The 106,130-nt window shown below is 36.7% G+C and carries 121 protein-coding genes, 2 pseudogenes, 1 riboswitch and 1 other annotated feature (1 of these 125 cut by a window edge); of the genes and pseudogenes, 43 read left to right on the top strand and 80 right to left on the bottom strand.

The genetic code is table 11. The features are described 5' to 3' along the window. Both A6J74_RS19930 and A6J74_RS19925 read left to right on the top strand, forming a co-directional pair. Positions 1 to 661, top strand: the 3' portion of a protein-coding gene (locus A6J74_RS19930) for an MgtC/SapB family protein (RefSeq protein ID WP_000386692.1). 20 nt of this gene lie to the left of the window's left edge; only the last 661 of its 681 coding nucleotides appear in the window; its start codon lies off the left edge, out of view; it ends in the stop codon at positions 659 to 661. A 94-nt stretch (positions 662 to 755) separates the two neighbouring features. After that, positions 756 to 1,751 (top strand): potassium channel family protein, encoded by a 996-nt coding sequence (locus tag A6J74_RS19925; RefSeq protein WP_000842336.1) that lies wholly within the window; start codon positions 756 to 758, stop codon positions 1,749 to 1,751. On the opposite strand, the gene A6J74_RS19920 is transcribed toward A6J74_RS19925, so the two are convergent. Next, positions 1,738 to 2,151 (bottom strand): YugN-like family protein, encoded by a 414-nt coding sequence (locus tag A6J74_RS19920; RefSeq protein ID WP_000612324.1) that lies wholly within the window; start codon positions 2,149 to 2,151, stop codon positions 1,738 to 1,740. The genes A6J74_RS19925 and A6J74_RS19920 overlap by 14 nt on opposite strands. A 108-nt stretch (positions 2,152 to 2,259) precedes the next feature. Continuing rightward, positions 2,260 to 3,612, bottom strand: coding sequence for a glucose-6-phosphate isomerase (locus tag A6J74_RS19915; RefSeq protein ID WP_000103665.1), 1,353 nt, complete (start codon positions 3,610 to 3,612; stop codon positions 2,260 to 2,262). A 275-nt stretch (positions 3,613 to 3,887) separates the two neighbouring features. Here A6J74_RS19915 and A6J74_RS19905 point away from each other — a divergent pair, with 275 nt between their 5' ends. After that, positions 3,888 to 4,121 (top strand): DUF378 domain-containing protein, encoded by a 234-nt coding sequence (locus tag A6J74_RS19905; RefSeq protein WP_000105788.1) that lies wholly within the window; start codon positions 3,888 to 3,890, stop codon positions 4,119 to 4,121. A gap of 110 nt (positions 4,122 to 4,231) precedes the next feature. On the opposite strand, the gene yugI is transcribed toward A6J74_RS19905, so the two are convergent. The 3 genes from yugI to A6J74_RS19890 all read right to left on the bottom strand — a co-directional run bounded on the left by yugI (position 4,232) and on the right by A6J74_RS19890 (position 6,523). After that, positions 4,232 to 4,576: a S1 domain-containing post-transcriptional regulator GSP13 gene (gene yugI / locus A6J74_RS19900; protein WP_000003767.1), complete on the bottom strand. Its 345-nt coding sequence runs from the start codon at positions 4,574 to 4,576 to the stop codon at positions 4,232 to 4,234. Between the two features lie 253 nt (positions 4,577 to 4,829). Then, on the bottom strand, positions 4,830 to 6,020 hold the full coding sequence (locus tag A6J74_RS19895) for an aminotransferase (protein ID WP_080609574.1): 1,191 nt from the start codon (positions 6,018 to 6,020) through the stop codon (positions 4,830 to 4,832). Next, positions 6,017 to 6,523 (bottom strand): Lrp/AsnC family transcriptional regulator, encoded by a 507-nt coding sequence (locus A6J74_RS19890; protein ID WP_002049317.1) that lies wholly within the window; start codon positions 6,521 to 6,523, stop codon positions 6,017 to 6,019. Before A6J74_RS19890 ends, A6J74_RS19895 begins: the two co-directional genes overlap by 4 nt. Before the next feature lie 375 nt (positions 6,524 to 6,898). Between A6J74_RS19890 and A6J74_RS19885 the strand changes: the two genes are divergently transcribed. Then, complete coding sequence (locus tag A6J74_RS19885) at positions 6,899 to 7,885, top strand: 2-hydroxyacid dehydrogenase (protein WP_073990606.1); 987 nt, start codon at positions 6,899 to 6,901, stop codon at positions 7,883 to 7,885. Positions 7,886 to 7,994: 109 nt separating this feature from the next. After that, positions 7,995 to 8,834, top strand: coding sequence for an alpha/beta fold hydrolase (locus A6J74_RS19880; RefSeq protein ID WP_001015197.1), 840 nt, complete (start codon positions 7,995 to 7,997; stop codon positions 8,832 to 8,834). Between the two features lie 181 nt (positions 8,835 to 9,015). On the opposite strand, the gene A6J74_RS19875 is transcribed toward A6J74_RS19880, so the two are convergent. Further along, positions 9,016 to 9,267 (bottom strand): YugE family protein, encoded by a 252-nt coding sequence (locus A6J74_RS19875; RefSeq protein ID WP_000537646.1) that lies wholly within the window; start codon positions 9,265 to 9,267, stop codon positions 9,016 to 9,018. Between the two features lie 117 nt (positions 9,268 to 9,384). Between A6J74_RS19875 and A6J74_RS19870 the strand changes: the two genes are divergently transcribed. Then, complete coding sequence (locus A6J74_RS19870; protein WP_001175860.1) at positions 9,385 to 10,536, top strand: MalY/PatB family protein; 1,152 nt, start codon at positions 9,385 to 9,387, stop codon at positions 10,534 to 10,536. Between the two features lie 219 nt (positions 10,537 to 10,755). Here A6J74_RS19870 and sodC read toward each other — a convergent pair whose 3' ends face one another. Next, positions 10,756 to 11,295 carry a superoxide dismutase [Cu-Zn] gene (gene sodC, locus A6J74_RS19865; protein ID WP_000746516.1) on the bottom strand — a complete coding sequence of 180 codons (540 nt, stop codon included), beginning with the start codon at positions 11,293 to 11,295 and terminating at the stop codon, positions 10,756 to 10,758. 68 nt (positions 11,296 to 11,363) lie between these two features. Then, entirely contained in the window at positions 11,364 to 11,540 is a 177-nt protein-coding gene (locus A6J74_RS30060) for a hypothetical protein (protein WP_000982764.1), read from the bottom strand. A gap of 165 nt (positions 11,541 to 11,705) precedes the next feature. On the opposite strand from A6J74_RS30060, the gene kapB reads away from it, so the two are divergent. Then, the gene (kapB, locus tag A6J74_RS19860; RefSeq protein ID WP_001209349.1) at positions 11,706 to 12,089 is read left to right on the top strand and encodes a kinase-associated lipoprotein KapB; all 384 of its coding nucleotides are present in this window, start codon (positions 11,706 to 11,708) and stop codon (positions 12,087 to 12,089) included. A 41-nt stretch (positions 12,090 to 12,130) separates the two neighbouring features. Here kapB and kapD read toward each other — a convergent pair whose 3' ends face one another. Continuing rightward, entirely contained in the window at positions 12,131 to 12,754 is a 624-nt protein-coding gene (gene kapD / locus A6J74_RS19855; RefSeq protein ID WP_000344367.1) for a 3'-5' exonuclease KapD, read from the bottom strand. 289 nt (positions 12,755 to 13,043) lie between these two features. Between kapD and A6J74_RS19850 the strand changes: the two genes are divergently transcribed. Beyond that, complete coding sequence (locus A6J74_RS19850; protein ID WP_000545233.1) at positions 13,044 to 14,369, top strand: ArsB/NhaD family transporter; 1,326 nt, start codon at positions 13,044 to 13,046, stop codon at positions 14,367 to 14,369. A 110-nt stretch (positions 14,370 to 14,479) separates the two neighbouring features. Here A6J74_RS19850 and A6J74_RS19845 read toward each other — a convergent pair whose 3' ends face one another. Continuing rightward, a complete protein-coding gene (locus A6J74_RS19845) occupies positions 14,480 to 14,947 on the bottom strand; it encodes a hypothetical protein (RefSeq protein WP_000390112.1) in 468 nt (155 codons plus the stop codon). Positions 14,948 to 15,064: 117 nt separating this feature from the next. Here A6J74_RS19845 and A6J74_RS19840 point away from each other — a divergent pair, with 117 nt between their 5' ends. After that, a complete protein-coding gene (locus A6J74_RS19840; RefSeq protein WP_000553335.1) occupies positions 15,065 to 15,778 on the top strand; it encodes a DNA alkylation repair protein in 714 nt (237 codons plus the stop codon). A 346-nt stretch (positions 15,779 to 16,124) separates the two neighbouring features. Continuing rightward, the gene (locus tag A6J74_RS19830) at positions 16,125 to 17,501 is read left to right on the top strand and encodes a glycine--tRNA ligase (RefSeq protein WP_000287143.1); all 1,377 of its coding nucleotides are present in this window, start codon (positions 16,125 to 16,127) and stop codon (positions 17,499 to 17,501) included. Positions 17,502 to 17,540: 39 nt separating this feature from the next. On the opposite strand, the gene A6J74_RS19825 is transcribed toward A6J74_RS19830, so the two are convergent. Further along, positions 17,541 to 17,924, bottom strand: a complete 384-nt coding sequence (locus A6J74_RS19825) for a hotdog fold thioesterase (protein ID WP_001140604.1) — start codon at positions 17,922 to 17,924, stop codon at positions 17,541 to 17,543. A gap of 93 nt (positions 17,925 to 18,017) precedes the next feature. On the opposite strand from A6J74_RS19825, the gene A6J74_RS19820 reads away from it, so the two are divergent. Next, positions 18,018 to 18,761, top strand: coding sequence for a DUF3298 and DUF4163 domain-containing protein (locus A6J74_RS19820; protein WP_000810657.1), 744 nt, complete (start codon positions 18,018 to 18,020; stop codon positions 18,759 to 18,761). Between the two features lie 50 nt (positions 18,762 to 18,811). After that, positions 18,812 to 19,405, top strand: a complete 594-nt coding sequence (locus A6J74_RS19815) for a biotin transporter BioY (protein ID WP_001252145.1) — start codon at positions 18,812 to 18,814, stop codon at positions 19,403 to 19,405. 45 nt (positions 19,406 to 19,450) lie between these two features. Here A6J74_RS19815 and galU read toward each other — a convergent pair whose 3' ends face one another. After that, entirely contained in the window at positions 19,451 to 20,338 is an 888-nt protein-coding gene (galU, locus tag A6J74_RS19810; protein WP_000757817.1) for a UTP--glucose-1-phosphate uridylyltransferase GalU, read from the bottom strand. Between the two features lie 108 nt (positions 20,339 to 20,446). Next, positions 20,447 to 22,171 (bottom strand): phospho-sugar mutase, encoded by a 1,725-nt coding sequence (locus A6J74_RS19805; RefSeq protein WP_001104199.1) that lies wholly within the window; start codon positions 22,169 to 22,171, stop codon positions 20,447 to 20,449. 143 nt (positions 22,172 to 22,314) lie between these two features. Between A6J74_RS19805 and cdaS the strand changes: the two genes are divergently transcribed. Next, entirely contained in the window at positions 22,315 to 22,920 is a 606-nt protein-coding gene (cdaS, locus tag A6J74_RS19800) for a sporulation-specific diadenylate cyclase CdaS (RefSeq protein ID WP_001158744.1), read from the top strand. Positions 22,921 to 23,067: 147 nt separating this feature from the next. On the opposite strand, the gene pepA is transcribed toward cdaS, so the two are convergent. From pepA to A6J74_RS19775, 5 genes are all read right to left on the bottom strand, one after another. Further along, positions 23,068 to 24,552 carry a cytosol aminopeptidase gene (pepA, locus tag A6J74_RS19795; RefSeq protein WP_000487963.1) on the bottom strand — a complete coding sequence of 495 codons (1,485 nt, stop codon included), beginning with the start codon at positions 24,550 to 24,552 and terminating at the stop codon, positions 23,068 to 23,070. 299 nt (positions 24,553 to 24,851) lie between these two features. Then, positions 24,852 to 25,478, bottom strand: coding sequence for a 3D domain-containing protein (locus A6J74_RS19790; RefSeq protein ID WP_000920107.1), 627 nt, complete (start codon positions 25,476 to 25,478; stop codon positions 24,852 to 24,854). 86 nt (positions 25,479 to 25,564) lie between these two features. Then, positions 25,565 to 25,882, bottom strand: coding sequence for a YuiB family protein (locus A6J74_RS19785; RefSeq protein WP_000027018.1), 318 nt, complete (start codon positions 25,880 to 25,882; stop codon positions 25,565 to 25,567). Beyond that, complete coding sequence (locus tag A6J74_RS19780) at positions 25,879 to 26,385, bottom strand: NUDIX hydrolase (protein ID WP_000415305.1); 507 nt, start codon at positions 26,383 to 26,385, stop codon at positions 25,879 to 25,881. Before A6J74_RS19780 ends, A6J74_RS19785 begins: the two co-directional genes overlap by 4 nt. A 123-nt stretch (positions 26,386 to 26,508) precedes the next feature. Beyond that, on the bottom strand, positions 26,509 to 27,717 hold the full coding sequence (locus tag A6J74_RS19775; protein WP_000856608.1) for an NAD(P)/FAD-dependent oxidoreductase: 1,209 nt from the start codon (positions 27,715 to 27,717) through the stop codon (positions 26,509 to 26,511). Positions 27,718 to 28,179: 462 nt separating this feature from the next. Here A6J74_RS19775 and A6J74_RS19770 point away from each other — a divergent pair, with 462 nt between their 5' ends. The 3 genes from A6J74_RS19770 (at position 28,180) to A6J74_RS19755 (ending at position 31,366) form a co-directional block, all read left to right on the top strand. Continuing rightward, on the top strand, positions 28,180 to 29,169 hold the full coding sequence (locus tag A6J74_RS19770; protein WP_000829781.1) for an NAD(P)/FAD-dependent oxidoreductase: 990 nt from the start codon (positions 28,180 to 28,182) through the stop codon (positions 29,167 to 29,169). Positions 29,170 to 29,319: 150 nt separating this feature from the next. Then, a complete protein-coding gene (locus A6J74_RS19765; protein ID WP_000606663.1) occupies positions 29,320 to 29,799 on the top strand; it encodes a GyrI-like domain-containing protein in 480 nt (159 codons plus the stop codon). A 319-nt stretch (positions 29,800 to 30,118) separates the two neighbouring features. Beyond that, a complete protein-coding gene (locus tag A6J74_RS19755; protein WP_000391933.1) occupies positions 30,119 to 31,366 on the top strand; it encodes an MFS transporter in 1,248 nt (415 codons plus the stop codon). 17 nt (positions 31,367 to 31,383) lie between these two features. Here A6J74_RS19755 and A6J74_RS19750 read toward each other — a convergent pair whose 3' ends face one another. Beyond that, entirely contained in the window at positions 31,384 to 32,265 is an 882-nt protein-coding gene (locus tag A6J74_RS19750; RefSeq protein WP_000535231.1) for a helix-turn-helix domain-containing protein, read from the bottom strand. A gap of 80 nt (positions 32,266 to 32,345) precedes the next feature. Here A6J74_RS19750 and A6J74_RS19745 point away from each other — a divergent pair, with 80 nt between their 5' ends. Next, positions 32,346 to 32,807 (top strand): 2-thiouracil desulfurase family protein, encoded by a 462-nt coding sequence (locus A6J74_RS19745; protein ID WP_000635478.1) that lies wholly within the window; start codon positions 32,346 to 32,348, stop codon positions 32,805 to 32,807. 28 nt (positions 32,808 to 32,835) lie between these two features. Here the strand turns inward: A6J74_RS19745 and A6J74_RS19740 are convergent, their stop codons facing one another. Continuing rightward, positions 32,836 to 33,189 (bottom strand): YxeA family protein, encoded by a 354-nt coding sequence (locus A6J74_RS19740; RefSeq protein ID WP_000833123.1) that lies wholly within the window; start codon positions 33,187 to 33,189, stop codon positions 32,836 to 32,838. A gap of 106 nt (positions 33,190 to 33,295) precedes the next feature. Next, on the bottom strand, positions 33,296 to 33,394 hold the full coding sequence (locus tag A6J74_RS19735) for a methyltransferase (protein WP_225893378.1): 99 nt from the start codon (positions 33,392 to 33,394) through the stop codon (positions 33,296 to 33,298). A 229-nt stretch (positions 33,395 to 33,623) separates the two neighbouring features. On the opposite strand from A6J74_RS19735, the gene A6J74_RS19725 reads away from it, so the two are divergent. Next, positions 33,624 to 34,187: a GNAT family N-acetyltransferase gene (locus A6J74_RS19725; RefSeq protein WP_001068187.1), complete on the top strand. Its 564-nt coding sequence runs from the start codon at positions 33,624 to 33,626 to the stop codon at positions 34,185 to 34,187. Between the two features lie 151 nt (positions 34,188 to 34,338). Here A6J74_RS19725 and A6J74_RS19720 read toward each other — a convergent pair whose 3' ends face one another. From A6J74_RS19720 to A6J74_RS19710, 3 genes are all read right to left on the bottom strand, one after another. Next, positions 34,339 to 34,692, bottom strand: coding sequence for a HesB/IscA family protein (locus A6J74_RS19720; protein WP_000573824.1), 354 nt, complete (start codon positions 34,690 to 34,692; stop codon positions 34,339 to 34,341). A 41-nt stretch (positions 34,693 to 34,733) separates the two neighbouring features. Further along, positions 34,734 to 35,600: a diaminopimelate epimerase gene (gene dapF, locus A6J74_RS19715; protein ID WP_000077373.1), complete on the bottom strand. Its 867-nt coding sequence runs from the start codon at positions 35,598 to 35,600 to the stop codon at positions 34,734 to 34,736. Positions 35,601 to 35,839: 239 nt separating this feature from the next. Further along, a complete protein-coding gene (locus A6J74_RS19710; RefSeq protein ID WP_000595027.1) occupies positions 35,840 to 36,079 on the bottom strand; it encodes a YuzB family protein in 240 nt (79 codons plus the stop codon). Between the two features lie 371 nt (positions 36,080 to 36,450). Here A6J74_RS19710 and A6J74_RS19705 point away from each other — a divergent pair, with 371 nt between their 5' ends. The 4 genes from A6J74_RS19705 (at position 36,451) to A6J74_RS19690 (ending at position 39,451) form a co-directional block, all read left to right on the top strand. Further along, complete coding sequence (locus A6J74_RS19705) at positions 36,451 to 37,521, top strand: NAD(P)/FAD-dependent oxidoreductase (RefSeq protein WP_000682063.1); 1,071 nt, start codon at positions 36,451 to 36,453, stop codon at positions 37,519 to 37,521. Positions 37,522 to 37,772: 251 nt separating this feature from the next. Next, positions 37,773 to 37,946: an aspartyl-phosphate phosphatase Spo0E family protein gene (locus A6J74_RS19700; RefSeq protein WP_001054617.1), complete on the top strand. Its 174-nt coding sequence runs from the start codon at positions 37,773 to 37,775 to the stop codon at positions 37,944 to 37,946. A gap of 64 nt (positions 37,947 to 38,010) precedes the next feature. Next, a complete protein-coding gene (locus tag A6J74_RS19695) occupies positions 38,011 to 38,670 on the top strand; it encodes an ABC transporter ATP-binding protein (RefSeq protein ID WP_000470318.1) in 660 nt (219 codons plus the stop codon). Further along, on the top strand, positions 38,654 to 39,451 hold the full coding sequence (locus A6J74_RS19690; RefSeq protein WP_000679276.1) for an ABC transporter permease: 798 nt from the start codon (positions 38,654 to 38,656) through the stop codon (positions 39,449 to 39,451). Before A6J74_RS19695 ends, A6J74_RS19690 begins: the two co-directional genes overlap by 17 nt. Positions 39,452 to 39,652: 201 nt before the next feature. Here the strand turns inward: A6J74_RS19690 and phnA are convergent, their stop codons facing one another. From phnA to A6J74_RS19670, 4 genes and pseudogenes are all read right to left on the bottom strand, one after another. After that, a complete protein-coding gene (gene phnA, locus A6J74_RS19685; protein ID WP_000212733.1) occupies positions 39,653 to 39,994 on the bottom strand; it encodes an alkylphosphonate utilization operon protein PhnA in 342 nt (113 codons plus the stop codon). Between the two features lie 234 nt (positions 39,995 to 40,228). Further along, positions 40,229 to 41,023, bottom strand: coding sequence for a DUF2628 domain-containing protein (locus A6J74_RS19680; RefSeq protein WP_033658393.1), 795 nt, complete (start codon positions 41,021 to 41,023; stop codon positions 40,229 to 40,231). A 423-nt stretch (positions 41,024 to 41,446) separates the two neighbouring features. Continuing rightward, positions 41,447 to 41,647, bottom strand: a pseudogene (locus A6J74_RS19675) (hypothetical protein); the annotation flags it as partial. 55 nt (positions 41,648 to 41,702) lie between these two features. Next, positions 41,703 to 42,077 (bottom strand): hypothetical protein, encoded by a 375-nt coding sequence (locus tag A6J74_RS19670; RefSeq protein WP_000607087.1) that lies wholly within the window; start codon positions 42,075 to 42,077, stop codon positions 41,703 to 41,705. Between the two features lie 151 nt (positions 42,078 to 42,228). On the opposite strand from A6J74_RS19670, the pseudogene A6J74_RS30485 reads away from it, so the two are divergent. Beyond that, a pseudogene (locus A6J74_RS30485) lies at positions 42,229 to 42,564 on the top strand (DUF4304 domain-containing protein); the annotation flags it as partial. Positions 42,565 to 42,621: 57 nt separating this feature from the next. Here the strand turns inward: A6J74_RS30485 and A6J74_RS19660 are convergent. The 3 genes from A6J74_RS19660 to A6J74_RS19650 all read right to left on the bottom strand — a co-directional run bounded on the left by A6J74_RS19660 (position 42,622) and on the right by A6J74_RS19650 (position 44,565). Then, the gene (locus A6J74_RS19660) at positions 42,622 to 43,284 is read right to left on the bottom strand and encodes a hypothetical protein (RefSeq protein WP_000049709.1); all 663 of its coding nucleotides are present in this window, start codon (positions 43,282 to 43,284) and stop codon (positions 42,622 to 42,624) included. A gap of 125 nt (positions 43,285 to 43,409) precedes the next feature. Next, complete coding sequence (locus tag A6J74_RS19655; protein WP_002109235.1) at positions 43,410 to 44,204, bottom strand: nucleotidyltransferase domain-containing protein; 795 nt, start codon at positions 44,202 to 44,204, stop codon at positions 43,410 to 43,412. 52 nt (positions 44,205 to 44,256) lie between these two features. Beyond that, a complete protein-coding gene (locus A6J74_RS19650; protein WP_000248598.1) occupies positions 44,257 to 44,565 on the bottom strand; it encodes a YuzD family protein in 309 nt (102 codons plus the stop codon). Positions 44,566 to 44,771: 206 nt separating this feature from the next. Here A6J74_RS19650 and A6J74_RS19645 point away from each other — a divergent pair, with 206 nt between their 5' ends. Together A6J74_RS19645 and A6J74_RS19635 are read left to right on the top strand one after the other, a co-directional pair. Continuing rightward, positions 44,772 to 45,008: a NifU family protein gene (locus A6J74_RS19645; protein WP_000431159.1), complete on the top strand. Its 237-nt coding sequence runs from the start codon at positions 44,772 to 44,774 to the stop codon at positions 45,006 to 45,008. Between the two features lie 376 nt (positions 45,009 to 45,384). After that, positions 45,385 to 45,600, top strand: a complete 216-nt coding sequence (locus A6J74_RS19635; RefSeq protein WP_001125483.1) for a hypothetical protein — start codon at positions 45,385 to 45,387, stop codon at positions 45,598 to 45,600. Positions 45,601 to 45,659: 59 nt separating this feature from the next. Here A6J74_RS19635 and yutH read toward each other — a convergent pair whose 3' ends face one another. After that, a complete protein-coding gene (gene yutH, locus A6J74_RS19630; protein ID WP_000614220.1) occupies positions 45,660 to 46,661 on the bottom strand; it encodes a spore coat putative kinase YutH in 1,002 nt (333 codons plus the stop codon). A 120-nt stretch (positions 46,662 to 46,781) separates the two neighbouring features. On the opposite strand from yutH, the gene A6J74_RS19625 reads away from it, so the two are divergent. Continuing rightward, positions 46,782 to 47,273, top strand: coding sequence for a phosphatidylglycerophosphatase A family protein (locus A6J74_RS19625; RefSeq protein WP_000665097.1), 492 nt, complete (start codon positions 46,782 to 46,784; stop codon positions 47,271 to 47,273). A gap of 26 nt (positions 47,274 to 47,299) precedes the next feature. Here A6J74_RS19625 and A6J74_RS19620 read toward each other — a convergent pair whose 3' ends face one another. From A6J74_RS19620 to A6J74_RS19605, 3 genes are all read right to left on the bottom strand, one after another. Next, a complete protein-coding gene (locus tag A6J74_RS19620) occupies positions 47,300 to 47,779 on the bottom strand; it encodes a GNAT family N-acetyltransferase (RefSeq protein ID WP_000351182.1) in 480 nt (159 codons plus the stop codon). Between the two features lie 507 nt (positions 47,780 to 48,286). Then, positions 48,287 to 50,860, bottom strand: coding sequence for an FtsX-like permease family protein (locus tag A6J74_RS19610; RefSeq protein WP_001267743.1), 2,574 nt, complete (start codon positions 50,858 to 50,860; stop codon positions 48,287 to 48,289). Further along, complete coding sequence (locus tag A6J74_RS19605) at positions 50,844 to 51,632, bottom strand: ABC transporter ATP-binding protein (protein ID WP_001021168.1); 789 nt, start codon at positions 51,630 to 51,632, stop codon at positions 50,844 to 50,846. Before A6J74_RS19605 ends, A6J74_RS19610 begins: the two co-directional genes overlap by 17 nt. A 286-nt stretch (positions 51,633 to 51,918) precedes the next feature. Between A6J74_RS19605 and A6J74_RS19600 the strand changes: the two genes are divergently transcribed. Further along, positions 51,919 to 52,500: an NAD(P)H-dependent oxidoreductase gene (locus A6J74_RS19600; protein ID WP_000683404.1), complete on the top strand. Its 582-nt coding sequence runs from the start codon at positions 51,919 to 51,921 to the stop codon at positions 52,498 to 52,500. Between the two features lie 34 nt (positions 52,501 to 52,534). Here the strand turns inward: A6J74_RS19600 and A6J74_RS19595 are convergent, their stop codons facing one another. The 4 genes from A6J74_RS19595 to A6J74_RS19580 all read right to left on the bottom strand — a co-directional run bounded on the left by A6J74_RS19595 (position 52,535) and on the right by A6J74_RS19580 (position 55,213). Further along, the gene (locus A6J74_RS19595) at positions 52,535 to 53,065 is read right to left on the bottom strand and encodes a hypothetical protein (RefSeq protein WP_000289891.1); all 531 of its coding nucleotides are present in this window, start codon (positions 53,063 to 53,065) and stop codon (positions 52,535 to 52,537) included. 115 nt (positions 53,066 to 53,180) lie between these two features. After that, entirely contained in the window at positions 53,181 to 53,945 is a 765-nt protein-coding gene (locus tag A6J74_RS19590) for a TIGR01457 family HAD-type hydrolase (protein ID WP_000276473.1), read from the bottom strand. Between the two features lie 108 nt (positions 53,946 to 54,053). Further along, positions 54,054 to 54,686 (bottom strand): helix-turn-helix transcriptional regulator, encoded by a 633-nt coding sequence (locus tag A6J74_RS19585; RefSeq protein WP_000503334.1) that lies wholly within the window; start codon positions 54,684 to 54,686, stop codon positions 54,054 to 54,056. Between the two features lie 86 nt (positions 54,687 to 54,772). Beyond that, positions 54,773 to 55,213: a DUF86 domain-containing protein gene (locus tag A6J74_RS19580; protein WP_000273998.1), complete on the bottom strand. Its 441-nt coding sequence runs from the start codon at positions 55,211 to 55,213 to the stop codon at positions 54,773 to 54,775. A gap of 147 nt (positions 55,214 to 55,360) precedes the next feature. Here A6J74_RS19580 and glpX point away from each other — a divergent pair, with 147 nt between their 5' ends. The 4 genes from glpX (at position 55,361) to A6J74_RS19555 (ending at position 58,019) form a co-directional block, all read left to right on the top strand. Further along, positions 55,361 to 56,332, top strand: coding sequence for a class II fructose-bisphosphatase (gene glpX / locus A6J74_RS19575; protein ID WP_000439085.1), 972 nt, complete (start codon positions 55,361 to 55,363; stop codon positions 56,330 to 56,332). Positions 56,333 to 56,348: 16 nt separating this feature from the next. After that, the gene (locus A6J74_RS19570) at positions 56,349 to 56,615 is read left to right on the top strand and encodes a DUF3055 domain-containing protein (RefSeq protein WP_000392613.1); all 267 of its coding nucleotides are present in this window, start codon (positions 56,349 to 56,351) and stop codon (positions 56,613 to 56,615) included. A 373-nt stretch (positions 56,616 to 56,988) separates the two neighbouring features. Beyond that, on the top strand, positions 56,989 to 57,486 hold the full coding sequence (locus A6J74_RS19560; RefSeq protein WP_001174592.1) for a hypothetical protein: 498 nt from the start codon (positions 56,989 to 56,991) through the stop codon (positions 57,484 to 57,486). An 11-nt stretch (positions 57,487 to 57,497) separates the two neighbouring features. Further along, positions 57,498 to 58,019 (top strand): GNAT family N-acetyltransferase, encoded by a 522-nt coding sequence (locus tag A6J74_RS19555; RefSeq protein WP_000935789.1) that lies wholly within the window; start codon positions 57,498 to 57,500, stop codon positions 58,017 to 58,019. 10 nt (positions 58,020 to 58,029) lie between these two features. Here the strand turns inward: A6J74_RS19555 and A6J74_RS19550 are convergent, their stop codons facing one another. Continuing rightward, on the bottom strand, positions 58,030 to 58,332 hold the full coding sequence (locus tag A6J74_RS19550; RefSeq protein WP_000435941.1) for a YutD family protein: 303 nt from the start codon (positions 58,330 to 58,332) through the stop codon (positions 58,030 to 58,032). Between the two features lie 118 nt (positions 58,333 to 58,450). Between A6J74_RS19550 and A6J74_RS19545 the strand changes: the two genes are divergently transcribed. Further along, positions 58,451 to 59,029 (top strand): YhcN/YlaJ family sporulation lipoprotein, encoded by a 579-nt coding sequence (locus tag A6J74_RS19545; RefSeq protein WP_000744137.1) that lies wholly within the window; start codon positions 58,451 to 58,453, stop codon positions 59,027 to 59,029. A gap of 34 nt (positions 59,030 to 59,063) precedes the next feature. Here A6J74_RS19545 and A6J74_RS19540 read toward each other — a convergent pair whose 3' ends face one another. Then, entirely contained in the window at positions 59,064 to 59,798 is a 735-nt protein-coding gene (locus tag A6J74_RS19540) for a MerR family transcriptional regulator (RefSeq protein ID WP_000178763.1), read from the bottom strand. Positions 59,799 to 59,980: 182 nt separating this feature from the next. On the opposite strand from A6J74_RS19540, the gene A6J74_RS19535 reads away from it, so the two are divergent. After that, the gene (locus A6J74_RS19535; protein ID WP_002039875.1) at positions 59,981 to 60,796 is read left to right on the top strand and encodes a YhfC family intramembrane metalloprotease; all 816 of its coding nucleotides are present in this window, start codon (positions 59,981 to 59,983) and stop codon (positions 60,794 to 60,796) included. A 152-nt stretch (positions 60,797 to 60,948) separates the two neighbouring features. Here A6J74_RS19535 and A6J74_RS19530 read toward each other — a convergent pair whose 3' ends face one another. Next, on the bottom strand, positions 60,949 to 61,389 hold the full coding sequence (locus A6J74_RS19530; protein ID WP_002104427.1) for a hypothetical protein: 441 nt from the start codon (positions 61,387 to 61,389) through the stop codon (positions 60,949 to 60,951). 139 nt (positions 61,390 to 61,528) lie between these two features. Between A6J74_RS19530 and A6J74_RS19525 the strand changes: the two genes are divergently transcribed. Together A6J74_RS19525 and A6J74_RS19520 are read left to right on the top strand one after the other, a co-directional pair. Continuing rightward, on the top strand, positions 61,529 to 62,083 hold the full coding sequence (locus tag A6J74_RS19525; protein ID WP_080609571.1) for a histidine phosphatase family protein: 555 nt from the start codon (positions 61,529 to 61,531) through the stop codon (positions 62,081 to 62,083). A 74-nt stretch (positions 62,084 to 62,157) separates the two neighbouring features. Continuing rightward, positions 62,158 to 62,637: a YbaK/EbsC family protein gene (locus tag A6J74_RS19520; protein ID WP_000272757.1), complete on the top strand. Its 480-nt coding sequence runs from the start codon at positions 62,158 to 62,160 to the stop codon at positions 62,635 to 62,637. Positions 62,638 to 62,657: 20 nt separating this feature from the next. Here A6J74_RS19520 and lipA read toward each other — a convergent pair whose 3' ends face one another. Then, a complete protein-coding gene (lipA, locus tag A6J74_RS19515; RefSeq protein WP_000166369.1) occupies positions 62,658 to 63,554 on the bottom strand; it encodes a lipoyl synthase in 897 nt (298 codons plus the stop codon). A 189-nt stretch (positions 63,555 to 63,743) separates the two neighbouring features. Between lipA and A6J74_RS19510 the strand changes: the two genes are divergently transcribed. Beyond that, positions 63,744 to 64,727, top strand: coding sequence for a M23 family metallopeptidase (locus A6J74_RS19510; RefSeq protein ID WP_000944667.1), 984 nt, complete (start codon positions 63,744 to 63,746; stop codon positions 64,725 to 64,727). A 153-nt stretch (positions 64,728 to 64,880) separates the two neighbouring features. Here A6J74_RS19510 and yunB read toward each other — a convergent pair whose 3' ends face one another. The 18 genes from yunB to A6J74_RS19415 form a co-directional block, all read right to left on the bottom strand. Continuing rightward, entirely contained in the window at positions 64,881 to 65,612 is a 732-nt protein-coding gene (yunB, locus tag A6J74_RS19505; RefSeq protein ID WP_002093086.1) for a sporulation protein YunB, read from the bottom strand. 54 nt (positions 65,613 to 65,666) lie between these two features. Next, the gene (locus tag A6J74_RS19500) at positions 65,667 to 65,969 is read right to left on the bottom strand and encodes a YunC family protein (protein WP_000248471.1); all 303 of its coding nucleotides are present in this window, start codon (positions 65,967 to 65,969) and stop codon (positions 65,667 to 65,669) included. A gap of 64 nt (positions 65,970 to 66,033) precedes the next feature. Next, the gene (locus tag A6J74_RS19495) at positions 66,034 to 67,371 is read right to left on the bottom strand and encodes a bifunctional metallophosphatase/5'-nucleotidase (RefSeq protein ID WP_229169975.1); all 1,338 of its coding nucleotides are present in this window, start codon (positions 67,369 to 67,371) and stop codon (positions 66,034 to 66,036) included. An 826-nt stretch (positions 67,372 to 68,197) separates the two neighbouring features. Further along, positions 68,198 to 69,595 (bottom strand): Fe-S cluster assembly protein SufB, encoded by a 1,398-nt coding sequence (gene sufB / locus A6J74_RS19485; RefSeq protein ID WP_001118824.1) that lies wholly within the window; start codon positions 69,593 to 69,595, stop codon positions 68,198 to 68,200. A gap of 48 nt (positions 69,596 to 69,643) precedes the next feature. Continuing rightward, positions 69,644 to 70,075: a Fe-S cluster assembly sulfur transfer protein SufU gene (sufU, locus tag A6J74_RS19480; RefSeq protein ID WP_000009525.1), complete on the bottom strand. Its 432-nt coding sequence runs from the start codon at positions 70,073 to 70,075 to the stop codon at positions 69,644 to 69,646. Further along, positions 70,065 to 71,285 carry a cysteine desulfurase SufS gene (sufS, locus tag A6J74_RS19475; RefSeq protein ID WP_001020759.1) on the bottom strand — a complete coding sequence of 407 codons (1,221 nt, stop codon included), beginning with the start codon at positions 71,283 to 71,285 and terminating at the stop codon, positions 70,065 to 70,067. Before sufS ends, sufU begins: the two co-directional genes overlap by 11 nt. Next, the gene (gene sufD, locus A6J74_RS19470; RefSeq protein ID WP_000152176.1) at positions 71,285 to 72,577 is read right to left on the bottom strand and encodes a Fe-S cluster assembly protein SufD; all 1,293 of its coding nucleotides are present in this window, start codon (positions 72,575 to 72,577) and stop codon (positions 71,285 to 71,287) included. The genes sufS and sufD overlap by 1 nt, the downstream gene beginning before the upstream one ends. 15 nt (positions 72,578 to 72,592) lie before the next feature. Next, the gene (sufC, locus tag A6J74_RS19465; RefSeq protein ID WP_080609569.1) at positions 72,593 to 73,378 is read right to left on the bottom strand and encodes a Fe-S cluster assembly ATPase SufC; all 786 of its coding nucleotides are present in this window, start codon (positions 73,376 to 73,378) and stop codon (positions 72,593 to 72,595) included. A gap of 238 nt (positions 73,379 to 73,616) precedes the next feature. Further along, a complete protein-coding gene (gene metQ / locus A6J74_RS19460; RefSeq protein WP_000720648.1) occupies positions 73,617 to 74,423 on the bottom strand; it encodes a methionine ABC transporter substrate-binding lipoprotein MetQ in 807 nt (268 codons plus the stop codon). Positions 74,424 to 74,498: 75 nt separating this feature from the next. Beyond that, positions 74,499 to 75,311 (bottom strand): methionine ABC transporter substrate-binding lipoprotein MetQ, encoded by an 813-nt coding sequence (metQ, locus tag A6J74_RS19455; protein WP_000735098.1) that lies wholly within the window; start codon positions 75,309 to 75,311, stop codon positions 74,499 to 74,501. A 22-nt stretch (positions 75,312 to 75,333) separates the two neighbouring features. Further along, positions 75,334 to 75,999 (bottom strand): methionine ABC transporter permease, encoded by a 666-nt coding sequence (locus tag A6J74_RS19450; RefSeq protein WP_000359403.1) that lies wholly within the window; start codon positions 75,997 to 75,999, stop codon positions 75,334 to 75,336. Then, the gene (locus A6J74_RS19445; protein ID WP_000601773.1) at positions 75,992 to 77,017 is read right to left on the bottom strand and encodes a methionine ABC transporter ATP-binding protein; all 1,026 of its coding nucleotides are present in this window, start codon (positions 77,015 to 77,017) and stop codon (positions 75,992 to 75,994) included. The genes A6J74_RS19450 and A6J74_RS19445 overlap by 8 nt, the downstream gene beginning before the upstream one ends. A 309-nt stretch (positions 77,018 to 77,326) precedes the next feature. Further along, positions 77,327 to 77,434: riboswitch (SAM riboswitch) on the bottom strand. A 125-nt stretch (positions 77,435 to 77,559) separates the two neighbouring features. Then, a complete protein-coding gene (locus A6J74_RS19440) occupies positions 77,560 to 77,904 on the bottom strand; it encodes a hypothetical protein (RefSeq protein WP_000781225.1) in 345 nt (114 codons plus the stop codon). Between the two features lie 153 nt (positions 77,905 to 78,057). Beyond that, on the bottom strand, positions 78,058 to 78,366 hold the full coding sequence (locus A6J74_RS19435; protein ID WP_002039867.1) for a thioredoxin family protein: 309 nt from the start codon (positions 78,364 to 78,366) through the stop codon (positions 78,058 to 78,060). Between the two features lie 3 nt (positions 78,367 to 78,369). After that, positions 78,370 to 78,714 carry a toprim domain-containing protein gene (locus A6J74_RS19430; protein WP_000640865.1) on the bottom strand — a complete coding sequence of 115 codons (345 nt, stop codon included), beginning with the start codon at positions 78,712 to 78,714 and terminating at the stop codon, positions 78,370 to 78,372. A 266-nt stretch (positions 78,715 to 78,980) separates the two neighbouring features. Continuing rightward, positions 78,981 to 79,364 carry a glycine cleavage system protein GcvH gene (gcvH, locus tag A6J74_RS19425; protein WP_000026896.1) on the bottom strand — a complete coding sequence of 128 codons (384 nt, stop codon included), beginning with the start codon at positions 79,362 to 79,364 and terminating at the stop codon, positions 78,981 to 78,983. 41 nt (positions 79,365 to 79,405) lie between these two features. Further along, a complete protein-coding gene (locus tag A6J74_RS19420; RefSeq protein WP_000218973.1) occupies positions 79,406 to 79,771 on the bottom strand; it encodes an arsenate reductase family protein in 366 nt (121 codons plus the stop codon). A 421-nt stretch (positions 79,772 to 80,192) separates the two neighbouring features. Continuing rightward, positions 80,193 to 80,720, bottom strand: coding sequence for a hypothetical protein (locus A6J74_RS19415; RefSeq protein ID WP_000826884.1), 528 nt, complete (start codon positions 80,718 to 80,720; stop codon positions 80,193 to 80,195). Positions 80,721 to 80,863: 143 nt separating this feature from the next. On the opposite strand from A6J74_RS19415, the gene A6J74_RS19410 reads away from it, so the two are divergent. Further along, positions 80,864 to 81,511 (top strand): phosphatase PAP2 family protein, encoded by a 648-nt coding sequence (locus A6J74_RS19410; protein ID WP_000713778.1) that lies wholly within the window; start codon positions 80,864 to 80,866, stop codon positions 81,509 to 81,511. A gap of 66 nt (positions 81,512 to 81,577) precedes the next feature. Here the strand turns inward: A6J74_RS19410 and A6J74_RS19405 are convergent, their stop codons facing one another. From A6J74_RS19405 to A6J74_RS19365, 9 genes are all read right to left on the bottom strand, one after another. Continuing rightward, positions 81,578 to 82,591, bottom strand: coding sequence for a PTS sugar transporter subunit IIC (locus A6J74_RS19405; RefSeq protein ID WP_000666180.1), 1,014 nt, complete (start codon positions 82,589 to 82,591; stop codon positions 81,578 to 81,580). Positions 82,592 to 82,613: 22 nt separating this feature from the next. After that, positions 82,614 to 83,564, bottom strand: coding sequence for an L-lactate dehydrogenase (locus tag A6J74_RS19400; protein WP_000828231.1), 951 nt, complete (start codon positions 83,562 to 83,564; stop codon positions 82,614 to 82,616). A 293-nt stretch (positions 83,565 to 83,857) separates the two neighbouring features. Then, complete coding sequence (locus tag A6J74_RS19395; protein ID WP_001002985.1) at positions 83,858 to 84,106, bottom strand: spore coat protein; 249 nt, start codon at positions 84,104 to 84,106, stop codon at positions 83,858 to 83,860. A gap of 13 nt (positions 84,107 to 84,119) precedes the next feature. Next, positions 84,120 to 84,305: a hypothetical protein gene (locus A6J74_RS19390; RefSeq protein ID WP_001180553.1), complete on the bottom strand. Its 186-nt coding sequence runs from the start codon at positions 84,303 to 84,305 to the stop codon at positions 84,120 to 84,122. A 151-nt stretch (positions 84,306 to 84,456) separates the two neighbouring features. Further along, a complete protein-coding gene (locus A6J74_RS19385) occupies positions 84,457 to 85,170 on the bottom strand; it encodes a CPBP family intramembrane glutamic endopeptidase (protein WP_000048028.1) in 714 nt (237 codons plus the stop codon). 384 nt (positions 85,171 to 85,554) lie between these two features. Continuing rightward, entirely contained in the window at positions 85,555 to 86,274 is a 720-nt protein-coding gene (locus A6J74_RS19380; protein WP_000767042.1) for an MBL fold metallo-hydrolase, read from the bottom strand. A gap of 116 nt (positions 86,275 to 86,390) precedes the next feature. Continuing rightward, positions 86,391 to 88,175, bottom strand: coding sequence for an acyl-CoA dehydrogenase family protein (locus A6J74_RS19375; RefSeq protein WP_000416287.1), 1,785 nt, complete (start codon positions 88,173 to 88,175; stop codon positions 86,391 to 86,393). 274 nt (positions 88,176 to 88,449) lie between these two features. Continuing rightward, on the bottom strand, positions 88,450 to 89,622 hold the full coding sequence (locus A6J74_RS19370; protein WP_001206331.1) for an acetyl-CoA C-acetyltransferase: 1,173 nt from the start codon (positions 89,620 to 89,622) through the stop codon (positions 88,450 to 88,452). A 21-nt stretch (positions 89,623 to 89,643) separates the two neighbouring features. Continuing rightward, on the bottom strand, positions 89,644 to 92,025 hold the full coding sequence (locus A6J74_RS19365; RefSeq protein WP_000486372.1) for a 3-hydroxyacyl-CoA dehydrogenase/enoyl-CoA hydratase family protein: 2,382 nt from the start codon (positions 92,023 to 92,025) through the stop codon (positions 89,644 to 89,646). A gap of 237 nt (positions 92,026 to 92,262) precedes the next feature. Here A6J74_RS19365 and A6J74_RS19355 point away from each other — a divergent pair, with 237 nt between their 5' ends. Both A6J74_RS19355 and A6J74_RS19350 read left to right on the top strand, forming a co-directional pair. After that, complete coding sequence (locus A6J74_RS19355; RefSeq protein ID WP_001096344.1) at positions 92,263 to 92,409, top strand: YuzL family protein; 147 nt, start codon at positions 92,263 to 92,265, stop codon at positions 92,407 to 92,409. A 97-nt stretch (positions 92,410 to 92,506) separates the two neighbouring features. Next, entirely contained in the window at positions 92,507 to 93,346 is an 840-nt protein-coding gene (locus A6J74_RS19350; protein WP_000831489.1) for a D-alanyl-D-alanine carboxypeptidase family protein, read from the top strand. Positions 93,347 to 93,368: 22 nt separating this feature from the next. Here the strand turns inward: A6J74_RS19350 and A6J74_RS19345 are convergent, their stop codons facing one another. The 4 genes from A6J74_RS19345 to A6J74_RS19330 form a co-directional block, all read right to left on the bottom strand. After that, positions 93,369 to 94,286 carry a proline dehydrogenase family protein gene (locus A6J74_RS19345; protein WP_000436778.1) on the bottom strand — a complete coding sequence of 306 codons (918 nt, stop codon included), beginning with the start codon at positions 94,284 to 94,286 and terminating at the stop codon, positions 93,369 to 93,371. 389 nt (positions 94,287 to 94,675) lie between these two features. Beyond that, a complete protein-coding gene (locus A6J74_RS19340) occupies positions 94,676 to 94,921 on the bottom strand; it encodes a YusU family protein (RefSeq protein ID WP_001290590.1) in 246 nt (81 codons plus the stop codon). A 48-nt stretch (positions 94,922 to 94,969) separates the two neighbouring features. Next, positions 94,970 to 95,272: an MTH1187 family thiamine-binding protein gene (locus A6J74_RS19335; RefSeq protein ID WP_001018860.1), complete on the bottom strand. Its 303-nt coding sequence runs from the start codon at positions 95,270 to 95,272 to the stop codon at positions 94,970 to 94,972. A gap of 77 nt (positions 95,273 to 95,349) precedes the next feature. Then, positions 95,350 to 97,350: a methyl-accepting chemotaxis protein gene (locus tag A6J74_RS19330; RefSeq protein ID WP_000946348.1), complete on the bottom strand. Its 2,001-nt coding sequence runs from the start codon at positions 97,348 to 97,350 to the stop codon at positions 95,350 to 95,352. Positions 97,351 to 97,535: 185 nt separating this feature from the next. Between A6J74_RS19330 and A6J74_RS19325 the strand changes: the two genes are divergently transcribed. Further along, positions 97,536 to 98,294 carry a TrmB family transcriptional regulator gene (locus tag A6J74_RS19325; RefSeq protein ID WP_000939466.1) on the top strand — a complete coding sequence of 253 codons (759 nt, stop codon included), beginning with the start codon at positions 97,536 to 97,538 and terminating at the stop codon, positions 98,292 to 98,294. A gap of 27 nt (positions 98,295 to 98,321) precedes the next feature. Here A6J74_RS19325 and A6J74_RS19320 read toward each other — a convergent pair whose 3' ends face one another. The 3 genes from A6J74_RS19320 to A6J74_RS19310 all read right to left on the bottom strand — a co-directional run bounded on the left by A6J74_RS19320 (position 98,322) and on the right by A6J74_RS19310 (position 101,186). Beyond that, entirely contained in the window at positions 98,322 to 98,504 is a 183-nt protein-coding gene (locus tag A6J74_RS19320) for a hypothetical protein (RefSeq protein WP_000287384.1), read from the bottom strand. 79 nt (positions 98,505 to 98,583) lie between these two features. After that, a complete protein-coding gene (locus A6J74_RS19315; RefSeq protein ID WP_002049364.1) occupies positions 98,584 to 99,768 on the bottom strand; it encodes an MFS transporter in 1,185 nt (394 codons plus the stop codon). Between the two features lie 107 nt (positions 99,769 to 99,875). Next, positions 99,876 to 101,186, bottom strand: coding sequence for an APC family permease (locus tag A6J74_RS19310; protein WP_000546326.1), 1,311 nt, complete (start codon positions 101,184 to 101,186; stop codon positions 99,876 to 99,878). A 65-nt stretch (positions 101,187 to 101,251) separates the two neighbouring features. Beyond that, positions 101,252 to 101,488: a binding site (T-box leader), on the bottom strand. 165 nt (positions 101,489 to 101,653) lie between these two features. Between A6J74_RS19310 and A6J74_RS19305 the strand changes: the two genes are divergently transcribed. After that, positions 101,654 to 101,881, top strand: a complete 228-nt coding sequence (locus A6J74_RS19305) for a hypothetical protein (protein ID WP_000562240.1) — start codon at positions 101,654 to 101,656, stop codon at positions 101,879 to 101,881. Positions 101,882 to 101,959: 78 nt separating this feature from the next. On the opposite strand, the gene A6J74_RS19300 is transcribed toward A6J74_RS19305, so the two are convergent. The 3 genes from A6J74_RS19300 to A6J74_RS19290 all read right to left on the bottom strand — a co-directional run bounded on the left by A6J74_RS19300 (position 101,960) and on the right by A6J74_RS19290 (position 104,000). Next, complete coding sequence (locus tag A6J74_RS19300) at positions 101,960 to 102,775, bottom strand: hypothetical protein (RefSeq protein WP_000730874.1); 816 nt, start codon at positions 102,773 to 102,775, stop codon at positions 101,960 to 101,962. 129 nt (positions 102,776 to 102,904) lie between these two features. After that, positions 102,905 to 103,687: a membrane protein insertase YidC gene (gene yidC, locus A6J74_RS19295; RefSeq protein ID WP_000920530.1), complete on the bottom strand. Its 783-nt coding sequence runs from the start codon at positions 103,685 to 103,687 to the stop codon at positions 102,905 to 102,907. Between the two features lie 28 nt (positions 103,688 to 103,715). After that, positions 103,716 to 104,000, bottom strand: a complete 285-nt coding sequence (locus A6J74_RS19290) for a hypothetical protein (RefSeq protein WP_000394928.1) — start codon at positions 103,998 to 104,000, stop codon at positions 103,716 to 103,718. Positions 104,001 to 104,277: 277 nt separating this feature from the next. Between A6J74_RS19290 and A6J74_RS19285 the strand changes: the two genes are divergently transcribed. Together A6J74_RS19285 and A6J74_RS19280 are read left to right on the top strand one after the other, a co-directional pair. Then, positions 104,278 to 105,171: a YitT family protein gene (locus A6J74_RS19285; protein ID WP_000530041.1), complete on the top strand. Its 894-nt coding sequence runs from the start codon at positions 104,278 to 104,280 to the stop codon at positions 105,169 to 105,171. Between the two features lie 339 nt (positions 105,172 to 105,510). Continuing rightward, a complete protein-coding gene (locus A6J74_RS19280; protein ID WP_001077779.1) occupies positions 105,511 to 105,897 on the top strand; it encodes a DUF3938 domain-containing protein in 387 nt (128 codons plus the stop codon). Positions 105,898 to 106,130: the final 233 nt, after the last annotated feature.

Raw genomic sequence — 106,130 nt, 5'->3', positions numbered from 1 at the left:
ACTCAAACTAGGTCTCTCGGCTATTTTAGGATTCGCCATCGGTTTAGAACGTGAATTAAAACGTAAACCACTTGGTTTAAAGACTTGTTTAGTTATCTCTATTATTAGTTGCCTCCTCACTATTGTTTCTATTAAAGCAGCTTACAATTTACCACATACCGACCATATGAATATGGACCCCCTTCGACTTGCTGCTCAAATTGTATCAGGAATTGGTTTTTTAGGTGCAGGTGTTATTTTACGAAGAGGAAACGATAGTATTGCTGGGCTAACGACCGCCGCCATGATTTGGGGTGCTTCTGGTATTGGCATTGCCGTTGGAGCTGGTTTCTATATTGAAGCGATTTTCGGAATGTGCTTCCTTATGATTAGTGTAGAACTTATACCATTAACGATGAAATTTATAGGACCTAGGTCATTTCGTCAACGTGATATCGCAGTGAAACTTGTTGTACGAAATATGGACAATATCCCGATCGTAATTGAAGAAATAAAAGAAATGGATATAAAAGTTAAGAACATGAAGCTCAAAACATTGGAAAATGGTTCGCACTATTTACATTTAAAATTGTCTATCGATCAAAAAAGACATACTGCTGATGTTTATTATGCTCTTCAACACCTTGAAAGTGTTCAACAAACTGAAGTTGAAAGTATGTAATAGAAAACAAACTCTCTTTTAAATTAGAGAGTTTTTCTTTTTTCTATAATGGTAACAATGAATGTAGTCCTGCAAAGTAAGGAGGAATTAGCAATTGAAATCCCGTCCAAATTTAGTAGATACATTTCGTGATTCCATTATTTTTCGTTTAATTTGCTTTATTGTTGTACTTACTGCTTTTTCCGGCTTTCTTATACATAGATTAGAACCATCGCACTTCACCACATGGTTTGATGGAATTTGGTGGTCAATCGTTACAATTTTCACTGTTGGCTATGGTGACTTTGCCCCACATACACTAATAGGCAAACTCATCGGTATGAGTATTATTTTATTTGGAACCGGTTTTTGTTCTTATTATATGGTTCTATTCGCCACTGATATGATTAATAAACAATATATGAAAGTTAAAGGAGAAGAAGCTGCGACTGCTAGCGGTCATATGATTATTGTCGGCTGGAACGAACGGGCAAAACATGTTGTAAAACAAATGCACATCTTACAACCAAACCTTGATATCGTTTTAATTGATGAAACACTTTCTTTACTTCCAAAACCATTTCATCATTTAGAGTTTATAAAAGGTTGTCCACATCACGATCAAACGTTATTAAAAGCTAACATTACAACGGCACACACCATATTAATAACGGCTGATAAAGAAAAAAATGAAAGCTTAGCTGATACACAGTCCATCTTAAATATTTTAACTGCAAAAGGACTTAATCCAAACATTCATTGCATCGCTGAACTTCTTACTTCGGATCAAATTCAAAATGCAACGAGAGCTGGTGTATCAGAAATTATAGAAGGAAATAAATTAACGAGCTATGTATTTACCGCTTCTCTTTTATTTCCTTCTATTTCAGGTGTACTATTCTCACTTTACGATGAAATCTCTGATAACAAATTACAACTGATGGAGCTTTCTCCGCCTTGCACCGGACAAACTTTTGCAAATTGTAGCTATACTCTTTTAAAACAAAACATTCTCTTACTAGGTATAAAGCGTGACGATCAATATATGATTAACCCAGTCCATACCTTCATTCTTATCGAAAGCGACATACTCATTGTTATTCACCATTAAAAAAGTGACGCTCTAGTTCCTGTACTAATACTTTCCCAATATTAATATACTTACTTTTCACATCTCCATCTGGATCTTTCGGCTCAGCAAATTGATCAAATCCGCTCGTTCCAGCTGTTAACGCATTCACATTATCATCTAGTTCGTCTTGATACACATGCGAAAGAATATACGGCGTTTCAAGACGGACTATTACACCAGGCACATCTAATTCCCCATCCACAGCTGTAAATGGCACTCGTAAAAATTGATAGCCATCTTCTTCGTCGATTTTGTAATCAAAGCACCCTTTATCGTAATCCCAATTGCCACCAATACTATATCCAAGTGGTTTCATAACCTCTTCTAACTTATATAACGCATATGTATGTCCTTTTAACTTTGATTGAATCGGAATCAAGCCCATCCCTCCAAGACTTTTCCTTTAGCATACCCATTCTAGTTTGAATATACCGATGGACATTTCAGTAAAATAATAAAAAGCGACCGGAGATCCGGTCGCTTTTTATTATTTTAAACGCTCTTCTAATTCTGCTTTTAATTCTTCAAATCCTGGTTTACCAAGTAAAGCAAACATGTTTTTCTTGTATGCTTCTACTCCTGGTTGGTCAAATGGATTTACGCCTAATAAGTAGCCGCTCATCGCACATGCTTTTTCGAAGAAGTATACAAGGTAACCGAATGTGTACTCATTTAATTCAGGAATATTTACGATTAAGTTTGGTACTCCGCCATCGCTATGTGCAAGTAATGTGCCTTCATATGCTTTTGTGTTTACGAAGTCTACAGTTTCACCTGCAAGGTAGTTTAATCCATCTAAATCGTTTTCTTCTGATTCGATTGTCAGTTCATGTGTAGATTTACCCACTTTAAGAACTGTTTCAAATAAGTCACGACGACCTTCTTGAACGTATTGACCTAATGAGTGTAAGTCAGTTGAGAAATTTGCTGAAGATGGGAAAATACCTTTTTGATCTTTTCCTTCACTTTCACCAAATAACTGTTTCCACCACTCAGCGAAGTATTGAAGTGCTGGCTCATAGTTAACAAGCATTTCAATTGTTTTTCCTTTATTGTATAAAGCGTTACGAACTACTGCGTATTGATAAGCTGGGTTTTCTTCTAGTTCTGATGCCCCGAAGTCGTCATGGCCAGCAGCTGCACCTTTCATCATCTCTTCAATATTTAAGCCACTTACTGCGATTGGTAATAAACCAACTGGCGTTAATACAGAGAAACGTCCTCCAACATCATCTGGAATTACGAATGTTTCGTAACCTTCGTTATCAGCTAATGTTTTTAATGCACCACGCGCTTTATCTGTAGTTGCATAAATACGTTTGCGAGCTTCTTCTTTTCCATACTTCTCTTCTAATAACTTACGGAAAATACGGAATGCAAGTGCAGGCTCTGTTGTTGTACCTGATTTGGAAATAACGTTAATAGAGAAGTCTTTACCTTCTAATACATCCATTAAATCTTTCATGTAAGTGGAGCTAATGTTTTGTCCAACAAATAGCACTTGTGGAGTTTTACGTTGTTCTTTAGAAAGCGTATTGTAGAATGAATGGTTTAACATTTCGATTGCTGCACGTGCTCCTAGGTAAGAACCACCGATACCTACAACAAGTAAAATGTCAGAGTCATTTTTAATTTTTTCTGCGCATTTTTGAATGCGAGCAAATTCTTCTTTGTCATATTGAAGCGGAAGCTCTACCCACCCAAGGAAATCGTTCCCAGCTCCAGTTTTTTCGTGGATTGCATGATGTGTTACTTTCACTGCATCACGTAAATAAGTGATTTCATGTTCACCGATGAAGGATAACGCTTTAGAATAGTCGAACGTTACATGTGTACTCATCTTTTTCCCTCCAATTATGGATATGTATTTCTGTATTCACTTTAGCGAAACTGAAGTTGTAAATCAAGCGATTCAACCAGTGTAAACGTAACCAATATATATTTTTTAGAAAAAGTTCATTTTTTGCATAAAAATTCGCATTTTTCGGTATAGATGTATATACATCTTTTTTTCACACATTTTTTATGTATAAAAACAACATAACTGCACCATTCTATAAAAGAGTTGATTAACTCAGCGCTTGCTCATGCTTCACAATTAAGGGGGGCTTTTTCATGAGTACATTGCAACGTATCGCATTAGTCTTTACTGTAATTGGTGCAGTAAACTGGGGACTAATCGGGTTCTTCCAGTTTGACTTAGTAGCAGCCATTTTCGGTGGACAAAACTCAGCTCTTGCACGTATTATTTACGGCATCGTTGGTATATCTGGGCTTATCAATCTTGGTTTACTGTTTAAACCATCTGAAAATCTTGGTACACACCCAGAAACAAACGAAATTCGATAACCAGTATGTCCTCTTCACCTCCGACATACGAATATGATTGCATGCAATCATATTTGCAAATATATATCATAAGATAAAGTAAAAGAGGAACGCTCATATGCGCTCCTCTTTTACTTTGTTAACTCAGACTCTTCAATCCATTCTGTCAGCTTTTCTCGCAACGTATTAAATCCGTCCTTAGATGGATTCGGTATAAGAATCCTTCCTTGTTTTCTTTTCGCCGCTTTTAACGATAAACTCATTTTTCTGTGCTCTTCATCAATTGAAAGTACTTTTACTTCTACTGTATCGCCGACTTTCAAAAAGTCATGAATATCCTTTACATATCCATTTGTAATTTCAGATATATGCACAAGTCCTTGTGTTTCTGCATCTAACGCTACAAATGCACCGTAATCTTGAATTCCAGTCACTTTCCCTGTTACAACCACTCCTGTTGTATATTGTTCTGACATATGAAACACTCCCATACGTTTACCATTTTCTCTACAAATGTAGATTGCAAAACAGATGTACTTATTTTAAATATCCGATTAATTAGTACGCCTGTTACGTATCGCTACCTAACAGGCGCATACCTTATATTAGTAAATTATACCACTATGACAGAACTCATTCAAAATTCACGAAAAAATTTCCTGTAGCACGTATAATTCTCCAATATTGGGATAGAATACTAACACATGGCTTTCTAGTATTCCCCCCCTTTTATGGACAAAACGTATTATGTTTTGTCCTTTTTTTATTCTCGACGAACCGTTCCATTCTCTTCATTGCTTCTATAAGTTGTTCAAGCGATGTTGCATACGAACAACGAATAAATCCTTCACCACTTTCTCCAAATACACTTCCAGGTACAACAGCCACTTTTTCTTCTAGTAATAACTGTTCTGCAAATTCCACTGAAGTTAGTCCAGTTGAGGCAACAGAAGGAAAGACATAAAACGCTCCGCCCGGCACATGACACGTTAATCCCATCTCATTGAAAGATGTCGCCATAAAATTACGGCGTTTCTTATAGCTATCTCTCATTCGAATGACTTCATCATTCCCTCCGCGTAATGCTTCAAGAGCTGCGAACTGGGACATCGTCGGTGCACACATCATAGAATATTGATGAATTTTAAGCATCAACTCTGAAAATTGAACGGGAGCTGCGATCATACCGAGACGCCATCCTGTCATCGCAAATCCTTTTGAAAATCCCGAAATTAAAATCGTATGTTCGCGCATGTTTTGAATGCTCGCGAAACTCGTATACACTTCGTCATATACAAGCTCTGCATAAATTTCATCAGATAATACGATTAAATTGTACTTCTCAACCATTACTGCTAACTTTTCTAGTTCGGATTTGTTTAACATTGCACCTGTTGGATTATTTGGGGAACAAAGTAAAATTGCCTTTGTTTTCGCTGTAATAGCTACTTCAATTTGTTCGGGTTGTAATTTAAACTCTTTTTCTAAAGTAGTCGCTATAGGAACTGGAACTCCTCCAGCTAATGTTACAAGCGGTGCATAAGAAACGAAGCTCGGTTCAATAATGAGTACTTCATCATCAGGATTTATAATGGCACGCATCGCTACATCTAACGCTTGGCTCGCTCCAACCGTAACAATGATTTCATCGTTTGGATCATAAGATACTGCAAATTGTTTTTTTAGATACTTTGCTATTTCTTGACGGAGCTCCAATAATCCTGCATTTGCTGTATACGCTGTATATCCTTGCTCTAAAGAACGGATACATGCTTGCCTTACATTCCAAGGTGTAACAAAGTCAGGCTCTCCCACTCCAAGTGAAATAACACCTTTCATACTTGCGGCTAAATCGAAAAACTTTCGAATACCAGACGGTTGTAAAGATTCTGCTACTCTAGATAGTTCAAACTGCTTCATGGTGTCACCACAATTCGCTTATCATCATCGTTTTTTTCATAAATAATTCCCTCATGTTTATACTTCTTCAAAATGAAATGAGTTGTTGTAGAAACGACAGATTCAATCGTTGCTAATTTCTCAGAAACAAACATCGCTACTTCTCCCATCGTCTTTCCTTCTAATGTAATAGAAAGATCATATGTCCCTGACATTAAATACACGGATTTCACTTCTGAATAGCGATAAATTTGTTCAGCAACTGCATCAAACCCAACACCGTGCTTCGGCGTAACTTTCACATCAATCATCGCTGTTAAACCCGTATATTCTTTTACTTTTGTCCAATCAATATGTGTTACATAATCCACAATAATCTTTTCACTTTCTAATTTCGCAACCATCTTCTTCACTTCTTCTACTTCTATATTTAATAGCTTCGCCAATGTATCTACAGACAAACGACTACTTTTTTCAAGACAAGCCAATAATTCTAATTCCTTTTCAGTCACCGTATAAATCATCCTTCCTTTTCGTTTCTGTCTAAATTATACAAATACCCTTTCCAATTTGAAAAGAAGATTTTTTTAGAGAATTATGTCAAAATAAAGTGAAACTTTAATCAGTGGAAAGGTTCATCCCGCTGATTATTAGTTGATCCAATCGGGCATTTACGGACAGTTGCTTTCCAACTTATATTCTTTGCCTTAGCTGTTCTTCAAGGCGGAAAGCTTACTGTCCGTTAATGCGGGGTAAAGTGAAACTTTAATCAGCGGAAAGGTTCATCCCGCTGATTATTAGCCCACACCAATCGGGCTTTTACGGGCAGTTAGTCTCCCCCTATCTTCTTTGCTTCAGGCATTTTTAGGGGCGGGAGGCTTATTGTCCGTTAACAAGGGATAAAAGTGAGAGGGGATGGAACCGTGAAACCAAAAGTATATATCGCTGAACCAGTTCCAACATTTGTAGAAAACTATTTATCAGAACACTGTGATTATGAAACATGGAATCAAAATGAGAAAGTACCTCGTGATGTTCTATTAGAGAAAATACAAGATAAAGATGGGTTATTAAATTTCGGATCTGCCATAAATGAAGAATTGTTAAATGTAGCACCGAAATTAAAAGTAGTGAGTAACATTTCTGTTGGCTATGATAATTTTGATTTACTAGCGATGGAAAAGCGAAATGTCATCGGAACGAATACACCATACGTATTGGATGATACAGTAGCTGACCTCGTTTTCGCTCTTATGTTATCTGCTGGTCGTCGTGTTTGCGAACTCGATTCCTATGTGAAAAATGGTGAGTGGAACGCTGAAATCGGAAAAGAACATTTCGGACTAGATGTGCACCATAGTACAATCGGTATTATCGGAATGGGACGAATTGGTGAGGCCGTTGCAAAACGAGCAAAATTCGGATTTGATATGGATGTTCTTTATTATAACCGTCGCCGTAAAGAAGAAGCAGAGCAAAAATTCGATGCTACATATTGTGATTTACAGACGCTACTAAAACAGTCTGACTTTATTGTTCTTCTTACTCCATTAACAGATGAAACGTATCATCTTATCGGAGAAAAGGAATTTTCATTAATGAAAGAAACAGCAATCTTTATTAATGCTTCTCGCGGGAAAACAGTAGATGAAGAAGCTTTAATCCATGCCTTAACAGAAAAGAAAATCTTTGCAGCAGGCATTGATACTTTTACACAAGAGCCGATTCAAAAAGATAATCCGCTCTTATCATTACAAAATGTTGTGACTTTACCGCACATCGGATCTGCGACATTAAAAACTCGGCAGCAAATGGCCATGACAGCCGCTGAAAATTTAGTTGCAGGGTTACAAGGAAAAACACCGCCTAATATTGTCCGCGGGTAATGATGAATAAGCGAAAGGCAAGATGACATCGTCATCTTGCCTTTTTTTGTTAACATATTTTTTTCTACCTTGGAGATGATATGAACAAAAATCAATGGAGTGACAAAAAATGAATCATGAATATACTTGTCCTTATTTCACTTTTTCCACTCGCGACACTACTATTCATTACGAATTGTATGAACATAAAAATAAAACAAAACGTCCTACTTTCGTACTCGTTCACGGCTTTTTATCTTCCTCATTCAGTTACCGCCGTCTCATTCCTTTACTATCGAAAGCAGGAACAGTACTGGCTCTTGATTTGCCACCATTCGGAAAAAGTGATAAGTCTCATCTCTTTAAGTATTCTTATCACAATTTAGCAACCATTATTATCGATTTAATTGAACATTTATCTCTTTCAAATATTGTGTTAATTGGGCATTCTATGGGCGGGCAAATTTCTCTCTATGTAAACCGTATACGTCCTGAACTAATCTCAAAGACGATTTTACTATGTAGCTCTAGCTATTTAGCACGCGCAACCTTACCTTTACTGTATTCTTCTTATTTACCGTTCTTTCATTTATACGTAAAGAACTGGATTATACGGCGCGGAATTGTTCATAACTTAATGAATGTCGTTCATGATCACTCATTAATTGATGATGAAATGAAGGAAGGTTACTCCGCTCCTTTTTATGACAACCGTATATTCCCCGCCCTAACTCGCATGATACGAGACCGTGAAGGTGACTTATCTTCAACTGAATTACAAAAAATTGAAACGCCTATACTACTCATTTGGGGTGAAAAAGATCGCGTCGTCCCTGTACATGTAGGACACCGTCTCCATAAAGATTTACCTAATTCAACATTTATCTCTTACGAAAATACAGGGCATTTACTACCTGAGGAAAAGCCTGAACATGTTTATGAAGAAATTATCGCTTTTTCCGCGCAATAAAGTGAAACTTTAATCAGCGGAATGTTTCACCCCGCTGATTATTAGCCCGCACCAATCGGGCTTTTACGAGCAGTGGATCTCCCACCTCACTTCTTTGCCTCAACCGTCTTTTTAGGTGGGGGTCTTACTGCCCTGCAAATAGCGGGATAATATTAAAAAGGCTGTCGGAAATTCCGACAGCCTATAATGAGCAACTTCCGCCTTCTTTTAATACAAGTAACTCTTCAGCTAATTTCTCACATTTTTCAAGCGCAGGTACTTCCTCAAAAGACATAAAGTATATATGTTGAATCTTCTTTGCAATATATTTCGAATCGTCAAACACAGTTACGACGTTCACTACATCGCTCGCTTCTGTTTCATAAAACTCCGGTCCCATTCGAAACGGATCCCAATTCTTCACAACCTCTATCATCTTTTCATATGTACCCATCTACTTCCCGCCTTTTCACTTTTTAATACTTTTCTTTATCCTATCACATCAGCTATTCTATAAGAAGAGAGAGAACTTTCATAACTTAGCAGTTTCACAGAAGAAAGGGGCAAACATATGCAGCTATTTCATAAAACGGTAAATCGGCGCGGAACACATAGTACAAAATGGGATACTTATAAAAACGAAGAACTCATTCATGCCTGGATTGCCGATATGGATTTTGAAGTACCAAAACCAATTCAAACTGCATTACAAAAACGTATCGAACACCCTATTTTTGGCTATACACTTCCACCTGAACATATTGGAGACATTATTTGTAACTGGACAAAAAAACAGTACAACTGGGATATTCAAAAAGAATGGATCGTATTTAGTGCGGGGATCGTTCCAGCTCTTAGTACGAGCGTACAAGCTTTCACAAAGGAAAACGAATCCGTTCTTGTACAACCACCTATTTATCCTCCATTTTTCGAAATGGTTACAACAAACAACAGACAATTATGCGTGAGCCCATTATATAAACAAGATGGCACATATATGATAGACTTCGATCATTTAGAAAAACAATTTCAACAAGGGATTAAACTAATGCTTCTTTGTAGTCCTCACAATCCTATTGGACGCGTTTGGACGAAAGACGAGCTAATGAAGCTCGGAGCGTTATGTACAAAATATAATGTAATTGTTGTCTCAGATGAAATTCATGCCGATATTATTTACGGAGATCGTACTCATACACCATTCGCTTCTTTATCTGAAGAATTAGCAGCACGTACCATTACTTGTATGGCTCCAAGTAAAACATTTAATATAGCTGGATTACAAGCATCTATCATTATTATTCCAAATGAAAAACTACGTAATACCTTTACGTCTATTCAATATAGACAAGGGTTCCATGGGCTAAATACATTTGCTTATACCGCGATGCAAAGCGCCTATACAGAATGTAATGATTGGCTAAGTGAAATCCGTTTATATATAGAAGATAACGCTCAATTCGCTTGTGAATATATCAAAACTCACATACCTACTCTTTCCGTAACGAAGCCAGAAGGTAGCTTTTTATTATGGATTGATTGTTCTCACCTAAAACTTTCTCAAAACGAGCGCACCACGTTACTTGAGGAAAAAGGAAAACTTATCGTCGAACCTGGTGAAAAGTACGGATTAGGCGGCGAAGAACATATTCGAATTAACATTGGCTGCCCACGATCTGTTTTAGAAGAAATTTTAAACAGACTGCGCCATACGTTTTCATAATAAGAAAGGAGCCTGCCCACGAATCAATTTTGGGCAGGCTTCTTTCTCAATTTTTGTCGGTAAATCAATATATTTTAAAAATCGCTGATATATTTTGAGTTACGGTCGATATATTTCAATAATCGCCGATATATTTTGAGTTGCGGTCAATATATTCCAATAATCGCTGATATATTTCCAATTACGTTTCACAAAGAAAGCTACCATCCACGGTAGCTTTTACTTTTTCTTCATATCCGACGCTTTTTTTACAATCACACCGCAAGCAATTCGATCACCAGATTTACCCGTTGGTTGTGTCATGCCATCATCAGGGTTTTCAGTAATAATAATAGACGCTCCATCTTTTCTATGAATCGTCGTTTTCCCTTCTTCAAGCGTTATGTGCGGTGCATCGATATCCGCTTTAATCTTTCCAGAACCATCTGCAATTACATTCGGTAAATCACCATTTTCCGCACCCTTCGGATTGAGTAAGCCATGCTTTTTATTATCTGGATTAAAATGATTACCAGACGATTCAAAACGAGGCGCTTTACACTCTCCAATTTCATGTACATGTATGCCGTGCGGACCAGGCGCGAAACCTTCCCCTTTAATCGTAATTTTCACTCCACTTGTTTGCTGAACTACTTTCGCAGTCCCTACTTCATCTCCTGAAGCATTATGTAATTTCACTTCAATTTCTTTCGGCTTTCCTTGGTCACAACCTGCCATCAGAAATAATAAACAACAACTGAAAAAAAGCCGTTTTTTCATTCTATTCCCTCCAAAATACATTCTGCCCTTAGATTGTCCGAGCATAGAGGGAAACATACAAAAATGAATTACCGTTTCTTTTCAGCTAAAAGCTTTTCTTCTACTTTCTGTAATCGCTCTGCTTCTCGTTTGGATACACGAATGAACATACGCCACGTAGCAACGGCACCAATGATAAATAGAACGCAAACAATCCCTGGAATAATATATTCTGTTTTATCTTCCGGAAAATATAAAGGCATCATATGAAACACTCCTTATTGTAGGATTCAAAAACCATCAGAATTTTCTGTTATATTATTTTAAATTATAGTTGAACCAATTCATATTCTCAAGGGGGCGTTCCGAAAGCGAATGATTTCTTTGACTCCTTCTCCTACTTTCCTTACTATAAACTTGAGGTGAAAAATATGAGAGAAACATTTGAAATTGGTGAAATCGTTACTGGTATTTATAAAACGGGAAAATACATCGGCGAAGTTACAAATAGCCGCCCGGGCAGTTACGTCGTAAAAGTATTAGCTGTTTTAAAACATCCGGTGCAAGGTGACTTACATAACGTAAAACAAGCTGACGTACCATTTTTCCATGAAAGACGTGCTTTAGCTTTCCGTGAACAGACGAACATTCCACAACAAATGGTGAAGAAATATGAAGGAGAGATTCTAGATTATACAGATTCACTCAAATTAGCATTAGAAACTCAAATGAATTCATTTTCTGAAGATGATTCACCTTTTGCGGTTCGTAGTCTAGAAACATTAGAGCAGTTAAAAAAAGACTACAAACTTTAAAAAAACAAAACGACCAAATTACATACTGTGCAATTTGGTCGTTACTGTGTACTCACTTTCTTTAACACTTTTGAAAAGTCCACGAGTTCCCCTAATGTTGGAGGTGCTGGTTTCACTAAATACTCTTTATCTTTTTCTACTAATTTAAAAATATTGTACGTCGTCATCGCATCATCTAGCGCACAATGATGCTTACCCGTTCCTACTTTTCCATACGCCTCAATCGCTTTCCATAATCCTGTTTGATTTCTTTCTCCAAAAAACTTCTTATACTCAAGCGATAAATCACGACACTGTCCGAAAAACGGAAAAGCTACTCCCGACATTTCACAATTATGCTTCAGCACTTTCATATCCATATTTCCCCACGTTACAATGGTCGGTTTACATCTTTTTTCGTATTCTGCAAGTTTATCAATGAGTTCAGGAAATGAAATTCCTTTATCCACGATTTCTTGTTTAATTCCTAAAAATTTCTTGCATCGATCCGTTAAAGAAGGAAATGTTTTCGGCCTGACATGTGATGAATACGTATCTTCTACCTTACAACCTACAACCGAGACGAGTCCTACCTCAATAATTTCCGGGAAAAACCCTTTTGGTTTCTTTCGATGCTGGGGCATCGTAAACTCAAAATCTAAAAATAAAAATCGTTGTTCATCCATACGATCCCTTCCTTATCATCTTTGTCATTCCTTTCTATTTGACACTCCTACACGAACAAGCTCGAATGCTAATTCCATTTTAAATATTCAGATTGGATGTATCTTATATATATGTCAAATGCCCACAAATATTTTTAAAAATGAGAAAAAATGACCTATGCAGAAAATATGACAAAATCCCTCCTTTCATTTACATCCGCAGTTTTTCTACTTTATAATGACGTTATGTGTGTTTCATCTAGTTAATATTTGACACACTAAGAAAAATGAATGAAAGGAGATGAGATTTTTGCACGAAACAACGCAAGAACTCGCTAACTGGCAGTATTATTTTGCTATCGCAGTCTTTTTAATTACATATGCCATTATTATTTCTGAAAAAATTAATCGCGCTGTCATCGCACTTCTTGGTGCAGCACTCATGGTAATTGTGGGGGTCGTCGATTTACATAACGCCTTTACGAAACATATTGAATGGGGAACGATTACGCTACTCATCGGTATGATGATTTTGGTGAACATTACGAGTAAATCAGGTGTTTTCCAATACGTTGCCATTAAAGCAGCAAAAGGGGCACAAGGAAATCCAATTAAAATTTTAATTTCCCTTTCCCTACTTACCGCGCTTGGCTCCGCATTTTTAGATAACGTTACAACTGTACTTCTTGTTGTTCCAGTTACTTTATCTATTACGCGCATCTTGCAAGTAAATCCTGTTCCTTATTTACTTTCTGAAATTATTTTTTCAAACATTGGGGGAACAGCAACATTAATTGGTGATCCGCCAAATATTATGATTGGTTCTGCAAATAAGCACCTAGACTTCAATGCTTTCTTACTGAATCTAGCACCAATCGTAATTATTATTATTGCAGTTACAGCAACAATACTTTACTTCATGTACCGTAAACAATTAATTGCTGATCCTGTACAAGTTAAAAAATTAATGAGCTTAGATGAAAAACAATACATTAAAGATCCAGTATTAATGAAAAAATCTTTAACAGTACTTGGACTTACAATTGTAGGTTTCATGACTCATTCCATTTTCCATGTTGATGCAGCTATTATCGCCTTGACTGGTGCTACTGTACTTATGCTAATCGGTGTGAAAGAACATGAAATTGAAGAAGTATTCGCAAGCGTAGAATGGGTGACGATTTTCTTCTTCGCGGGACTATTCGTACTCGTTGGAGGACTTATCGATATCGGTCTTATCAAAATGTTAGCTCAAAAGGTAGTCGGAATAACAGGCGGAGATATTTCTCATGCATCTATCCTTATTCTATGGGTATCTGGTATCGCCTCTGCAACAATCGATAACATTCCATTCGTTGCAACAATGATTCCACTTATTAACGATATGGCAGTTGGACTAGGTTTATCACCTTCTGACGCACAAATCGACGTATTATGGTGGGCATTAGCATTAGGTGCTTGCCTAGGTGGAAACGGAACTTTAATCGGGGCTTCTGCTAACGTAATCGTAGCCGGAATCGCAAGTCGTGAAGGACATAAATTTAGCTACATGGAATTCCTTAAAGTCGGCTTCCCAATTATGATTGTTTCATTAATCATTTCTCATATTTACATTTATTTACGCTATCTTATGTAGTAGAAAAAGGGCTGTCCTATGTGGCAGCCCTTTTTTCTTGGTCAACGAAATATCAATTAACCAACAAAGAGCTGTTCCAAAATAGCTTCGAAACAGCTCCCCGCATATATCTACTCGTTATATCTTACCGGCTCATTTCGGATAATGAATAAATGAATCGGCAAGAAAACCGAAAATGTGATTACATGAATAATCGTAAATAGTATAGAGTTCGTTCCGTATCTGTCTAAAATAGCGTAGATGAGATAAATGGACAGCACAATCGATACGGCTGTTGCTAGTAAACTTATAATTGGTACGAAGTTAAAGATGAAACATGCGACATATATACCGAATACTTTCCACCCTGCCTCTTCTTTCAAGAAATCTGGTAATTTATCCTTCGCCAAGTCACCCCACGTCTTACTATTCAAAAATGGAATAAACGCAAGAACCCCATCAGTTGCACCATCATTTTTTGCCATTGTATAAAGTGCAAAAGCCGTTAACAAATACGAAATAATTGCCCAAATTATTATAACAAGAATAAACGCAAAACTAAGAGCAAAGAAACCTGCTAGTACGCTCTGATCTTCCATCTTATCCTCTCCCCTCTCTTTTCAACATATTTCATTACATTGCAAGTTATGTTTTAAAATTTAACCAAACTCTTTGTATAATGAGAGAAGAAAGGTAATAAGAGAGGAGAAACACTTATGCATCCATTTGTACAAGCATTACAAGAGCATTTTACAGCTCATCAAAATCCTGAAAAAGCAGAACCAATGGCTCGTTATATGAAAAATCACTTCCCATTTCTAGGTATTCAAACACCGGAAAGACGCCAATTATTAAAAGACGTCATTCAAATACATACTCTCCCAGATAAAAAAGACTTCCAAATTATCGTACGTGAACTTTGGAACTTACCAGAACGTGAATATCAAGCTGCCGCACTTGATATTATGCAAAAATATAAAAAGCATATAAACGAAACTCATATCCCATTTTTAGAAGAACTTATTGTTACGAAATCTTGGTGGGATTCTGTTGATAGCATCGTTCCTACATTTTTAGGTACTATCTTTTTACAACATCCCGAATTAATTTCTGCATATATTCCAAAATGGATTGCATCAGATAACATATGGTTACAACGTGCCGCTATTTTATTCCAACTAAAATATAAACAAAAGATGGATGAAGAACTTCTTTTCTGGATTATTGGACAACTACATTCTTCAAAAGAATTTTTCATTCAAAAAGCGATCGGCTGGGTTCTTCGCGAGTATGCAAAAACAAAGCCTGATATCGTTTGGGAATACGTGCAAAATAACGAGCTTGCCCCGCTCAGTAAACGTGAAGCAATTAAGCATATTAAACAAAATTACGGAATAAATAACGAAAAAATAGGCGAGACTCTATCATAGATAGACGCGTTCCTCTATTGAGATTTAAAAAAGAACGTGTTAGAATATGTTCATTATTATTAATATAAGTAGCGATGACGGACTTATAAGTACTTGCACAAAAAGCGATTCAGGGATAGTGAAAGCCTGAAGACGCAAGGAAACGGCAGTCTCGAGCATTACATGATAAAGTGGATGCACCTTTTGTGTATCAACTAGGGTGGAACCGCGGGCAAACGCTCGTCCCTAGGCAAATATGCCTTGGGATGAGCGTTTTTTTATGTTTTTCAAAGCATATACTGCTCATTTCACAAGTACCAGAGCACGTCATCGCCAATACGTTAACTTTCAAAAGGAGGATTTTATTATGTATTCAATGGAACAAGTTGTAAACTTAGCGAAACATCGCGGTTTTGTTTTCCCTGGTTCTGAAATTTACGGTGGTCTTGCAAACACTTGGGATTACGGTCCACTTGGAATCGAATTAAAAAATAACGTTAAAAAAGCTTGGTGGAAAAAATTCATTCAAGAATCTCCACACAACGTTGGTTTAGATGCAGCTATTTTAATGAACCCAAAAACTTGGATCGCTTCTGGTCACGTTGGTAACTTCAACGATCCAATGATCGACTGTAAAAAATGTAAAGCGCGTCACCGTGCTGACAAATTAATTGAAGATGCATTAGATGCAAAAGGCATTGAAATGGTTGTTGACGGTCTTACTTTCGACCAAATGGCTGACTTAATGAAAGAACATGAAGTAAAATGTCCTGATTGTGGTAGTGAAGAGTTCACTGAAATTCGTCAGTTCAACTTAATGTTCAAAACATTCCAAGGTGTTACAGAGTCTAGCACAAACGAAATCTTCCTTCGTCCTGAAACAGCACAAGGTATTTTCGTAAACTTCAAAAACGTACAACGCTCTATGCGTAAAAAACTTCCATTTGGTATTGGCCAAATTGGTAAGAGTTTCCGTAACGAAATTACGCCTGGTAACTTCACATTCCGTACACGTGAATTCGAACAAATGGAACTTGAATTCTTCTGTAAGCCTGGTGAAGATTTAGAGTGGTTCGCATTCTGGCGTGAAACTTGTAAAAACTGGTTACTTTCACTTGGTATGCATGAAGAGAGCATGCGTCTTCGTGACCACGGTGAGGAAGAGCTATCTCACTACAGTAACGCAACAACTGACATTGAATTCAAATTCCCATTCGGTTGGGGCGAACTATGGGGCGTTGCATCTCGTACAGACTTCGATTTAAAACGTCACATGGAACACTCTAACGAAGACTTTAACTATATCGATCCACAAACGAACGAGCGTTACGTACCATACTGCATCGAGCCATCTTTAGGCGCAGACCGTGTAACATTAGCGTTCTTATGTGATGCATATGAAGAAGAGCAATTAGAAAACGATTCTCGTACAGTTCTTCGTTTCCACCCTGCTTTAGCACCATACAAAGCAGCAATCTTACCATTATCTAAAAAGCTATCTGAAGGTGCTACTGAAGTATTCGCAGAACTAGCTAAAGACTTCATGGTAGACTTTGATGAAACTGGTTCTATCGGTAAACGTTACCGTCGTCAAGACGAAATCGGTACACCATTCTGTATCACATACGACTTCGACTCTGTTGAAGACAAAGCTGTTACAGTACGTGACCGTGACACAATGGAACAAGTTCGTATGCCAATTAGCGAACTAAAAGGTTTCTTAGAAAAGAAAATCCAGTTCTAATTATAAAAAAAGAGGCTGCTCATGAGAGCTGCCTCTTTTTTATTTTTCACGTTTTTCTTTAATTGCTACTGTACATCTTGAAATACATATTAAATCATCATTTTCATCAATGATACGAATATCCCAAACCATCGTTGAATGTCCTCTATGTATCGGTGTCCCGATTGCTGTTACGATTCCATCTTTCTTTGAGCGAATATGATTTGCATTAATTTCTAGACCGAAACAAATACATTTCTCTTGATCAATTAAATTATATGATCCAACACTTGCTACTGTTTCCGCTAACGCTATAGAAGCACCACCATGTAAAAATCCAAACGGCTGATGCGTACGCTCGTCAACAGGCATCGTAGCAACTACTTTATCTTCTGTCATTTCTAACAACTCAATTCCAAGTGAGTCCATTAAAGTTTTTGCCATATCGTTTTCGCCTTCTCTCTTTAATTAAATGTATAATTTTACCTATTTATTTTCAAACTACCTATAACACTTATATAAGGAGGTTTCACCACAATGAAACAGAAACTTTGTATACTATTGCTCATGTTCTCCTTGCTGACTATTGTACCAAATTGTGCAATGGCAGCCAAAGCATCTAACCTGACAATCGATGTTCAGACTATAACGCAAAAAGGTAAGAAACCTTATATAGAATATCAAATTAGTAGGCCTTCTTTTCACAATTTTTCCGATTCTAAATTTCAAAATAAGCTCAATTTCTATTACAAAAAATCTACTGACAAATTTAAAAACAAATTAGAAAAAGAAGCAAAAAAATATTATAAAGAAACAGAAGGGTCTAGTACACCCTTCCATCCGTACGTGGCGAATGTTGATTATAAAATCTCCTTAAATAAACCACCTTTTCTCAGCCTATATGTGAATTACTATCAATATACGGGCGGGGCACACGGCCTTTATACGTGGAAAGCAAACACATTTGATTTAAATGAAAAAAAATTACTACGCTTAGACGATTTATTTCAACAAGAAGATAAATATAAAGAAGTAATCCGTGCAGAAATTGTAAGGCAAATTAAACAAAATGAAAGTATTTATTTTCCTGATGCAACGGAAAAAGTAATGAGTGCTAAAAAGTTTCACTTCTTTTTAGAACCAAACAATCTCGTTATTTATTTCCCTTTATATGAGATCGCTCCTTATTCAAGCGGCATTCCACAATTTCGTATTCCGTATACGTTGCTAAGAGACTATTTGAAGCCTTCTTATCAAAATAATTTGATTGACAACAAGTAAATATTTTCGCTACGATAATGTTAACCTAAAAACAACAGGAGGTTAACATTATGAGAAGATTTCATGTTTTAGATTTAGCATTAGCTGCCATGTTTGTTGCTCTTATGGCCATTGGTGCAAATATTGTATCTTGGGCGCCATTCCTGCAAATAGCGGGCGTTCCGTTATCTATGCAACCATTTTTCGCAATTTTAGCAGGCCTTCTTCTTGGAAGTAGACTTGGTGCATTATCAATGACTGTGTATATGCTAGTTGGCGTAGCCGGCGCACCAATCTTCGCTAACTTCAAAGCTGGATTCGGAGCACTTTTAGATCCTACTGGTGGTTTTATTATCGCATTTATTATCGTTGCTTACGTATCAGGAAAAATAGTAGAACAAAAAGAAAGACCAACATTCAGTACATTTGCTATCGCTTCTTTCACAGGAATCATTTTAACTTATATTATCGGTACTACTTACATGTACGGGGCGGTCAATCTCTTCATGGGCGGTAATATGAGTTATAAAGCTGCCTGGATGATTATGATGTGGTTTGCAGTAAAAGATATTGCATTTACAATTATCGGTGCTATTATCGCACCTCGCATATACTATGCTGTACGCCGTTCTGCTTATCAACGTTCTCATTCGACGATTTCTTAATAAAAAAGAGTTATTTCAGTACACTGAAATAACTCTTTTTTTATATTAAGACTCTTGTTTCGTTTGTTCTTCTAAAATTCTCTTCATCATTGTAACCATGTCACCACGTAATTCTGGGTGTTGCAGGGCCATTTCAATTGTCGTTTGAACGAATCCTAACTTTTCACCAACATCGTAGCGTTTTCCTTCGAAGTCGTAAGCAAATACTCGTTGAATTTCATTTAAGTTTTGAATTGCATCTGTTAACTGAATTTCACCGCCAGCACCGACATTTTGCTGTTCTAAGAACATGAAAATTTCAGGCGTTAAGACGTAACGTCCCATAATTGCTAAGTTTGATGGTGCTGTACCTGCTGCTGGTTTCTCAACGAAATTACGAACTTGGTAACGACGTCCTTCCTGCTCTAATGGGTCGATAATTCCATAGCGATGTGTTTCATCTTCTGGAACCGTTTGTACACCAATAACAGAAGAAAGTGTTTTATCATATTCGTCCATTAACTGACGTAAACATGGTTTTTCAGCTTGAACGATATCATCACCTAATAAAACAGCAAATGGCTCATCACCGATGAATTTACGTGCACACCAAACTGCGTGTCCTAATCCTCTTGGTTCTTTTTGACGGATATAATGAATGTCTACCATTTTTGAAGAAGCCTGTACTTTTTCAAGTAACTCATACTTTTTCTTTTCTAATAAATTTTGCTCTAATTCAAATGCATTATCAAAATGATCTTCAATAGATCGCTTTGTTTTACCAGTAACGATAATAATATCTTCGATTCCTGATTGTATTGCTTCTTCGACAATATATTGAATAGTTGGTTTATCTACTATCGGTAACATTTCTTTTGGCATTGCTTTTGTAGCTGGTAAAAAACGTGTTCCTAATCCAGCTGCTGGGATTATCGCTTTTCTTACTTTTTTCATAACAAAATACCCTCTCTTCTGTCAGGATCAATAACGATTATTTCCTTACATAGAACAAAAGGGAAGTTTTGCTTCCCTTTTGTTCTGACTACCTAAAATTAATTTATATTATAAACGATTCATAATATCTTCTTTAATAGTAAGTAACTTTTGTTCACTATTTTGTAAAGAATTATCTTTTACACCAAAGTAAAACTTGATTTTCGGCTCTGTTCCAGATGGACGTAAGCAGAACCAAGAACCATCTTCTAATTGATATTTTAACACATTTGATTTCGGTAAGTGAATCTCTTCTTTATGTCCATCTTGTAAAGATGTAACGATGCTTGCTTTATAGTCTTCAACCGCTACGACTGTTAAGCCCGCTACTTCTTTCGGAGGATTTTCACGGAATGTCGCCATCATCTCTTGAATTTGTTCCGCTCCATCTTTCCCTTTTAACGTTAATGACACAAGATCTTCACGGAAGAAACCGTACTTCTCAAATACTTCTAATAAACCATCATATAACGTTTTACCTTGTGATTTGTAGTATGCAGCTACTTCACATGCAAATAAAACAGACTGTACCGCATCTTTATCACGGCAGAATGGACGGATTAAATAACCATAGCTTTCCTCATAACCGAATTGGAATTCATATTGTCCGCTTTCTTCATACTGTTTAATTTTCTCACCAATAAATTTAAATCCAGTTAACGTATCAACTGTATCTAAACCGTATGCTTTTGCAATTGTACGACCAATTTCAGACGTTACGATTGTTTTTAATACAACACCGTTCTCTGGAAGCGTTCCGTTTTCTTTCTTTTGAGATAGTAAGTAATCAAGCATTAATGCACCTGTTTGGTTACCAGTTAATACTTGGAACTCACCATCATGATTACGAACTGCTACACCTAGACGGTCTGCATCAGGGTCTGTTGCGATTAGCACATCTGCACCAATTTTTTCACCGTCACGAATTGCATATTCAAACGCTGCATGCTCTTCTGGGTTCGGTGATTTTACTGTAGAGAAGTTTGGATCTGGTAACTCTTGCTCTTTTACAACCGTTACATCTGTAAATCCAACTTCCTCTAAACCACGGCGTACAGAAAGATTTGATGTTCCGTGTAATGGTGTAAAGACGATTTTTAAGTCTTTCCCTACCTTTTGTACCATTTCTTTATTAATAATGACATCGTTCAATTCTGCAGCATATGCATCATCTACTTCTTGTCCAATAATATGTAATAAACCGTCAGCTTTTAATTGCTCTACATCAGCTACTTCAACTGTTAATTCATCTTCTACTGCATTTACGTAACTAATTAACTCATCAGCTTCTTTTGGAGGCAACTGTCCACCATCGTCACCATATACTTTATAACCATTATATTCAGGCGGATTATGGCTTGCCGTAAGAACGATTCCACTTACTGTATGTAAATGACGAACTGCGAAAGAAAGCACCGGCGTTGGGCGTAAGCTTTCAAATACATATGTTTTAATACCATGTGCACCAAGTGTTGCAGCTACTTCCATTGCAAATTCAGGTGATTTATGACGAGAATCATATGCTACAACAACACCACGTTCCTTTGCTTCTTCACCTAATTTTTCAATAAATTTCGCTAATCCTTGTGTCGCTTTACGAACTGTATATACATTTAATCGGTTCGTACCAGCACCAAGTTCACCACGCATACCACCTGTACCGAACTCTAAATTTTTATAAAAGCTATCCTCAATTTTCTTCTCATCTTGCTTCATGTTTTCTAGCTGTTCTTTTAATTCTACGTCTAATTCTGCATATGAAAGCCAGCGACTAAATTCTTGTTTCCAATTCATATCTCTATCTCCTCCCGCTTGTCATACCTTTATTATATGAAAAAAACAACCTGTATCTCAATATTTTATAAAATATAGCAGGATTTTACTAGGAATATTTGTATACACTATGGTTAAATACTCCACCAAAGGGAATGAGGATTATGCAAGAATGGGGCTTGTCCGAAGAGCTCAAAATACAAACAAAGCAAATGATTGAAAGCGCTGAAAAAGAATTATCTATTATGAGGCAAGCGATTGATAAAGAAGATGAATGTATTTTATGTAAAATGGAAGAGATTCATCATATGTTGGCAAATGTACAAACATTGGCAGCTACATACTATATTCAGGCGTATTTATCACCTTATACAGAAAGCTCACATTTTATCACAACTGCTGTCCAACATTTAAGTGCCCGCAAACACGGTGCTCTTATCGTTGTGGAACGAAACGAGACGCTTGAATCTTGTATTCAAACTGGCACAACATTAAACGCTCATTTAACTGCACCGTTACTCGAATCAATTTTTTATCCAGGTAATCCTCTTCATGACGGAGCCGTTCTCGTTAAAAATAATCATATTGTTTCAGCAGCTAATATTCTTCCGTTAACGAAAAGTATGGAAGTTGATCCTGAACTAGGAACACGTCACAGAGCTGCAATTGGCTTATCAGAAAAAAGTGACGCACTTATTTTAGTTGTCTCTGAAGAAACAGGACGTACTTCCTTTGCTTTAAGCGGGACGTTATATACGATTTCTTTATAAGACGAGCCTTTCACTATGCCACACGTTTTTAAACAGCATAATAGTAAATGAAGTTGTATCGACTTACCGACAAAAACTGATCACACTCGTACCATATCAATAAGAAAAGACTGCCTCAAATGTTTGAGACAGTCTTTTCTTCAAAAATTATTCTTCCCCGAAACGCTCAACAAGTGTTGCAAGTGTACGTACCATTGCACCTGTTGCCCCGGCCGGCCCTAAATCATTTGCTCCTGATGTTTCAGATGTTCCAGCGATATCTAAGTGTACCCACGGTGTATCTTCAGCAAATTCACCTAGGAATGTACCTGCCATAACCGCATGCCCTTCACGGCCTGGTGAGTTATTTAAATCAGCAAACTTACTGTTTCGAACGCGTTCTTTATCACGATCAAAAATCGGTAATTGCCAAATTGATTCATCCGTTTCCATAGAAGCTTCTAGTACTTGCTCAAACAACTCTTCATTGTTTGTCATTGCGCCTGTCGTATGATTTCCAAGTGCAACAATTACACCGCCTGTTAATGTCGCAACATCAATAAGGTAGTTTGCACCTAGTTTTTTCGCATACGTAATACCGTCCGCTAACGCAAGGCGACCTTCTGCATCTGTATTTAATACTTCAATTGTTTTTCCGCTCATAGATGTAATTACATCGTCTGGCTTAAATGCTGTACCACTTACAACGTTATCAGTTGATGGAATAACAGCGATCACATTTTGCTCTGGGCGAAGTTCACCGATAATTTCCATCGCACCTAATACAGCAGCAGCACCTCCCATATCACCTTTCATACCGACCATGCCTTCACGTGGTTTTAAAGAATAACCACCTGTATCGTATGTGATTCCTTTTCCAACAAATCCAATGACATCTGTCCACTCTTCTTTTCCTTTATAAATAAGAGCAATCATTTTTGGCGGCTCTGTACTACCTTGGTTTACTGCAAGTAACGCACCCATACCAAGATCTTCCATCTCTTCTTTCTCAAGAACTTTATAATCCATATCATACTTTTCCGCTAACTCAACAGCATACTCAGCAAGCTTCGTCGCTGTTAATACGTTTGGCGGCATATTTACAAGTGTACGAGCCGAATTTGTTGCGCGTCCATGCACGTAGCCAACTGTTAATGCAGCTTCAATTTCCTGTGCATCTTCCGCTGTAATAGCCGTGAACTTCTCTAACTCTACACGATCCTTTTTATCTGATTTATACGTTTGTAATTCATATGTACCAAGACCTTGTACTTCTGCCGCTATATGAGCTACATCAATCACATCTAATTTCTCTGTTACGAAAGAATCAAGTAAGATTGCTGCATCTTGTACTTTTGCTGCCTGTAACGTTTTAAACGCCTTACCAAGAGCCGCACGTAACGTTTCTGTCGTATAAGATTCTTTCTTTCCTAAACCGACGAAGTAATAGCGTTTTACATTTGTTTTTCCTAAACTATGTACTTTTGAAATAGCTTTCTTCTTAGTAGAAAGTTCTTTCTCTTCTAATAAAACTTGTAATTGCCCTTCAAACGCTTTGTCCAGTTCTTGTACAAAACTACTCGTTTTCTCTTCTTCAAATAAGGCAACAATTACCGCTTCATGACCTGCTAATTCTTTTTGTACTTGAAACATGTTCAGACCCCCTAAATTTCTCTACTCTGCCTTTATTATAACTTTATTTTCGATAAAATGCGACAATTCTAACTTCTGTTACATCCTATATAAAGTGAACCTTTAATCAGTGGTGTTTTTCTTCATCCCCCACTGATCATTAGCCTTCACCAATCGGGCTTTTATGGGCAGCCCGCCCCCCGCCTAATTTCTTTGCTTTCGCTGAATTTTGAGGTGGGGGTTTTACTGCCCACAAATAGCGGGGTGATCCATCTTTCTTCTATTATCAAATAAAAAAGTCTAGCGTAATTACCACTAGACTATCTTTGTTTTAAATATTGGCCACGAAACACTTGCATCGTTTCGTCTTCATTTAACATCGTTAACTCTTCTTCTGTAAACTTACCATTTCCTACCTTAACTACATATACATTTACTTTTTTCTTACCCCATTGGCTATAAACATCTTTCACCGTATCATAATATAAATCGAGACGGTTTCCTTTTATAGCACCGCCCTTATCAGCGACAACCCCATATCCGTAATCTGGCACGAATAAAATCGTTCCAATCGGGAATACACGTAAATCCGCAGCGATTGTAGAATATAAATCCCTTTTCGCTTTAACACCTGAATATGTAATACCATACTCTGGATGTCCTGGACTCTTACCAGTTGACTCCACTCCTGACGTATAACCAGTTGCAGTCATTTCAATTGAACGATATTTAGACCAGTCGTTTGCCTGCTCTAAAGCATTTATCACTTCTTTACTCGGAGCAACATTTCTCTTAACTTCTGCTGCATGTACTTCTTTTGCACTCGTTCCCTCATATTTCTTTACAATCTCTAATAAAGAAACTCCTGTGAAAGCCTTCCATGTTACGCATAATGCGGATACAAGTAAACAAGTCATCATAATGCGAATACAATATCGTTTTAACATTTTTATATTCCACACTCCTTCATCGTTAATCATTCCCTATACGATGAAGGAATATGCAAAAAAATAATCTCCAAATTGATTGGAGATTAAAACATTTGATATCCACTCTTTCGAAGTTTCTTAATTACGATTCCTGCCAAAGCAGCACCTACTAATCCAGTAGATAAAATAAACATATCGGCTTGTCCTAAATGCGATACACTTGTCCCAAATGAAGAAAATGTTTCTTTCGGCTTTGAAAAATAATCCCATACACTCGCTTTATTAATAATAAGCATACAAACAATCGGATACACAATAACCATTACCCATGTAGCTCGCAAAATCATGTTGAGTAAAAATCCAATTCCAAAAAACAAAATAAAGAATAACATCATTGAAATAAGTAGTACCGGTATACTCACTCTTTCTCCCTCTCCTTCGCATGCGCCGTAAATACGTGATAGGCTGTATAACCAAATTGCTCTCCTGGATTTAATGTTTTGTCCATTTCAAGATGTAGTTCTGATCTTCTTTCTAGCAAATATTTAATAAGTACAGACGTATTGGGATCGTCAGCAATCGTCTCTGGATGTAAAAATGCTACTTCAGACAATTCCTTCTCCTGTACAATAATATTTTCCCCTTCAGGCTCCAAAAGGAAAATAATCATATTATCACTAATTTCATTACGAATAACGCCCGACCGAATACCTATAATCCCCTTCACATGAGCGACAATACCTGTCTCTTCTAATACTTCACGTTTCACAGCTTCATCAACCGTCTCACCTTCATTTACAAAACCAGCTGGCAAAGACCATTTCCCCTTTAATCCACTGTATTTTTTCTTAACAAATAGCCACCTGCCATCTTTTGTAGCTACTAAACCACTAACAGCTAACCAAACTTTCCCTCGTTTCTCCATGATGTAATAACCTCCTCCACCGGAACGGACAGAATATTCTTTCTTTTTTATATATTATACTATATTTTTAATATGAAAAAAGCAGAAACAGCTCTTAGCCGTTTCTGCTTTTTCTATTATATATTAAAAGAACTTTAATTTACCTTTTTTAAGAACTAATAAAGGTCCACCTAATAAGAATAGGTAACGGTTATCAATTACTTTCTTCATGAAGGAAGCTTTCCAACCTGTTAACTTTTTACCCATAACAACGCCCATTGCATCGTCATGACCTAAAGAACATACAGATCCTTTATTGTCGAATGCGAATTTTTTCATTTCGCCCTTACCACGAACTAACACAGTTAAGTTATGTGCAATGTTGTAACCTTGTTGTATTGCAATTTGTGCTGTTGGTGGGTATGGACGGTTAATTTCTTCGTTAATGATTAACGCTGCATCACCAACCATGAATACATCTTCGTATCCTGGAGCGTGCATGTACTCATCGACTTTTACACGTCCGCGCATTGCTTCAAAGCCAGACTCTTCCACAATACCGTTACCACGAACACCTGCAGCCCAAACTACTGTTTCAGACTTAATTAATTCAGTGTCATCGCCATTCGCAACGATAATACCTTCTTCAGTTGCTTCTTTAATTGCTGTACCGATGCGGAATTCTACACCTTTTTTCTCAAGTTGTTTTACAGCGTATTCTACTAACGCTGGATCGAAACCTGGAAGTGCTGTTGGAGCAGCTTCTACACAGATGATACGTGCTTTTTCACGTGGTACATTGTACTCTTTGCAAAGTTCAGGAACACGGTTTGCAAGCTCACCTACGTACTCGATACCAGTAAATCCAGCACCACCAACAACGATTGTTACTAACTCATCGCGTTGTTCAGTTGCATATTTAGCGAAACTAGCTTCCATATGCTCACGAATTTCACGAGTTGCATTAATGTTAGCGATTGAGAATGCATGCTCTTTTAATCCTGTAATTCCGAATGTTTCTGATTCGAAACCAAGACCAATTACTAAGTAGTCATACTCTAACTCGCCGTCTTTTAAGATAATGCGTTTTTCAGCAGCTTTAATTTCTACTACTGTATCTTGTACAAAGTTCACTTTATTTGTATCGATAACGTCTTGAATATCTAGACAGATTTTTTCATCTTGTAATGTACCAGCTGCACTCTCATGTAACCAAGTCGCTTGGTAGTGATAGCTGTTGTTGTTTACTAACGTAATTTCAGCTTCATTTACAGATAATGCTTTTTGCAGACGAACAGTCGTAATCATCCCGCCATAACCTGCACCTAAAACTACGATTTTTGGAGTCTTCACCAAATCACAACCCTTTTCTTTATATAATAGTAATGAAAAATAATACCAAGTACTAAAAACTCTATTTGTCAAGAATGTGGAATTTATCACATTCTATATCGTAACAAAACGCAGTCAAAAAATCGTACGAATTTTGTCATAGAAATTTAACATAATACTTCCCTATATTAGTCGGTTTTATTCCATAATTCAAGCACCTAGCGAATTATCAATATTTTAAAATAACATAGCGTTTACAAGGGTTTTTCAGCCTTTTTTTCATGTATTTTCCTTTCTGTATATTTTATACAATGTAAAAAACATCTATGCGGAAACTTACTTATAATTCAGTCGTTTTCAGAAGTATTATGAACTGAAATATGCTATCATTTATTTGAAAGTATCATCATTTGCAGGATTTTCATGTACATATGAACAATATATGAAATCAATATCAAAATTCCATCTATAGGGGGAATGAAAGTGGCAGAAAATCAAAAAGTTTACGACATAACAATTATTGGTGGTGGTCCAACTGGACTTTTCACAGCATTTTATGGCGGTATGAGACAAGCAAGTGTAAAAATCATTGAAAGCTTACCTCAACTTGGAGGACAATTATCCGCACTCTACCCTGAAAAATACATTTATGATGTAGCTGGATTCCCAAAAGTGCGTGCACAAGAGTTAGTTGATAACTTAAAAGAGCAAATGAAGAAATTTGATCCAACAGTTTGCTTAGAAGAAGCTGTTGATACGCTTGAGAAACAAGCTGACGGTATATTTAAACTTGTTACGAATAAACAAACTCACTATTCTAAATCAGTCATTATTACTGCTGGTAATGGTGCTTTCCAGCCACGCCGCTTAGAATTAGAGGGGACCGCAAAATACGAAAAGAAAAACTTACATTATTTCGTTGATGATATGAATAAATTTGCTGGCAAGCGTGTTGTTGTATTTGGCGGCGGCGACTCAGCCGTAGACTGGACGATGATGTTAGAACCGATTGCTGACAAAGTTACAATCGTTCATCGCCGTGATAAATTCCGTGCACATGAGCATAGCGTCGAAAGCTTAATGAATTCTCGTGCAGAAGTAAGCACACCGTACGTTCCAGTTGAACTTATTGGTGATGATAAAATTGAACAAGTCGTTCTTCAACACGTAAAAACAGAAGAAAAACTTATCATCGATGTTGATGACGTAATTGTAAACTACGGCTTCGTTTCTTCTCTTGGCCCAATTAAAAACTGGGGCTTAGATATACAAAAAAATAGCATTCTTGTGAATTCAAAAATGGAAACAAATATTCCTGGCATTTACGCTGCTGGTGACATTTGTACATATGAAGGAAAAGTAAAACTTATCGCTTGTGGATTTGGTGAAGCACCGACAGCAGTAAACAATGCAAAAGCTTACTTCGATCCAAACGCAAAACTTCAACCAATGCATAGCTCCAGTATGTTTTAATATAGAACTACGAAGAACCCTTTTCACATATGAAAGGGTTTCTTTTATATCTCCTCAAAAAAGTAACACTTTCTAAAAAGCTCTACTTTTCCCCAAAAACATGTTACAACAGAACAGAACAAACGTTCTTATTTAAAAGGAGGAATTTTCATGATTAACGAACCCATTATCGTAAAAAAAGAAGCTTTCCAAGCAATCGGTGTTTCTCTTACAACGACAAATGAAAAAGAGGCGTCTACTGAAGGAAAAATCCCAGGGCTTTGGAACAAATACTTCCAAGAACAAATGATGCATCACATCCCAAATCAACAAACAAAGGAAACGTTCGCTTTCTATTCAAACTACGAATCAGATGAAACTGGTACATATAAATTTACAATCGCTATGCCCGTTTCTTCATTAAAAGACGTTCCTGAAAATATGACAACTTTAACAATACCTGCCGCTACATATGCGGTATTTACATCGAGAAAAGGCCCAGTTTCTGAAGTCGTGTACGAAGCTTGGGAATACATTTGGCAATGGTCGAAAGAAAACAAACGTGCTTTTACAACAGATTTCGAACTGTATGATGAAAAAGCGGTAGACCCGAATAATGTGCAAATAGATATTTATATCGCATTAGCTTAAAGAAGATACTCTTTGGTATCTTCTTTTTTTGTCGTTAAATAGCTACTGGGCAAATTCATTATTATTGTCTACAATGAGAAAGTGCAGTATAGAAATATTAGAAACTGTATAAAGTGAAACTATACTCAGTGGGGGTTTTGTTCATCCCCCACTGAGTATTAGCCTTCACCAATCGGACGTTTACGGGCAGTTGGTCTCCCACCTAACTTCTTTGCTCGAACCGAATTTTGAGGTGGGATTTTTACTGCCCGTTAACGCAGGATAAAACGATTGTTAATAGGTTTTTTAGTTTAAATTTGTCACATAGAAAGGAAGCAATATGGAGGAACTACAACAAAATAAAACTGCTTTAGAAGGAAGCGGAAAACCGTTATTAAAAAATACGAATTTCCTTTTTCTTTGGGCAGCTACTCTTTTTTCAAGCTTTGCTTTAGCCTTTTTTACTTTTTCACAAACGTGGTACATAGCAAAAACATTAAACCTTGAGGCTTCACTCGGTGTTGTTTTCGTAGCTCTTAGTGTTCCAAGGCTTATTTTTATGATTATCGGCGGCGCTGTAGCTGATAAATTCCCGAAAAAAAATATTATGTTTTACTCCAATATTATTCGAGCGATTCTTGTCGCAACCATTCTCACATGGTTCATCGTCGGTGATGTAACACTATATACATTTGCTTTATTCGCTTTATTCTTTGGACTTGCTGATGCTTTTTTCTGGTCCGCAGATGGATCTATTCTGCCCGAACTTGTAGAAAAAAGCCGCTTAACGCAGGCAAATTCACTTACACAAATGACGAATCAAGCGTCGGTCATCTTGGGCCCTGTACTTGGTGGAATTCTCATCAAATTTACGAACTATGAAACAATCTTTTCGATTACGATTTTACTACTGATCGTTGCGGCCATACTCGTCCAAAAAATACAATTTACGATGTCAGAGCAAAAAGATACCGACAAAGGCATGTTTACTTCTATTAAAGAAGGAATCTTATATGTAAAGGAATCACCATTCCTTTCAACTTTCCTTATTTGTAGCGCCTTTCTAAACTTATTTTTAATCGGTCCGATGCAAGTCGGTTTCCCGCTCTTCGTTAAAAATGTCCTGCACGGTGATTCACTTCAGTTCAGTTACTTAGAAGCTGCTGTTGGTGGTGGAATGGCGATAGGCGCTGTCATTGTTGGTTTAAAGAATATTAATCGTAGACGCGGCCTATTTTGCATTATCATGATGCTACTGTCTGGTATATTCTTCTTATCCATTAACTTTAGTACGGTACTTTGGCAGGCATTATTAGCTGGCATGTTTTACGGTATTACAATCGCAATGGCGATCGTTCCACTTATGGCAATGATTCAAGCAACTGTAAAAGAAGAGATGATGGGGCGTGTAATGAGTTTACTTATGCTATCATCAATGGGCTTTATCCCACTCTCTTATGCATTCACATCCATTGCACTTGCAATAGGAATTCCAATCGTAACCGTTATGAAAAGCGGTGCAATCGCCGTTATCGTCTTCGTACTATTTGTAGCGATTCGTGTTCCAGTTGTAAGGAAATTCGATTAACAAGCAAGAGTCATGTATTATAAGCATGGCTCTTTTTTAAACGGATCAAATAGATGTAGTCCCTTTCTCCTCCTTAATACTGCTCCCCACTCTAATCCAACCTCAAAAAATAAATCTCGCACTGTACTGTAAAAAAGTGCCCCAATATCTTTACGAATTTCCCCATATTTATGTGCCCTCACAACACTTTTCACGCGCCAAATGAAATTTCCGTTCACTTCTTCATCAGCTAATATTTGCTCTAATAAAACACCTTGCTCTAGTAAGCCACTCTTTTTATACGCAAGTTCCACCTTACTCCAAAATATATTAATCTTCTTCGGATTACTTGTCATCGGCACCAGTGCGTATATAAAAGACTTCGGTATATCGTGACGGCAATACGTTTCATCAAGCTCATACGTTATTTTTCTTTTCTCTTTTATTTGTGGAATGTTTTTAAAAAGAATTGTTTCCCCCTCATATTTTTGCTCATTTTTACTACAGCCAGCTGCATAATCCTCACTTTCACATGCGAACATTTTCATACGGTCATCCATGCGGTCAATTGCAGATATAAGAAAAATATATAAGTTCGCACTATACCCGCCGCGCTTATGTCTTTCTTTTGTCGCAACACGCTTTATAATTCCTAGTTCCTCTAACTTTGCAATGGAGCGGCGTACTGTACGAATACTCTTTCCAACATTCGTCGCAATCGTCTCCATTAACGGACAAGCAACTCCTACTGTTTTCTGTTTCTCATTCACCGCATACTTTCCTAAAAAATGAATAATGGTAGCATCCGTTTTATTTAATTGAAATCGATAATATTTCAAAACTTGTTTTTGATATATATTAAACTCCTCTTTACTTTGAAATTCACTATATGGTTTCATTAAATTATATAAGCTTCCCATTCTTATCACCTCATTTATAAGTAAGAAGCAGGAAGAGAAATTGGCGTGATAGTTAATATTTCTTTATTGGAGATGAAAATATGATTGTAATTAGCGCTTGTTTAGGTGGTATCGCTTGTCGTTATGATGGGAATGACAATCTCGTTTCAAAAATAGAGGAACTTTTGCACAAAGAAGATACAGTCCTCATTTGTCCTGAAGTATTAGGAGGACTACCGACGCCTCGTCCTTCCGCTGAAATTATTGGTGGGAATGGCGATGACGTTTTGGACGGAAAAGCGAAAGTGATGACAAAAGATGGAGAAGATGTCACAGAAGCTTTCGTAAATGGTGCTTATAAAGCATTAGAACAACTTAAAGACTTACACCCAGAATATATTATTTTAAAAGAACGTAGTCCATCTTGTGGTAGTTCTACAATTTACACTGGAGAATTTAACGGGAATAAACAAACCGGTTACGGGGTAACAACTGCTTTATTCAAAAGACATGGATTTACAGTCATTTCAGAAGAGGATTTTGAGAATATAAAAAGGAATTGACCCTGTTCGTCAATTCCTTTTTTCTTTCTTATTTTGCACCTAATTTTTCTTTAACTTTCGCTGGAAGCTCGTCTTTTTTCACTTCTTCCCAAGCTGTTACACCTTTTTTATCTGAATTGTATACGCGTAAGAATGCTTCTTTGCGAAGATTTTTTGGAGCTGTGAATTCCAATTCTTTTTCTTCTCCACCTTTATCGAATCCTTTTAATTTATACTCGAAATATTTATGTGGCTCTCCGTTATCAAACTTCTCATTTTTTTCAATTCCATCAGCTGTAACTTGAACATAATACTCATCTTTTCCTAAACGATTAATATCACAACCAACTAACAGACTTGCAAATACAACTAAAATACTAAAAAGTGCAATGTATCTTTTCATTTCCTTCACCTCAAATGTTTTTTCTTATATTCTTATCTTAAAGCTCAGGCTTTAAAGAAGAAATTCAAAAACATGACATGAACATTACACTTTTGTAAGATAATAATTATTTCTTCACTTTAGAAATAGTCATTCCAACACCAATTGGAACGAGGACAGATTCTACCTTCGAATCAGTTGCTACTACTTCATCAAACTTCTTCATACACATCAGCCAACTTCTATTATGCAAAAGACAAAAATCGTAAGAAAATAGATAAAAAATAATAATTCCTTACTCAACCAACTAGCGATTTCGTTTTCAATATGTGAAAAGGGATTTGTAAACGATGAATTGAATATATATTTATTATTTTCTAACTTTTGGCTGAAAGTTTTTTTATTACATAAATTTCATTATTTCCTAATTTAAAGTTTTCGAGGGGAGAAATAATATGAATCCTATTTTATTAGATGTTCCGTTACAAATAGAAACAGACAAACTCATTCTTCGAGCACCACTGCAAGCAGGTGAAGGGAATGTAGTACATAAAGCTATTAAAGATTCAATTCATGAATTAAAGCAATGGTTGTCTTTATTCCAGTCCATTCCTACTGTTGAAGAAACGGAAATTCTCCTTAGAAATGCACATATAAATTTTTTGAAAAGAGAAAGCTTTCGCTATCTTATCTATCATAAGGAGACGAATAATTTTATCGGAACTGCTAGCCTTCACGCGATTGATTGGAAGGTTTCTAAATGTGAAATTGGATACTGGATTAACACCCAATTTAGTGGCAATGGATATATGACAGAAACAGTAAGTGCGTTAATAAACCTTGGATTTCAGTTATTCAAATTTAGAAGGATTGAAATAAGATGTGAACGTAATAACACAAAAAGTCGTGCGATTCCTGAAAAACTAGGCTTTGAGCTTGAAGGGATATTACGTAATGAAGATGTTTCAGCTGACGGCAAACAACTAACTGATACCTGCATCTATGCAAAGATAAATTAGATTAAGACTTTAAAACTCGTTGCACAACATATCTTGAGGCTGATTTCTAAATTTAGAAGGTGGCTTTTTGATTTTTCACGACAAAAGAAAAGACCTCCTTAACGATTGTATTCCATCGCTAAAAAGGTCTTTCTCTATTTCTGCCAAAAACTTAGCACTCTTCTGGCTTACCAGCATTCGTCGCTGTACGGAAAGATGATCCACATCCGCATGATGCGATTGCGTTTGGATTATCAATTGTGAATCCGCCGCCAAGCATCGATTGTTTATAATCAACTTTTACTCCTTTAACAATTGGAGCACTTTCTTTATCGATAACAAATTCAACACCGAAAAATTCAAGAACTGTGTCGTCTTCTTTTGGTTCTACTTCAAATCCTAAGCCGTAAGAAAGACCACTACATCCGCCGCCATGTACAGCAAGGCGCACGTACTTCTCTCCATCTTCAGCATCTTTTAACATATCTTTAATTTGAAAAGCTGCTTGTTCTGTTACTTCAATCATGAAATACACCATCCTTTCTGTTCTCATTCTATTATACATCTTTACGCTTCTATCTTGTACTCATACACTCCGCGGCAAATTACTTCCGCAGGTCCTTTCATTAACACATTTCCTTCTTCTGTCCATGCAATCATTAAATCGCCGCCAGCTAAATGAACTGTAATCTCTTTACCACGTTCCAGCTTTCCATTTAAAATAGCAGCTACAACTGCAGCACATGCTCCTGTCCCGCAAGCTTGTGTTACACCAGATCCACGTTCCCAAACACGGAAGTTCATCTCGTCATCATTCAAAATTTCGATAAATTCAACATTTGCTCGCTCTGGGAACATTTCATGTGTCTCAAGGACTGGTCCAAGTGTTGTAAGTGGCGCTTTTTCTACATCATCAACAAAAATAACCGCATGCGGATTCCCCATTGAAACAGCTGTAAATGCATAACGATGATTATTGTATAAGAAGTTTTCACGAATAAACGGTGTTTCACCTTCACCAAGCATCGGGATTTCTGCACGTGTTAAACGTGGTGCTCCCATATCGATTTTTACTAATGTAACTACACCATCTTCTACCGTTACTTCAGCCGTTACAATTCCAGCTAACGTTTCAATTGCGAAAACTGTTTCTTCTACTAGTTTATGCTCATACGCATATTTCGCTACGCAGCGTAAACCGTTGCCGCAGTTCTTCCCTTCTGAACCATCGTTATTAAACATGCGCATTTTCACCGGAGCTACGTCAGAAGGACAAATTAAAATCATTCCATCTGCCCCAATACCAGTATTAATATTTGAAACTTTTTCCGCCACAAGAGCTAAATCTTCTTCAAGAATTTGTTCCTCAAACATATTTACATATATATAACTATTGCCAAGACCATGCATTTTTGTAAAAGAAAATTGGCTCATTTGTATTCACTCCAAAAATAATTTTTTATTTTAAGTATAGAATGCATGCTTTTAGAACACAATATGAATGTCCCCCGTTTCTCATATTTGACAACATTTGGCGATGAGCCATTCTTGCACAAATTGTGTAGGAAAAAAGCCCTTCTAAAAGGGCCTTTTTTTATTTATATTCCGTATTATCCTACCCTGCGAAATAATATTTTACCTAATGGAAAAAGGTGCTGCCCATTCGCAACACCTTAAAACATTGGATTTTCATCCAGATACTCATATACATTATTAACAAGCTCTTCTACTGTCGATCCTTGTACTACTTCACCATTCACAAGGGCAAATGGGCCTTCAAAACAAATACCACAATATCCTAAGCATCCATACTCCATTACATCTAAATTCGGATCTTTTTCTAATTTCTCTAAAGCTGCTTGTGAACCACTCGCGAGGTTACCTACACAAAATTCAATTAACGGTTTAATCAAAATTATCCCCCCTGTACTACAAAACAAATTACCTTCTGACTTCATCTATAAGAAGAAAACTAAGCTGTTTCTTGTTGTTTTCATTACACTTACTAAACTATTCAATTCCTTCACTGTTTCACTTCAAAGCAAATATTCTTTTCTATATAAATATATTCACAACACTGCTTTTCGGCCTTCATAATGAAATAGTAACTAGAAAAGGAAAACAGTTTACTTTACTTTTCTTCTTATTGTACAACAGAGTATTCATTCATGCATTGTTATTTGTTCACAAATTCGATATAATTTGATTGAGTAAAGTCGAAATATTTTATTAATATAAAATTTTAGGATTAGGGGACATTTCAACAGAAAAGGGGTAATCCATCATGAAACACCTCGTAATACTAGGTGGTGGCTACGGTGGAATGAGAATTCTGCAACGGCTACTTCCAAGCAACCAACTTCCAGATGATGTACAGGTGACATTAATCGACAAAGTACCATACCATTGTTTCAAAACTGAATATTATGCATTAGTAGCGGGTACAATTTCAGAAACGCATATTCGCATACCGTTTCCTGAGCACCCACGCCTCAATATTCAATACGGCACAATAACAAATATTGATCTCGAAGAAAAAGCTGTTCATCTTGATGGCGGTGAAGCAATCCAATATGATGATTTAATTATCGGACTTGGCTGTGAAGATAAATATCATAACGTTCCTGGGGCAAAGGAATATACACACAGTCTACAATCAATTGAACAAACACGTAAGACATATGAACAATTAAATGGCCTAGAACCGAATGCTACAGTTGCTGTCGTTGGTGCTGGCTTAAGTGGCGTTGAAGTAGCAAGTGAACTTCGTGAGAGCCGTTCTGATTTAAAAATCTATTTATTTGATAGAAAAGATAGAATTTTATTCCCATATCCAGAGAAATTAAGTAGATATGTAGAAGAATGGTTTATAAAACATAACGTTACCATTATACGAAACTCTAACATTACCAAAGTCGAACCAAATATTGTGTACAACCACGATGAACCTCTTGCATGTGATGCAATCGTCTGGACAGCTGGTATTCAAGCAAATGAAGTTGTTCGAAACCTTCCGGTTGAACAAGATGGTAGCGGACGGGTTGTTTTAACAAAATATCACAATATTCCAAATGACGAGCACGTTTACGTTGTAGGAGATTGTGCAGCACTTCCACACGCACCATCTGCTCAACTTGCTGAAGGTCAAGGAGAACAAATTGTCCAAATATTATTAAAACGTTGGAATAATGAACCACTTCCTGATGAATTACCTGTTATTAAATTAAAAGGTGTTCTCGGTTCCCTCGGCAAAAAACACGGATTTGGTTTACTAGCAAACCAACCATTAATGGGACGTGTACCGAGATTATTAAAATCCGGTCTTCTTTGGATGTATAAATATCATAACGGTTAATACTTTACGAGCTGTCTACTATGTAGGCAGCCTCTTTTCATCAGTTGAAAAAATTTTTTTCATAAACAGAAATTATCAGAAATATTTTTCTCAATATTTATTCACAAAATTTTCTATTTTTATATTAAAAACTATTGATGAAAAGTGTATGCTATTTGTAAGTTGTTTTTATTATTTCCTTTAAGACCGAATTCATTCGGTCTTATTTTTTATGTGATAAATACTTTTATAGGAGGCATTACATTTCACTTATGAACTTGACGAAACTACACGATCGAATAGAAGCGAAGAAGAAAGAATTGATCTATCTCGTTGAAATGTACGGATTCACTCATGATAAAGTAATTTCTTTCAGTCAAGAATTAGATTGTTTACTTAACTTATTAATAAAACTCAAGACGAAGAAAAAACGTTGCTCTTTATAACCTTATTTTTCTATTTCTCTCTCTTTTTTGATACGATATAACTAGAATCAGAAAGGAGCAATTTATGTTTATATTAAAAAACGTTACATATAAAGATATACTACACATTCCTTATTTACAGATTCAAAAAGAGACAATCACTTGTATTATCGGTGAAAGTGGGAGCGGAAAGAGTACATTACTTCGCATGTTAAATGATTTACAATCTCCAACATCCGGTACAATCGAATATAACGGAAAACCAATTTCTGATTATCCCCCTATTCAATTACGCCGTGACGTAGTTATGCTCGGACAAACTCCACCTATTTTTGACGGAACAGTTAAAGACAATCTATTAATGGGACTTCGTCTTTCTGAAAAACCATCTCCAAGTGATGATACTTTGCAGAATGCATTAACGACTGTTAGCTTAAATAAGAATTTAGAAGACAACGCCGCTTCATTATCAGGCGGGGAAAAACAACGGCTTGCTTTTGCTCGCATCATACTTATGGATCCGCCTGTCTATTTATTAGATGAACCAACTTCGGCATTAGATAGTGATACAGAACGCCGCGTTATGAAGCAATTCACTATACTCGCAAGAGAAAAGAAAAAAACCGTTATCTTCATCACGCACTCGCAACAACTTCCAGAAGAAATTGCAGACGATATTATTGAAATTAGTAAAACAAACGGTGCAACTAGAAAGGGAGTGCTCTCAGTTGAAGGGCGTTATTGAACTCCAAATTTGGCAACTTGCTGCTGCCTATATTTTCATTCTTATTTTAATCGGACTTGTAAGATTAAAAGGGATACCTCGCGAGAAACAAATTGCGATCGCAACATTCCGTATGACCATTCAGCTCGTACTTGTTGCATATGTCCTTACATACATATTTGAAAACAGTAATCCATTTTATACAATTGCTCTCATTACTTCTATTACTACATTTGCTATTTTTAATATTTATAAACGAGTTAATATTCCGATGTCCAAAGAATTAAAACGTGTAGCCGCTCTTTCCATGGTTGCGGGATCAATCGGACCATTACTACTATTTATCTTTGTTATTATCGGGCATAATCCGTGGTATGCACCGCAATATATCGTTCCTATTGCCGGCATGTTAATCGGTAATGCTATGACCGGTATTTGCCTCGGGGCAAACACCTTTTTAAACAATATGAAATCTCAAAGAGATCATATTGAAGGTGCCCTTATGCTCGGCGCAACACCGAAAGAAGCAACTGCTCCCCTCATAAGGGACGCTTTTGATTCTGCTATTTTACCAACAATCAATTCCATGGTCGGTATGGGAATTATAAGCTTACCCGGTATGATGACCGGTCAAATATTATCCGGTGTATCACCGTTTACAGCAATTCAATATCAAATTGCTATCATACTCGGTATTTCAGGGAGTACTGCTTTCGCTGTCATTATCTTCTTACAGCTTGGATATAAAACATTCTTTAATAAGCGCTGTCAGTTGAAAGAAATTGACTATGATGCGAGGTGAATCGTGCGTAGTTCACGGCGAATGAAATTATATTAACGATTTTTTCAAGATATCTATCATAACTTACAATATATCAACGATTTTTCAAATATATCTATCATAACTCACAATATATCAACGATTTTGTACGAAATATCGATTTACCGACAAAAAGTGACATAATAAAAAGAGGAGGCGAATAGCCTCCTCTTTTTATTTGTCTTACGCCTTCTTAACGAACTGTGATTTTAACTTCATAGCTCCGAAACCGTCGATTTTACAATCAATATCATGATCCCCATCAACTAGACGAATACTCTTTACTTTCGTACCAATCTTCACAACTGAAGAAGTACCCTTTACTTTTAAATCTTTAATTACAGTAACAGCATCACCATCTTGAAGAACGTTTCCGTTTGCATCTTTTACAACTTTTGCACCATCATTATTTTCAGCTTCTGCTTCTTTGCCCCACTCATGAGCACATTCTGGACATACGAAAAGAACGCCATCCTCATACGTATATTCTGAATTACATTTTGGACAATTTGGTAAAGTAGCCATAAATTCATTTCCTCCGTTCATTATTTATACGTAAAAATCAAATTTGATGTTTACATGTCGATAAATAAAATTTGTATAGCATTTCTTTATAGTGCCATAGTCTTACGTTATTGACAAGCCTACCTCAAATTGTCATTTTTTATTGTATTTTACAAAATTTCAATTCGTATGGTGTTTACAATAAAAAAGAAGAACCTTCACAAGATTCTTCTTTTCAAAATGAATGAGTTCTCACTAGAACCCCCAACCATTCTCTTCAATATAAAATTGATACTCTTCTAACTCTTCTTCACTTAACTTCTTATTATTCTCATATACTTCTTGCCATTCAAAGTAACCTTCACTGAAATAAACAGCGAATTTAATTTTCACGTTTTTCTTCTCTGTATAGTCATAACCAGTAAACTCTACTACGTCATACTCTTTTTCTTTCTTCACGAACTTCCAAGTTGGATTATCAGTCATAACCTCTAAAGTAAATCCTTCATCACTTGAACGAACAACATTTTTAATATTCGGCTCAGTTGGTAAAAGAGAAAGTCCGAACATAGCTCCACCAAACATTATCCCCACTATAACTTGTAAACCAATCATACCAGCAGCACTAGCGCCGCCCTTTGATTGTAAGTAATACGCCTTCTTGTGATCCGACATATCTTCTTCCTTATGTAAAACTCGAATAGCATGCTTATAATATAAACGGTTTCCTTGCCATCCAGTAAATATCATCATTCCTAATTGAAGAACTAAACTAACTGTTAAATAAATCCCATCTGGAATATCTATAAAAGGAGTTACAACGATACTAGGTACCGCCAATAACGTAAGTATAATAAACAACTTATACATTTTACGATAAGCTAACCAAAAAGTTGGGAAGAAAAAGGCTACCCAATTCCACGTATTCCCTTGTGCTGGATTTTCTACTTTTCCCCATTTAAAGTCATAATACGCCGTATTCTTTTGAACAATCTTATGTAACTCTTGTGGAGAAATTGTTTCTTGTAAAACAGTGTCTTTCACGTACATCATCCTTTTCTTATTTCTATATACAGGTATTGTATATGTACAAAAAGAAGGAATCTAACAAAAAGTACATATATTTCATAAAAATGAACGGAAATCGAATATATTCCGACAATTATCCGTTTATTATTTCATTTTACTTTAAAATATATTAAAATACTTATGAATTATACGTTTAATACACCAAGTTAAATGTTTTGTATGTTCACAAAAAAAGATGCCCCAAAATCATTTGGACACATCCTACTCCTATTATATAAATTACTATTATGGTATGGTCTAACCTAAAATCTCGACTTAAAAGACTTCACAAATTAACTTTCTACTATTTAAAACATATTTCCACTTACACAACTAATAAATAATCTATCATTAATTTCCTCAATTGATACAATAAAATCTACTTCAACTATATTTTTAGGCAGTTTCATTATTCTTAAATTCCACCTTTTTTTCATATTCATCTAAGAAAATTGTAGCATCATCATATTTAAAAAACTCGACCCAAGCGTCAAAAAACTGACAAATCGGGTCTATTATGTCTGTTTTTTCTTGAAATACAATACTCTCATCTATACTAAGTATTATTTCTCCAGTATTTTCTGTCGGCAGTTTATGTAGTTCAATTTAAAAATTTTTCATACTCCTCCCCTTCTTGATTATATTGAAATACTATTTTTATTTATTCTACACTACCCTTCACTTTCTCAATAACATCTTCTATACGTTCCGCTATACATTCTATCTCCCAATCACCCTCACCGTGCAAAGCTGTATAAACCGGACATTTTTCATCATTACTATCTACAAAGATTGGATCACCGAGATACGAATCTATTCCAATTACAATCCATCCCTCTTTCCAATCTCCTTCTTCATTCCCGGTTAAGCTTTGCCCTTCTTCATCAAAGCTATAACCAAGTTGTCCTTCTTCTATTTCTTCACTATTAAACAATTCTATCGTCATAGGTTCAGATTCATACTCTAGCTCAATTTCATTATCCTCAGCACGATCTACATATTCTAAAAGTTGTTTAATTTTATTATGGTTAATCATGATATCTTCTCCATTCTCTCTTAAAATAATCTAGCTTTAGTCATACTATAATATATAAAATAAAGTTCATAAAACTACTATTTCAGGTGATTAAATATGAAGTGCATAGTTTGGACAGAAGATGTTTTTTCACAAAACTTCACTACGTTCCATATTGCATAATGTTTCACATGAAACTATCGACATTCCGGATTACCTTTCTACCATTTTCGACTGGTTTCAAACGTGGGCTTCTTATGAAAATTTAACAAAAATAAATATACATTCCATTACTCCGTTACTAGCCGTCGTTCCAATATTATAAGAAAAAGCGTTTCTGCTTCTTACCTGTTCTTCTTTCTACAAACTAAAACAGTACAAACAAGCTAATCGCTACTTACAGCAATATTTACATTGCTCTGTGCATCTTAATAACGAGGAAAAAGAAAAAGTACTCTTTCATGAAGTTGATATGTATATGAAAAAACTAGTAGAAAGCACAATGTAAATGTACATTGTGCTTTCTACTAGTCCTTTATCAAACTTTTTATATTTCCTCCTACAACTACCAAGTAATATTCATTTCTTCAAATGACGCTTTACTCACTTCTAACCTTTCACTATCATCCGTCCCAATCATTGCTACTTCCTCTTTAGACAACTTAATTTTCTCGTTTGGATTTTGGATTTTTCTCTCATACACGAATTGTAAAAGTTCTATTTGTTCCGCTGTCAGTTCATACTCTTCTTCCAGTCTTTCAATTGCTAATTCCGTATCAAGTAATGGAATTTCTAATAAAAATCCACCGTGCTCTTCCATCTCTTCAAATGGATCAATTGAATACGCACCGCTATCCTCAATCCAAAATGCAGTTGTAATAAAAGGAACTGTTTCGCCTTCTACTTCTTCTAATACGTATTGAAGTGCTTCCTCTTTCGCAATGTCTATTACTTCCAAAGGTGCCCCTTCAAAATAATTTGCCGCATCAATCCACTCTTCAATTCTCTCGCTATTCACATCTTGCAGACATACGATCGCATAATCCGGATGAAACGTAATTGTCCCTCTTCCGCCTTGACTATCTTGCATATTATAGTTAAACCCATCCCATGAACTTTCATGCGAGAAATCAGGAGCATGTGCTACAAAAATTGCATCTGCAATCGACTTTAAGATACAACCTTTCCATAGTTGTTCTTTATTTATATGTAATTTATATTTACTCATCTGCTTTCCTCGCCTACATATTTTTTTATATTATCTTTCGAATTCTCATTCCGTGTAAAGTATTTTTTCATTATATAACAATAGTAAAGGCATCCTTCATACAAAGGATGCTTTTACTATTTTCTCTACCATTTCCCCCTACACTCCTCAATTAAACTAAGCAAATATCTCTTCATCATATCAGCCCTTCTCCAAATAGAAAGTTTCTTCTTCTCCTTTGGATCATACCTCATTCGCTCTACTTCTTTTAATAAAGGCTCCCATTCTTTCGCTGAGCGTTCTAACAAGTATTGCAATCCTCTATCTTTTGAAACAATTGTTTTATGATCTAACGTATATAAAATACGCCCCATCGTAACGACAGCTGATTCTACCCATTCTTCTATGAAAAACAAATAAGGACGCTTCGCTTTTTCACTCCAGTAATGTTCTACGTTATATTTCATTGTATTTACTACATCATCCCACTTTATTTGAAATGGAAGGTCTTCTACTTCTTTCCCGATAACTGTAATGCCTTGATTTTTTAATGTCCACCATGTGACCGCATTAATATCCCAATGACCTATATCAGCCTTACCATCTGCACAATACACGTACTCATTTATTTCATGATTGTATTTCCCTAAGTCAGCAAGCGGAATATACATACCGTCCATTCTTTTACCTGGCGTACTTTCACTCATTTTCTTATGCAGCTCTACAAGTTGTTGTTTTTCAGCTTCATTCACGGAATCATTTAGTACTGCAACAAAATCAACATCGCTCGTTTCTATATGAAATGCACCTAGCGCGATAGAGCCGTAAACATATACCCCGACTATTTTTCCATCTAAAAAAATTTCTTTTAACCCTACTATGTACTGCTCCATTAACTGCTTTACTTCTGCTGGTAAAGCTTGTTTTATTCCATTCTCCACATCTATCCCTCCATTAAAAAAAGCCTTCGCAAATTCGCAAAGGCTTCCTGCTTTATAAATATTTCTCGATTTCCTCGTAAACATCCTTCAAACGAGGATTTCCTTCTCCAACAATCTCTCCATTCACAAGAACGACTGGATAAAATAAATCTTCTTCTACTACGCGCTCTGCGAATGCTTTTTTATCTTCATCTTCTTGTTCTTGTTGAAAATCAATATACTCGAAATTAAATTTATTTTCTTGTCCTTCATATTTACGACCAATCGCCGCTTGTAACCACTCAAACGTTTCTGTTGAAGATGGCATTCCGACGCAGCTCGCACAAATTACTTTCGTCCCATACACTTGCACATTAACCATTTCTTCTCCCCCACTTCTTGTTCTAACAGTATATTCAGATGTCTTAGTACATAAGCACATCATTTTACAAACTTATTCCATACCCCTATACTGAAAAAACACGTTGTACACATGATAAAATATTTCGACAATAAAACAAGAACAGAAAAAATAGATTTTCCCCTCTATCTTGATTATAATAAAACTGATGAAAGGAGTCGATAAAAATGGAAAACCCACATATGCAAGAACAAGTACTAGAAGTACTAGATAAATTACGTCCGTTCTTACTTCGCGATGGCGGAGACGTTGAATTAGTAGACATTGAAGAAGGTATCGTAAAATTACGCCTTATGGGTGCATGCGGAAGCTGCCCAAGTTCTACAATCACACTAAAAGCTGGTATCGAGCGCGCGTTACTTGAAGAAGTACCAGGCGTTATTGAAGTAGAGCAAGTATTTTAATTAAAAGCGGAAGCGGCTCGTTCAGAATGTGAGGAGGATGGAGCTTCTGACATAGAGGCGCTTTTTGCCTCGGCGGAAGAAGCGAAGCCACCGAACATTTTAGCCGCTGGAGCTAGATATTAATTAAAAACGGAAGTGGCTCGTTCAGAATCGCTTCCTAGAAAGAGACCCCAATGGGTCTCTTTTTTTATTCAAATAACACTTCTCCTTTAACATCATAAAACAAAATTGGAAATCCTTCTCAAAAAATGAGATAATTAATACTATATAGTGAATCGTTCACACATATAAAGTGAAACTATAATCAGTGGGTGTTTACGGGCAGCCCGATTCCCACAAATAGTGGGATGAAGTAAAAAACATAGGGGGACGACACATGCCAAAAATGGGGAACACTTTTTTAACAATTCAAGAACTAGAAGAGAAAAAAGAATATTTATTAGGCCTTTCGTCCGTTATACCAACATGGAATACAAGCTATCAATTTTTATTTAAAGAAATCCAGCAAGAATTATTGAGTAAAATAAATGAAAAAATCGAAAGAAATCAATTCATTTTAAATATATGTGCAGATCAACAAGTAGGAGCATAATGTATTACATACAATTGCGGTATAAAAAAGAGACCTCAATCGGTCTCTTTTTTATACTTTTAAGATAGCCAATCTAATTTTCTAATCCCTAACTTATCAATTGGCAAACGAAGTGATCCATAAAAATTCCTCATAAATTGCTCAGAGCGGTTCACATCATGTAAAATAGCTTCTAAGCGATCTCTATATATACTTTTTTGTTCTTCGTTCCCAGTTTGATAATATCGTTCGACCGTTTCAAAATAGTGGAGCGGGAACAGGAGCCTTGCAAATAATAAGCGCCAACCAAATGAGGATAGCGAATAATTGCGTTCATAATCTGTAACAAATTGAACGATTGTTTGCTCCCAGTCTTTCTTCTTTTCAATCATCATATAGCGAATCAATTCTGCTATATCTCGAGTGGGATGATCATACACCCACTCAAAAGGAAGTTTTAGACGCTTCGTTTGATGCCATAATAAAGGTGTAAATCGCTCCTGGCAAATTGTTGCCGCATCGGTCATTTGTGGCGTATCATCCATCTCTGTATCGACAACATACTGAATTGCATTTTCCGCAACTCCTAAATAATACGGGAAGGATTCGATAAACAATTGATCGAATACGTCTGTAGGGTGGTTCATCACTTGTGATTGCCAAAATTTCTCTAATTGATCGAGCCTTTTTTCCCATAACGCTTTCCATTCACCAATGCGGCTTAATTGCTCAATTTCTTCTGGAAAGAATGCACCTCGTTTATGGAATATAGAAAGCTCACTTCCTAATGACATAGCATGTCGTTCTAACGTGCGCATACCTTTTAATAAGCAGTAATTTTGTTCTTCTATCTCACTTACATAGTAGCCGTGTATAGTCGGAACGAAAGTCGCTACAGTCATATCCCCTTGCTGGTTCATATAGTCACTGAGCTTTTTCATCTCTACAAGTACTTCTTCCTCCATTTCTCCAATTGGAACAAGTACATAAATTTTGTTGCGAATCCAAAAGCTTTTATAGGGGCCAAGGGGGATTAATTCTTTAACATGCATGTGATAATGCTCATAAATATGCTGAATCATCGCAGTCGCCACCTATGGTTTTTCTTTATATATATGAGCTTGTGCTCGCCTTTCATTCCTATGCACATGATAAAGCAACGAAACGTATACAAATACTAAAAAGAAAAAAAGGTGATAAACATGAAAGAATCAAATCAACTACAAGAAAGAGCATTACAACTATTACAAGAACGCGGTGTAACAATTGACGATATTGCTGAACTTGTTCATTTTCTTCAAAAAAAATATCATCCAAATTTAGAGATGTCAGAATGCCGTTATAACGTTGAGCGTGTATTATCAAAACGTGAAGTACAAAACGCACTAATTACTGGTATCGAACTCGATGTCCTTGCTGAAAAAGGAATGTTAAGTGCGCCGTTACAAGATATCGTAAAACGTGATGAAGGCTTATACGGAATTGATGAAGTTATCGCACTTTCTATCGTTAACGTGTACGGCTCTATCGGTTTCACGAACTTTGGATATATCGATAAATTAAAACCTGGTATTTTAGAATACTTAAATGATAAATCAACTGGCAAAGTGCATACATTCCTTGATGATATCGTTGGCGGAATCGCTGCCGCTGCTTCAAGCCGTTTAGCGCACCGAGCTGATCACTCGGAATAATAATAATGCTTTCTAGACCGTCAGTTTTATGCTGACGGTCTTTCATATTCCATGAGCATAAATTCTCTTCCGCGGCTCAAAAAGATAGGTCCTTGCTGAAAACCTATATTTTTATATAGCGTAATTGCTCTTGTATTAAATGTTGCTACACTTAATCGAAACATTTTTGCATTAAACTCTTTCGTGGCAAACGCTATTCCAGCTTTGAAAAATTCTTTCCCCATTCCTTTCCCTGTTAACGCCGGCTTCATACCAAGTCCGATATCAATCAGATTTTCTCCACCATATAAATTAGCATCTCTTCCCCCTGGTACTTGTGCATTTTCCCCAAAACAAAAATAGCCGATGAACTCTCCTTGATCGTCACAACAGCCATAATACGTTCCATCTAATAGCTCTTCTATCACTTCTTTCTCGCCTGAAAAACTATATAAATTATATGGTTCCTCGTACGTCCACGTATTTATCTCATTTGCTTCTTCTACCGTTAACTTATGTATATCCATCCTTCTCTCTCCTTATCAATTGTTCTATATACTCATTCATTCTCCGCACCTTATTTCCCTCTAATTGAAATATGCAGAATTGCATGCACACAAACATTACACAAATGGTACAATTTATTTGAATCGCTGTTGCTACACTTCTTGATTAAAGAAAAGGCGTTAAAACGGAAATTAGCGTCTTATCGAACTCAAGCAATTGACACATTTTGTCATCATAAAAGACACTCGAAAGAGTGTCTTTTTTCTATATTTCATAAGGACTTACTCATTCCCCAAAATAAACGCATAAAATAATGTAACTCTTTACACGCATGAATCCCTTTCTAAAAGTTGTGAAGTACGTTACGGGAGATTCAAAATAAAAAGCACTCTGACTAGAGTGCTTTTCACTTTAAAACAAGGAGGTTACATATATGGATAGTACTCTCGTATTTAACTTCGGTATTGGTATTGTCATCATTTTATTTGTCTTCTTTGTTCTTTGTATGAGCGGGGTATAGCAATCTTTTATGCCGATAATTCCTTTAAAGTATCACTTAATTTGAACTTTCTTAATTGTAATGAAGCAATCATCGCTGCCCCTGCTCCAAGCACCACACTAGCAAAAGCTAATATGCAAACTTGATTATACGGAATAATAATAACCGTTAACTCTAAGCTTGATAACACGATATAGCTAAACAAAATCCCACCAAAAATGCCGATACAACCAGCTATCGCTCCAAGTAAAGTTCCCTCTAATAAAACGATCCGTCTCATTTGCTTCGGAATAGCTCCTACCGCACGAATCATACTAATTTCAGCACGTCTTTCATGTAAACTTGAGACAATCGCATTCATTAACCCTATACCAGAAATAATGAAAACAATTACAACTAACAAGCGAATTAACATCATCATTTGCGATAATAACTGCTCTTGTTCTTTCAATAAATCATAACTGTTTATAACTTCTACATTCTCTTTATTCTTTGTAATTTCTTTTACTTGCTTCTTAATCGCTTCAAATGATTGATTAGAATTAGTCATAATTTGAATTGCTTCATATCCTTGTACGTGAAACTTATCGCGAGCCCATTGTTCATTTACGAAAACATCTGATCCTCTTAACCTTAATCCTTGCTCAATAATCGAAACGACTTTAATCGTTTGTTTTTCTTTTCCCTTTCCTTGTACTTCAAACGTATCATGCAACTGAAGCCCTAATTTTTTAGCCGTTTCCTTCGTAATGACTCCCTCACCATCTTGTAATGGCTTATTTAAATCTTTTCCTTCAATCACCTTCGCTCTCGTTACTTTTTGATACGCGACAATATCATTTCCCACAACTTCCATCAAGTCAGGTTCAAAATCATTTTTCCTCGCATGTTCATACCACTCTTGATTCGCTTTTTTAAAGTCATAATTCACAAGCTTTGCTGTAAAGTCTGTAGCATTCCCAACACTCGCCTCTACACCGTCAATTTTTCTAACCTTCTCCATCCAACTAAACGGTAATGTTTCTATTCCTTGCGACTCTACCGGAATTCTTACTACTAAGTCCGCTGGTAAATGTTTTTGTAATCCTTTTTTCATACCTTCATACATAGAATTTACATACATCGTTCCAACAAGTGCTAACATAAAACCAAATGCTAATATAGCAACGGACACAGCCGCCTTATTTCGATAACGAATGACATTTCGGCTACTAATCGTCGTTTCAATTCGTAATATCATTTGAAGTGGTTTTGCAATCACTGGTGCTATCATCCGAATAAATAACGGAATCGCAAATAACAAACCGACCGCAAATAACAGCGCACCTATCGCACTTGGATTAAAACCGATATACCGCTCTAATACGTTACCCGTTAGTCCAATAACAGTACCAATAATTAAAATGCTACCACTAAAAGCACTCCACCTTTTTTCTTTTTTCTCATTACTAGGAAGACCTGGCCTAAGCGCTTGAACTGGTGGAATCTTTCTAACCATAAAGGCTGGTATAATAGCCCCTATAATAGACATAACAATTCCTAGTAAAAACGTAATGAGTAAAATCTCGCCTGAAATCGAGAATGATTCTTTCCCTGCCCCCTCAATATTCACCCATTTATTAATAAATGATGCAGCGATTGTTTGCGTACCTGCTCCAAGAATAACTCCTGCTAGCGATCCGATTGCCCCAATACATAAAGCCTCTAATAAGACGACTAATATAATTTGATTTGGATTACTACCGAGTGCACGTAATAATGCCCATTGCTTAAATCGACTTCTGACAGATAAGAAGAAACTTCCCATTATTAAAAGAGCTACAACAAATAAGGCAATACCACCTAAACTAAAAATTAATGGCTTCATTACATTTAGTCGTTCAAATGCCTTATCTACATAAGTACGTTGGTCCACCTTTATATTTTCTATCTTCTTATTTACATCAAGAGCAATCGCTCTCTTCACATTTACATCGGCTGTTTTCACTTGAACGAGATTGAACTGATTTAGTAGATTTAATTCTTTTTGAAGCCAATGGATGGGAAAATAAGCCCCATGCCCCATTGCCGCCATTAACGGTGGATTTAAAATACCGACGACTTTCACAGTCTTTTCTCCATGCTGTGGGAATGGCAGTTTAATTGTATCTCCCACCCGTATATTTTCACGGTCTGTATACCCTTTTGTTAGTGCTACTTCAGCCCCTTCTTTCGGATATCGACCTTCAAATATTTTATAAGAATGTATTTCTGGAGAATCTTGCTCAACACCCCAATAGGACGGTTTCCCCGATAACTCTTTATAGTGTGGGAAAGGATATGGTATAAGTACTTTTGATATTTTTTCAGCATTTTCTAAGCCATCTATTCCTTTTAAACTTTCATTATTTAAATACATATCATTTTTTATATAGCCAAATTGTAAATTATAATCTCCATACCGACTTACTACTTGTTCCTTCACACTTTGCTCTACTGATTGATTGCCTAGCAATAACATCGTCGCTAACATAACACCTAAAGCTGCACCGAGGGCAATCAATATATTTCGCAACCAATTTTGTTTCATCGATTTTACCGCATACTTAATTACCCATCGCATCACCTTTACCTCCTACTTTAAAGTGACGATTCATAATCTCTTGAATGTGGATAACTTGTTGCGGGATATTTCGAAATTTCCATCCTTTACTTTCAGCATGCTCATGAATCACCTCACCATCTAATAAGAAAACGACTTTATCAGCATGGGCCGCTACGAACGGATCGTGCGTTACAATGACAGCTGTTTGCCCTAATTCATCACATGCATTGCGAAGTGCCGCAATAATATTTTTGCTGTTTTCTGAATCTAATGCCCCTGTTGGTTCATCTGCTAATATAATAGCCGGCTCATTTGCAAAGGCTCTTGCTATCGCAACCCTTTGCTGTTGCCCACCTGATAACTGTGCTGGTAAATGCTTTTCTTTTCCTTTCAATCCAACGAGCTCTAATAAACGATTTGCTGTCACCGTTGCCTTCTTTTGCGAAACATTATCTAATAATAAAGGCAACCCTACATTTTCCTCCGCATTAAACACTGGAATTAAATTAAACTGTTGAAAAATAAAACCGATTTTATGCCTTCTAAATAAAGCGAGCTCTTTTTCTTTTAATGTTGAAATCTCCGTACCATCAACTCGAATACTACCTACTGACGGAATATCTAATCCACCTAACAGCTGAAGTAAGGTCGTTTTCCCCGATCCACTTGCCCCCATAATACAAACAAAATCTCCTTTTTGAATTTGAAGATTAATATCTTTTAAGATCTTTACTTTACTATCTCCAATATCAAACGATTTTTCTAACCCTTCAATTTCAATAATATTCATCCCGATATCCCCTTCTCTCTCTATTTACCAATCTATATATTCTATTCAAAAATGCAAAATCCCTACTATTTTGTATTTTTTTGTCACATACTAACATTTATATTAACCGGCATTAAGTGCCCGATTAGTGTAAGCAAATAATCAGTGCGGGATGGATAGCCCCCACCGATTAAAATTTCACTCTATTTCTCACGTCAGAAAAGTTGATTCTCGCAACGAAAGTAACCATAATAGTTACACGAATATATAAAAACTATTCACATATCCACAAGTAGGAGGAAGAACAATGAAACATGTAATCGTTTATGCACACCCGAATACAGAAAGCTTTAACCATGCAATTTTAGAAACTGTAAAAGGTGAATTAGAAGGAAAAGGCCATGAAGTACACGTTCGTGATTTATACGAATTAAACTTCAATCCAGTATTAGGTGCTTCCGATTTCATCTCATTTTCCCAAGGAAACACACCAGAAGATATTAAAGAAGAACAAAAGCATATCACTTGGGCTGATAGTATTACATTCATTTACCCAGTTTGGTGGGCAGGTCTTCCTGCTATTTTAAAAGGATACGTTGACCGTGTATTTAGCCACGGCTTCGCTTATGCTTACGGTGAAAATGGTATTGAAAAGTTATTAAGCAGTAAAAAAGGATTGTTATTATCTACGATGGGAAATTCGGAAGAAGTATACACAGCAGGCGGTATGTTTGATGCAATGAAAAAAACAGCAGATGTTGGTATTTTTGAATTTACAGGCATTGAAACACTTGAGCATACATTCTATACAAGTGTTCCTTCTGTGGATGACAGTGTGCGTAAACAATATCTTGAAGAGGTTAAAGATGTTGTGAATCGTGCATTTTAATAAAAAAAACTCCGGCTTTAACAACCGGAGTTTTTCATTTCATCATTAATTTCGGAATATACCTTTGAAGAATGCTTTCTAATTCATTCATATCTTCCTGTCTAATAAGTAAATTCACATTGTCATTCATTTTTTCTCGCCCGCGATATAAAAATATATTTTCTTTTGGATTTTCCCATGTTGATGTTTTATAGCCTTTCAATTCTTCGTATGAATAAAAGTTTAATCCGTCTACTACACCTTTTTCATATATTTTTACACTTTTAATAAGATGGGTCGCTATTAAAGTCATAAAACAACTTGCTACAGCATAACTACCTGACTGAATGAGAAACTGTTCAAGTGTGCCAATATCACCACTTACGTATTGAGCATATATATACATACATTGTCCGATAAAGTACGCTGGTCCAAGTAAGGCAATCCAACGTCGTTTCACCCGAGGATATGCTGCAATAAGCTTTCCCGCGCTTTTTTTCATTTCATTTATTTTATATATCTTCCATAGAATAAAAAACAAAACACATAATGTAAAAACAAACATAATACATGACATCCAGTACATTCTTATTCTCTCCCCCTTACATCATTACATTTAAATTTTACATTTTATATACTTATAGTACATATGCAATTATGCATAAAAAAACAGGTAACCTCTTCCGGTTACCTGCATTTCATTACATCTTCTCAATCCACTCCGTCAAGTTATGCACAACTTGCGTCGGTTGAACTTCGTATTCTGTTAACTTCTCCACAGTTGTGACTCCAGTGTGGACAAGAAGGGTATGCATACCAGCATTTACTCCCGCTAAAATGTCCGTATCGTAGTTATCCCCAACCATTAATGCCTCATCTTTTCCTATGCCAAGCACTTTTAACGCTTGTTCCATAATGATTGATTCTGGTTTTCCGATAAAGATTGGCTCCACACCTGTTGATACTGTAACAACTGATGTTAATGAACCGTTACCTGGTAATAATCCACGCTCAGTTGGAATAGCAATATCTCCATTTGTAGAAATAAACGTTGCACCATTACGTACAGCAAGACATGCTTTTGCTAATTTTTCATATGTGATGTCGCGATCTAAACCAACAACAACGAAATCAGGGTTTTCATCCACAAGTTCAAATCCTTTTTCCACAAGAGCATCATGTAAGCCTTCTTCACCAATCATGTATACAGTTGCATCTTGTTTACGTTCATAAATGAAATTCGCTGTCGCCATACTCGTTGTGAATACTTGCTCTGCTTTCGCTGGAATATCGAAACGAACAAGTTTTTCTGCAACTTGTTCTGGTTTACGAGTTGAGTTATTCGTAACGAATAAATACGGAATGCCACGCTCTCCTAATGCTTTCACGAAGTCGCTTGCTTCTTCAATTTGTTCTTCACCACGATACATCGTACCGTCTAAGTCAATTAGATAACCTTTATACATCTATTATGTCTCTCCTTCTATGCTAGAGTTCTCATCTATCATACCACTCTTATATTACCCCCTTTTCCAAAAGAAAAAAACGCTTTACCTTAAAGCGCCCCAGAACGTTCATTTTTTCTCTTTTACTTGGTAAGAACAACTACAATCACCCTCGCACATGTTTGCTAGCGTATTTACATCTGCATTCGCAAATAAACGCTTATACATCTCTTTTTCATCTGCACATACTTGCGGGAATCTCTCTGCAATTTCCTTTAACGGACAGTTTTGCTTTTCAATTACGAAAGAGTTCTCTCCATCTCTCTTTATTTGAACCATATAACCATTTTTCTCTTGCATTGCTGCTACCTCTTGCACTTTATATGCTAAGTTCTTTTGATTACTGATTCTCTTTTGCAATTTTTCTTCCATTCGCTTCGTTCTTTCTTTCAAAACGTAACGAAGTATTTTTTCATCGCCCATTCGAGCTAAATCTTCTAGCATATCAATCGCAAATTGCTTATATTCTTTCGGGAATGTATCTTCTCCCTTTTCACTTAACCCGTACAAATAAGTTGGTCTTCCGACATGTTGCCTGACCATCTTAGAATAAATGAACCCATCTTTCTCAAGATTACTTAAATGTCTTCGGATCGCCATTTCTGTAATCTCTAAAACGTCAGCTAATTCTGCTACCGTATGCTCTCCCTTTACTTTCAACAATTGGACAATCTCGTCTTTCGTAGTGCGTGCTTCCCCCATGCTTTACCCTTCTCCCTTTTCCCTTTTCTTTCTCACATACAATATAAGATCCCCAAAAGGTATTCCCGGGGATCTCATAAGCATAATTATTCTGGTACAAATGCAGATACAGGCCCTAATTCCTTCTCTAAATAACTGCGAATATTTGCTGGGTAGTTCTCTACCACTGCAATATGTTTTTGAATCGTCTTATATAATTCATCATGATTCATTTGAATATAATCTTGCGTAAGCATTTTTCGAAGAAGGATAACTTCTTTCATTCCTTGTCCTTCTTCTGCACTTATCACTCGCTCATCCATTAAAATATCGATAATATCTTCATAGCTTCCTGGATCGCGCATAATAAATCCATCAATCATCGCATTCCCTACATCTAATACAGTATCAATCATAAGATGGGCTATGCGCTCTAATGCATAAAATTCAAACTCGGTTTCATATATCTTCTTCTCTTGAAATGTATTTGTTGCTCGTTCTAAACATACTAGCATTTGTTCTATTTTTTTTCTGTCTACGAAGTACATTCATGTCACCTACCTGGAAATTAAAGCATTTACATTTTAATTGTAACGCTTTCTTCTGAAAAAATCGACAATTTTTCGAATTCACCTTTTCTCCGTTATTTGTTATAGTTATATTTGTATGATTTTTGAAATTGGAGGAATGAAATCTTGGAACGTGAACTCGCACTAGAAATTGTCCGTGTAACAGAAGCAGCAGCATTAGCATCCGCACAGTGGATGGGCCGCGGAAAGAAAAATGAAGCAGATGATGCAGCAACTACAGCTATGCGTGATATGTTCGATTCAGTAAACATGGCAGGTACAGTTGTAATTGGTGAAGGAGAACTTGATGAAGCACCGATGTTATATATTGGTGAAGAACTAGGAACAGGTAACGGTCCAGAAGTAGATATAGCCGTTGATCCATTAGAAGGTACAAACATCGTTGCAAAAGGTCTTGCAAATGCAATGGCAGTTATCGCAATCGCAGATAAAGGAAACCTTCTTCACGCTCCTGATATGTACATGGAAAAAATCGCGGTTGGTCCAAAAGCAGCTGGTAAAATTAGCTTAGATGATCCAATTGAAAAAACAATTGAAATTGTAGCAGAAGCTAACAATAAAAAGATTCGTGATCTAACAGTTATCATTCAAGAACGTGAACGTCATCAAGATATTATTGACCGTGTTCGTGCAAAAGGGGCTCGCGTGAAATTATTTGGTGATGGCGATGTTGGTGCATCAATCGCAACAGCACTACCTGGAACAGGTATCGACTTATTCGTAGGTGTTGGCGGAGCTCCAGAAGGCGTTATTTCTGCAGCAGCATTAAAATGCCTTGAAGGTGAAATGCAAGCTCGCTTAGTTCCAATGAACGAAGAAGAAGAAGCTCGTTGTCGTGAAATGGGATTAGAAGATCCTCGTCAACTTCTTATGTTAGATGACTTAGTATCTGGTGATGATGCAATCTTCTCAGCAACAGGTGTTTCTGCTGGTGAGTTATTAGACGGCGTGAAATTCCTAGGCGGAGATTTAGCTGAAACATATTCTATCGTTATGCGTTACAAAACAAGAACAGTACGTTTCATTAAAACGCATCACCATTTAGATCATAAACCACACTTAAACTTAGATATTTAATAAAGGAGCCATGTGTATGGAAGAACGTTTCTTTCTGTACGACGATACTGTCGCTACAAAAACTCGTTTCGTTAGCTTTATGGGAGAAAATGAGCGTCATGATTTAGCGCTTTTATACTCCGATCGTCATTACGGTAAAACAATTGTCCTTGATATGCAGAGCAATAAATTTGCAATCATCGGTCCTGACGATTTAAACGAACCAGGCTACTTAGAGCACGCATTTTCTATGACTGAAGAAATTGCAGAAGAATTACGCTCATTTTTATTTGAACTTATATAACTTATCTCAAACACCAGCTATTTTAGCTGGTGTTTTTTCACTGTAATTATTTTGAATTTTCAATCTCTCGTGGTATACTTATGTACAAATCTATTTGGATAGAAAGGACGTTATCTACGTATGCCAACATTTACTTTGTAATGGACCAGCAATTGGATAGCATTACTCTCAAAAAAGCACCGTGCTTTTTCAAGGGAGTAGTCTGCCCATTCCCATTACAAAGGAACGTAACGCATCTGTAGTATGATGTTTACGGAGGTTCCTCTTTGGGGAACCTCCTTTTATTTTTGTCTACTTCTCATGTCTTCATACTACAAGACATCCAAATAGCTGTATTACGTTCCTTTACCACTACTATAAGAGGTGAAGGAAAATGCAGAAAGTACAACTTTCTTGGAGTTTATATGAAAATCAGCAAAACACAATCGAAAAATATTGTAAAAATTGCGGACGTAATACCCTATTTACTGATACGAATATTCGCAGGCATAACGCCAATGGAAAAAACATATACCGCTTTGCCATTTATAAATGCCCGAACGATCATACGTGGAATCAAAAACTGCGCATTTATAAATCATTTACTGATCATGTGGAAACAATCGATATGATTCAGCAAGACCAAACAGAAACGACTACTACCATTTCTATGACACAACATAAAGAAAGTGGCATAGTTGAAATCACGATTGTATTAGACATCGTTTTTGGCTCCCACCGAATTGATAAAGTGTTATCCACATATATTTCAGATTGGAGCCGTACTACCATTGTGGATAAAATTAAAAGTGGGGATATTCAATTGAACGGACAACAAATGAAACCAAATAAACAACTCTCTGAAGGCGATTATATTTCAATTTGTTTATAAGGAGGTGCCTCATGCTAAACGTGAGAAAAGGTACGATGGATTTATTAGAAGGATTAGATAGAATGTATACAGAATGTAAAAAAGCGCTCTTACAAAATCAAATTTACCAATGGGATGATTCTTATCCAGCTCGAGAACATATTTCCTATCACTTAGAACAAGATGAACTCTATTGCTTGTTTGAGGATGATTCACTCGTTGGTGCTGTCGTGTTAAACGAGTGGCAGTCTCCCGAATATAAACGAATTGATTGGTCAGAAACAGACGGACGCTTTCTTATCGTCCACTCTTTCGTTATCCATCCTCTCTCGCAAGGAAAAGGATATAGTAAAGTACTTTTATCTTTTTGGGAAAGTGAAGCAAGACGGAAAGGTTACAATGGCATACGCCTAGATTGCTTTACTCGCAATCCGGTTTCATTAAGTCTATATGAAAAAAACGATTATATTTGCCGAGGTGCTGTTTATTTTGAAAGTAAACAGCCTCCTCACAACTGGTATAATTGCTATGAAAAAATCCTCTTACAATCGTAAGAGGATTTTTTTATTTCTTCACTTTTCGTAATACGAAGTGTGCACAACCGAAGTTACAGTACTCGTATAAATACTCTGATAAAGTACTAATTTTCGTATCATATGTCGCACGTTGGTTACTATCATCAAAGAATCCGCGCAATCTAAGTTGCTCATATCCCCAGTCTCCAACGATATAATCATATTTATTTAAAATTTCTGCATAGCGCTCTTTAAATGCTTCTTCACTAAAACCGTCACGAAAGTTTTTAATTACTTCGTACTGAACATTATTAATGCTCACCGTAGCATGAATTTCTTGCTTTTGCTCCATCATTAACTTCCTCTCTAAGCATTCTTCTTTTTATCGTATCACAAAGCATAACAACCAACAATTTCAAATACAAAAAATTGCAAATTAGTACATGCTATGGAGAAGGAGGTGATACATCGTGAAAAAACAAATTTTACTTTCCCTTCTCACTCTTTCCCTATTTGCAGGCTGCCAATCAACGAATAAAGCCGAAATGGAACGTGAGGAAGGAAGCCGTGTTCTTGTTTCCAACAAAAACGACATGTATCATACGGAAAATACAAATACACGATTAACGAGAGTCGGTTATTCATCTAAACAAAAGCATGAAGTATCTAACAAACAAGTAGGGGCCATTAACCGTGAGAAAGTTGCTGAAATGATTACAAGCATGACAGTCAAACTTCCTGACGTTACAAACGCTGCTACGCTCGTTACCGATGATGAAGTATTTGTTGTATACCGTGCAAACACAACGGATCCGAAACTCGTAGCGGATCAAGTATATAAAGCTGCTTTGTCCATCGTTCCTCGCTATTATAAAGCATATGTATCGACAGACCAAAAGTTGATTTCTCAAATTCAAGGACTGCAATCTGGTGCATTAAATGATACAGAATATACGCAAAGCCTCGATATGTTAAAACGGGAAATGAGTAAAAATCCTCATTTGAACAATACAGAGGATCAGACTTTAAATGATATGATTAAAAAGTAAAACAGGTGGAGAAAACCTCCACCTGTTTTACTTTTTATTTTTTATTACGATCCGCATAAACCTCCATCGCATCACACATAAACTGTGCTAACCCTTCGCCAAACTTATCAATATTTTTCGTGAAGCGCTCATCAGCGACGTACATTTGACCGAGTCCCTTGAAGGCTTCTAATGAATATTCACCAAAGTTTTGCAAGTAATCATACCATACTTTAATAGCTTCTTGTGCCTCTTTAGAATCAGGTGCACCATGTCTAAGCGCCGCTAAATTTCTGTAAATAGTATTAAACTCTTCCTGATTCTCTTTTGACATACCTTTTGCATATTCGTTCGCTTTATCTACAGCTGTATCTCCCCATCTTTCACGCGCTTCTTCTTCATATGGGTTATGGCTAAAATCAAATCCTTCAAATTTCTCTTTGTTCGTCATTTCAATCTCTCCTTTTGTATGCTGAATTGTTTTATCAATCGTCGCAATCACCTTATCTAACCTCGCACGTTTTTCAAGAAGCATTTTCTTATGAAGCTGTAATGCTTCTTCGCGATCAAATGACGGACTCATGATAATTTCTTTAATTTTCTTCAAAGGGAAGCCTAGCTCTTTAAAAAATAAAATTTGCTGCAGTGTCTCTAAATTTTCGTCAGAATACAGACGATATCCAGATTCTGTCGTCTCGTCTGGGGTTAACAACCCAATTTCATCGTAATGATGCAGTGTGCGCACACTAATTCCAACTAAATCAGCTACTTCTTTTACTCTCATTGTCATTTGTATCTCCCCCTTAATACATACGATAAAGTATGACGCAACGTTAGAGTCAATAAGTAAATTCATTTTATCCCTCTATTTGCGAGCAGTAATACCCTCACCTCAAAATTCGGGGAATAGACAACACTCCCATTGATTAAAGTTTCAATTTATCTCTAAAAGTTTCATCTCTCCCATATTTCATGCATAATAGATATGTACATATATTAGAAAGCGGTGAAAGTATGGTTTCAAATACTGTAATTGCCAGCATCATTATGCAACTCGTTGTTTCGGTTCTGGTCCCAATTATTGTACTCGTTTATTTCCGTAAAAAATATAATATTAATTGGAAAGTGGTCGGAGTTGGTGTTCTTATCTTTATCGGATTTACCCAAATTCTCGAAACACCATTTCATCTATTTATGCGCGGTAATCCAGCAATCGCTCCATTTTTAGAAAATCCATTTGTCTTCGCACTTTATGGCGGGCTAACTGCTGGTATTTTTGAAGAATTAGGACGCTTCGTTGCCTTCTTCTTCCTACTAAAAAAATATCTAGAATATAAAGATGGCTTTGCTTACGGAATTGGTCACGGCGGGATAGAATCTATTTTAGTTGGCGGATTCTCTGCATTGCAAACTCTTATATTCGCAAATGCTATTAACGATGGTAGCTTCGCTCAAATGGCAGAAAAACTACCTCAATTAAATCTTGTAAAGGACATGTTAATCGAGCAGCCTGCCTATTTTTACTTCCTTGGTAGCGTAGAAAGAATTATGGCACTCGTATTGCAAATTGCCTTTACAATGCTTGTTTTATACGCAGTAAAACAAAAGAAGTACATCTTCCTTGTATATGCTATATTATTCCACGCATTTGTAGACTTTTTCGCAGCACTTTACCAAACAAAAACGATCAACATCTTTGTTGCAGAAGGGATTACTCTTCTACTAACAATTTGTGCTCTCGTTGTGATTCGCAAAATGAAAGTGAAATTAATGAGTGTGCCGGAGTAAAAAATAACCCACCAGTTGGTGGGTTATTTTTTACTCCGCACTAACGGGCAGTAGGACTCTCACCTCAAAGTTCGGCAAATGCAGAGAAGTTAGGCGGGAGATCAACTACCCGATTGGTTCAACTAATAATCAGTGGACAAATCCCCCACTGATTAAAGTTTCACTTTATAAGGATTATCACAATGATGATAACTTTTGCCCTCTTGCAGCTCCCTCTTTGTTTCTGCATCTATAACGATATACTTATGAAACTCTTCTACTTCATTTTGAGTAAAAGAAGCAAAGAAGTACACTTGGCGATCAGGGTGAACAAAAAAATCTTGAAGCACCACTCTACTTCGACAACCGACAGCTGTTTTTTGTAGGAAAGAAAATTCTTCATCAGGCACTTCTTTAAATGAGATTTTTTTACGAACACTATATGCTACATTTTTGTATTCTTTATAAATTTTCTTATCTAACTGTTTATAAAACACATCCTCACTCACAAATGGCTTATTTCGATTACTTGGATAATCTAACTTTTGATTGGATTCTGCATATGTTGTGGATAATTGCATAAGAAAACAAATAATGAATACAATGCACATCATTTTTTCATAGTGACACCTCAATTTTTTTATCCACATTACTTTTCCACATACTTAAATCGCTAGTCCGTTTCCAAGAAAAAGGAATTTTTTCCACATTTGTCGAAGTATATAGCGTCAACTTGAAAGATGGGGATGAATTATGAATAAAATTATTGTAATACGACATTGTTCCGCAACTGGACAAAAACTTGATGCCGAATTAACGACTGCCGGAAAAAATCAAGCTAATATCCTTGCTACATTCCTTTTAGAAAATCAGATACAAATAGATCATATTATTTCGAGCCCATTTGTCCGAGCTATCGATTCTATTCGGCCCTATGCGCTCCAAGCTAACCTATCTATCGAAGAGGATGAACGATTAGCTGAACGTATATTAAGCAACGTTCCGATGGATGATTGGATGCCAAAACTAGAATCTACTTTTACAAACATAGATATTGCCTTTTCAGGCGGAGAGTCAACAAAACAAGCGACGGACCGTGCTATATCGCTTATCCAAGACGTTTTAAAATTAAACCATACTACAACACTACTCGTTACACATGGAAACTTACTTACACTCATTTTAAAGCACTTTGATCATACGATCGGCTTTAATGAATGGAGAACTTTAACGAATCCTGATGTTTACGAAATTACAATTGGTGAACAAAGTATCATAAAGCGATTATGGGAAGCATCGTCCAAGTAGTATCCCTTTCCAAAACACTCAGTTGACGCCACGAGAAGAGACTGTATTAACAATAGAGAGGGGTATCATTCCATATGTATGAAGATGTACTTTCTTTACTACATAAAACAAATATTTCTTATGAAAAGTTTGAACACGAGCCAGTGCTTGATTATGAGACAGATCGTATCGTGCGTGAAAGACTCGGTTTGCAAGGTACTCCAAGTAAAAGCTTATTTTTAAAATCAAAATCCGGAGATTATTTCGTATTTTTTACGTTAGAGGGTACTCGGCTCGACCGAGGAGAAATGAAAGAAATAACAGGAGAAAGCTTATCACTTTGCTCTCCACATGAGTTACGAGAAAAAACTGGTTGCACCCCTGGCTGTGTAGCTCCTTTCGGTTATTCACAAGATGTAACGATTATTGTGGATAGTTCCATTTATACGTACGATAAAATTTTGATTACACCTGGTGTACCCGAATTTACAATTGAATTATCCACAGAGGAATTAAAAAAAATTGTATTCACATGCCCAAATACTGTTTTAGAGTACAAACAAAAAGAGAGCTAATGGTTAGCTCTCTTTTTTCATTATTTGGCTTCTGCTGTTTTTTCTTTTGCAGAACGTACTTGCTCGTCCGCATGATAAGAAGAACGTACAAGTGGGCCAGCTTCACAGTGGCTAAATCCTTTGCTAAGTGCAATTTCTTTAAGCTCTGCAAATTCTGCTGGTGGGTAATATTTAAGAACTGGTAAATGCTTCTTAGATGGTTGTAGGTATTGCCCAAGAGTTAAAATATCCACATTGTTTGCACGTAAGTCATCCATTGCTTCAATTAAATCTTCTCTCGTTTCACCTAAGCCCACCATAATGCTCGATTTAGTTGGAATATCAGGCTGCATTTCTTTCGCTCGACGTAAAAACTCTAATGAACGATCATATTTTGCTCTAGCGCGAACTCGGTCAGATAATCGACGTACTGTTTCAATGTTATGGTTTAAAATATCTGGTTTTGCATCCATTAACATTTTTAAGTTTTCTTCTACTCCACCCATATCAGATGGTAATACTTCGATAGACGTGAATGGGTTTTTACGACGTACTGCTCGTACTGTTTCAGCAAAAACAGCTGCTCCCCCGTCCTTTAAATCATCACGTGCAACCGCTGTTATAACGACGTGCTTTAAGCCCATTTGTACTACTGAATCTGCTACGCGTTCTGGTTCTTGTAAATCAAGCTCAGTTGGTAAGCCTGTTTTAACCGCACAAAAACGACAAGCACGTGTACAAACCGCACCTAAAATCATAAATGTTGCTGTTTTTCTTACAGCCCAGCATTCATGAATATTCGGACATTTTGCCTCTTCACAAACGGTATGAAGATTTTTAGAACGCATCATTTTCTTTAAGCCTGTATAGTTTTCATTCGTGTTTAACTTAATTTTCAACCATTCGGGCTTGCGCTTATATTCTGTTTGTTTTGTCATGGTTATCAACTCCGCACAATATGAAATAGTTTACCGTGTTCGCTTCTTTCAATGTAACATATCTATTCTAACGTATGAAAGCGATTTGCTCAAATGAAGATTCTAAGATTTTTTCCAATCGTTCCCTATAATGAAATACTCCGTATATCCCACACTAAAAAGAGTGATGTTGTGAAAGGAGTCTATTTCATGCTTCGAAAAATTTCTCTTTTGCTTTCAATTTGCTTTCTTCTCCACCAAAACATCGCTTACGGTGAAGATAATCAGCAAAGCATATACGAAAAGCGCATGGCACTATATAAAGAAACCGAGCAGTCTTCAGGCATTCCGTGGTATTACTTAGCTGCAATGGATCAATATGAAAGAAATATACGGAGCGTAAGAAAAGATATTCCGAAAAAACCAGATGCCATCATTTCCCTTTATTTCAAACCAGAAATATGGGCTGGACCTATTAATAGTAACGATACTCTCCCCCATACAATTTCTCTATTTGGCGGAATAGGTTTAGATGGTGACAAAGATGGATTTGCAAATGCAAGTAGCGACCGTGATCTTCTGCATACCGCAGCGACTATTTTAAGGAAACAAGGAACGTCAGAAGACCGTATTAAAATTATGCTCTGGGAATATTATAGACGTGCAAAAACAGTTGATTTAATTAGTGAATACGCCCGAATTTATAAACATTATGGACGTATTAATTTAGAAGGAAATGCTTTTCCTCTCCCAATTCGCAGTGACCATAGCTACCGTAGTACTTTCGGCGCTGGAAGAAGTTTTGGAGGAAGAAGAGTTCATGAAGGAACCGATATTTTTGCAGGATATGGTGTACCAGTAAGATCGACTTGCTATGGCATTATTGAGACAAAAGGATGGAACCGTCTTGGTGGATGGCGTATCGGCATTCGCGATCTGCATAATAATTACCATTATTACGCACATTTAGGCGGGTTCTCAAAAGAAATACAGCTTGGACAAATTGTTGAGCCAGGAAAAGTAATCGGATTTGTTGGTAGCACCGGTTATGGACCTCCTGGTACAGCCGGAAAATTTCCGCCCCACTTACATTTTGGCATGTATAAAGACAATGGCTATACAGAATGGGCCTTCGATCCATACATGCATTTAAGCTTGTGGGAACGCAAAGAACGAGCAAATACAAAACGATAACCGTAGCAGATTGCTACGGTTATTTTTTATCCCGCTATTTGCCCGGCAGTAAGATCCCTACCTCAAAATTCAGCGAAAGCAAAGGCGTTCGGTAGGTTGGGGATCAACTGCCCGTAAAAGCCCCCCACTGATTAAAGTTTCACTTTATATTCGCTAACTATCCGTTTTCTTTTTATCCGGTACAACAACGCCACCGCTTCCATAATAAGTAGGCACTTCTCCTTGAACAATGCGCGTTGCAATCGGAACATCTTGTTTCACTTTTATTTCTTTCGTATGAAATGGAATAATCACTTGCAACGTTACTTCCATCTCCATAACAATTTGAATCGCTGTATTATTAATCCCATGCGGCTCAATTTTTTGTTTAATATCCGTGTTTACATGACCGATTGTCGTGAAATCAATCGGAATATCTGGCCCCAGATGTCCGAGAAGCACATTATCCGTTACACGACCAAAAGGAACTGCCATAGTCGCCCCGTTTTTTTCAGAAATACCTAGCTCCTTCAAATTCCCTTGTTCTACTTGCTGTAAATATTTTTCTATGTATGTGGTCGTTGATGTTACGATTTCATTTACTTGCTTTGTATTTAAATTAATTGTAGATACTCTTCCGTTCCGATCCGTTTGTACTTTCATTAATGAATCGACGTCGAATCCTTCATTAATTCTATCCTTTACCGCCTTCGTCATGACTGCTGTCGCCATTTTATGCGTCTCTACTTCCCCATATTTCATTAACGTTGGCTGAATGCTGTTATTCACAATCCATAATCCTTGCATTAGTAATATCACAAAAAGAATAAACGACATAAGCAGTATGTACCGAAAGGAAATAGGTCCCCTTCGAAACCGCGAATTTTTCGAACGAAATATGCTCATAAAAAAACCTCCTTCTTATATCATTTCTATGCAAGAAGGAGGGACGATATATGCTTATCTCATTTTTAATAACGCTTCTTTTCCAATCGTTCCTACTGGAATACCTAACGCTTCCGCTCCAGTCGTTACGGATTCTAACGGTGCTTCAAGAAGTTGTTCAATGGTTCTTACACCAACCGCACGGCCAGCAATAATTCCCCGATCACCTAACTTCTCATTTAAAAGACCTACATCTAATGCACCACACATAATATATCCTGTATCGCTCATTACGGCTAGCAAATTTGTCTTTGGAAGTTTTACACTAACCGCAATAAACGTATAATTATCGATTATAATTGGCTCCACATTAACCATAGTTCACACTCCTCTCTTTCTTATCTGTATGACAAGAGAAAAATGAGTGTTACAAGTAACTAGCCTATAGTTTGACGGAAGATGTATGAGTTATCAACACGTCTGTTAACACATCTCTAAGTAGTTCCGGCATATAATATTGTTTGTCAGAAAGTGTGGATAGCTCTGGGTATAAGTATCCGAATGTAAACATATCAATCGTTCCAACCGTATATATACGATCTAATTCCAGCGATTCCCCGTTAATCAATACATCTTCGAGTAAAATTTTATTCCCAGGAGTCGTATCTGGAATGACTTCTACACCAGCGTAAATCATTTTCCCCATCACTTTTCCTCGAAATCCGAATCCTTTCACCTCAAGATTCTCCATATTCGGGCGGCGTGCTTTCAAGATCACTTCTCTTAATGTTTTTCCTGACACTTTCAACGCACATGGATTAATTGGATGTGGACAAATTCTGTGAATATCTCCGCGCGTCACAACACCTTCTTCTAATCCCTCAAGAAGTACACCAGCGTTCACCATTCCAATCTCTGCACCGCACCACGTTTTCAGCGCATTTGCTAACATGTGCGAAAATGGTGTCTCATGAAACCAATCAACTGGTAATGATTCCTTTAAATGAACGACAGGCTCTGCCATGATATGCTTACTTTCTTCCTGCAGCATTTCAATTGTGGATAACGGTTTACTATAAGCACCTAACCGCTCTGTCTTAATCGCTCTACCGTCCTTCTTCAACAGTCTCTTCGTCTCTTTATCCACAGTAAGCTGCACGTGCCCAACGTAACGGCCCCACTTTTCACAACAACAAAGTAAAGTATTATTCATAAGAACACCGCGCTCAAATAAATGATGCGTATGTGCACCTAAAATAACATCTATATCATAATGCTCCGCCATATACTCATCCATGCTTTTTCCAAGGTGAGATAGGACAACTTTAATATGCGCCTCATCTTTCACTTCTTCTAAAATAGACTCTAAATGCTCGATTGGATCTTCAATGTGCCAGTCTAACATTTGATAAAACTCGGGATATGCTACCGTTAATCCAATAAAAGCAATCGTAATTCCATCTGTCGTTGTATGTAATTTATAAGGCTTTGCCCATGCTGGACGTATACCTTCTTTTTCAAATAAATTCGCGACGAGCACCTCAAATCCAGCATCATCATATAGACGATTCAAATGCTCCTTCGCTAACGTAATTCCTTCATTATTTCCAATCGTTACATAATCATATAACGCCTCATTTAAAAGCTTCGTATTGCCAAGCCCATTCGTCGCTTCCGAAATACTGTGAAAACGATCCACATGATCGCCGATATCAACCGTCAAAGCGGTCTCTCCCGCTTCCTGTCTTCGCTTTTTCTCCCCTTGTACAAACCGATAAATTTGCGGCCAATTTTCAAAATGACTATGTATATCGTTTGTATGATAAAGGTGGATGATTGTTTCTTTATTTATATTCAGAGAAAAAACCTCCTCTCAATTCCTTACTGCCATTTACGCTATACGTACGCAATAATCCTGTAAATACTTTTCGTCTTTTCTTGCTATTTTACATTGTACTCGCATTATGAGAAAAAGCAAAAGATTGTCTTTTTTATATGGAAACTTTTGTTTTTTCTAGTTGGTGTGAAAGGATTTTAGATGGTGAAGTGGGGGATTGGTCAAAAAGTTTAATAGAGAATTCAGTGGGTGGTTGTTCAAGTGGATTTGTCAGTATCTTTGTCTTAAATCTAGTCGTTCTCTGTTCTTATAAAATGTTTGGGGTATGTGAGGTTTTTCTTTTGTCTTACTTTGTCGACAAATCGATATTCCTTGTCGAAACGTTGATATATTGAAATAATCGTTGATATATTCCCATTTATGATCGATATATTTGAAAAATCGTTGATATATTTAGCCGAACACCCACCCGGGTATCTCTTTCCCCATCTCCGATTGGTGAAGGCTTTTACGGGCAGCCCGCCCCCACCTAACTTCTTTGCTTCCACTGAATTTTGAGGTGGGGGCCTTACTGCCCGTTAATGCGGGATAAATAACAAATAAAAAAGCGCCCTGCACAGCAGGACGCTTTCTTCATACATATATTATCCAGTTCTAGTGGCTAGAATAAGCTGCTTCCACTTTTAAATATTATCCAGCTTCGCCTCCTAGCCCCTCATGTCTAAGAACCTTAGCCAACGGGGCTGAACAGTCGGCTCCGCGTTTCTATTTAACCAATAGAACCTTCCATCTCAAACTTGATTAGGCGGTTCATTTCAACTGCGTATTCCATTGGAAGTTCGCGAGTGAATGGCTCGATGAAGCCCATTACGATCATTTCTGTAGCTTCTTGCTCAGAAATACCGCGGCTCATTAGGTAGAATAATTGTTCTTCTGATACTTTCGATACTTTCGCTTCGTGCTCAAGTGAAACGTAATCGTTTTTGATTTCGTTGTAAGGAATTGTATCAGATGTAGATTGGTTATCCATGATTAACGTGTCACACTCGATGTTAGAGCGAGAGTTTTTCGCTTTTGGTCCGAAGTGTACGATACCACGGTAAGTTACTTTACCACCATGCTTCGCAATCGATTTAGAAACGATTGTTGAAGAAGTGTTTGGTGCTAAGTGAATCATTTTCGCACCAGCATCTTGGTGTTGGCCTTTACCAGCAATCGCGATAGATAACGTTAAACCACGAGCGCCTTCGCCTTTTAAGATAACTGCTGGGTATTTCATCGTTAATTTAGATCCGATGTTACCGTCAATCCATTCCATCGTTGCGTTTTCTTCACAAACCGCACGTTTTGTAACTAGGTTGTATACGTTGTTCGCCCAGTTTTGGATTGTTGTATAACGGCAATATGCATCTTTCTTAATGATGATTTCTACTACCGCACTGTGAAGTGAGTTAGTCGTGTAAACAGGTGCTGTACAACCTTCTACGTAGTGTACGTGTGCGCCTTCGTCTACGATGATAAGCGTACGCTCGAATTGTCCCATATTTTCAGAGTTAATACGGAAATACGCTTGAAGTGGTGTATCAACTTTAATACCTTTTGGAACATAGATGAATGATCCACCAGACCAAACTGCAGAGTTTAATGCAGAGAATTTGTTGTCTGTTGGTGGGATTACTTTTCCGAAATGCTCACGGAAAATATCTTCGTTCTCTTTTAATGCGCTATCTGTATCTTTGAAGACGATTCCTAGAGCTTCTAAGTCTTCTTTCATGTTGTGGTATACAACTTCAGATTCGTACTGTGCAGATACACCAGCTAAATATTTTTGCTCTGCTTCAGGAATACCTAATTTATCAAATGTCGCTTTAATTTCATCAGGTACTTCATCCCAAGACTTCTCAGATTTCTCAGATGGTTTTACGTAGTACGTAATTTCATCGAAATCTAAGTCATTTAAGTCGCCGCCCCATTGTGGCATTGGCATTTCATAGAACTTATCCAGTGATTTTAAACGGAAGTCTAACATCCACTGTGGTTCTTCTTTCATACGTGAAATCTCTTCAACGATTTCTTTTGTTAAACCGCGTCCAGCACGGAAAATCGAAACGTCTTTGTCTTTGAAACCATATTTGTAATCGCCGATATCTGGCAGTTGCTTCGCCATGTTGGTGTGTCCCTCCTTAGATAACCTCATTTTTAGGAACCTTTAACATTACTTATCTTCGTTTAAGCCCTTTTCTAACGCTTTCCACGCTAATGTTGCACATTTAATACGTGCAGGGAACTTGCATACGCCTTGTAATGCTTCAATATCTCCTAAATCGATGCTGTCATCGTACTCTTTTCCTAGCATCATGTCAGAGAAAATTTTAGAAAGCTGAAGTGCCTCTTCAATTTTCTTACCTTTTACTGCTTGTGTCATCATAGAAGCTGAAGACATTGAGATAGAACATCCTTCTCCTTCAAACTTCGCTTCTTGCACAATACCTTCTTCTACTTTCATCGTAAGTTGAATACGATCGCCGCAAGTTGGATTGTTCAAGTTTACTGTAACACTATCTTCTAGCACGCCATTGTTACGAGGATTCTTATAATGATCCATAATAACTTGACGATATAACGTATCTAAATTATTAAATGACATTTGTGAAATACTCCTTTGTCTTGATTAGCGATTCAACAAATGTATCAATTTCTTCTTTTGTATTATATAAATAGAAGCTCGCACGTGCTGTTGAAGAAGCTTTCAGCCACTTCATAAGCGGTTGTGCACAGTGGTGTCCTGCGCGAACCGCAATACCTTCTACATCTAATACTGTCGCTACATCGTGAGGATGTACGTCTTCAATATTAAATGTAACAAGACCAGCGCGATGCTTTGGACCATAAATTGTAACGCCATCTACTTCTGATAGTCTTTCTAAAGCGTATTGCGCTAATTCATGTTCATGCTTTTCAATATTATGAAGACCGATTTCTTCTAGGAAATCAATTGCCGCACCAAGTCCGATTGCATTACCGATAATCGGTGTACCTGCTTCGAACTTCCACGGAAGCTCTTTCCACGTAGATTCTTGTAAGTCTACGAAATCAATCATTTCACCACCAAATTCAATTGGTTCCATATTGTTTAGCAATTCTTTCTTACCATATAATACGCCGACACCTGTTGGTCCGCACATCTTATGAGCAGATAATGCGTAGAAATCACAGTTTAAATCTTGTACATCCACTTTCATATGAGGTGCACTTTGTGCTCCATCAACGATCATGATTGCACCGTTTTCATGTGCGATTGCTCCGATTTCTTTTACAGGGTTAATCGTTCCAAGTACGTTTGACACGTGCATAATAGAAACGATTTTTGTATTCGGTGTAACAGTTTGACGAACATCTTCTAAAGAAATTGTACCGTCTAGTTGAAGCGGAAGGTATTTCAAAGTTGCGCCAGTTTTCTTCGCAACTTGTTGCCACGGAATGATGTTACTATGGTGTTCCATGTAAGAAATAACGATTTCATCGCCTTCTTTTACATTTTCAAGACCATAGCTAGCCGCTACTGTATTTAATGCTGTTGTCGTTCCGCGCGTGAAAATAATCTCTTCCATTGATTTCGCGTTAATAAACTTGCGAACTTTCTCACGTGCACCTTCATACGCGTCAGTAGCTTTCGTACCGAGCGTATGAACACCGCGATGCACGTTAGAATTATATTCTTTATAGTAACGTTCTAACGTTTCAATGACTTGAATTGGTTTTTGAGAAGTTGCTGCACTATCGAAATAAACAAGTTGTTTGCCGTTCACTTTTTGATCAAGAATTGGAAACTGTTTGCGTATTTCATGAATATTCATTAGCGAACTTTCCTTTCAATTACCTCAACAAGCTGTGCTTTTACTCCTTCAATTGGAAGCTCATTTACTACAGGTGCTAAGAATCCATGGATGACTAAACGTTCTGCTTCGCGTTTTGGAATACCACGGCTCATCAAGTAGTATAATTGGTACGGATCTACGCGGCCTACTGAAGCTGCGTGACCTGCCATTACATCATCTTCGTCAATTAAAAGAATTGGGTTTGCATCTCCGCGAGCTTTCTCGTCTAACATAAGAACGCGAGAAGATTGTTGTGCATTTGATTTAGATGCACCGTGTTCAATCTTACCAATTCCGTTAAAGATAGATGTTGCACTATCTTTTTGTACACCGTGTTTTAAAATCCAACCTTCAGAGTGTTTACCGAAGTGAACAACTTTAGTTGTAAAGTTTTGTGTTTGGTTACCACGGCCAATTGTTACTGTTTTCGTATCAGCATATGAACCGTCGCCCATTAAGTTCGTAACGTTCTCTGAGATTGTGTTTCCGTCATTCATAAGGCCTAGAGCCCAATCAATGCGGCCGTCGCGTCCTACAATGCCGCGGCGGTTAACGTAAGTTGTTACGTCTTTTGCTAATAAATCAACCGCACCGAATTTCACTTGTGCGCCTTGTTCCACGATTACTTCTGCTACGATATTTGCAATACCTTTAGCATTTTCATTTGCAACATAGTTTTCTACATAAGTTGCAGTACTGTTCGCATCAGCTACGAATAATACGTGGTTATATACGTTAGCTTCTTCGCCGTCTACTAAGAATACAGCTTGAAGTGGAGTTTCAAGAACAACGTTTTTCGGAACATATACGAATGCACCGCCGTTGATTAATGCAGCATGAAGTGCAGTTAGACGATGCTCGTCTACTTTCACGCCGTCTTTCATTAAATACTTTTGTAATAGTTCAGCATGCTCTGTTGCAGCTGTTACGATGTCTGTAAAAATAACACCTTTTTCTTTTGCTTCGTCTGCTAAAGAAACGAACGCAGTTGTACCAGTACGTTGTACTAATACGCTGTTATTTTCATCGATTAAGTTTTTCACTGCTTCTGGAAGCTCTGTTAAAGAACTTACAGGCTCTTGCTTAGCAGCGTCGCCTTTTCCGATAAAGTCCCATTTTTCAATTTTCGTTTTATCAGGCGTTGGCATTGGAAGTTCTGTTGCTTGTGCAAGAGCTTGTAAGCGGAACTCAGTCAACCAAGCAGCTTCGTTTACTTCGCTAGCGCGCTGACGGATTGTTTCTTGATCGAAAGGTAATGTACCGATTGTCATGTTTATGCTCCTCTCTTACGCTTCTTGCTCTGCTGTTTCGTCTTCAATACCTAATTCTTTTTTAATCCAGTCGTAACCTTCAGCTTCTAGACGTTGTGCAAGCTCAGGTCCACCAGATTTAACGATACGACCGTTCATCATAACGTGAACGAAGTTTGGAGTGATGTAGTTTAATAAACGTTGGTAATGCGTAATCATTAGGCAACCGAACTCTTCGCCGCGCATTTGGTTAATACCTTTAGATACAACTTTTAACGCATCGATATCAAGACCAGAATCGATTTCGTCTAAGATTGCAATTTTTGGCTCAATCATCATTAATTGAAGAATCTCATTACGTTTTTTCTCACCGCCAGAGAAACCTTCATTTAAGTAACGTTGTGCCATTTCTGGATCCATTTCTAGGAATTCCATGTTTTTATCTAACGTACGGATAAATTTCATAAGAGAAATTTCATCGCCTTCTTCACGACGTGCGTTAATCGCAGAACGTAAGAAGTCAGCGTTTGTAACTCCGCTAATTTCACTTGGATATTGCATTGCTAAGAATAGACCTGCTTGTGCGCGCTCGTCTACTTCCATTTCTAATACATCTTCACCGTCAATGATGATGCTACCTTCTGTTACTTCATACTTTGGGTGACCCATAATTGCAGAAGATAAAGTTGATTTACCTGTTCCGTTAGGTCCCATAATTGCGTGGATTTCTCCACCTTTTACTTCAAGGTTTACACCTTTTAAAATTTCTTTGCCGTCAATTGATACGTGTAAGTCTTTAACCGTTAATGTAGAACCAGCCATCTCAATACCTCCATTAATCCTATATATACATTTTAAAAATTCCTAAAACGTTCATATTCTCATTTTATTCTCATTCTAATTTTATATCAAATAAAATGATATCGCAAACGACGAAAAAAAGTAACAATTTTTTCACAAATGTATATAAGTATTTCCTTTGCATCCTTATATGATACACCTTTCTTCTTATATATATAAAGAAAAAAGGACTGATAAATTCCCAGTCCTTTCCTTACGTTTATTCACTTACCGGAAGTACAGCACCTTTATATTCTTTAGTAATAAAATCCTGAATTTCTTTTGAATGCAATACTTCTACCAGTTCTTTAATTTCTTTTTTCTTCTCGTCACCTTTACGAACTGCAATAATATTTGCATACGGAGAGTCTGATCCTTCAATCGCAATTGCATCCTTTGTTGGATTTAATTTCGCATCAATTGCATAGTTTGAATTAATAAATAAAGCATCTCCCTCATTATTTTCATACAGCTTCGGTGACAGTCCAGGTTCAACATCTGTTTTAAACTTTAAGTTTTTCGGATTTTCTACAACATCTTTTACTGTCGCCTTAACAACATCTACTCCATCTTTAAGCTTAATAACGCCACCTTTTTGTAATAGTGCTAACATACGGCCGCGCTCAGCCACGTTATTACTCATAATAACTGTTCCGCCCTCTGGCAGGTCTTTTAAGCTTTTATATTTCTTAGAATAAATGCCCATTGGTTCTAAATGAATTTTTCCTGCGTTTACAATTTTATATCCTTTTTCTTGAATTTCTTTATCTAAATATGGAATGTGTTGGAAGTAATTCGCATCAATTTCTTTATCCGCTAACGCTTTATTCGGTAAAACATAGTCCTGGAACTTTTTAATCTCTAATTTAATACCCTTTTTCTCTAATATTGGCTGTGCTTTCTCCAAAATGACAGCGTGCGGCACGTTAGAAGCTCCAACGACAAGCTTATTTTCCTCTTTTCCCCCGCAAGCAGCTAATGTAAATACAGATAGCGCTGTAACAACTGACAGTATAATCTTTTTCATCTGATATCCCCTTCTCCCCTATAGGTATGTAGTTAGAAAAAAAGAGCCGGCATACACCAGCCCTTCTTCAAACAATTATTCTTTTACAGGAACAACTGCCCCTTTATACTCTTTAGTAATAAAGTCTTCAATTTCTTTAGAATGCAACACTTCTACAAGAGCTTTAATTTCTTTCTTATCTTTATCCCCTTTACGAACTGCTACGATGTTAGCATACGGAGAATCGCTACCTTCAATTGCAATCGCATCTTTTTCTGGGTTTAATTTCGCATCAATTGCATAGTTAGAGTTAATTAGAACAGCGTCGCCTTCTTTATTGTTATACACTTGTGGTAATAAACCAGGCTCGATATCCGTTTTGAACTTTAAGTTTTTCGGATTATCTGCAATATCTTTCGGAGTTGCACTAACTGGATCTACTCCGTCTTTAATTTTTAAAATACCTTCTTTTTGTAAAATTGCTAAACCACGTCCATGGTCAGTAACGGAATTACTCATAATGATTGTTGCCCCGTCTGGCAGTTCTTTTAAGCTCTTATACTTTTGAGAGTATACACCAATTGGTTCTAAATGAATTTTCCCCGCTATTTCAAAATCATATTTTTTATCTTTAATTTCTTTTTCTAAATACGGAATGTGCTGGAAGTAGTTTGCATCTAATTCCTTATCCGCTAACGATTTATTTGGCAACACGTAATCTTGGAATTTTTTCACTTCTAATTCAATTCCTTTTTTCTCAAGCAACGGTTTTGCCTTTTCTAAAATTTCAGCGTGCGGTACGTTAGAAGCCCCAACAACTAGTTTCTTTTCATCTTTATCTTTCCCGCCACAAGCAGCTAACCCAAAAATTGAAGTTGAAATAAGTGCTGTAAGTAATAATTTTTTCATTTGAAATACCCTCCTGTTTTCATTATCTTTTATCTATTCGAGTCGTTACACTATCACCAATCCACTGAATGAAAAATACAACTAGTAACACACAAATTGTCGCAACGATTGTTACATCGTTATTTCCACGCTGGAATCCTTCTAAGTAAGCAAGTGTTCCAAGACCACCAGCACCAACAACTCCCGCCATTGCTGTGTAGCCTACTAAAGCAATTGTCGTTACCGTAATACCAGATACTAACGCTGGTAATGATTCTGGAATTAACACTTTTAAAATGATTGTGCTTGTTTTTGCCCCCATTGCTTTTGAAGCTTCGATTACACCTTTATCAATTTCACGAAGTGCAATTTCAACCATTCTTGCGTAAAATGGTGCCGCTCCAATAATTAAAGCTGGCAATGCTGCACTAGCCCCGAGAATTGTTCCAAGGATAATCTTTGTGAATGGAATTAATAAAATGATTAAAATGATGAACGGTATAGAACGGAATATGTTTACAAAGGCTCCAATCCCTGTATTAACCGCTTTGTTTTCCCATAAATTATCTTTCGATGTCATAAAGAGTAACAATCCTAAAATGAGTCCTAAAACAAATGTGGCAAGCGCTGCGATTGCCGTCATATATAACGTTTCACCAGTCGCTTCTAACATTTGATTCCAATCAACATTTGCGAGTAACTTATCCATGTGCAATCACCTCCAGCTCTACTTGATCTTGATGTATTCCCTCTATCGCTTGCTGGATTGCTGTTTCCTCACCATTTAAATGAACAACTAAACTTCCGTAAGAACCGTTATTCGTTTGTGCGATATTTCCTTGCAAAATGCTAACTTCTATATCACTGCGTTGCATTAATCTTTGAAGTACTGGTCTTTCTACAGCCTCGCCGACAAACTGCAAGCGAATTACTTTGCCATCTGGATATTTTTCAATTAAACTTTCAATTGTTTCGTTTGTATCTTCAGAATCTGTTAACTGCTGTACAAAGCGTTTCGTAATGTCTTGCTGTGGATTACGGAATACGTCAAGTACTGGACCTGTTTCTACGATTTTCCCTTTCTCCATTACCGCAACACGATTACAAATCTTTCGAATTACGTGCATCTCATGTGTAATCAATACAATTGTTAAACCGAGACGCTTATTAATATCAAGTAGTAAATCTAAAATTTGATCTGTCGTTTCCGGATCCAGTGCTGACGTTGCTTCATCACATAAAAGCACTTGTGGGTTGTTAGCTAACGCTCTAGCAATCCCAACACGTTGCTTTTGTCCACCACTTAACTGGGATGGATACGCGTCTCCTCTTCCTTCTAATCCAACGAGATGAATTAACTCATCAACACGTTTTCTTCTCTTCTCCTTATCAACACCTGCAATCTCAAGTGGAAATGCGATATTTTCGCGTACAGTTCGTGACCAAAGTAAGTTGAAGTGCTGAAAAATCATTCCAATTTCTTGCCTTGCCTTACGAAGTTCACTTCCTGTAATTGCTGAAATGACACGATTTGCAATTGTAATTTGGCCAGAAGTTGGTTTCTCTAACTGATTAAACAGCCTTATTAAAGAACTTTTCCCAGCACCACTATATCCGATAACACCAAATATTTCGCCTTTTTCTATTTTTAAATTGGCGTTATCTACAGCAGTGACATCACCGCTTTTTGCCTTATATATTTTCTTTACATTTTCTAATAAGATCATGATGTTCACCCCTTTTTTAAGTAAAAAGCGCAAGCGGCTCGTTTAGAACAAGTGGACGCCCGAATCCCTGACGTAGAGGCGCTTTTTGCCTCATAGGAAGGGATGAAACGAACGACTGTTCTAGCCGCTGGAGCTGGATTTCATAAAACTTTGGATAGACTCCGCAATTTTTTTATTTTTCATGCGTGTAATCTATCGCCATAGCTCCTCTTATTATTTGAATGTCCTCCACATTCAAACAACAAAAAAACCTTTCCGCTTTAGAGAAGCAGAAAGGTTTATATGCGTATATAACAACATTATCCCTCTCTCTCATCTCTCAAAGCATTCGCTTTGCAGGAATTGGCACCATTTCAACATAAGTTGACGGTTGCCGGGCTTCACAGGGCACAGTCCCTCCACCTCTCTTGATAAGAGAAATCAGATTTAATTTTCGTCTGATTTGTAATTTATGAAATTGTCTATATTTTATGAATTGAATTGTATCAATATCCACACGTCATGTCAACAAGAATTTTCACAAAACAAGAAACTTCAGAATTTTAAGCACCTACTGACATCGGTTTACATATATGAAACATCGATTCAACTAATAGCATCGTTCGATATGTTCCCGAATATTGCACACGTCCATCGTTCATTAACGTTTGCAATCTTACATTTCCGTTCACTAATTGTTTTACATCCTCTTCATCTAAGCACACAATTTGTTCCGTTCCTCTTGCCTCTTGTGACAATTCTATATAATCTCTTGAAATTTGTAATGAACAACTTTCATCTCCAAAGCGGAAATTAACAGTTTTTTCTCCTTGTCTTAAAAGCGGTTCTAAATGATATTGACCGTTAGCGTAATTTACAAATGATTGAAGCAAAGAATATAATTTCACCCTAAATCACATCCTTCATATCACTTTCTATTACATACCATTTCCCTCTCACTAAAGAGCAATCCTGTTACTTTCGCTCGACAAATACTGTATCCATCCCGCATGTCGACATATTTCCCAAGAAATATGTCGAGGCGGCAAAAACTTTGCCGCCTACTTTAATTCCGTATATAAATATTCAACCGAATGAAATGCATATATCTTCTTCATGAGTGTCCCATTTTCAAAAACAAGTAAACAAGGCACACTTTCGATTCCATACTCTTTCGCTAAATGCGGAGCATAATTTAAATCTAACATTCCAATTTTCAACTCTTCAATCGTCATCTCGACAACCGTTAACATCTTCTTTGCTAATTGGCATGTTCCACACATCGGTGTATATACATATAGCACTGTTTTTTCTTCATTCTCTATTAGGGCTGTAGCTTCGGCTCCTGTCCAGTCAATCACTTCTATCATTCCTTACCGTAAATATTCTGTATAAACGTCAATGTCAGCTCCCCATAATACATTTGCTAAATGTGAAGAAGGTGCAGTCGCCACTTCTCGGTACGAGCGATCAATATAAATATGCTCTGCTTGCGGAAATTCTTTTCGAAACTGTTTCCTTAACTTTTCTCCTGCATCATCAGCATCCACTAGCACATATACGTCCTTATCAAAAAACTGATCAATGAGCTCATCCATTTTCGACAAACCAATTGTACCATTTGTACAAACAATTTCCACCGGTTCACGAATAATAGATTCAATCTTTCTTCTGTCTGATTTACCTTCTACAATAATGACTTTTTCTACATAAATCATATGTCATCACCCGATCACCATATACTATACAACCTTTAACCTAGTATATAGTATATTCGTTATTTTCATGTTGTTTCCTGTTTATTTTTGCAAAAGAAAAGCGGAAGCGGCTTGTTTAGATTGTAAAAAGCATGAAACTTCACTAAATAGATTTCCCATTAATGTACTCTCACATGATAATTGATTCATATATATGTGCTTTTCAACTCATTATGTAGCACAAAATAAAAAGGACAGCACAAAGGCTGTCCTTCAGTTGACTAAAATTAGTCTTGGTTTGTCATTTCTGCATATTTTTCTGCAGTTAATAACTTCTCAACTTGGCTTGCATCAGAAAGTTCAACTTTAACCATCCATGCACCCTCGTATGGAGATTCGTTTACAAGTTCTGGTTGGTCACTTAATTCTTCGTTTACTGCTACAACTTTACCGCTTACAGGTGCGTATAATTCAGAAACTGTTTTAACAGATTCTACGCTTCCGAATGGCTCGTCAGCTTCGATTGTTGCACCTACTTCAGGAAGTTCAACGAATACGATATCGCCTAGCTCACCTTGTGCAAAGTGAGTAATACCGATTACAACTTCATTACCTTCAGTTTTTACCCATTCGTGTTCTTCAGAGTAACGTAAATTATTTGGAATGCTCATGACTGTACCTCCAGTGAATGTATTAATTATGTAAAAATACCTTATTGGTACTTTTTCCACACACTTTCAAACTGCTCTTCGTTAAAACCAAGTGTTACATTCGTTCCATCTGTTACAATTGGACGTTTAATCAACATGCCATCAGATGCTAAAAGCTCATACATTTCGTCTTCGCTTGCATCTTTCAACTTATCTTTTAGACCAAGTTCGCGGTAACGCATTCCACTTGTATTAAAGAATTTTTTTAATGGTAATTCACTTTTTACATGTAAATTACGTACATCTTCTTTTGACGGTGGATTTTCAACAATATGAATCATCTCATATGCTACATCGTTTGCCTCAAACCATTTCTTTGCCTTTTGACATGTGCCACACTTTGGATATGAATAAAATGTTACTGTCATAAATTCACCTACTTTTTTACTAACCTTTACCTTTATCATATAGAAAACGTTTTATTATTTCAAACGATTATTCGCTAAACTTTTACTTATTTCGTGATAAATTTTAATAATCCTGCGAATTTTTCTTATTTTTCCGCCATTTGTTAAGAAAAAAATAAATATATAATTTTTTTCGATTCTTCTCTCATTCTGCATCGAACATATATCTTAAACAAACGTTTGATTAATTTTCTATTTTTCTATGTGAGCCTTTGTGCTGCATCAATTCTTTCCTACCGAACATACATCTTAAACAAACGTTTGATTAATTTCCTATTTTTTTATGTGAGCCTTTAAACTGCATCGATTTCTTCCTACCGGACATGCATCTTAAACAAACGTTTATTCAAAAAAGAAGAAGCCCCTTTTACGGCCTCCTCCATCATCGACTTAAATAATCTGAAATTGTTTGAAACACTACTATATACATATTATGAATATTTTGATTGGAAACCGTATCTTTATATAATCCCATACCCCAATACTGTCCTTCAGGGTTTCCCATATTTACAAATCCTTGCGTATACATCATAGCTCTATCCTTTGGGGCATTGTCATAATCTAAATCTTTTTCAGTAAAAATTAAGTATGGTTTATCTTGTAAGCCAATAAAAAACACTGGCTTCTTTAACGATAAAAATAAGTCCGTATACCGCTCCTTTGATGCCTCTTTAAAATATTCTTTCATAACGAAAAAACCATCAACTTTTGCTGATTTCTCCTGCATCTCTTCTAGCTTTACACTTTCAAACTTTATATTTCTAAACGTATCTTTCGGTTTTTCTCCAACAACTCCAATTACGAGTGCTCTCCCGTTATATTCTAATTTCTCTCCTTCTTTATCCTTTGCACACCCAGCACTCACTAGGCATATCAATATAAAAAATAAGAAATACGATAAACGCTTCATATAGCACTCTCCCCTTCTTTTAAGTCAAGTGACAAAAACGTAAGGTTAATTCAAGAAAATGTAAGTAAAATCGATAGCCCAATTTACGTTTCTATATTATAATCAATTGAATTTACCTACATTACTAAACATAGGAGATTATCATGAAGAAATTTAAACTTTCATCTTTTCTTCCGTTAAGTTATATACTTCTACTCGTACTCGTAAGTCCCCTTTACGACGTATTAAATAAATCAACTGTTCACGCAGTAGATGTCACAACTGTAGTAGATGATTGGATTCCATTTGTAAAAGCATTTATTATTCCTTATTTACTTTGGTTTCCTTACTTATACGGCGCACTTATTTATTACTGCTTTGCTGATCGAAAGCAATATTACGTTACTTTAAGTAGTGTAATTCTTGGCAAACTTGCTTGTTTTTCTATTTATTATTTTTGGCAGACAACTGTACCACGTCCAACTGTCGTTGGAACAGACGTATTTTCTGAACTAGTTCGCTATATTTATAGTATTGATCAACCGGTAAACTGTTTCCCTAGCATTCACGTTCTTACGACATTTGTAATTATGTTAGCTGCCTTTAAGCGTAGAGAGCAACATGCTTTTGAATATTATATCCTTACTTTCTTCGGTACACTTATCATTTTATCAACACTATTTACGAAGCAACATGCATTTGTAGATGCTGTTTCTGGAATGACGCTCGCGAGTATATTATACTTCGGCGTTCAGCTCTTATTAGCAAAAGAAACAGTACGCATTCCAGTAAAACAAAATCATAAGATGTAACATAACAAAAAAGCAGACTGTGGCTTCTTCAGTCTGCTTTTATCTATTATTAAGGAGATTTTCAAATTAAGATTGCGGTACAGTCATATCACCAGAATGAATACGACCTGCTTTTTTAAGAGCAATGTAAAGTATATAAGAAACAGCTACTGGAATGATGATATAAGTGATTGCCATAGCTGGAAGAACTCCCCATCCTTGACTGGAAATTAAATTAATTGGTGCGATAAGAGAACTTAATCCAAGACCAGCGATTTCTTTCCCTGCTTCTAATTGGAAAATTAATGCCGATACTGGGCCGACTATCGCACTAGCGACGACAGTCGGGACGAGAATCATTGGATTTTTAGTAATGTTTGGCAACTGTACTTTCGGAGTACAAAGCGCCTGAGCTAATATGCCACCTAAATTATTTTCTTTCGCTGAGATTACAGAGAATCCGATAAACTGAGCAACGCATCCTGCTAGAGCTGCACCACCTGCAACGCCATCTAAGCTAAGTGCGATCGCTAATGCAGCTGATGAAGCTGGAGAGATAAGTAATAGCCCCCAAACTACTGCAATGACGATAGAAGCGATAAACGGGCTACCAGCTGAACTATCTTTAATAAATGCTCCAACTGTATTTAAAACAGGAGTAATATTATGAGATAACCAAATACCAACTAAACCAGAACCTAATATGGCCGCAAATGGAACGAGCATCATATCTAACGCAGTTTTTCCACTTAAACGTTTACCGATATATACAGCTAAAGTTGCTGTTAATAATGCACCGATTGGCTCACCTGTTTTAATGATTAGACCCGCTTCAGTAATTGAAATGGATCCGGCACCAATCGCTCCAGCTACCATCGCTGAAAAGATAACAAGACCGTTTGCACCGAGCATAAAAGCAATGCCGGCACCAATTGCTGGTGCCATAAGTGATTTTGCAACAACTCCGATTGTAATAAGTAATGGAATATCAACAATTCTTCCTATATTTTCGATCAGTAAACCAATTCCGAGGGATACGAAAATACCTTGTGCGATTCCAGCAGATGCTTTAAATACACGAGACATTATATATTCCTTCATTTGTTTCACCTTCTCCTATAAGTTAGTAACCAATTGTTTTCATATAATCACGTAAAATATCGTTTGATTTTGCGAATCGAGATTCTTCGTCCTCTGTTAAGTTTAGTTCTACAACTTCTTTCATACCATCTCTAGTAATAATAGCTGGCACTCCTGTACAAATATCATACTCACCGTACTCTCCATCTAAAATGGCTGATACAGCAATAACACGGTGATCATCGTTAAAGATTGAGCTCGCAATATACGCTAGAGAATTTCCGATTCCGTAATAAGTAGTACCTTTTCGTTTATAAATTTCCCATCCTGCTTTTGCAGTCTTCTCAACAATTTCATCTAAATCTATTTCACCAAATCGTTCTTTTTGCTCCTCTAAAATTTGTAGAATTGGCTTTCCACCAACAGTTACGTGAGACCAAGCAACCATTTGAGAATCACCATGTTCTCCTAATGAATACCCATGAATACTACGAGGATCTACATGTAACATTTCAGATAAAATTGTTCTTAAGCGAGAAGAATCTAGTGATGTACCAGTACCGATCACACGATTTCTAGGTAATCCAGATAATTTCCACACTTCATATGTAATAATATCAACTGGGTTCGATGCAAGTAAGAAAATACCGTCAAATCCACTTTCCATTACGCCGCCAACAACACTTTCCATAATTTTCGCACTCGCTCCTAAAGTATCTAAGCGACTTTGTCCAGGTTTTGGTGCTGGTCCCGCTGTAATAATAACGATGTCCATATCTTTGCAGTCTTCATAGCTTCCTGCATATACTTTTGTTCTTGTATTTGTAAAGTTAATGCAATGTGATAAATCCATCGCTTCCCCAACTGCACGTTCATGATTTATATCAATTAATAATAGCTCTTCGCAAATGCCTTGATTTACAATGGAATATGCACAACTTGATCCAACTAATCCAGTACCGATAATTGCAATTTTTCTTGTATTTCTTTTCATAGCAATCTCTCCTAATTGATCATATAATCTATTTCTTTTGTTCTTTACACTCTTAATTATAGAGATTCCCACGATAGAAACCATGGATACTTTGTGAAATATTGAGCAAAGTTTTTGTCCTTTTTGTGAATTGTTATATTTAATTTTCGTCATATTTGTTACAACTGAAAAAATATTTATTATGTATTTATTGACATATATAAATTGAAACTTCAATCAACCTTTATCCATTGGGCTTTTACGGGACAAAACAAAAAAACGAGCGACTTCATTCGCTCGTTTTTTTCATCCCATTATTCCGCACTTAATTGGCCTTTTAATTGCTGCACAATCATTGGATTCGCAGGTGCTGCCGGTTTGTAATAACTCTTTTGCTTTGCGTACTCATACATATTACGTTGGCGCATTTCATCTTGATTACGAATTTGAATTAATGTTTGGTGTAACTGTTCATTATCAGACTGAGCAATATAATTTGCATAACTTGTTAAACTTGCATTTAATCCTGCTAAATAATCATTTACCATATCTTTTTCATTCATTTCTCTCTTCCTCCTATCCTAAAAAAGTCATTAATTGTTGCTTCGTATTTCGTGCATCTTGCGCATCCTTTTGTAGCATTTGTTTCAACTCTGGATCTGTACACGTCTGTGCATACTGCTCCAACTTGTTAATAATTGTTGCGTGTCCACCGATTAAATGACGTAAGTTTTCTACTTCAAGCTCTGTTAAATTTTGCATGGAATACTCCTGCCTTTCTTTGTTCATTCGTCATTAGTATTTGGTTCTTTTTGGATTATATACATGCATGAATTAACTTCTCCTACCTATAAACAAAATAAAAGATGCATAGCTAGGCCATCCATCTTTTATGCTAAATATTCGTTCAATTTTATAGAGATACAATCATACTTATACTCACAAGTAAATTCCATACAATGTGTAAAATAATACTAGGTATAATAGATTGCGTCTTTTTGTATAACATCGCAAACACAATCCCCATAATCGTCGCCGTAATTAGAAGACCTCCATGAAGAATTCCAAAAATGAAGGAAGAAATAATGATACCAACTAAAAAATTATATTTCTTTTCTAAAAATCGATATAAAATACCTCGAAATAGAATTTCTTCTTTAACCGGTGTAATTATAGCAACACTTAACACATATATAATACTTTGTAGACTATTTTGAAGTCCTAAGCTCCCTAATTGTTTCTGTTGTTCTGCTGCACTTTCAAAACTAAACACATGTAACATTAAATATTGTGATAATGCAATAACCATAAAACCAATTAATAGATATAAATATGTCTTCCCATTCTTCAAAACGGATAAATCCCAAATATATTTAATAAAATGAAGAACTGGTTTATAAGCTAATAAAACGATAGCAACAACAGCTGCATCTAATAAAAGGAAATAGTACCCTTCTAAATTATCACGCAACGCTTCCTCACCATAAATCCCAAAAGCTAAACCAAGGAATAACCCTCCTAGAAGTAAGAATCCTAAAATGATTGCTATCATTACAAATAGATTTTTATATGTTATATTATCTATTTTCCTTTCCACACTATACGCTTCTAACACCGTTTTACTCATACTATTCCTCCATTTGTTTTCATTACCTTAACAAAAATCCTTTAATATAAATATAAGGATAATATAACAAAAATTTCAAAAAGAATAATATGCAATTTTACATATTATGAACGCTTTGTATTCTATAGTTTTAGGAATTATATTATTATAAAATAAAAATTTCTTACTTCCACATCATGATCCCCACTTCATACTAAACCTTATGAATAAAAGGAGAGGTAAACATGAAAACACATGATTTTCTTACTAAGGTGCAAGATAGCTATGACCCTAACCCAAGCCAAGACCCTTTTATATTTATGTTTTTCGGTTTCCTATTAGCGATATACACATACTTAAAACCCACAAAATAATATCATTTAGCAAAAAAGAGCCTCTAAACAATTAAAGGCTCTTTCTAGTTAAATTCCTTTCCGCTTCTTCAATCGCCCGTTGCATTTGCACTAACGGATTTTTAATCATCTTCCCATGCCCTGTCGCTAATATAGACGGCTTATACTCTAGCAATTTCTGAGCGCTTTTTAATGAAACTTCTGCATCCCACGTACCAAACATAGGAAACGGAAAAAGCCACATCAACTGCCCTGCTACCGCCACTCCTCCTCTCGTTTGAAATGCATCTCCAACAATGAGCGCATCATTTCTCGTGTCTAAAAACGCCATTGATCCCGGTGTATGGCCTGGGGCTGCAATTGCTACAAGTGAACCAATTTGATCTCCCTCTTGAAGAAGGATATCTGGAATCGTCTTTATCCTTTTTGACACACTCACTTTTACTTGCGTGCCTGGTTCTCCGAGTTGCAGTGACAAATCCCCTTCAAGTAAACGAGCATCTCTTTCAGAAATATAGACCGAAACATTCGGCAGTTCTTGTTTTATAGCATCAAGCGCTCCTACATGGTCATCATGTGCATGTGTTATAACGATATTCGTAATCGGTTTTCCTAGTTTTCCAGCCGCTTCTAAAATCTTCTTTGCACAAAATGGCAAAGCTGCATCAATTAACGTTAATCCTGTTTCTTCTTCGACAAAGTAACAGTTAATCGGAAATAGACGCGGTAAAAATGCGATTTGATGAACTGTTCCTACTTTTATTAACTTCATCTCCTATCCCTCCATGAAAAAGAGCTGTTTACAAATACATATGTAAAACAACCCTTTTCAAGAATCCATCAATAAAAAAACCAGCAGCCAAACGGCCACTGGTTCCTTTTCATCTATTAAACTGTATAACGCTCATCTTCTAAAATTTTCGCAGCGATTTCACGTTTCTTCGGAATTACGTTAAGTGGCGTGTGACGAGTTAATTTACGTAATGATGATAACATCATGCGCAGCATGTCGCCGTTTTCAACTGCGATAAGTGTTTCTTTCGCATCTGCTTCGATTTCGTTGAATGCTTCTTGGCAGAATACTTCAGTGTATAACACTTTTTGTTTATTCTTTTCAAGACCAGTTGTTTTAATTGCTTTTTCTGTACGAAGAACAGCTGATTCCATTGCATAAAGGTTGCTTACGATGTCAGCGATATTCACAAGAATTTCTTGCTCTTTATCTAATGCTTTACCGTATTTTTGAGCCGCTAATCCAGCTACCATTAAGCCGATTTTCTTCGCGTTAGTTACTAAATATTTTTGAAGTGCTAATGGCTCATCGCCTACTTCTTCTGGCATCATCATCATTAACTCTTCTTGTAATTTTTGTGCTTTTTGAAGAAGTGGTAATTCACCTTTCATCGCTTTACGTAAGAACGTACCTGGTACGATTAGGCGGTTAATTTCGTTCGTTCCTTCGAAAATACGGTTAATACGAGAATCGCGGTACATTCTTTCAATCTCGTATTCTGCCATAAATCCGTAACCACCGTGAATTTGAACACCTTCATCTACTGTATAGTCTAATACTTCAGAACCGAATACTTTATTTAAAGAGCACTCGATTGCATATTCAGCGATAGAAGCTGCTACTGCTTTACCGTCTTTCACTTCTTCTTCAGATAATGTGCTCATGCGGCTTTCGAATAAACCTACTGTACGATATACAGAGCTTTCAGCTGCATATGTTTTCGCTGCCATATTCGCAAGTTTCTCTTGAATTAATGGGAAGCGAGCGATTGGTTGTTTGAACTGTTGACGTTGGTTTGCATATTGTGCTGAAATTTCTACTGCACGTTTCGCAGATCCAACTGTACCAACACCTAATTTATAACGACCGATATTTAAAATGTTGAACGCGATAATATGACCTTTACCGATTTCACCAAGTAAGTTCTCTTTTGGTACTAATGCATCTTCTAAAATTAACGTACGAGTTGAAGAACATTTAATACCCATTTTCTTTTCTTCTGGGCTTGTAGATACGCCAGCATATTCTTTCTCTACGATAAATGCTGAGAAGTGCTCTCCATCGATTTTTGCATATACGATAAATACGTCAGCGAATGCAGAGTTTGTAATCCACTGTTTTTCACCATTTAATACGTAATGTGTACCTTCTGCATTTAAACGTGCAGTTGTTTTTGCACCTAATGCGTCAGATCCTGAACCTGGCTCTGTTAATGCGTATGCAGCTAATTTTTCACCAGTTGCAAGTAATGGTAAATACTTTTTCTTTTGCTCTTCGTTACCGAATAATACGATCGGTAACGATCCAATACCTACGTGAGCACCGTGAGTAATTGCAAAACCACCAGCGCGAGAGAATTTCTCTGCGATTAACGCTGAGCTTACTTTATCAAGACCAATTCCACCGTACTCTTCTGGTACGTCAGCACCTAATAAACCAAGTTCCCCAGCTTCTTTTAAAAGACGAACAGAACGATCAAACTCATGTTGCTCTAAATATTCAAGCTCCGGAAGAACTTCATTTACGATAAAGTCCTCTGTCGTTTTTGCAATCATTTTATGCTCAGATGAAAAATCTTCTGGCGTAAACACTTGATCAATCGTAATCTCATCAACTAAAAAGCTACCGCCTTTAACCGCATTTCCTACTGTTTTTTCCATGAAAATTTCCTCCTTCATATTTTCATGAGCCACTTCTCTCTTTTTGAAAGAAACTGGCTCTCCCGTTTATTTTTTATAAACCTTTGTTGCTTCCATTCTTTTTTTCATAATCCAGTTCCAGTGGCTAAAACAGTCGGTCGTTTCACCCCTTCCTGTGAGGCAAAAAGCGCCTCTTCGTCAGGGCTTCCAACGCCCTCCTGTTCTGAGCGAGCCACTTCCACTTTTTTTATAATCCAGTTCCAGCGGCTAGAATGTTCGGTGGCTTGCACTTTTTTTATAGTAATTCAAACACTCCCGCTGCTCCCATTCCGCCGCCGATACACATTGTTACGATACCAAATTGTTCGTTGCGGCGTTTCATTTCGTGAATAAGAGATAGTGTTAGTTTTGCTCCTGTACAGCCAAGTGGATGTCCAAGTGCAATTGCACCACCGTTTACGTTTACTTTTTCTTCATCTAAACCAAGTTCACGAATAACTTGGATCGATTGAGAAGCGAATGCTTCGTTTAGTTCGAATAAGCCAATATCAGATAGCTCTAAGCCAGCTAGTTTTAACGCTTTTGGAATTGCAGCGATTGGGCCGATTCCCATTACTTCTGGTGGTACGCCAGCTACTGCAAATGAACGGAATTTCGCAAGTGGCTTCATGCCATCGCTCACTGCTTTTTCACGATCCATTAATAGTACAGATGCTGCACCGTCACTCATTTGTGAAGAGTTACCAGCCGTTACAGAACCGCGAACGTTAAATGCTGGACGTAATTTACCTAAAATGTCTAGCGTCGTCTCTGCTCTTACACCTTCGTCTTGTGCGAAAATGATTGTTTCTTCTTGCAATTTATTGTTTGATCCAACCGAGCGTAACGTCACATCTACAGATACTGTTTCATCAGCAAAGTTCCCTGCCGCTAATGCTTTTGCAGCACGTTGATGACTTCTTACTGCAAATGCATCTTGCTCTTCACGAGAAATTCCATATTTCACAGCAACTTGCTCTGCTGTATGTCCCATGCCCATATAATATTCTGGAGCCGCTTCTACAAGGCGACTATTCGGACGAACGACGTGTCCCATCATCGGAACCAAGCTCATTGATTCCGCTCCGCCTGATAATACAGCTTCAGAGTGTCCAAGCATAATGCGCTCTGCTCCGTAAGCGATACTTTGTAAACCTGAAGAACAGTAACGGTTAATTGTAATAGCTGGAACATCGTAAGAAAGCCCTGCTAATCCGCCGATATTACGAGCCATATTTAAACCTTGCTCTGCTTCTGGCATCGCACAACCGAAAATTAAATCATCGATTGGTCCTTCATAATTCGCACGCTTTAACGTTTCCTTTACTACTAACGCCCCTAGATCGTCAGGACGAACTGTTTTTAATGAACCCCTCTTTGCTTTTCCAATTGGTGTTCTTGCTCCCGCAACAATGACAGCTTCTCTCATGAACGATATCTCCCCTCGTTATTAGTTACGTAATGGCTTTCCTTTTACAAGCATGTGCTGCATTCTTGCTTGTGATTTCATCTCACTTACTAAGCTAATAAATGCTTCACGTTCTACATCTAATAAATACTGCTCATCAACTTCTGTTCCATACGGTACTTTTCCGCCCGCAATGACATATGCAAGTTTCTTCGCAATGTGAAGATCATGTTCAGAAATGTAACCTGATAAATGCATTGCTTCTGCACCAAGTACAAGAGTTGCATACCCTGTTTCGCCAACAACTGGTATCTTTTTACGGATCGGTGCTTTATAGCCAGCTTCATATAAAGCAAGTGCTTTTTGTTTCGCATCGTATAATAAGTGATCACCATTCACACTAATACCGTCTTTATCGCCTAAGAAGTTGTTCGATACAGCTTCTTGTGCTGATGTAGAAACTTTCGCCATCGCTACAGATTCGAATACTTTATTCGCAACTTTTTGCAGATCAAACTCTACACCGTTTGGCATTTTATTTAAGTGTTTAATGTATAGCTCTTTATTACCGCCTCCGCCAGGGATTAAGCCAACACCAACTTCTACTAAGCCCATATACGTTTCACTAGAAGCTTGAATGCTAGCTGCTGGTAAGCAAACTTCTGTACCTCCACCAAGCGTCATACCATATGGTGCTGCTACAACTGGCTTAGAAGAGTACTTAATTTTCGTCATTGCATCTTGGAAGTTTTTCACAACCCACTCAATTTCAAAGTAGTTGTCATCTTGTGCTTCCATTAAGATCATTGCTAGGTTCGCACCAACGCAGAAGTTCTTCGATTGGTTACCGATAACAAGACCTTTATAATTCTTTTCTACTTCATCAACAGCGTAGTTAATCATTTGCGTAATATCCATACCGATTGCATTGCTCTTCGAATGGAATTCTAAGCAAAGGATGCCGTCACCTAAATCAATCAAGCTCGCGCCGCTATTTTTCTTTAATACGCCATTTTTCTCTTTTAATTGTTTAAGAGAAATTGCTTTTTTATTACGCTCGATTAGCTTATATTCACCATTATCGTAATAGTAGCTATCGCCGTTATCATGTTTATAGAAAGCAGTAAAACCTTTCTCTACCATTTCTTTTACCCAAGCTGGTACATTTACGCCGTTTTCTTCCATCTTTTGAATCGATTTTTCAACGCCGATTGCATCCCAAATTTCAAATGGTCCTTGCTCCCAACCGAAGCCCCATTTCATCGCTTGATCGATTGCCACGATATCGTCAGCAATTTCTTTATGAAGCTTTGCAGAGTATAAAAGAGTTGGTGTAATGATATTCCATAACAACTCTCCTGCGCGGTCTTTCGCGTATACAAGCGCTTTCAATTTATTCGATAAACCTTTTTCTTGTTTACTTAACTCAATAGATGCAGCTTTTAATTTTTTGCGAGCTTCGTATTCCATCGTTTCAGGATTTAATTCTAAAATTTCTTTTCCTTGTTTTAAGAAGAAGCCTTGACCTGTTTTACTACCAAGCCATTTTTTATCAAGCATGTCATGCATGAAAGTTGGTACTTTAAATACATCACGCTCTTCTTCTTGTACGTTTTCATATACGTTATTTGCAACGTGTACGAATGTATCTAAACCAACAACATCTAATGTACGGAACGTTGCGCTCTTCGGACGGCCAATAAGTGGGCCTGTTACAGAATCAACTTCTCCAATGCTATAGCCACGCTTAATCATTTCTTGAAGCGTTACAAGCAAGCCGTACGTACCAATGCGGTTTCCAATAAAGTTTGGTGTGTCTTTTGCGATAACAACGCCTTTTCCAAGAACATCTTCGCCAAATAGTTTCATGAAGCTTAATACTTGTGGATCTGTTTCTTTCGTCGGTATTACCTCTAGAAGTTTTAAATATCGTGGTGGGTTAAAAAAGTGTGTGCCTAAGAAGTGCTTCTGGAAGTCGTCTGAACGACCTTCTGCCATTTTTTCTACTGAAATGCCTGACGTATTCGAGCTTACAATAGAACCCGGTTTACGAACAGCATCTACTTTTTCAAATAGTTTCTTTTTAATATCTAAGTTTTCAACTACTACTTCAATAATCCAATCTACATCAGCTAGACGCTCAAGATCATCTTCTAAGTTACCTGCTTCAATCAGTGCTAAATTTCCTTTCACTGTCAGAGGAGCTGGTTTTTGCTTTAATAGTTTTTGCACAGCCGTATTACTAAAACGATTTCTCACACTTTTATGTTCTAATGTAAGTCCCTTCGCTTCCTCTTCTTTTGTTAGCGCAGGTGGTACAATATCAAGCAATAATGTCGGAATACCAATATTAGCTAAGTGTGCCGCAATCCCTGAACCCATTACGCCTGAACCTAGAACAGCAGCCTTTTTAATTTGGAACATCCAATTCTCCCCCTATTCTTGAATGAATGCTCATTCAATTTTTCGACATAAGTCGCAATCAATGAGTGAGCCTCTACTAATAAATATATGATACAGTTTGAATTTTCGCAATATATTTATTGATAAAATTTTCTGAAATAAATATATTTCTTTTATTTGCCCATGCTATATATGTGTATTTTCTTCACTAAAATGCACTTTTCCTTTTTACAATCTGACGAAACTGGAGGAATATATATGGCAAAACTTAAGAAGAACCCTTCAAAAGCTGGAATTAGCGCAGCAAGCGTAACTGGAAATGCAGGTCCACATAATCACGGTGTGGAAAAAGGACGTCAAGGTAATAACCAACAATATAAGAAGCATAATATGGGCGAAAAATAACGCTATATTTTTGGGCAGAAAACGTGGCATAATGATTAATGGCTGCTTTTTCTGCCCAATTTATTTGTACATATGGAAAACAAAAGAGGGAACGATGATGAAACGAACAATAGTTATGATTGTAATGATTGCTACACTATTTACAGGGATGATTTTCTTCTCTTATGCACAAAGACAACAAACTGTAAGAGTTGATCAGCCTAGTATTACGGGGCAATACGGAATTACAATCGATGCAGACACAGGTGAAATTTTGTATGGCAAACGCGAAGATGAACGCTCTTATCCGGCTAGTATAGCCAAAATGATGACAACCCTTCTCTTACTAGAGAATGTAAAAGAAAATGAAGAAATTACAGTTACAGAAAACGCAATAAAAACAGAAAGTCAAAGTAAAAAAATTAAGCTGCGTGCTGGGGAAAAATTAAAACGGGATGAGGCATTAAAACTTATGCTTATCATTAGTGCAGACCCAATCTCTGAGTCAATTGCAGAACATATCGCGGGATCAAAAAATGAGTTTGTGAAAATGATGAATGCTAGAGCGAAGGAACTTGGTACAAAGCATGCAACTTTCAAAAACGCAAGTGGTGCTGATGCACTTGGAAATAAAGTATCACCATATGACATTGCCATTATTACGAAAGAAGCATTAAAATACCCAATCGTTTTACAATATATGAATTCAGTAAATACAACTCTACATACTTCTGAACGCTCTCCAAAAATCGCAAACTATGGACGAGAGGAACTATATGACGATCCATATGCGATTGGAAGTAAAAGCGGTTTATCTGCACTCGGAAAATATACGGTCGTAACTGTTGATGAGAAAGACGGTAAACGCGTTATTAACGTCGTATTATCTTCTACTCGCGCGCAACTATATCCTGATACGAAGAAAATGGCACATTACGCATTTAAGCAATTAAAATAACCAAGGAGTATGTTCTCCTTGGTTATTTTTTAACCATACCTTTTAATACGAACGCAACGTTCGCTGGACGCTCTGCTAGACGGCGCATGAAATAGCCATACCAGTCGTTTCCATAAGGTACATAAACACGCATCTTGTAGCCTTCTTTTACAAGCTGAAGTTGACGCTCATTACGAATACCATATAACATTTGGAATTCAAATTGGTCTCTTGGAATATTGTGTTCTTCGGCAAGTTTTTTCGTATATTCAATAATTGCTTCGTCATGTGAAGCAATTGCAGTATAATTTCCATTTAATAAGTGCATTTTAATAATTTTTTTATAGTTATCATCTACATCTTTCTTATCCGGGAACGCTACATCTTCAGGTTCTTTATAAGCTCCTTTTACAAGACGTAAATTAGGACTATAAGCATTTAATTCTTCCATATCTTTTTCTGTACGATATAAGTAAGCTTGAATAACTGTACCAATATTATCGTATTCAGATTTTAATTGTTTAAAGATCTCAATTGTTTTCCCGCAGCGCGTATAGTCTTCCATATCAATTGTAATAAACACACCATTTTCTTTTCCAGCTTCTAAAATACGGCGCATATTGTTCATTACGATTTCATCAGAGATATCTAATCCCATAGAAGTCATCTTTAAAGAAAGCTGCGAATTAAGACCTTCTCTTCCAATTGCACGAATCGCTTCAATCGATTCGCTAGCCATTTCATTTGCTTCCGCTTCGTTATCAACAAATTCACCTAAATAATCGATCGTTACACAAAGGCCTTGCTTGTTCAATTGTTTAATAGCTGCTGTCGCTAATTCGATTGTCTCCCCTGCGACAAAACGACCTGCTCCAAAGCGTAAACCGTACTTTTTAGCTAACTTTGTTAGCGCTTTATTTTTTGACAAGAAAAGAAACGAATTTCGCATTAATTGTTCCATGTAATTCACCCCTATGACTGTAATTTATCTGTTTTTTACCCCTCTTCGAAATTATATCATTCTTTAAAATTATTTGATACAAATAATTATTTAGACAATTTATAAAATACTATAAAAACATTTAAAACCTTATATTCTTGCTTACAAATATAAAGGGAATATTTTTCGACATTTAGAAAAAACGGGTTTACTGGGCCTCAAATAGACATGTCGAAAATATTCGACATGTCTACAAAACCCTTTATATTCCATATAAATTATATAAAGATATTAATAAAGTGAAAATTCAATTAGAATAAGGCGGGCCCTCCCCCTCTGATTATTAACCCTCACCAATCGGGCTTTTACGAGATAAAAAAAGCTTAAGGTGACATTCACCTCAAGCTCTCTTATTTTTCATTTCGCTTCTCTTCATTTATCTTTTTTATATCCGAGATTAACTGTACCATTTCTTCTTTCGCATCGGGATACGTCTCATTCCAATGCTTAACTAAAGCCGGCATCGTCTTAGCTATGTAAGAATACAGTGCCCACTTCTGCACCTGTTCTTTTCTTTCTTCATTGCTCTCTCCAAGTAATAGTTCCGTGTATTTCTCTAACAACCCATCAAATTGTTCGTTAAACTTTTCACTCATCTTATCTACCTCCTATATGAAAAAAGCAGCGAAGATCGCTGCTTTTTCTTATAATTTTGATCGAACAGAGTTTAATTTCTTCTCCATTGTGCTTACTTTATCACGACGATCATCGATACGAATTGTTGTCGCAACGCGCTGTGCACCTTTCGTATATGGAACTTCATGCATTTGTTGAATGACTTCTAGAATGACAGGAAGATCTCCTTCAATAATTGTATTCATTGGTGTTAATTGATACTTCACGCGATCTGCATTTTTCTCTAGCACCTTTTGTACTTCTGCTACATATTCACTAACACTTGGATTACCTGTTCCTACTGGAATAATCGAAACGTCAACAATTGCCATAGTAGTTTTCCTCCTATAATTGCTTCTTATATATCCATTGTCTATTTTACCGAAATCCTCATCATTTTACTAATATGTTACTCTTCCACTTTAAACTGCTCGACTAATCTTTCTAAATCTCTCATATGCTCTGTCAAGCTTTCCATCGTATGAGCTACCTTTTCTAAATGATTCACTTGCGATTCAGTTGCAGCATTTACCTCTTCAGATACAGCTGCACTTTCTTGACTCGTACTAGCAATTGTATGCATTACCTCTGTAATTTCACCTTGCTCGTGACCTATATTGTTTACTTCTTCTACAATTTTTTCAACTGAGATACTAATCGTATTTACAACCGACATAATTGTACGGAATTCCGCCTCTGCCTCTGTCGTCACTTTATTTTGTATATCAGCAATATCTTTCAATTTACTTACGACCTCTACAACTCGTTTTACTTCTAATTGGACATCGCCAATCATCGTTGCGATTTCTCCTGTTGCCTCTTTTGATTGTTCCGCTAACTTTCGAACTTCTTCAGCCACAACTGCAAATCCCTTACCTTGCTCACCTGCACGTGCTGCTTCAATCGAAGCGTTTAAAGCAAGTAAGTTCGTTTGATCGGAAATACCTTTTATAAGCTCTACAACATTTTGAATCGATCCGACTTTTTGCTCTAACTTACCAGATGCTTCCTCTGTATGAACAACAATCGAAGATGACTCTCCTCTTGTACGAACTAAATTTTGCATCGTATTTAACCCTTGCTTAGATGCCTTTTCCGCTTTACCAGCCACTCCTTTTATTTCACCAACGGAGCTATTCATTTCTTCCACTGACTGCGCCATGTTCTCAAGCTGAGCTGAAACTTCATCTACACTATTGGCAAGAGTAGATGCTCCCCCGCTCACATCATCCATTGCACCTGACACTTCTCTACTAGCGGCCACCGTTTCATTCGTTAAATAATGGAGATTATTCGTTGATTGCTGCACTGTTGATACACTATTTTTAATTTTACTTACCATTTCATTCATTTGCCCAACCATATGATTAAAATGGTTCGTCAGCTCTCCAACCTCATCTTTACTTGTCACTTTCATTTGCAGTGTTAAATCTCCTTCTGCTACTTTTTGAACGTGATTCGTTAATAATTGCAGTGGTCTTGCTAATCTTCTTGAGAATAAATAAGAAGCTACTATTCCAACTAATAAACTAATACATCCCATTATAATGACTGTATTTCTCATACTACTTAACAATCCATCAATCGTTTGTTTCGGATAAAAAATTCCTATCTTCCATTTCATCGCATCAAATAACTGACTATAAACAACTACATCTTCACCTTTTAATGTAGTTTCAGCATATTTTGTGACATCTTTATTTAAACTCTTCAGCAATGGCTCTTTAGAAATATCTTTCCCTATCTTTTCTGGGTAAACAAGAGCTATATTTTTATCATTTATAATAAACATTTCTCCGTCATTATTGTATTGAATATTATGAAGTAACTTCTGAATTGTTCCGAGCGATACATCCATCGCAACAACGCCTAATACAGATCCATCTTCAGACGTAATAGCTTTAGAAACCCCTACACTTAACTTTCCTGTCGCGATTTCATATGAAGGTTGTCCCCAATGAACCTTTTTCACATCAGCCTCTGAATCTTTATACCATGGTCTTGTCGTTGGATCATATCCTTCCGGCACTTTTCCACCTTCAGCAAGATTGGCACTTAATGTTTTTTTATCTCTCGTACCAATATATAAATCTAAAATACCAGGATGGTTCTTTTTATACTCCAAAAACTCTTTCGTCAAAAACGCTTCCTCTTCTGGAGTAACTCCATCTTGAATCATATTACGAATCATCTCACTGTTCGCATAATACCCCATATCTTCATCAGTTCTTTGAACAAATGTCGTAAGTTGCTCTGTCACAAGATCCATCGTATTTTGAGAATACTGGTCTAAGGAACTTACTTCTTTCTCTTTCTGTAATTGATACATAGCTGTACCCAATATTACGAACATCATAGAAATAAGAACTGAAAACACTACCGCAATTTTTAAACGTAAACTTCTTAACATCTTCCCCCAAGCATCCCCTTATCGTTGTATTGTAATAATATTAATCACTATATTAAGTATAATGGATAAAATTAAAAAATTGAAATTAATTCTCACCCCATTCACATAGGAATACTCCTAACACTTGTGCAAAAACAAATAGTTCATTATCCTTAAAATATAATCTCATTCGTTCGGAGGGAACTATGTTACAAAAATTCGGTTTCTCACAATATGAAAGCCAAGCTTATGAAGTTGTCGTATCAAGCAATGAACCGTTAGATGCTACAACAATTGTGAAGCACTCTGGTGTTCCAAAAGCAAAAATATATGAAGTGCTAGCACGCCTGATAGATAAAGGAATGGTAATGGATTCTGTTTCAGAAAAGAAAAAGTTGTATACAGCATTACCACTAAAACTAGCAATTGAAAAATTAACGACAGAATTCCAAGCAAATATTCAAGACTTAGAAACGAATATATCAAAAAAATCATTTACGGATGACCGTGTGTGGAGCTTAAAGATGCAATCTTCTATTCGAGTTCAAAGTAAAGAGCTCATTGAAAGTGCAAAAGAATCGATTCGTATTTCAGCTTGGAATGACACTCTTTCAGAATACCTTCCTTTACTAGAACAAAAAGCAAAACAAGGCGTCCAAATTGAGTCCCTTATAGTTGGAAAAGTAGAAACAGATTTAGAAAACATGCATTTTCTAATCCCAGCTGAAGAACCTAATGCATTAGAGCGCTACTTACTACTCATCGTTGACGACCGTGAAATTTTATTTGCTGGTGTAGAACAAGAGTCATGGCAAGCAATGAAAACAATGTCACAACCTTTCGTGAAGTTCTTTACAGAATTCTTCTATCATGACGTTGCACTTGCGAAAATTACCCAGAAACACCATGATCTCTTTATGGAAGATGAGGAAATTAAAAGTTTGTTGATGAAATTAAGATACTAATTAAATAATAAAAAGGAGTCTAGTTGTTCACTTAGACTCCTTTTCATTTTGTTCCTTTATATCCATCAACAGCTCAATGATTTTCTCATTTTGCTCCACTTGTTTCTCTGAATTTTGATAAATGAAACGAACCCATCTAAAGAGAAAAATTACAAGAAAGAATGGTATGATCGTAAATAAAAAACCAATGATTGAAAAACTTGAATACATATACTATCACCTCGCTATATATAACTTCTTCATTTTCCTACTAACCCCTTCCACTTTTTACAAATAAAAAAAGAACCTATCAAACGATAGATTCTTCTTTCACAAACTGAGTAGAACGTCCTCTCGTAATGGAGAAAATCGCACAAAGCAGTGCTAATATAATAAAGCCACCGCCTACCCAAGCGTTATATATAACAGATGATTTTTCAATAACAACTCCGCCTACTGTTGAACCGAGCGCAATTCCTAAGTGAAGGGCAGAGTTATTTAAACTTTGCTGAATACCAGCTGATTCTGGTGCAATTTCAATTAAGTAATTTTGTTGTGCTGGTGAAATAGCCCAGCTCAGCATACTCCAAAGTCCCATCATAATAATGAAGAGCGGGAATGAAAATGTCATCATTGGCAACATAAAGATTGCACATGCAAATACGATAATGATGGAAATAATACTTTTCTTCGATCCCCATTTATCAGCAAGCAAGCCCCCAAGGCCGCCTCCAAGTACCGCTGCGATTCCGAAAATGAAGTAAAACACACTAATCCAGTTCGCTTCCACATGCATCACATCTTTTAAAAATGGTGTTAAGTATGCATACAGTGTTAAATGACCTGTTAAAAATAAAAATGATGTTAACTGTGCACTCACAATTTTTTTATCTTTCAACGTAGCAATTTGTTCTCTTATTGATAACACCGATGTCGGCGGTACTTTCGTTAAGAATAATGAAATACAAGCGATTGCCATAACTGTTAATATCGAAATGAATACAAATGGTGCACGCCATCCATATTCATTGCCGAGCACAAGACCAAGTGGTACCCCAAGTACGAGAGAGCCACTAATCCCCATGAAAATAATTCCAATTGCACGCGCACGAAAATGCGGTTCTACAACGCTAGAAGCAAGTGTTACAGATAGCGCAATAATTAATGAACCACTTGCCGCACAAATTACCCTTGAGAACATTAACATTTCGTAATTTACACTAAATGCTGAAATAATATTTCCGATTAAGAAAATTGATAATGCCCCAATGTATAATGTTTTTCTTTCAAACTTTCCTGTTACCGCTAATAAAACTGGACCTGATAAAGCAAATACTACTGAAAATATTGTTATAAGCTGACCAGCTGCGCTAATAGATACTCCTAAATCATTGGCAACTAAATCAAGCGTTCCTCCTATAATTAGCTCAACCGTTCCGACTACGAAAGCCGCAATAGCTAAAATATATACACGAAAATTCAAGTCTTTCCCCACGCTTTCTATTTTGGTTACTACTATTATAGTAACCAAAATAGAAACTGTAAGCAAGTACAATTTTTTTACAATAAAAAAGGTAGGCGCATTATACACCTACCCCTCCATCATTCAGTTTCTTTCTTCTTATTTAAATACCAATACACCGGAAGTCCAGTAAAGACAATTCCAATTGATAAGAAACAACTTACCGGATCATTGATAATTGCACTACCAATTACAAAGAACGAACCTAAAATCGCTACGATTGGTACGATTGGGAATAAAGGTACACTATATGCACGCTCTTTATTCTTATTACGTTTTCTTAAAATGAAGACACCAATAAACGTCATTACATAGAAAATATAAATAATGAATACGGAAATCTCAGATAGCTTATTTGGATCACTAATAATCATTAAAATAATTCCTAAAATGATTTCAACAGTAATTGCATTTGCTGGTGTTTTAAATCTCGGACTTTCCTTTGCAATAAACTTAGCAAATGGAAGTTGTCCACGTTCTGCCATCGACATCGGGATACGTGGGAACGTTAAAATCTTTCCATTTAAACAACCGAAAATAGAAACGATAATACCGATACTAATAATTTTTCCGCCATATTCTCCAAGTAGCATGCCTGCAGCTGTCGCTGTTGCATTTTCTCCAAGGTCTACAATTTGTGTTGCTGGTAATACATTCAGTAACGCCAAGTTAATTAATACGTAAGCAGCAGTTACAATTAAAATACCAACTGTCATTGCCTTCGGTAATAACTTTGTTGGATTCTTCATTTCTCCGCCGATGGAAGCGAGTAAAATCCAACCGTCATAAGCAAATAAAGTTGCTAAAATTGCCATACCTATACTTTGATTTTCTGATATCGGCACTACTACGTTAAAAATATCACTATTTCCTTTCCAAAAGCCTAATACAACAATTAAAATGATCGGAATCATCTTCCCTATTGTCGTAACCGTTTGGACGATACCTCCATATTTTGTCCCCATACTATTTACAACGCCTAGGAACACAACGGTACCAATTGCGATTGGTAAATTCCATACTTTATCTAAATAGAAAAAATTGATCATTAAAGAACTAAAATACAACCCTAACGTTCCAATAATAGCTGGGCCATACACAATCGTTTGCATCCAGCCTGATAAATACCCCCAAAAACTTCCGTAAATCTCCTCTAAATACGTATACAACCCACCATTTTTCGGGATTTGCGCTCCAATTTCAGCTACTGTTAAACCACTTGCTAGTGTCAACAGACCACCAATTACCCAAGCAAGAATAGCCATATTAGAACTCCCTGAGTAATCTAATACGCTCCCTGGTTTCATAAACACACCAGATCCAATGATAGTCCCTACTACGATAGAAAGCGCTACTGTTAAACCAATTTTGTTTTTCTCATCATGATGCATGCTGCGTATCCTCCTTCCAATCCTAGTGTGATGCAAAAATGAAATAAAAAAACACTCCTCCCTAAAAAAGGGACGAGTGTTATATTCGTGGTTCCACCCTTGTTTCAATTCGCAAAGTTACATACTTCACCAATTTCTCAAGTCTAAATAACGGTTTTTGCCGGCAAGCAATTACTAGGTATCCGTTCACTGCTGCAGTTCAGAGGTGGTAATCTATTTTCCCGTACTAGGAAGCTCACAGCCAAAGGCTTCCCTCTCTGAGAATCGTAAAAAATTGATCATGTCCTCATCATCACTTCTTGATGTCGAATTTTGTAGTTATTGTTCATTATATTGAATTGTTAGAAAAAATCAATATATTTTTTATATAACATAAGAAATATTTCTCTTCTTATATTATAACAGAAGGTACGACACTTCTCCATTTCCCTAAAAATGGTACAATCTATTTAGGAGGTGCACCAATAATGATTGCTGTCTTTTGTATCATCGCTACGTTTCTCTCCGTTCTATTCGCTATCATGCATCGGCAAAAGTATCCTGGTTATAGCATTTTAGCGGTAGCTATTATGCCAGCTGTTTCCTTCTACGTATTGGGTAAATATCAATATACGGAAGTGTTTATCGGTTTTGCAATCTTCTACTGCATCTTTGGATACATACTAACAATGAAAAGAATTTTATTGAATCATTAAAAGAGACCGATTTCTATAAGTAGAAATCGGTCCTCGCATGTACCTTCCGGTTGCCCACACGAAAGATACATAACTCAATTATTTATCTTCTTTTTTCATAAAAAATTTATGATGTGGAAGATTCACATTTAATTCCTCTAATTGTTTCTTTTCATTTTCTAGAACTGCTTTTGCTTTTGCCTTTGTTGCTTCATCTAATCCCGCGAAGATGTCTTCATGCTTCTCTTTCCCTGGAAGTTTCACGCCTAACTTTGTTAATTCTTCTTTTGCTTGTTCACGTGTTAATTTTCCGGATTTCTCTTGCTCTAAAATCGATTTCGCTTTTTCTTTCGCCTGATCATCTAATCCTGCAAACATATCCTTATGTTTACCCTTCTCTGGCAATTTCACGCCTAGCTTTGTTAATTCTTCTTTTGCTTGTTCACGTGTTAATTTTCCGGATTTCTCTTGCTCTAAAATTGACTTTGCTTTTACTTTCGCCTGATCATCTAATCCTGCAAACATATCCTTGTGTTTACCCTTCTCCGGCAATTTCACATCTAGCTTTGTTAATTCTTCTTGCGCTTGTTCATGTGTTAACTTTCCAGATTTCTCTTGCTCTAAAATTGATTTTGCTTTTTCTTTCGTTTGATCATCTAATCCCGCAAGCATATCTTTACGTTTTTCTTTCTCTGGAAGCTTTACACCTAGCTCCTCTAATTGTTTCTTTGTATCGTCCATAATTGTTTTCACTTTTTGTTTTGTAGCGTCATCTAAATCTTTCTTCACCGTTTTTGTAGGCTGATCCACTGCTGGAGTATTCGTTGCCGCAAATGCTGGTACACCCACTCCTCCTATAATTCCAAATGATAAAGCACCTGCAATTGCTAAATACCCAACTGTTTTCTTCTTCATAGGAAATTTCCTCCTTCATATTTCTAAAGCATGTACACTTTCGTATACAATGCCTATAGTAATATTGGTTTCTTAAAATTCCCTTAACGACTTAACAAAAAAACACCGCTCATCACGAGCGGCGTTGTTCTAAGCTTTTTGTAATTGTAATTCTTCACGTTCCATTATTTTTCTTAATACAATTGTTTGTGTCATTGTAAATAGGTTACCTGTAATCCAATACAGTACAAGACCTGATGGCGCCGCAAATCCCATAAATAGAATCATTGCTGGCATCATAATTTGCTGCATTTTTAGCATTTGTACTTGTTCTCCAGGTGTGATATTAGATTGGAAAACTTTCATCTGAATAAATGTCGTTAACGCTGCAATAATCGGTAATATATGATATGGATCTGCATGTCCTAAGTTCACCCATAAAAATGAAGATGTGCGAATCTCTTCTGTTCGGCTAATCGCATAATACAAAGCAGAGAAAATCGGCATTTGTATAAAGATTGGCCAACAACCAGCAAGTGGATTCCAACCGCCTGATTTCATTAGTTCTGACATTTCTTTTTGATACTGCTTTTGTTTTTCAAGATCTTTGCTTACATCACCGTATTTTTTCTTTAGCTTCTGCAATTCAGGTTGCATTTTTTTCATTTTCGCTTGGCTACGGTATTGTGAAACAGCTAATGGAATCATTGCTGAACGAATAACGAGCGTCATGATAATGATCGCAATCCCGAAGCTAGCTCCAGGTATATGATGAGCAACAAATTGAATCATAAACGAGATTGGATATACAAAGTAATGATCCCAAATCCCAGTACTATGTGCATCAATTGGGGCCGCATTACTGCAACCAGATAAAACAAAAACAAGTAATAATGATAAACTAACGAGCACAGCTCGATATGATTTTAACATGTTCATTCCTCCAATGTTTCGTAATTATTTAGCGAAACATTGGTGTATACGGACCGACCTCGTCATTCTCTTCACTTGATTCTTGTCTGCGAACAGAACGAATCATTCCATATTTATAAAAAATAGAAAATAGCGTTACATTTCCTGCACTATCTTCACATGTATCAACTAACGCAAAAGCTCTTTGTTTACCGCTCGATGCTTGCTGACGCACAAAGCGAGAAACATTGGCAAGGAAGAAAACTTCTAATAAACAAAGCGCCGTTGTTACAAACGATATATATAGAATTGCATCCTGCAATAAAAATTCCATCGCTTCACATCCTTAATAAGCTCATTTTAGCACATCGGGCAAATATTCTCTATTTCCTTTTATTTTCAAAAAAAGTATTTTGCATATTTTCTCAAGAAAACAATAATTAAGAAACATTGTATTCGCTTTCTTTAGTATATTCACGCACATCAATGAATAGGCTTGATTTATTAGAAATTTATAAAATTTTTGCATTATAATAAAACTATTGCCAGTTTTTGAAAAAACCTTTATTCTCTTCTTGTAATCAAAAATGAATATGGAGATGAAACATACTATGGGTCAACTAGGAGACGCCGATTACGTTCCCGACACCGCCTTTTTATCTTTCCCAGCAGCTAAAACATTTCACTTAGAATTTATGATACAGTTGGTTGTTATTTTCATAGCTTCTATTTTGTATGCAATTTCTATGAACATGTTTTTTATCCCGCATAATATGATTAGCGGTGGATTTGCTGGTGTAGGGATGATTATCGGTTATTTAATGCATTACAATATCGGTGCACTTATCTTTTTACTAAACATTCCTCTTCTTATTTTAAGTCACTTTTACTTAGGCAAGAAGACAACCTTTTTAACAGCGTATTTTGTAGCTGTATCATCTTTAGCGATGAACATTATCCCAGTACATCAAGTTTCAGACGATATTTTACTTTCTTCTGTATTCGGTGGTGTAATTTGCGGAGCAGCTTCAGGAATCATATTCCGATTTGCTTCTTCAACAGGTGGTTTTGATGTCGTTGGATTGATTGTAGCAAAACATCGAGATATTTCGATTGGAGCAATCATCTTTGGATTCAACTTGATCTTACTTGTTGCAGCAGGATTTATTTTCGGATGGGATATTACGCTTTATACGTTAATTAGCCGGTTTGTAGTCAGCAAAGTAATTGATGCCGTGCATACAAAACATATTAAATTAACGATAATGACAGTTACAGAAAAAGGTGAGGAAATAAAAAGCGCACTATTACATCACGGCATACGCGGGGTGACAATGGTAGATGCTGTCGGCGGCTATACAAACCATAAGAAAAAAATGATTTACACTGTCGTGACTCGATATGAGTTAGGCGAAATGAAACGTATTATCCGTCAAGTGGATAACAAAGCATTCATGAACATTACTGAAACAGTTGAAATTGTCGGCCGTTTCAAACGCATATAAAAAAGCGCAAGGAACTAACATTCCTTGCGCTTTTTATTTTTTACACTTATTACAAAATCAGATAATTCTATTATTGTGTCCCTAAATGTGTTATAATGAAAACAGACTCACAAAAAAAGAGTATATAGACTTGGAAGTTTCTCATATTTTACAAACAAAAAGAAACGAGAAGTCGGGTATATTTCAGTCACCATACACGTAACGGTTTAAAAACCGATCATCTTAGTTATTCTTCACTAATCTTTTTATAAAAAGATACGTACAACTAAAATTCACTTCAATATACTATACCTACCTTTTTGACTTCCAAATCATCTTATTACATAAGGAGATGAACATATGAATCAATATATACGATATACAATAGCTGTCCTGTTTGCCATTATCGGCGGTGTGATTTGCTTCTGGACAAACACTCAGCTTGGAGAGAATATCATTTTTAATGGAATCGAAACACTTGTAAGCGCTTCAATTTTAGGCGGATACATTTATTTCCTCTTCAATCCAGAAGAAAATGCTCAAAAAACAATGTTATTAACAATGATCGGAATCGTTGGTGGATGTATTTCCTACTCAATGACAAACTATACATTACCACTTCAATTAAGCTCTGCTTTCTTCCACGGTCTATGGACTTGGTTTATCGCATTCTGCCTAGCAGATGTATTCAATCTTTTACAAGACACTGAAGAAGAAAATGGTCGTCAAATTGAAAGTAACTCGTAAGCTGGAAGAATATCTTCCGGCTTTTTTGTTTGCTATTCTTTCCTGTTCATACTCCATCACCAAAATAAAAAGAAGTTACCTCCACGGCAACTTCTTTTCCATATACCCCACTCAGTATTCACTTAAATATATCAACGATTTTTCAAATATATCGATCGTTTCTCCACTTATATCAACGATTTTTTCATTATATCGACGATTCGACACAAGATATCGATTTAACGACAATCTTC

This window comes from Bacillus sp. FDAARGOS_235 (assembly GCF_002073415.2).
Classification (GTDB): domain Bacteria; phylum Bacillota; class Bacilli; order Bacillales; family Bacillaceae_G; genus Bacillus_A; species Bacillus_A toyonensis.
The sequence above is the reverse complement of the archived record's forward strand: the minus strand, read 5'-3'. Positions and strand labels throughout refer to the sequence as shown.

Excerpts from the sequence above, each read along its gene's own strand:
- A6J74_RS19285 (WP_000530041.1), top strand. The coding sequence starts at position 104,278 with ATGGGTCAACTAGGAGACGCCGATTACGTTCCCGACACCGCCTTTTTA.
- A6J74_RS19395 (WP_001002985.1), bottom strand. The coding sequence starts at position 84,106 with ATGAATGAAAAAGATATGGTAAATGATTATTTAGCAGGATTAAATGCA.
- sufD (WP_000152176.1), bottom strand. The coding sequence starts at position 72,577 with ATGACAATCGGTACATTACCTTTCGATCAAGAAACAATCCGTCAGCGC.
- A6J74_RS19320 (WP_000287384.1), bottom strand. The coding sequence starts at position 98,504 with ATGTATTCAAGTTTTTCAATCATTGGTTTTTTATTTACGATCATACCA.
- A6J74_RS19650 (WP_000248598.1), bottom strand. The coding sequence starts at position 44,565 with ATGGTTAATGTGCAAGTGTATGGGACGAAAGTAATTTGTGCGAGCTGC.
- yunB (WP_002093086.1), bottom strand. The coding sequence starts at position 65,612 with ATGAGCATATTTCGTTCGAAAAATTCGCGGTTTCGAAGGGGACCTATT.
- A6J74_RS19635 (WP_001125483.1), top strand. The coding sequence starts at position 45,385 with ATGCCAAAAATGGGGAACACTTTTTTAACAATTCAAGAACTAGAAGAG.
- A6J74_RS19335 (WP_001018860.1), bottom strand. The coding sequence starts at position 95,272 with ATGGCAATTGTTGACGTTTCGATTATTCCAGTAGGAACAGGTAATCCA.
- galU (WP_000757817.1), bottom strand. The coding sequence starts at position 20,338 with ATGAAAAAAGTAAGAAAAGCGATAATCCCAGCAGCTGGATTAGGAACA.
- A6J74_RS19550 (WP_000435941.1), bottom strand. The coding sequence starts at position 58,332 with ATGGAGCAAAAGCAAGAAATTCATGCTACGGTGAGCATTAATAATGTT.
- A6J74_RS19620 (WP_000351182.1), bottom strand. The coding sequence starts at position 47,779 with ATGGATATACATAAGTTAACGGTAGAAGAAGCAAATGAGATAAATACG.
- A6J74_RS19645 (WP_000431159.1), top strand. The coding sequence starts at position 44,772 with ATGGAAAACCCACATATGCAAGAACAAGTACTAGAAGTACTAGATAAA.
- A6J74_RS19725 (WP_001068187.1), top strand. The coding sequence starts at position 33,624 with ATGAATCCTATTTTATTAGATGTTCCGTTACAAATAGAAACAGACAAA.
- A6J74_RS19600 (WP_000683404.1), top strand. The coding sequence starts at position 51,919 with ATGAAACATGTAATCGTTTATGCACACCCGAATACAGAAAGCTTTAAC.
- A6J74_RS19670 (WP_000607087.1), bottom strand. The coding sequence starts at position 42,077 with ATGATTAACCATAATAAAATTAAACAACTTTTAGAATATGTAGATCGT.
- A6J74_RS19500 (WP_000248471.1), bottom strand. The coding sequence starts at position 65,969 with ATGGTTAATGTGGAGCCAATTATAATCGATAATTATACGTTTATTGCG.
- A6J74_RS19410 (WP_000713778.1), top strand. The coding sequence starts at position 80,864 with ATGAAGAAATTTAAACTTTCATCTTTTCTTCCGTTAAGTTATATACTT.
- A6J74_RS19520 (WP_000272757.1), top strand. The coding sequence starts at position 62,158 with ATGTATGAAGATGTACTTTCTTTACTACATAAAACAAATATTTCTTAT.
- A6J74_RS19720 (WP_000573824.1), bottom strand. The coding sequence starts at position 34,692 with ATGATTGAAGTAACAGAACAAGCAGCTTTTCAAATTAAAGATATGTTA.
- sufU (WP_000009525.1), bottom strand. The coding sequence starts at position 70,075 with ATGTCATTTAATAATTTAGATACGTTATATCGTCAAGTTATTATGGAT.
- yidC (WP_000920530.1), bottom strand. The coding sequence starts at position 103,687 with ATGTTAAAATCATATCGAGCTGTGCTCGTTAGTTTATCATTATTACTT.
- kapD (WP_000344367.1), bottom strand. The coding sequence starts at position 12,754 with ATGGATGAACAACGATTTTTATTTTTAGATTTTGAGTTTACGATGCCC.
- A6J74_RS19695 (WP_000470318.1), top strand. The coding sequence starts at position 38,011 with ATGTTTATATTAAAAAACGTTACATATAAAGATATACTACACATTCCT.
- A6J74_RS19585 (WP_000503334.1), bottom strand. The coding sequence starts at position 54,686 with ATGGGGGAAGCACGCACTACGAAAGACGAGATTGTCCAATTGTTGAAA.
- yugI (WP_000003767.1), bottom strand. The coding sequence starts at position 4,576 with ATGTCAGAACAATATACAACAGGAGTGGTTGTAACAGGGAAAGTGACT.
- A6J74_RS19815 (WP_001252145.1), top strand. The coding sequence starts at position 18,812 with ATGAGAAGATTTCATGTTTTAGATTTAGCATTAGCTGCCATGTTTGTT.
- A6J74_RS19805 (WP_001104199.1), bottom strand. The coding sequence starts at position 22,171 with ATGAATTGGAAACAAGAATTTAGTCGCTGGCTTTCATATGCAGAATTA.
- A6J74_RS19880 (WP_001015197.1), top strand. The coding sequence starts at position 7,995 with ATGAATCATGAATATACTTGTCCTTATTTCACTTTTTCCACTCGCGAC.
- A6J74_RS19890 (WP_002049317.1), bottom strand. The coding sequence starts at position 6,523 with ATGATTTATACGGTGACTGAAAAGGAATTAGAATTATTGGCTTGTCTT.
- A6J74_RS19305 (WP_000562240.1), top strand. The coding sequence starts at position 101,654 with ATGATTGCTGTCTTTTGTATCATCGCTACGTTTCTCTCCGTTCTATTC.
- A6J74_RS19435 (WP_002039867.1), bottom strand. The coding sequence starts at position 78,366 with ATGATAGAAGTGATTGACTGGACAGGAGCCGAAGCTACAGCCCTAATA.
- A6J74_RS19605 (WP_001021168.1), bottom strand. The coding sequence starts at position 51,632 with ATGAATATTATTGAAATTGAAGGGTTAGAAAAATCGTTTGATATTGGA.
- A6J74_RS19345 (WP_000436778.1), bottom strand. The coding sequence starts at position 94,286 with ATGGAACAATTAATGCGAAATTCGTTTCTTTTCTTGTCAAAAAATAAA.
- A6J74_RS19535 (WP_002039875.1), top strand. The coding sequence starts at position 59,981 with ATGCATAATAGATATGTACATATATTAGAAAGCGGTGAAAGTATGGTT.
- A6J74_RS19280 (WP_001077779.1), top strand. The coding sequence starts at position 105,511 with ATGAATCAATATATACGATATACAATAGCTGTCCTGTTTGCCATTATC.
- A6J74_RS19385 (WP_000048028.1), bottom strand. The coding sequence starts at position 85,170 with ATGAGTAAAACGGTGTTAGAAGCGTATAGTGTGGAAAGGAAAATAGAT.
- A6J74_RS19560 (WP_001174592.1), top strand. The coding sequence starts at position 56,989 with ATGCAGAAAGTACAACTTTCTTGGAGTTTATATGAAAATCAGCAAAAC.
- A6J74_RS19610 (WP_001267743.1), bottom strand. The coding sequence starts at position 50,860 with ATGCGATGGGTAATTAAGTATGCGGTAAAATCGATGAAACAAAATTGG.
- A6J74_RS19445 (WP_000601773.1), bottom strand. The coding sequence starts at position 77,017 with ATGATCTTATTAGAAAATGTAAAGAAAATATATAAGGCAAAAAGCGGT.
- A6J74_RS19895 (WP_080609574.1), bottom strand. The coding sequence starts at position 6,020 with ATGAAGCAGTTTGAACTATCTAGAGTAGCAGAATCTTTACAACCGTCT.
- A6J74_RS19355 (WP_001096344.1), top strand. The coding sequence starts at position 92,263 with ATGGCAAAACTTAAGAAGAACCCTTCAAAAGCTGGAATTAGCGCAGCA.
- A6J74_RS19595 (WP_000289891.1), bottom strand. The coding sequence starts at position 53,065 with ATGTACTGGATGTCATGTATTATGTTTGTTTTTACATTATGTGTTTTG.
- A6J74_RS19310 (WP_000546326.1), bottom strand. The coding sequence starts at position 101,186 with ATGCATCATGATGAGAAAAACAAAATTGGTTTAACAGTAGCGCTTTCT.
- A6J74_RS19780 (WP_000415305.1), bottom strand. The coding sequence starts at position 26,385 with ATGGAGAAACGAGGGAAAGTTTGGTTAGCTGTTAGTGGTTTAGTAGCT.
- A6J74_RS19375 (WP_000416287.1), bottom strand. The coding sequence starts at position 88,175 with ATGGAAAAAACAGTAGGAAATGCGGTTAAAGGCGGTAGCTTTTTAGTT.
- phnA (WP_000212733.1), bottom strand. The coding sequence starts at position 39,994 with ATGGCTACTTTACCAAATTGTCCAAAATGTAATTCAGAATATACGTAT.
- A6J74_RS19380 (WP_000767042.1), bottom strand. The coding sequence starts at position 86,274 with ATGAAGTTAATAAAAGTAGGAACAGTTCATCAAATCGCATTTTTACCG.
- A6J74_RS19875 (WP_000537646.1), bottom strand. The coding sequence starts at position 9,267 with ATGGGTACATATGAAAAGATGATAGAGGTTGTGAAGAATTGGGATCCG.
- A6J74_RS19430 (WP_000640865.1), bottom strand. The coding sequence starts at position 78,714 with ATGATTTATGTAGAAAAAGTCATTATTGTAGAAGGTAAATCAGACAGA.
- A6J74_RS19570 (WP_000392613.1), top strand. The coding sequence starts at position 56,349 with ATGGAAGAACGTTTCTTTCTGTACGACGATACTGTCGCTACAAAAACT.
- A6J74_RS19705 (WP_000682063.1), top strand. The coding sequence starts at position 36,451 with ATGAAACACCTCGTAATACTAGGTGGTGGCTACGGTGGAATGAGAATT.
- A6J74_RS19625 (WP_000665097.1), top strand. The coding sequence starts at position 46,782 with ATGAAAGAATCAAATCAACTACAAGAAAGAGCATTACAACTATTACAA.
- A6J74_RS19555 (WP_000935789.1), top strand. The coding sequence starts at position 57,498 with ATGCTAAACGTGAGAAAAGGTACGATGGATTTATTAGAAGGATTAGAT.
- A6J74_RS19590 (WP_000276473.1), bottom strand. The coding sequence starts at position 53,945 with ATGTATAAAGGTTATCTAATTGACTTAGACGGTACGATGTATCGTGGT.
- A6J74_RS19400 (WP_000828231.1), bottom strand. The coding sequence starts at position 83,564 with ATGAAAAGAAATACAAGAAAAATTGCAATTATCGGTACTGGATTAGTT.
- A6J74_RS19540 (WP_000178763.1), bottom strand. The coding sequence starts at position 59,798 with ATGACAATGAGAGTAAAAGAAGTAGCTGATTTAGTTGGAATTAGTGTG.
- A6J74_RS19420 (WP_000218973.1), bottom strand. The coding sequence starts at position 79,771 with ATGACAGTAACATTTTATTCATATCCAAAGTGTGGCACATGTCAAAAG.
- A6J74_RS19755 (WP_000391933.1), top strand. The coding sequence starts at position 30,119 with ATGGAGGAACTACAACAAAATAAAACTGCTTTAGAAGGAAGCGGAAAA.
- A6J74_RS19915 (WP_000103665.1), bottom strand. The coding sequence starts at position 3,612 with ATGAGTACACATGTAACGTTCGACTATTCTAAAGCGTTATCCTTCATC.
- A6J74_RS19340 (WP_001290590.1), bottom strand. The coding sequence starts at position 94,921 with ATGAGTGAAAAGTTTAACGAACAATTTGATGGGTTGTTAGAGAAATAC.
- A6J74_RS19750 (WP_000535231.1), bottom strand. The coding sequence starts at position 32,265 with ATGGGAAGCTTATATAATTTAATGAAACCATATAGTGAATTTCAAAGT.
- A6J74_RS19825 (WP_001140604.1), bottom strand. The coding sequence starts at position 17,924 with ATGGCAAAAACTTTAATGGACTCACTTGGAATTGAGTTGTTAGAAATG.
- sufS (WP_001020759.1), bottom strand. The coding sequence starts at position 71,285 with ATGAATATTCATGAAATACGCAAACAGTTTCCAATTCTTGATCAAAAA.
- sufC (WP_080609569.1), bottom strand. The coding sequence starts at position 73,378 with ATGGCTGGTTCTACATTAACGGTTAAAGACTTACACGTATCAATTGAC.
- A6J74_RS19325 (WP_000939466.1), top strand. The coding sequence starts at position 97,536 with ATGTTACAAAAATTCGGTTTCTCACAATATGAAAGCCAAGCTTATGAA.
- sufB (WP_001118824.1), bottom strand. The coding sequence starts at position 69,595 with ATGGCGAAGCAACTGCCAGATATCGGCGATTACAAATATGGTTTCAAA.
- A6J74_RS19510 (WP_000944667.1), top strand. The coding sequence starts at position 63,744 with ATGCTTCGAAAAATTTCTCTTTTGCTTTCAATTTGCTTTCTTCTCCAC.
- A6J74_RS19845 (WP_000390112.1), bottom strand. The coding sequence starts at position 14,947 with ATGGAAGATCAGAGCGTACTAGCAGGTTTCTTTGCTCTTAGTTTTGCG.
- metQ (WP_000720648.1), bottom strand. The coding sequence starts at position 74,423 with ATGAAAAAGATTATACTGTCAGTTGTTACAGCGCTATCTGTATTTACA.
- A6J74_RS19525 (WP_080609571.1), top strand. The coding sequence starts at position 61,529 with ATGAATAAAATTATTGTAATACGACATTGTTCCGCAACTGGACAAAAA.
- A6J74_RS19330 (WP_000946348.1), bottom strand. The coding sequence starts at position 97,350 with ATGTTAAGAAGTTTACGTTTAAAAATTGCGGTAGTGTTTTCAGTTCTT.
- A6J74_RS19820 (WP_000810657.1), top strand. The coding sequence starts at position 18,018 with ATGAAACAGAAACTTTGTATACTATTGCTCATGTTCTCCTTGCTGACT.
- A6J74_RS19405 (WP_000666180.1), bottom strand. The coding sequence starts at position 82,591 with ATGAAGGAATATATAATGTCTCGTGTATTTAAAGCATCTGCTGGAATC.
- cdaS (WP_001158744.1), top strand. The coding sequence starts at position 22,315 with ATGCAAGAATGGGGCTTGTCCGAAGAGCTCAAAATACAAACAAAGCAA.
- A6J74_RS19905 (WP_000105788.1), top strand. The coding sequence starts at position 3,888 with ATGAGTACATTGCAACGTATCGCATTAGTCTTTACTGTAATTGGTGCA.
- A6J74_RS19530 (WP_002104427.1), bottom strand. The coding sequence starts at position 61,389 with ATGATGTGCATTGTATTCATTATTTGTTTTCTTATGCAATTATCCACA.
- A6J74_RS19365 (WP_000486372.1), bottom strand. The coding sequence starts at position 92,025 with ATGTTCCAAATTAAAAAGGCTGCTGTTCTAGGTTCAGGCGTAATGGGT.
- A6J74_RS19300 (WP_000730874.1), bottom strand. The coding sequence starts at position 102,775 with ATGAAGAAGAAAACAGTTGGGTATTTAGCAATTGCAGGTGCTTTATCA.
- gcvH (WP_000026896.1), bottom strand. The coding sequence starts at position 79,364 with ATGAGCATTCCAAATAATTTACGTTACTCTGAAGAACACGAATGGGTA.
- A6J74_RS19870 (WP_001175860.1), top strand. The coding sequence starts at position 9,385 with ATGCAGCTATTTCATAAAACGGTAAATCGGCGCGGAACACATAGTACA.
- A6J74_RS19765 (WP_000606663.1), top strand. The coding sequence starts at position 29,320 with ATGATTAACGAACCCATTATCGTAAAAAAAGAAGCTTTCCAAGCAATC.
- metQ (WP_000735098.1), bottom strand. The coding sequence starts at position 75,311 with ATGAAAAAATTATTACTTACAGCACTTATTTCAACTTCAATTTTTGGG.
- A6J74_RS19350 (WP_000831489.1), top strand. The coding sequence starts at position 92,507 with ATGAAACGAACAATAGTTATGATTGTAATGATTGCTACACTATTTACA.
- yutH (WP_000614220.1), bottom strand. The coding sequence starts at position 46,661 with ATGATTCAGCATATTTATGAGCATTATCACATGCATGTTAAAGAATTA.
- A6J74_RS19840 (WP_000553335.1), top strand. The coding sequence starts at position 15,065 with ATGCATCCATTTGTACAAGCATTACAAGAGCATTTTACAGCTCATCAA.
- pepA (WP_000487963.1), bottom strand. The coding sequence starts at position 24,552 with ATGTTTCAAGTACAAAAAGAATTAGCAGGTCATGAAGCGGTAATTGTT.
- A6J74_RS19740 (WP_000833123.1), bottom strand. The coding sequence starts at position 33,189 with ATGAAAAGATACATTGCACTTTTTAGTATTTTAGTTGTATTTGCAAGT.
- dapF (WP_000077373.1), bottom strand. The coding sequence starts at position 35,600 with ATGAGCCAATTTTCTTTTACAAAAATGCATGGTCTTGGCAATAGTTAT.
- sodC (WP_000746516.1), bottom strand. The coding sequence starts at position 11,295 with ATGAAAAAACGGCTTTTTTTCAGTTGTTGTTTATTATTTCTGATGGCA.
- A6J74_RS19700 (WP_001054617.1), top strand. The coding sequence starts at position 37,773 with ATGAACTTGACGAAACTACACGATCGAATAGAAGCGAAGAAGAAAGAA.
- A6J74_RS19290 (WP_000394928.1), bottom strand. The coding sequence starts at position 104,000 with ATGGAATTTTTATTGCAGGATGCAATTCTATATATATCGTTTGTAACA.
- A6J74_RS19660 (WP_000049709.1), bottom strand. The coding sequence starts at position 43,284 with ATGAGTAAATATAAATTACATATAAATAAAGAACAACTATGGAAAGGT.
- A6J74_RS19745 (WP_000635478.1), top strand. The coding sequence starts at position 32,346 with ATGATTGTAATTAGCGCTTGTTTAGGTGGTATCGCTTGTCGTTATGAT.
- A6J74_RS19735 (WP_225893378.1), bottom strand. The coding sequence starts at position 33,394 with ATGAAGAAGTTTGATGAAGTAGTAGCAACTGATTCGAAGGTAGAATCT.
- A6J74_RS19790 (WP_000920107.1), bottom strand. The coding sequence starts at position 25,478 with ATGTTAAAACGATATTGTATTCGCATTATGATGACTTGTTTACTTGTA.
- lipA (WP_000166369.1), bottom strand. The coding sequence starts at position 63,554 with ATGACAAAACAAACAGAATATAAGCGCAAGCCCGAATGGTTGAAAATT.
- A6J74_RS19580 (WP_000273998.1), bottom strand. The coding sequence starts at position 55,213 with ATGTACTTCGTAGACAGAAAAAAAATAGAACAAATGCTAGTATGTTTA.
- A6J74_RS19830 (WP_000287143.1), top strand. The coding sequence starts at position 16,125 with ATGTATTCAATGGAACAAGTTGTAAACTTAGCGAAACATCGCGGTTTT.
- kapB (WP_001209349.1), top strand. The coding sequence starts at position 11,706 with ATGAGAGAAACATTTGAAATTGGTGAAATCGTTACTGGTATTTATAAA.
- A6J74_RS30060 (WP_000982764.1), bottom strand. The coding sequence starts at position 11,540 with ATGATGCCTTTATATTTTCCGGAAGATAAAACAGAATATATTATTCCA.
- A6J74_RS19450 (WP_000359403.1), bottom strand. The coding sequence starts at position 75,999 with ATGGATAAGTTACTCGCAAATGTTGATTGGAATCAAATGTTAGAAGCG.
- A6J74_RS19370 (WP_001206331.1), bottom strand. The coding sequence starts at position 89,622 with ATGAGAGAAGCTGTCATTGTTGCGGGAGCAAGAACACCAATTGGAAAA.
- A6J74_RS19415 (WP_000826884.1), bottom strand. The coding sequence starts at position 80,720 with ATGAAGCGTTTATCGTATTTCTTATTTTTTATATTGATATGCCTAGTG.
- A6J74_RS19390 (WP_001180553.1), bottom strand. The coding sequence starts at position 84,305 with ATGCAAAATTTAACAGAGCTTGAAGTAGAAAACTTACGTCATTTAATC.
- A6J74_RS19680 (WP_033658393.1), bottom strand. The coding sequence starts at position 41,023 with ATGTACGTGAAAGACACTGTTTTACAAGAAACAATTTCTCCACAAGAG.